This is a genomic window from Salinarimonas chemoclinalis, from assembly GCF_041514305.1.
GTDB classification, from domain to species: Bacteria; Pseudomonadota; Alphaproteobacteria; order Rhizobiales; family Beijerinckiaceae; genus Salinarimonas; species Salinarimonas chemoclinalis.
The window spans coordinates 1-110,735 of the sequence record NZ_JBGMWH010000003.1 but is presented as its reverse complement, the minus strand read 5'-3'; the positions used below and the strand labels follow the sequence as shown (position 1 = coordinate 110,735).

The window sequence follows — 110,735 nt, the reverse complement described above, 5'->3', positions numbered from 1 at the left end:
AGGGGCAGCAGCGCCTCGGCGTGGCCGCGCTGCATGAGGATATGCTCGCGCGCGAGGGGTGCGCTCGCGCCCGCGTCGAGCACGCAGGCGGAGCAGGCCTCGAGCGCCGTGTCGATGGCGAGGATACGCAAAGGGGGCCTCGTCGGGACGTCCGGTCTCGTTCGTTCGTCCCGAGAGCTTTACGCGATCGCGCAGAATTCCTCGAACGAAAAACGCGGGAGCCGCGGCTTCACCCCCGAGGGATCGCCGTGCCCGAGGTTGACGAGCACGTCGGCCTCTACCGCGGTACCTTCGAAGAAGGCCTTCGTCACGCCGGGCGCGTCGAACCCGGTCATCGGCCCGCAATCGAGCCCGAGCGAGCGCGCCGCGAGGATGAGGTAGGCCACCTGCAGCGCGCCGTTGCGGGTGGCGTTCGCGCGGATCTTCTCCTGCGAGGAGTTGAACCAGGAGGGCGCCTCGGGCTCGTGCGGGAAGAGCCGATCGAGCTTCTCGTAGAATCGCATGTCGTAGCCGACGATCGCGGTCACCGGCGCCGCCATGGTCTTGGCCCGGTTGCCCGCCGAGAGATGCGGCTCGAGCCGCGCCTTGGCCTGGCGCGAGACGACGAAGACGACCCGCGCCGGGCAGCAATTGGCGCTCGTCGGGCCCATCTTCATCAGGTCGGCGAGCGCGCGCAGCGTCGTCTCGGGGACGGGCTCGTCGCGCCAGGCGTTGTGCGTGCGCGCCTCGCGGAAGAGCCGGTCGAGGGCGGCGTCGGAGAGGGGGCGGCTGGAGCTCGGCTCGATCATCGGCTGTCGCGATCCTCGTTCGTGGGGACGAGGCGGACATAGGCCTGGAGGTGGCAAGTTTCGAGGGGCGCCGCCTCTGGTCTCGATCAGGTCATCGCGCGTGATGCGGCGTCGCGCAGGACTTCCTCACTCCACTGGTTGAGGCTCTTCCCGCTCGATTCGGCCGCCGTAGCCGCGGCCGCGTGGACCGACGGGTCGATGCGGAGCATGAGATTGCCCGAGAACGACTTCTCTGGCGACTTGCCGATCTTCGCGCAAGTCGCCACGTAATCGTCTACGGCTTCCTCAAAAGAAGCTTTGAGCTCCGCAACGTTATCGGCGTGGAAGCTGACGAAATCCCGAATGCCGAGGATACGGCCGACAAAGATCTCGTCATCGGCATCGAACGTGATCGTCGCCCTGTAACCCTTGTAGCTGAGCAGGCTCATGGCCGAACTCCCAAGTCTATCAGGAATGCTCGAGCTTCACGGACTTGATACCGCTTCGCTTCCTTCGCGGGGTGCGGTCGGTGAAACGTCGCCACCACGCCGTCGCGCACAAAACGAACGCGGGAGCCGCTTCCCTCGATGACCTCGCACCCCAGAGCCACGAACAGCGCTTCGACCGCCGACCAGGGCAGACTGGTCGGTGCCGGATCGGTGAAGATCGCATCGAGCGTCTTTCGATGCTTGCTGTTCATGCAAGCAGACTAGCAGCTCCACCCCCACGCTCGCAATGCCCCCAATCGATCGTGCGAGCGAACCACCCCGCGCCTCACAGCTGCTGGACTTCCTGCACCTCCGGCACGAAATGGCGCAGGAGGTTCTGGATGCCGTGCTTGAGCGTGGCCGTGGAGGACGGGCAGCCGGCGCAGGCGCCCTTCATGGCGAGGTAGACGATGCCGTCGCGATAGCCGCGGAAGGTGATGTCGCCGCCGTCGCCGGCCACCGCCGGGCGCACCCGCGTCTCGATCAGGTCCTTGATCGTCGCCACCGTGTCGGCGTCGGACGGCTCGAAGAACTCCTCGCCCTCCGCCGCCTCGGCCGGGCCCGCGTCCGCCACGATCGGCTGGCCCGACATGAAGTGCTCCATGATCGCGCCGAGGATCGCGGGCTTGAGGTGCTGCCACTCGCCCTCGCCCTTCGTGATCGTCACGAAGTCGTAGCCGAAGAATACGCCGGCGACGCCGGGGATCGCGAACAGGCGCTGCGCGAGCGGCGAGCCCTCCGCGCCCTCGGCGGCGCGCGCGTCGAACGTGCCGCGCTCCATCACGACCCGGCCGGGCAGGAACTTGAGCGTCGCGGGGTTCGGCGTGGCTTCGGTCTGGATGAACATGGCGGTCTCGGGGGTCACGGGGAACGGGGACGGGGCCCGCGATGCGCGCTCGCCCCGTCCCCACGATGTGGTGGCGCGCCCGTCCCGGTCAAGCGGCGCAGGCGAGGAAGCCCGCGCGGATCTCGTCCGCCTTCAGGCCACGCCCGATGAAGACGACCCGCGAGCGGCGGGGCTCGTCGGGGCGCCAGTCGCCCTGGACGTCGCCGTCGAGGATCATGTGCACGCCCTGGAAGACGAAGCGCTTCGGCTCGTCCGGGAAGGCGACGATGCCCTTGCAGCGCAGGATGCTCGGCCCCTCGACCTGCGTGTAGTCGGAGATCCAGGGCATGAACTTGGCGGGGTCGACCTCGCCCTCGATCGTCACCGAGACGGACTGCATGTCCTCGTCGTGGTGATGGTGGTGACCCTCCTCCAGGAAGTCGGGCTCGATCTCGAGGATGCGCTCGAGGTCGAAGGCGTTGCGCCCCAGCACCGCGTCGAGCGGCACCGCGCAGCGCTCCGTCCGGTGGAGACGGGCGTAGGGGTTGATCGCGCGGATGCGGCCCTCGACCTCGGCCAGCTCGTCCGCGGAGACGAGGTCGACCTTGTTGAGCAGGATCACGTCGGCGAAGGCGACCTGGTTCTTGGCCTCCGGCGCGTCCGCCAGGCGCTCGGCGAGCCACTTGGCGTCCGCGACGGTGACGATGGCGTCGAGGCGGGCGTTGTCGGAGACGTCCTGGTCGACGAAGAAGGTCTGCGCCACCGGCGCGGGGTCGGCGAGCCCGGTCGTCTCGACGATGATCGCGTCGAACCGCCCCTTGCGCTTCATCAGCCCGTCCATGATGCGGATGAGATCTCCGCGGACCGTGCAGCAGATGCAGCCGTTGTTCATCTCGAAGACTTCCTCGTCGGCGCCCACGACGAGGTCGTTGTCGATGCCCACCTCGCCGAACTCGTTGACGACGACGGCGTAGCGCTTGCCGTGCTGCTCCGAGAGGATGCGATTCAGGAGCGTCGTCTTGCCGGCGCCGAGATAGCCGGTGAGGACGGTGACGGGGATCTTGTCGTCTGACATGCGTGTCTCGCTCTCGCGATCCGCCCCGGCGCCGGGCGCCGGGGCTCCTTGGGATGACGGCGTGCGCGGCCGGCACGGCTCAGGAGCCGAGCGCCTCGCTCAGGGTCCTCATATTGTGTCGCATCATCTCGATGTAAGTGGGGGCGGGGCCGTCGGGGCCCGAGAGCGCGTCCGAATAGAGCGTGCCGTCGATCGCGGCGCCGGTCTCGTCCGCGATGCGGCGCATCAGCCGCTCGTCGGTGATGCTCTCGACGAAGACCGCGTCGGCGCCGGTCTCGCGGATCTGCGTGATCAGCAGCGCCACGTCGCGGGCCGAGGCCTCCGATTCGGTCGAGACGCCCTGGGGTGCGACGAACGCGAGCCCGTAGGCGCGCTCGAAGTAGCCGAAGGCGTCGTGGCTCGTCACCACGGTGCGCGCGTCCTCGGGGATGGCGGCGACGGCGGCCCTGATCTCCGCGTGCAGCGCCTCGATCTCGGTCGTGTAGGCCTGCGCGTTCGCGCGGTAGGCGTCCGCGCCCTCCGGATCGGCCGCGATCAGCGCATCGCGGATGTTGCCCACGTAGACGATGACGTTCTCGACGTCCTGCCAGGCGTGGGGATCGTAGAAGCCGTGCGCGTGGTCGGCGTGGGCGTGCTCGGCCTCGGCGTGATCATGACCGTGATCATGGTCGTGATCATGGTCGTGGTCATGGTCGTGGTCGTGGTCATGGTCGCGGGCATGGTCGTGGCCGTGATCGTCCTCGGCATGATCGTGGCCGTGCGCGTGGTCGTCGTGCGCGTGGTCGTGTTCGTGACCGTGATCGTCGGTGTCGTGATCGTGCGCTTCCGCCGTCTCGAGCAGCGCGATGCCCTCGCTCGCGACCGCGATCCTGGCCTTGGTGCCGGAGGAGGCGATCAACCGGTCGATCCACCCCTCGAACTCGAGCCCGTTCACGAAGACCACCTCGGCCTGCGCCACCCGGCGCGCGTCCGCGGGCGTGGGGGAGTAGACGTGCCCGTCCCCATCCGGCCCGACGAGCGTGGTGAGCGCGATGCGCTCGCCGCCCACCTGCGCCACGAGATCGCCCAGGATCGAAAAGGTGGCCACCACGGGCAGCCGCTCCTGCGCGAGGGCCGGCGTCGCCAGTGCGAGCGCCGTGGCGGCCCCGGCGAGAAACGTTAGAACATTACGTCTCGTGGTCATGATCGATCCCTCTTCCAGCGTTTCGAACACCATCGATTCCGTCCGCAACCCCGTTCCTCCCCGGATGGAGGAGTCCGCGCGGCACGCGCGGGCGGTGGGGCCGTTCGCCGGATGATCGGGCCGGCTCGCCGCCCTCCCCACCCTCCGGCCTTCGGCCGTCGTCCTCCCCTGCGGGGAGGAACCGGGCCGGCCTCACGCCTCCAGGTGCCGACCCGGGAAGGCGAGACGCAGCAAGCCGCGCTCCGGGCCGACGAGGAGGGAAACGAGGTAGGCGCCCCCGGCCACCAGGATGATCGCCGGCCCCGCCGGCAGCTCCCAATGGTAGGAGAGCAGCAGCCCCGCCGCCCCCGACAGCATCCCCGTCCCCGTCGCGATCGCGATCATGCCGGTGACGTCTCGCGCCCAGAAGCGCGCGCTCGCCGCCGGCAGCATCATCAGGCCGACCGCGAGGAGCGTGCCCAGCGCCTGGAAGCCGCCGACGAGGTTCGCCACGACGAGCACCAGGAAGGCGAGGTGGACCACACCGCCCGCCCGGCTCACCGAGCCGAGGAAGACCGGGTCGACGCATTCGAGCACGAGCGGCCGGTACATCAGCGCGAGCGCGCCCAGCGTCACGGTGGCGATGGCGCCGATCAGGAGCAGCGCCCCGTCGTCGAGGGCGAGCACCGTGCCGAAGAGCACGTGCATCAGGTCGACGTTGGAGCCGCGCATGGAGACGATCGTCACGCCGAGCGCCAGCGACAGCAGGTAGAAGGCCGCGAGCGAGGCGTCCTCGCCGAGCCGGGTCAAGCGCGTGACGAGGCCCGACGCCAGCGCCACCGCGACGCCGGCGACGAAGCCGCCGAGCGTCAGCGCCGGCAGCCACAGGCCCGACACGAGGAAGCCGATCGCCGCGCCCGGCAGGATCGCGTGCGCCATCGCGTCGCCCGTCAGCGACATCCGCCGCAGCATCAGGAACACGCCGATCGGCCCCGCCGCCAGCGCCAGCGCCAGCGCGCCGACGAGGGCGCGGCGCATGAACTCGAACTCGACAAAGGGGGCGAGGAGCGCCTCGTAGATCATCGCGGGCATCGTGCGCTCACGCCTGCGCGCAGACGGGCGCGCGGTCGTTCGCGGCCTCGACCATGCGCCGTGCGAGAAGCAGGTTCTCCGGCCCGAGCACGGCGTCGGTCTCGCCGTGGGCGACGAGCTCGCGGGCGATCAGCATCGTGCGCGGGAAGGTGCCGCGGACCATCTCGATGTCGTGCAGCACCGTGACGACCGTGCGGTCCTCGTCGTGCCAGCGGCGCACGAGGCCGAGCAGGTCCGCCGTCGTCTTGGCGTCGATGGCGGTGAAGGGCTCGTCGAGGAGGATGAGCGGCGCGTCCTGGAGCAGGAGCCGCGCGAACAGAGCGCGCTGCATCTGCCCGCCCGACAGGGTGCCGATGGCGCGGCTCTCGAAGCCGGACAGGCCGACCGCGGCGATCGCCGCCTCGATCCGCGGCCGCTCGGCGCGACCGATGCCGCCGAACAGCCCGCGCGATCCCCACAGCCCCATGGCGACGAGGTCGTAGACGCCGATCGGGAAGGTCCGGTCGAGCTCGGAGGCCTGCGGCAGGTAGGCGATGCGCGTGCGCGCGCCGGTCGACAGCGTGATGCGCCCCTGCAGCGGCTTCAGCGCCCCGACGACGCCCTTGAGCAGCGTCGACTTGCCGGCGCCGTTGGGGCCGACGATCGCCGTGAGGCTGCCCGGCGCGATCTCCCCCTCGAGGTGATGCACGGCGGGGTGCCGGCCGTAGCCGAGGGTCACGTTCTCGAAGCGGATCGCGGTCGCGCCCATGCCGCCCTCACGCCCAGCCGACGACGGAGAGGATCGCCGCCCACAGGACGACGAGCACGACCCCCACGCCGGCGAGCCGCTGCCCGGCGGACAGCCGCAGCAGCGACAGGGTCGGCGCGGCCGCGCGGGCGCGCGGGGCGTGGTCGTGCGGGTGGTGATGGTGCCGAGGGCCGCTCATGGGGTGTTCTACTATAACGTTTCGCGCGGGATGGGAAGGGGCACGACGACGGACGCGCGAGAGCCCCTCTCCCGGACGGGCCAGTCGATGCACACGTCTGCGGCATGTCGCGGCGAAGCACCGGTCCGGCGACGCGTGGTCGTGGCGTTCTCCTTCCCTGTAGGGGAAGGTGGCGCAGCGCGAAGCGCGGTGACGGATGGGGCGCGGCGCGCGAGCGACGCGTTCCGCGAAGCGGAAGTCGAGGTGTCCGGCCCCAGCGTAGCATTTCGGCTTCGCCGAACGCGCGTCCCGCGCGCCCCATCCGTCTCGTCGCCTTCGGCGCCGATCCACCTTCCCCTACAGGGAAGGACAGGGGTCGTCGGCGGCCAGGACAGGCGCAGGAGATGCGTGAATCGACCAGCCCGGACGGGAGAGGGGCCGGGCCGAGGGCGTGCGCGCCGCGGTGCGTGCGGCGCGTCATCCCGCCAGCGCGTCGATCTCCTCGTCGCTCAGGCTGCCGGGCACGATCACGACCGGCAGCGGGAAGGTGCTGGCCGCCACGCCGGCGAAGCTGGTGACGAGCGGGCCCGGTCCTTCGTTCGATGTGCCGGCGGCGAGCACCAGGAAGGCGATGTCCTCGTCCTCCTCGACGAGCTTCAGGATCTCGTCCTGCTTCTTGCCGACGCGGACCACCCGCTCGGGCTCGACGCCCGCAGCCTCGCGGGCGCGCTCGGCTGCCCTGTCGAGCTGCTCGTTGGCGGCGTCCTCGGCTTCCGCGCGCATGACGTCGCCGACGCCGAGCCACTCGAAGCTCTCCGGCGGGGCGGAGACGGCGAGCATCACGAGCTTGGCGCCCAGCCGCGCCACGCGGCGGGCGGCGAAGCGCACCGCACGGGCGCATTCGGGCGTGTCGTCGACGAAGACGAGGAATTTCGGGCGATGGCCCTGCTCGTAGGAGCGACGTCTCGAGATGGCCATGGCTCGCCTCCGCAACCGGTCCCCACGCGGGCCCCCTCCGCCGAGAGGCCGGCCGGGCGATGCTGCCTCCCCGCGCGCCCCGACGCAAGCGGGCGGAGCGCGCGCCTTCAGCGCGGCGGCAGGAGCCGCAGGATCGCCTCGGCCATCGCGTCGAAATGCTCGACCACCACATCGGGATCGAGCTCGGCGACCGGCACGTCCGTGTAGCCGAACGGGACCGCGATCACCGGCACGCCCGCGGCCTTGGCGGTGGCGATGTCGGTGAGCGAATCGCCGATCATGATCGCGCGATCGCGCACGCCCCCGGCGCGGGCGATCGTGTGCTCGAGGTGGCGCGGGTCCGGCTTGCAGAAGGCGAACGTGTCGCGGCCGCAGATCGCCGCGAAGCGCGGCGCGATGCCGAGCGCGTCCATCAGCAGGAGCGAGTGCCGCTCGGGCTTGTTGGTGCACACCGCGAAGGCGTAGCCCTCCGCCTCCAGCCGGTCGAGCGTCGCCTCGACGCCGGGATAGAGCCGGGTCTCGACGCAGACCGCGTCCGCGTAGCGGGCGAGGAAGCGCTCGAACAGCGCCTCCAGCCGCTCGGGCGCGAGCTCGCGGCCGGCGCCGGCGAAGCCCCGCGAGATCAGCGCCCGCGCGCCGGCGCCGATCAGCGAGCCCGCCTGCTCGACCGGCATGCCGGGAAGGCCGTCCTCGGCCAGCAGCCCGTTGAGGATGGCGATCAGATCGGGCGCCGTGTCGGCGAGGGTGCCGTCGAGGTCGAAGACGACGAGGGGACGCGCGGGCATGATTCGCTCCGGTCTGCCGTGGGTCTGCCGTGGGTCTGCCATGGGTGAGCCATGCGAGGCTCGGTCATAGAGCCTAAGCGCCGGCGCGTTAACCGACCGCTAACCATGCCGGCGCGATTCTCCCCGCCGGGGCGCGACGCGGCACGGGATGCGCGCGCCCGGCGGGCACCGGGAGACGCGAACCATGACGACGACCACCACCGCGACGCACGAGGCTCGTTTCGCAGCGTGGCGCGCCGCGTCCACGGTCGCGCTCGCCGCGGCGGTTCTCGCCGTCGGGCTGCTCGCGAGCCCGCGGGCCCTGGCCGGCGGCGCGTTCGAGTTCATGCCGGCGCCGCAGACGGACCTCAACCGCCTCTACCGCATCGACCGGGTCACCGGCGCGGTCTCCTCGTGCCAGTACGCGCTCAAGGAGGGCACCGTGGGCGTGACGCTGTGCTTCGGTCCCGGCGAGGGGGCCGAGGCGCAGGAGCCCGGCGAGTACGGCCTCGTCGCCTCCAACCACGAGCGCGAGGGCGGCGTCTTCCGGGTCGACTACCGCACCGGCGAAATGAGCGTGTGCTACGTCTTCGAGGAGAAGGTCGTGTGCACGCCGCCGGAGACGGTCTCCCCCGTCGCCGCCGCCGAGGGCGCCGGCACGCCGGACACGACCGGCACCACGCGCTGATCGTTTCGCCGGACCTCGACGTCGGCCCCCGCCGTGCACGGGGCGAAGGGCGGATGCGCGCGGGTGCGCCTTCCGGCGCCGCCGCCGTGCGCCTAGAGGAGAGGCTCACGGGAGCGGTCCGAAAGTGAGCCTCGAGTTCTTCCTCGTCGTCTTCCTCGCGCTCGGCCTCGGCGGCGTCGTCAAGGGCGCCATCGGGCTCGGCCTGCCGATCGTCTCGATCCCGGTGCTCGCCGCCTTCCTCGGGGTGCCGCACGCGCTCGCCGTGATCATGGTGCCGCTGATCGTCACCAACGCCTGGCAGATCAGGCAGTACCGCGCCGAGCGGCCCGATGCGCCGTTCCTCGCGCCGCTCGTCGTCTCGGGCCTCGTGGGAATCGTGCTCGGCACCTGGGCGCTCACCACGCTGCCCGTCGACGTTCTCTCGCTGACGCTCGCGAGCATCGTGACGCTGTACATCGCGACCATCCTGCTCAAGCCGAGCGTGACGCTCTCTGCGCGGGCGGGGCTGCGGATCGCCCCCGTCGCGGGGCTCGTCGGCGGGGCGCTGCAGGGCGCGACGGGGATCTCCGCGCCGGTGACGGTGACCTTCATCCACGCGATGCGCCTCACCCGCGGGCCCTTCATCTTCGCCGTGTCGGTGATGTTCCTCGCCTTCGCGCTGGTGCAGGCGGTCGCGCTCGCGGTGGCCGGCGTGCTCACGCCCGCGCGGCTCGTCGAGGGCGTGCTCGCCCTCGTGCCGATCGCGCTGGGCATGCCGCTCGGCAACGCGCTCGCCAGGCGCCTCTCGCGGCGGGCCTTCGAGCGGCTGATCGTCGCGATCCTGGCGGTGATGGCGCTGCGCCTGTTCCAGACCGGGCTCGGGCTGTAGCGGCTCCCGCGCCGCTCAGGCGGCGATCGCCGGGAGCGCCGCGACCGCGGGCCGCGCGAAACGGTAGCCCTGCTGCAGCGTCACGCCGAGCGTGGCCAACGCCTCGCTCTCGGCGCGGGTCTCGATCCCTTCGGCGACGACGCGCACGCCGAGCTCGCGCATCATCGAGACGACGCCGCGCACGATGGCGCGCCGGGCCGGATCGCCGTCGATGTCGCGCACGAGCTGCATGTCGAGCTTGACCAGGTCCGGCCGGAAGCGCGCGAGCAGCGCCAACCCGGAATGGCCGGCGCCGAAATCGTCGATCGCCGTGGTGAAGCCCATCGAGCGGTACTCGCGCACGATCCGGGCGAGGTGGTCGTCGTCGGCGAGCCGCTCGGCCTCGCTCAGCTCGAACATCAGCCGATCGAGGGGGAAGTCGTGGCGACGCGCGGCGACGAGCGTGCGCCGGATGCAGGCGCGCGGCTCGTAGACGGCATTGGGCAGGAAGTTGATCGACAGGAGCGCGCCGGTGTCGGCGAGGCCGAGCTCGGCGGCGAGCGTGATCGCCTTCACCCGGCAGGCCTGGTCGAAGGCGTAGATCGCGTCGCGCCCGACGCCGGCGATGACCGCGCCGGCGCCGGAGCCGTCGAGGCCGCGCACCAGCGCCTCGTAGGCGAAGGGGCGGCCGGTGGCGACGTCGACGATGGGCTGGAAGGCCATGGTGATGGCGAAGTCGCGGGCCGGCGACGCCGCGCAGGCGGCGCAGCCGTCCCGCGCGAGCGTCTCCGGCTCGGGCAGCGGCATCTGGGACACGGGGGCTCCTCGGCCGAACGGACGTCGGCTCTCGCGGCACGTTGTCGAAAGAACCTCGGCCGAGAAGGTTGCCGACTCCTTAAGTCGGGGACCGCGCGCGCCTGCAAAGCTGCAAGCGTGCTTTCGTCCCCACGCCCCGAACCCGGGTGCGATCCGCCGCGCGCCCCCTCAGCGGAAGCGCGTCGCCACTTCGGCCACGATCGGCTCCACGCCGAAGCGCACCGGGTCGGTGGCCGGCAGCGCATGGGTGCGCGCGAGGCGGTCGAGCTCCGCGCGCGCCGCGTCCTCGGTGAGCTTCTCTGTGTTGACCGCGATGCCGACGCAGCGGATCGCCGGGTTGGTCAGGCGGCCGAGCGAGAGCGTCATGTGGATGACGTCGCCGATCGTCGGCAAGGGCGTGTTCACCCCGCGCATCGTGGTGCGCGTCGGCTCGTGGCAGACGACGAACGCGTCGGGCTGCGCGCCGTGCAGGAGGCCGAGCGAGACGCCGGCGAAGGAGGGATGGAACAGCGAGCCCTGACCTTCGATCAGGTCCCAGTGGTCGGGCGCCGCGGCCGGGGAGATCCACTCCACCGCGCCGGAGATGAAGTCCGCCACCACCGCGTCGATGGCGACGCCGCGGCCGGAGATGAAGACACCGGTCTGGCCGGTGGCCTTGAAGTCCGCGTCGAAGCCGGCCGCGCGCATGCCGCTCTCGAGCGCGAGCGCGGTGTACTTCTTGCCGACGGAACAGTCGGTGCCGACCGTGAGCAGGCGCATCCCTGCGCGCTTGTCGCCCTTGCCCGTGGCGAAGCGCTCGCTCGAGTGGCGCACGTCGAAGAGCTTGCGGCCGTTGCGCGCGGCCGCCTCGGCGATGGCGGGGACGGAGCCGAGCCTCGTGTGCAGGCCCGCGGCGACGTCCATGCCGGCGTCGAGCGCCGCGACGATCTCGTCGACCCAATGGTCGGGCAGGACGCCGCCGGCGTTGACGACGCCGACGACGAGCGTCCTCGCGCCCGCCGCGGCGCCCTCCGCGATGGTCATGTCCGGCAGCTTCGCATCGGCGTTGCAGCCGGGGAGCCGCAATTGGCCCACGACCCAGTCGCGGCGCCAGTCGACGATGCCGAGGCCGGTCTTGGCCGCGAGCGCGTCGCGCGCGTCGCCGAGGAACAGGAGGTAGGGGCGGGCGATCTCCATCGGGGGTCCTTCTCGCGGGTGGTTCTCGAGGTCTCGGCCGAAGCGGCGGTTCGCTCCGGTCAATGCGCCATGAAGACGGGAATGGTCGCGTTGGCGAGGATATGACTCGTCGCGCCGCCGAAGATCATCTGACGAATTCGGCTCTGCGTGTAGGCACCCTTGAACAGGAGATCGCAGCCCACGCTCTCGGCGTAGTCGAGGATCGCCTCGCCGGCATTGCGCTTCTCGGGCCCGATGTGCACCTGCTCCACGGGCAGGCCGTGGCGCTGGAGCGCGCGGGCCAGCGCCTCGCCGGAGGGGCCGGGCACCATGCCGCTCTCCACGGTGAGCACGTGGACGCGCTTGGCCCGGGCGAGCAGCCCCATGCCCATGCCGACGACGTGGGCGGTCTCGGTCGAGCCGTTCCAGGCGACGACGATGGTCTCGCCGATCGTGTCGCGCGCGCGCGGCGGCGCGATCAGCGCCGGCCGGCCGCCCTCGAACAGCACGGCCTCGAGCGTCGCCATGCGCGGGCCGGTCGCGCTCTGGGTCGGGCGACCGACGACGGTGACGTCGAAGATGCGCGCCCAGGCGCCGACGAACTCGTCGCCCGCCGGCGCGTCCGCGTGCCAGCGCCAGCGCGGACCCTCGCCCTGCCCCGCGTCGCGGGCGAGGCCGGCGGCGTCCATGAAGCTCTGGAACGTCTCGCGCGCCTGGACCTCCGCCTCCTCGTCGGCCCGCTCGTCGGCGGCCCAGGTGAGGCCCATGACCATGTCGACGGAGACGATCTCGGCGAGCGGCGGGCGCAGCGAGAAGCCCTCGACGTAGCTGCCGAAGCGCCGGGCCAGCGCGATCGCGGTCTGCAGCGTCGGGTCCATCAGCTCGTGCGGTGCGGTGGGTACGAGCACGGTCTTCATGGCGGGGCCCCCGGTCGCGGGCCGCCGCGGCCCGCATTCCGGGTCATTCTTCGCCTCAACCGGCCTTCGCCGCAACCGCCCTTTCGCGCGTGCCCGGCCTGCGCGGGCGTGCGCCGGCCTGCGTGGCGGCCGCGCGCTCGTAGACCGCCTCGAGCGCGGCGACGTGCGCGGCTCGGCTCGGTGGATCGGCGCGGAAGGCCGCCTGTGCCGCGCGTCCCATGCGCTCGGCGAGGTCCGGATCGGTCGCGAGCCGCACGAGACGCGCGGCGAGCGCCTGGACGTCGCCGGAGGGCACGTGCAGGCCCGTCTCGCCGTCGTGCACGAACTCGCGTGCGGCGCAGGCGTCGGAGACGACGACCGGCGTTCCCGCGGCCTGCGCCTCGAGCGCGACGAGGCCTTGCGTCTCGTACCACAGCGAGGGGAAGACGAGCGCGCGGGCCTCGCGCATCAGCGCGGCGACCCGTGCGGGCGGCTGCCAGCCCAGGAGCCGCGCGGCCGGGTACTCCGCGCGGATGGCGTCCGCCTCCGGGCCGTCGCCGACGAAGGTGGCCGGCACGCCCGCCGTCGCTGCGGCGCGGGCGAAGAGCGCGGCGCCCTTTTCCGGCGTGAGCCGGCCCACGAACAGGAACGGCGCGTCGGCCGCGCGGGGAGCGCGATCGCCGTCGCAGCCGTCGACGTCCACGGGGTTCGCCACCCGGTGCAGCCGCACGCCGGCGGGCAGGTGCGGGGCGATCACCTCGCGATGGAGCGCGCTGAGCACGATCGCGTCCGGGCAGGCCTCGAACGGGCGCCCGAGCCGCGCGGTCGCCGCGTGGCGGGCGACGCGCATCAGCTTGAACGGCCAGGGCTTGGCGTCGCAGGCGCGGGCGAGGCAGGCGCCCGACAGCGGCGCACGGGTGCAGATCGCCGCCTCGCCGAAGTCGAAGAACGTGCCGTTGGGGCACACCGACAGGAAGTCGTGCAGCGTCACGACGCCCGGCGCCCCGGCGGCGCGGATGGCGGCGAAGGCGGCGCCCGACATCTCCTGGCCCCAGGAATGCACGTGGGCGATCGCGCCGGGTCCCGCCTGCGCCAGCGTCTCGGCGACGGCGCGGCCGGCCTCCCCGTTCCAGATCACCCGCGCGAGCGCCGCGGCGCGACCGCCGGGAGGCGGGTTCGGCGCGACGATGCGCACGGGGATGCCGGCCTCGGCGAGCCGCGGATCGGGCGCTCCCGCCCCGCCGACGCACAGCACGCGACGCCCCGTCGCCGCGAGGCCGAGCGCGCTCTCCACCGCGACGCGCGCGGAGCCGCCGTTGACGGCGAGATGGTCGGCGACGACGACGATCGGGCGGGGCATGGGACCGGCCTTGCGGGCGTGGGACGCGGGCAGGGGTGGGACGCTCGCACGGAGCGTTGAAGATTGCGTTTCGAGCGCGCCATCCGGCGCGCCGTCACGGCGCCTCGCCGTCGACGACCGCCCGGGCGACTCCGTACGAGAAGCCCGCCCGCGCCAGCCGGGCGAGGTCGCGCTCGCGGTTCTCCGCGCGGCCCGTCGTGCGGAACGGCCCGAGGCGGCGCCGCCGCGCCAGCGCGGTCGCGGCATCGAGCTCCGGATCGGCGTCGGGATCGTCCTCGGTGCGGGCGTCGGCGTGGCGGGCGAGCGCCTCGTCGATCGCCTCCCCCGCGACGCCCTTGGCGGAGAGCCGCGCGGCGATCGCCCGCCGCGAGCCGCCGCGGCGCCGGAGGCTCGCGACCCGCGCCTCGGCATAGGCCCCGTCGTCGACGAGCCCCGCCCGCACGGCCCGCGCCACCGCCTCCTCCACGAGGCCGAGCGCCGCCTCCGGCGCCTCCCCCCGCAGCCGGCAGCGCCGCTCGACCTTGCGCGCGAGCACCCGCCGCAGGTTCTCCGCCGACGACGCCCAGCGCTCGAGATAGGCGAGCGCCATGCGGTCGAGCACGGCGGGGGTGACGGGACGCGGGGGCTTGCGGGTGGGGGGATCGGTCGGCAGGGCGGCCTCTCGGTCGGAGATCTCGGACCCCGTCACGAGTGCCATTGGCGGCGGGCCACGTGCAAGAGCCGCGAGCGAGGCTCCTGAGCGGGCGTGCGAGTCGACCCGAGACGGTGGCGATGCTATCCTGTGTGGAGGCGTGACGGGAGTCGTCATCGGCAACATGGGGAACATGGGGCATGAGAACCGCGACCGCCCAGTGCAGCCCGCCCGGGAACCGGTGCGCCGCCGCCGTCCTCGGCGCGGCTCTCGCCATTCTCGTATCCGTGCCGCCCGCTGCGGCCACGCAGCACACGGACCTCGACCGGATCGTCGCGGACCAGCGGGCCTACTGCGAGGTCCGCACGGCGGCGAAGATGGGATTCGATGGCCTGCCCAGCCAGTTTCGGCAGATCATCATCGGATACGCGACCGCCTCGTTCGAGCTGTGGTCCATTCGTCAGCTCGACGACGCCTACGTCGCCTACGTCGAGCGGACGGAGGGATCGCTCGAGGCGATCCGCGTTCGCGCACTGCTCGCGGCGTCCGCGGAGGGCGACACGTCGGTCAGCCTCCTGGGCTCGACGCTCGGAGGCATGATCGGCGGCCTGCGCATGGCGGATCGTTCGAGCATGACGGACCTCCTGCAGCGCATCCTCGGCGACGCCGTTTCCGCCGGGGCGGAGTCGCAGATGCGCCGCCTCGCCGCAGAGCGGCTCTCGGGACCCTACGATCCCTCGATCGCGCCCGACTTCTGCTTCGAGCTCTACGAGTAGATTAGCCGGCTCCCGTGCTCCTGCAGAAGCGGTGTGGGAACGCTTTCCCGCAAAAAGCTTTGCATCGCTTCCCGGCCTGCGCTTGCTTGGCCGGATGCAGGACCATCCTTCCCCCGAGGCAGACATGACCTCCCCCGTCGCGGACCCGGAGGCACCGCCTTCCGCTTCGCTCGATCCCCCGCCGCGCGAAGTCGAGCTCAAGCTCGAGCTCGCCCCGGCGGACTGGAAGCGGCTTTCGCGCCAGACCACGCTCGCGCCCGCCCTCGCCGCCGCGCCCAAGGCGAAGCGGATGGAGGCGACCTATTTCGACACGCCGGACGGCCGGCTGCGGGCCAACGGCGTGAGCCTGCGCATCCGGCGCACGGGCGCGGCGCGCGTGCAGACCGCCAAGGCCGCGAGCGGCCCCTCCGGCGGGCTGTTCGATCGCGTCGAGATCGAGGCGCCCGTCGCGGGCGACGTGCCGGATCTCGCGCTCTTCGACGGCACGCCGCTCGCGCCGCTCTTCGCCAAGCGCAAGGTGCGCGCGGGGCTCGCGCCGGCCTTCGCGGTGTCGGTGCGCCGGCGCACGCTGGTGATCGGCGACGGCGGCTTCGTCGCCGAGATGGTGGTGGACGAGGGGACGGTGCGCGCGGGCGAGCGCACCGAGCCCGTCTGCGAGCTCGAGCTCGAGCTGCGCGCCGGCGCCGCCGCCGACCTGTTCGCCTTCGCGCGCCGGATCGCCGAGACGGTGCCCGCGCGGCTCGGCTTCCGCACCAAGGCCGATCGCGGCTTCGCGCTCGCCGCGGGCGAGGGGCCGCGGGTCGTCAAGAAGATCGAGATCGCGCTCGACCCCGCGACGACCGCGGGCGCGGCCTTCCAACGCATCGCCCGCGCCTGCCTCGCCCAGCTCGTCGCCAACGAGCGGGCGCTGCGCGACCTCGGCGCGCCGGGCGCGATCCACCAGTCGCGCGTGGCGCTGCGGCGCCTGCGCGCGGCGATCTCGCTGTTCAAGACGGTGGTCGACGACGAACGCCGCCGCGCCGTCTCCGCCGAGCTGAAATGGATGGCGAACGCGCTCGGCGACGCGCGCGATCTCGACGTGCAGATCGCCACCGTCGTCGAGCCGATGCGCGCGGCACACCCGGACGACGCCGACCTCGCCCACCTCGCCGCCGCCTTCGCCGCGCGGCGCGACGCGGCGAGCGCACAGGCGCGGGAGGCCTCCACGAGCGCGCGCTACCGGCTGATGCTGATCGACGCCGCCGCCTGGATCGAGGCCGGCTCCTGGCTCGCCGGCGAGAACAGGGTGCGCGACGAATCGGTGTCCGCGTTCGCGGCCCGGCTCCTGAAGAAGCGCCGCAAGCGCATCGTGCGCGAGGGCGCGGACCTCGCCGCGCTCGACCCCGAATCACGCCACGCGCTGCGCATCGAGGTGAAGAAGCTGCGCTACGCGGTGGAGTTCTTCGAGACCGCGTTCGGCGGCGGGGACGAGGGAAAGAAGGCGTCCCGCAAGCGCGCGCGCCGGCACGCCGAGATGCTGAGCCGGCTGGAGGCTCTCCAGGAGGACCTCGGCGCGCTCAACGACCTCGCCGTCGCCCATCGCATGGAGGCGCTGTTCGACACGTCCGACGAATCGCTCGCCCGCGGCTTCGCCAAGCTCGAACGACCGGACGCCGCGGAGGCCGGCCCGGAGCATGTCGCGTCTGCCCGGAAGGCGGTCGCCAGGCTGGCGAAGGCGAGGCCGTTCTGGGCCCCGCCCGAGAAAGGGTGAGGACGGCGGGCGTGCGGCGTCGCGATCAGACGCCGCACTCCGCCTTGGCGCGGTTCAGCGCCGCGGTGAAGCCGGAGAGGGAATACACGTCCGTCGTGTCGTTGCCGCGCCCGGAGCGGACGTTGAGCTCGAACGAGCGCCCGCGGACGAAGCCCTGGACGACGTCGTTCTCCTGGGCCGGGTTCTGGACCCAGACGTTCTCGCCGCGGGTGACGAAGTTGAACGTGGTGCCGTCGATCACGCCGGTGGCGGTCTGCCCGTCCTGCGTGGGGAAGCCCATGACGGCGGCGACCTCGTTGGTCACGTTCTCCGAGGGGCGGAAGGAGACGAAGAGGTAGCCGGGGGAGCGGTTCAGGCCCTCGGGACGACGCGTCTTGGGCTGCGACAACGCGTAGCACATCTTGGTGCCGCTCGCCTCGGTGGCGAAGGCGGACCAGTCGTTGAACTGGCCGAGCAGCGTGGCCTGCGCCTGCTGGGCCGCGGCGGGACCGGTCGTCAGCGCGAGCGCGGCCGCGCAGGCGCCGAGGAGCGCGAGCGTGGGCGCGAAGCGGCGGATCGATCGGGAAGTTCTCATGACGCTCACCTTGGATCGCGGGGGTTTCACCGCCTTCCGGCGGGCTCGGCTTTCGCTGAGCACTAGATTGGCCTGAAATGGGCAAAAATACGTTAACCTTGCCTGAATGCCCGTGACGCGCACGGATCGCCGGAGCGGCGGATTGCCGGACCCGTCCCGAGGGCTTAACACTGCAAGGTGTCCGGTGCGCCGATCGTCGCCGCGTCGGGGCGGAGAATCGAGGACGTCTTGCCCTCTCCCAGCGAGCACGAGGCGCTGATCGCCGCGGTCGCGCGGAATCGCGACCGCGCGGCCTTCGCGCGTCTGTTCGACTGGTACGCCCCGCGGCTCACGGCCTACCTGCTGCGCCAGGGCGCCGAGCAGGCGCTCGCCGAGGAGATCGTGCAGGACGCGATGGTGACGCTCTGGCGCAAGGCGGAGATGTTCGATCCGGCGAAGTCCTCGCTCACGACCTGGCTCTACCGAATCGCGCGCAATCGCCGAATCGACCTGATGCGGCGGGATCGCTCGACGCCGGTGGAGCCCGACAGCCCGCTCTTCGAGGTGGTCGACGACACGGACCTCGAGGGCGAGCTCGACGCGAGCCAGCGCGAGGCGGCGGTGCGCGAGGCGATGCGCAGCCTGCCCGAGGAGCAGCTCGTGCTCGTGCGCCTCGCCTTCTTCGACGCGCTGTCGCATTCCGAGATCGCCGAGCGTACGGGCCTGCCGCTCGGCACGGTCAAGTCGCGCATCCGGCTCGCCTTCACCCGGCTGCGCCGCACGCTCGAGAGCGGCGGCGTGGTGGAGGCGCGGTAGGGGACCCGAGGGGAAGGGGCGCGCCATGACGGGGACGATGCGGGCGACGACCATGCGGGCGGTGCTCTGCGAGCGGCTCGGGCCGCCGGAGACGCTGACGCTCGTCGAGATCCCCGTGCCGGAGCCCGGCCCCGGCGAGGTCCTGCTGCGGGTGCGCGCGGTGGGGCTCAACTTCTTCGACACGCTGCTCGTCCAGGGCCGCTATCAGGTCCGCCCGGATCTCCCCTTCTCGCCGGGCGGCGAGCTGTGCGGCGAGATCGCGGCGCTCGGCGCCGGGGTGAGCGGCTGGTCGCTCGGGCAGCGGGTCGTCGCCTATGTCGGGCACGGCGCGGCGCGCGAATGGGTCGCGGCTCCCGCGGACCGGCTGACGGCCGTGCCGGACGGGCTCGACGACCCGCGCGCGGCGGGGCTCTCCATCACCTACGGCACGGCCCTGCACGCCCTCGCCGATCGCGCCGCGATCCGCCCCGGCGAGACGCTGTGCGTGCTCGGCGCCGCCGGCGGGACCGGGCTCGCGGCGGTCGAGGTCGGCCGGGCGCTCGGCGCGCGGGTGATCGCCTGCGCCTCCTCCGCCGGCAAGCTCGCGCTCGCCCGCGAGGCGGGGGCGGACGAGACGATCGACTACGCGCGCGAGGACCTGAAGGCGCGCCTCAAGGCGCTGACGGGCGGGCGCGGCGTCGACGTCGTCTACGATCCCGTCGGCGGCGATCTCGCCGAGGCGGCGCTGCGCGCCACGGCCTGGGAGGGGCGCTACCTCGTCATCGGCTTCGCCGCGGGGGAGATCCCGAGGATCCCGCTCAACCTCGTGCTGCTGAAGGGCTGCGACATCCGGGGCGTCTACTGGGGCGCCTTCCTGGAGCGCGAGCCCGCCCGCCATGGGGCGAACATGGAGCGCCTCCTGGCGTGGGCCGCGGACGGCACGATCGCCGCGCGGGTGGAGGAGACCTACCCGCTGGCGCAGGCCGCCGCCGCGATCGGGCGGATCGCCCGGCGCGAGGCGCGGGGGAAGCTCGTGCTGGTGCCCTGAAGAGACGCCGTCCGCGCCGCCGCGCCGCGCGCCTGCGGCGCCGGTGCCGGCGGGCGCGGCAGCGGCAGGTCGGCGAGCTCGTCCGGGCTCATCGCGGCGATCGCCGGGTGGGAGAACGGGTCGTGCGGGTCCGGCTCCGGCTCTGCGGTCGCGAGCGCTTGCCGGAGGATCTGGATGAGGTTTAGCATGGCTGCACCATGACGGATCGACGCCTTGGGTGAAATCCCGATATTCTCGACGAGACTATAGGGGAGCTATATGCGCAACCTCGCCCGCGTTCATCTCGGGGGCCTGCGGGCGGTGGAGGCGGCGGGCCGTCTCGGGACGCTGCGCGCCGCCGCCGAGGAGCTCGGCGTCACGGTCGGCGCGGTGAGCCAGCAGATCCTCAAGTGCGAGGCCGAGCTCGGCCGCACCCTGTTCGAGCGGCGCCCGCGGGGGCTCGAGCCCACGGATTTCGGCGTGGCGGTGCTGGAGCGGCTCTCCGCCGGCTTCGCCGAGCTCTCCGCCGCGGTGGCGCTGGCGGACCGGCGGCGCGAGGACGTGCTCACCGTCTCGGTCGCGCCGGTGCTCGCCTCGAAATGGCTGGTCTGGCGGCTCGACCGCTTCACCCGCGCCCATCCCGGCATCCGGGTGCGCATCGACGCCGCGCTCGATCTCGTCGATCCCAACGTCTCGGACGTCGACCTGTGCATCCGCGTGGGCCGCGGCGGCTGGCCCGGGGTGCGCGCCGAGCGGCTGGTCGCGCAGCTCGTCTTCCCCGTGTGTGCGCCCGCGCTGGCGCAGCGGCTCGCCGGGCCCGCCGATCTCGCGCGGGTGCCGATCGTCACCGAGCCGCACGCCATGTTCTCCTGGGACGTCTGGCTCGCTCCCAACGGCCTCGACGCGGGCATCCTCGGCGAGGGGCCGGTCTATTCCGACGCGGCACTGTGCTTCGACGCGGCGATCGCGGGCCAGGGCGTGTTCCTCGCCTGGGAGACGCTCGCCGCCGACGCGCTCGCCATGGGTCGCCTCGTCGCGCCCTTCCCCGACCGCTATCCGACCGGCATCTCCTACTGGTTCGTCACCGCCCGCGACCGCGCCCCGACGCGGGCGATCACCGCGTTCCGGGAGTGGATCGCGGGGGAGCTGCGGGAGAGCTGCCCGGGGGGTGCGGCGGCCGTCGGGGAGGGGCCGCAGGCCGAAACGGCACGCTGACGCGCCCGGCCGCCAAGGGTTCGTTAACCATACGCATTTACGGTTCGGAAAGCACGATCAGCCCCACGAGCCGAACCGATGACGCGTCTTCTTCCGATCGCTCTGGCCGCCACGCTCCTCGGCGGCGCCGCGGCGGCCGGCGAGCCGGACGGATGCCGGCTCGGGACGGCCGACGACGGCCGGGCCTACCTGCTCTGCGAGACACGAGACGAGGTCACCCTCCGGCGCGCGACGGGCCTGGCCGCCCCCTACGATCCCGAGATCGCGGCTCTCGTGGCGCACGAGACGCGGCCGGCGCCGCGCACGCCGGACGTCCTGCGCGCCCTCCATCTCGCCTTCGGCGCGGTCGGCCGCACGGCCGAAGGGGCCGACGACGGCACCGCGGCCGTCACGTTCGGCCTCGGGATGCGGATCTCGGACGCCCTGCGTGCGGACGTCACCGCCGATCTCTGGAGACAGCGCCTCGAGATGCCCTCCGGGCACGCCTTCGCGGCCGCACGGCCGCGCTCCGTCGGGGTCCGGTCCGTGATGGCGACGGCGACCTGGGAACTCCCCGGCATGGGTCGCCTGACGCCGCATCTGTCGGGCAGCCTCGGTATGGCGCACGTCGAGACCACCGCCTGGGGTGCGCAGGCGGCGTCCCCGCTCGTCCGCGATGCGCATACGGGGCTGGCCCTGGGTATCGGCGGCGGCGTGTCGGTCGCGCTGCAGGAGGGCGTCCACCTCGATCTCGGCTACCGCTACACGCACGTGCCGGACGCCGGCGCGGCGGGATCGCTCTCTCTCCACGACGTCCGCCTGGGCATTCGGCTGAGCCTGATGTGACCGCGGCGAGGTGTTCGCCGGACGCGAGGAGCAACTCAAGATCAATCTTTGCTCGTATCTCGCCTATGTTGGATCAACAAAGATTAAGGTTTATGCAGCCTGAACGCGAATCGGGGTTTATTACTTTTGTGTCTCGCTTACAATTCACTCGGATGCGGCTGCTACGACGCAAGCTTGAGAGGTAGCGTTATGTTCGCCAAAGCGTTCGCTGCGACGGCCGCCATGGCCGTTCTCGGCGTCTCGGCCGCCTCGGCCGAGACCTATACCGTCCGTGAGGCCCAGAGCCGCTACGTGGCGTGCTACGAGCGGGTCTACGTCCCGGCCACGGTCGAGATCAACACCCGCGGCGAGCTCGTCCGGGCCGAGTCCGAGGAATGGGAGACCCGCGGCGCCCACTGGAACCGCGTGCGCAATCCCTCGGTGTTCATCCAGACCCGGCGCATCGTCGAGGAGGACCACTACACGCTGGTCCGCAAGAGCTGCCCGCGCTGAGCGGACCGCTCCAGGCCTGTCGCGCGTCCCGCGCGGCAGGCACCCCGCATCCCGGAGGTCATGCCGTGAGAACCCTCGTCCTCGCCGCCGCCCTGGCGCTCGCCACGAGCGCCCTCGCCGATCCCCGCCCGGCCCAGCCGGACCCGATCGCCTCCTTCGAGCATCGCTTCGGATACAAGAGCATCTTCTGGTGCGCCGAGACCGTGGAGGAGCACATGGGCGCCCTCGCCGAGGCGGGCGCGTCCGGCCGCGCGCTGCCCGCGATCGTCTTCGACGCCGCCGCCTATTGTCTCGCTCGCCACTTCCCCGCCGCGACGCATCGCGAATGCGAGGAGACGCTCTACGCGCTGTCGCAGCTCGACGTCCTCTACCCCGGCTTCCTCCAGCAGGAGATGGCGCTCGCGGTCATGGGCGAGTGTCGCGCCTTCCTGCGCTGAGAACGCCCGCCGTGCCGCGGCGCCCGTCGCCTGTGCGACTGGCGGCCGCGTCTCGTCCTCGCCTAACGGCGCGTTGACACGCCTCGCGCGCGCGGTCATTGGAGTGGCGCCCCGCGGCGGCGGCGGGGCGCCATCCCTGCGCGCACGGACAGCGAGGCGAGATTCCCCATGCCCCGGTTGGTGATGAAGTTCGGCGGCACCTCGGTCGCGGATCTCGATCGAATCCGCAACGTGGCGCGGCACGTCGAGCGCGAGGTGAAGGCGGGCTACGACGTCGCCGTCGTCGTCTCGGCCATGGCCGGCAAGACCAACGAGCTCGTCGGCTGGTGCCGCGAGGCCTCGACGATCCACGACGCGCGGGAGTACGACGCCGTCGTCGCCTCCGGCGAGCAGGTGACGTCCGGGCTCCTCGCCATCGCGCTCCAGGCGATCGGCATCCCCGCGCGCTCCTGGCAGGGCTGGCAGATCCCCATCGAGACCTCCGGCACGCACGGCTCGGCGCGGATCACGCGGGTCGACGGCTCGAAGATCCTCTCCCATTTCGCCGAGCGCGGCGAGGTCGCGGTGGTCGCCGGCTTCCAGGGCGTGCACGCGCCCACGGGGCGCATCGCGACGCTCGGCCGCGGCGGCTCGGACACGAGCGCGGTGGCGCTCGCCGCCGCGCTCGAGGCGGAGCGCTGCGACATCTACACCGACGTCGACGGCGTCTACACGACCGACCCGCGCATCGTGACCAAGGCCCGGCGCCTCGACAGGGTCTCCTACGAGGAGATGCTCGAGATGGCGAGCCTCGGCGCCAAGGTGCTGCAGGTGCGCTCGGTCGAGCTCGCCATGCTCTACGGCGTGCGCACGATCGTGCGCTCGAGCTTCGATCCGCCCGAGGACCCGCGGCCGGGCACGCTGATCTGTGACGAGGAGGACATCGTGGAACAGCAGACCGTCACCGGCATCGCCTATTCCAAGGACGAGGCCCAGATCACGCTGCGGCGGGTGGCGGACACGCCGGGCGTCGCCGCCTCGATCTTCGTGCCGCTGGCCGACGCCGCGATCAACGTCGACATGATCATCCAGGTGGTCTCGCGCGATTCGGCGACGACGGACATCACCTTCACGGTGCCGGCGAGCGACTATGCCCGCGCGCGGACGCTTCTGGAGGAGCTGCAACCGAAAATCGGGTACGAGAAGCTCGAGGGCGCCACCGACGTGGTCAAGGTCTCGGCCATCGGGGTGGGCATGCGCAGCCATGCCGGCGTCGCCGCGAAGGCCTTCAAGGCCTTGGCGGAAAAGGGCGTCAACATCCGCGCCATCACCACCTCCGAGATCAAGTTCTCGATGCTGATCGACGCGGCCTATACCGAGCTTGCCGTGCGCACGCTCCACTCGCTATACGGGTTGGACGCGGCCTGAGCCGGCCGCGGACGACGAGCGGCGTGCGTCGACCCGCGCGCCTCACCCTGGAGCCGGGCGCGCGCGCCCGGGCGTGAAGGAGACCCGGCCCTGCCGATTAGACCTGCCGCCGGAGGTCCGCGCGTCCTGCTGAGGAAGCTCCGCGAGATCATGGCGGAGCCGATCTCGACGCAGGACCGGCTCGACAGGATCGTGGTGCTGATCGCGGCCAACATGGTGGCCGAGGTCTGCTCGGTCTACGTCCTGCGCGCCGACCAGACGCTCGAGCTCTACGCCACCGAGGGCCTCAAGCGCGAGGCCGTCCACCTCACGACCATGCGCGCCGACGAGGGCCTGGTGGGCCTCATCGCCCGCGAGGCGCAGCCGCTCGCGCTCTCGGACGCGCAGACGCACCCGTCCTTCTCCTACAAGCCGGAGACCGGCGAGGAGATCTATCACGGCTTCCTCGGCGTGCCGGTGCTGCGCGCGGGCAACACGCTCGGCGTCCTCGTCGTGCAGAACCGCACGATGCGCACCTACACCGAGGAGGAGGTCGAGGCGCTCCAGACGACCGCGATGGTGCTCGCCGAGATGGTCGCCTCCGGCGAACTCCAGGCGCTCGTCCAGCCGGGCGCCGACATCGCCGTGCGTCGGCCGCTCTACCTCCAGGGCGTCTCGCTGGCGGACGGCGTCGGGCTCGGCCACGTGGTTCTGCACGAGCCGCGCGTGGTGGTGAAGAACCTCATCGCCGAAAATCCCGAGGCCGAGGTCGCGCGGCTCGAGACCGCGATCAAGGCGGTGCGCGCCTCGATCGACGCGCTGATCGAGCGCGGCGACGTCGGCGACGGCGGCGAGCACCGCGAGGTGCTGGAGACCGTGCGCATGTTCGCCCACGACCAGGGCTGGCTCCGGCGCATGCGCGAGGTCGTGCTCACCGGCCTGACCGCCGAGGCGGCGGTCGAGCGCGTCCAGTCCGACACCCGCGCGCGGCTCCTGCGCCAGACCGACCCCTACCTGCGCGAGCGCCTGCACGACCTCGACGACCTCGCCAACCGGCTGCTGCACCAGCTCGTCGGGCGCGACTTCGTCGCCGCCGCCGAGGCGCTGCCGGACAACGCCATCCTCGTCGCCCGTTCGATGGGGCCGGCGGCGCTGCTCGACTACCAGCGCGCCAACCTGCGCGGCGTCGTGCTCGAGGAGGGCGGGCCGACGAGCCACGTCGCCATCGTCGCCCGCGCGCTGGGGCTGCCCGCCGTGGGCGAGGTCGAGAACGTCACCTCGCTCGTCGAGCCCGGCGACGCGATCATCGTCGACGGCGTCGCCGGCGAGATCCAGGTACGCCCGCGCCCGGACATCGAGGCCGCCTACGCCGAGAAGGCGCGGCTGCGCGCCAAGCGCCAGGAGCAGTACCGCGCCCTGCGCGACGTGCCGAGCGTCACGAGGGACGGCGTGGCGATCGAGCTCCAGCTCAACGCGGGCCTCCTCGTCGACCTGCCGCATCTCGAGGAGACGGGTGCGGCCGGCATCGGGCTCTTCCGCACCGAGATCCAGTTCATGGTCGCCGAGCGCATGCCGTCGACGGCCGAGCAGCAGAAGCTCTACCAGGCGGTGCTGGAGCAGGTCGGGCCCGCGATGCCCGTGGTCTTCCGCACGCTCGACATCGGCGGCGACAAGATCCTGCCCTACATGTCGCAGATCGAGGAGGAGAACCCCGCGCTCGGCTGGCGGGCGATCCGCATCGGGCTCGACCGGCCGGGGCTCCTGCGCAGCCAGGTGCGCGCGCTGCTCAAGGCGAGCGCGGGCCGGCCCTGCGCGATCATGTTCCCGATGGTCGCCACCGTCGACGAGTTCGTGCGCGGGCGCGCCATCGTCGACCGCGAGATCGCCCACCTGACCCGCCACGGCCACCCGCTGCCGACGCGCATCGAGGTCGGCGTGATGATCGAGGTACCCTCGCTGCTCTTCCAGATGGAGGAGATCTGCGCGCGGGCGGACTTCGTCTCCGTGGGCTCGAACGACCTGCTGCAATTCCTGTTCGCGGCGGACCGCGAGAACCGCCAGGTGGCGAGCCGCTACGACGCGCTCTCGGTCAACGCGCTGCGCGCCTTCCGCACCATCGTCGAGGCGGCGAAGGGCACGGCCTGCCGCGTCTCCGTCTGCGGCGAGGTGGCGAGCCGGCCGCTCGAGGCGCTCGCCCTCGTGGGGCTCGGCTACCGCACCCTGTCGATGTCCCCCGCGGCGGTCGGGCCGGTGAAGGCGGCGCTGATCGCCGCCGAGGCCGGGGCGCTCGCCGAGGTGCTCGCCCGCGAGCTCGCCCGCGCCGACGGCGACGCCTCGCTGCGCGCGACCCTGGCGTCCTTCGCGGAGGCGCGCCATATCCCGGTCTGACATGACGCTCTCGCCCCCGACCGAGCGCCTCGACGCCATCGTCCAGCGCCACGCCGTGATCACCGACATGCTCGCCGCCGGTCCCGATTCGGAGACGGTGGTCGCGCTCTCGCGCGAGCTCTCCGAGCTCGACGACGTCGTGGCCGCGATCCGCGACTGGCGCGCGGCGCGGGAGAACCTCGCCGGCATCGAGGCGCTCATCGCCGACCCCACGACGGACGCCGAGATGCGCACCCTCGCACGCGCGGAGCGCGAGGAGGCGCAGGGAGCGGCCGAGGAGGCCGCGCGCGCGCTCCAGCTGATGCTGCTGCCCAGGGATGCCGCCGACGAGGGCAGCGCCATCCTCGAGGTGCGCGCCGGCACCGGCGGGGACGAGGCGGCCCTGTTCGCGGGCGATCTCTTCCGGATGTATTCCCGCTACGCCGAGATCCACGGCTGGCGCGTCTCGCCGATCTCCGCGAGCGAGGGCGCGATGGGCGGCTTCAAGGAGGTCGTCGCCGAGATCGTCGGGCGCGGCGTGTTCGCGCGGCTCAAGTTCGAGAGCGGCGTGCACCGCGTCCAGCGCGTGCCGGAGACCGAGGGCGGCGGGCGCATCCACACCTCGGCGGCGACGGTCGCCGTGCTGCCGGAGGCCGCCGACGTCGACCTCGCGCTGGACGAGGGCGACCTGCGCATCGACACGATGCGCTCGGGGGGCGCCGGCGGGCAGCACGTCAACAAGACCGAATCGGCGGTGCGGATCACCCACCTGCCGAGCGGCATCGCCGTGGTGGTCCAGGAGGAGCGCTCGCAACACAAGAACAAGGCCCGCGCGCTCCAGCTCCTGCGCGCCAGGCTCTACGATCTCGAGCGCACCCGCGCCGACGCCGCCCGGGCGGCCGATCGCAAGGCGCAGGTCGGCTCGGGGGACCGCTCGGAGCGCATCCGCACCTACAACTTCCCCCAGGGGCGCGTCACCGACCATCGCATCGGCCTCACGCTCTACAAACTCGACGCCGTGCTCGCGGGCGAGGCGCTCGACGAGGTCGTCGACGCGCTCGTGGCCGAGCACCGGGCGGCGCTGCTGGCGGAGCAGGAGGGGTGAGGGCGTCGCCGGGTCCCGAGTCCCTCGTTCTCGATCCGGCCGGGACGCGCGGCGCCGCGCTGGCCGCGGTGCGCGGCGCCTTCGCGCGCGCGGGGCTCGACGAGCCGGCGCTCGACGCGCGCATCCTCGTCGCCGAGGCGGCCGGCGTGCGCCCCGGCGTGCTGCTCGCCGATCTCGAGCGCCCGCTCGGCGCGGACGCCACCGCCCGCCTCTCCGGCTTCGCCGCGCGCCGGCTCGCGCACGAGCCGGTCTGGCGCATCCTGGGCGAGGCCGAGTTCTGGGGCCTGCGCTTCCGCCTCGCGCCGCAGACGCTGGTGCCGCGGCCCGACACGGAGACGCTCGTCGAGACCGCGCTCGCGCTCGCGCCGGGGCCGCGGATCCTCGACCTCGGCACGGGCTCGGGCTGCATCCTCGTCGCGCTCCTCGCCGAGCGTCGCGACGCCTTCGGCATCGGCCTCGACCGCTCGGAGGAGGCCTGCCGGACGGCGCGGGAGAACGCGCGCGCCAACGGCGTCGGCGACCGCGCGGCCTTCGTCGTGGGGGATTGGACGCGGGCGCTCGCGCCGACGCCGGGGTTCGACCTCGTCGTGTCGAACCCACCCTACATCCCCGCCGCCGACATTCCCGGTCTCGCGAGGGAGGTGCGCGCCCACGATCCGGTGCGCGCCCTCGACGGCGGGGCGGACGGGCTCGACGCCTACCGCGCCATCCTCGCGCGCGGGCGCGAGCTGCTGGCGCCCGGGGGCGTGCTGGCGGTGGAGGTCGGCATCGGGCAGGCGGAGCCCGTGGCGCGGCTCGGGGAGGCGCGGGGGCTCGTGTTCCTGCGGCTCGCCCGCGACCTCGCCGGCATCGCCCGGGTCGTCGCCTTCGGCCGGTGAGCGACGCGGCGTGCCGCCGCCGCGCCTCCGCCGCGTGCTTTTCGCTTGCATTCGCGCGGCGAGGGGCCAAATAACGCTTGGCGGCGCGCATCGAAGCGTCTAGGGTGCGACCGCAATCGAGCAGACTCCAGAGCGCCAGATTCGCCGGTTCATCGAGCAGGCGAGGTCGACCAGGACGCGAAGGGGCGACACGATCACCGCCAGGACGGGGCGCCAGACGGTCCGGCGGTCACCGAACCCGACATCGAGGACGACGCGCGGCATCCGCTGCCGGGTCGACCTGGAAGATGACGGAGGCGCGCGCCGACGACGGCTGATCCTCGTCCGCGCGCATTGCGCTCGCGTCGACGACGAGAGGCCAGGCAAGGGTCGAAGCACATCCATGAGACCGAACCAGAACAGGCGCATGCGGGGCCGTAGCCGCAACAAGGGCCCCAACCCGCTCACGCGCAGCTACGAGTCCAACGGCCCCGACGTGAAGGTCCGCGGCACCGCCCAGACCGTGGCCGACAAGTACAGCCAGCTCGCACGCGATGCGCTGGCGAGCGGCGACCCGGTGATGGCTGAGAACTATTTCCAGCACGCCGAGCACTACTACCGCATCATCGCCGCCGCCCAGGAGCAGCTGCGCCAGCAGTACGGCTTCCCGCAGCGCGGTTACGACGAGGACGGCGACGAGGGCGACGACGACGGGGACTATCGCGGCGGCGAACGCCTCGACGACCTCGATCCCGCCCAGCAGCCGCAGCCGAGCTTCGGCCGGGGCGCGCCGCGCGACGAACGGGGTCCGCGCGAGGATCGGGGTCCGCGCGACGACCGGGGCCCGCGCGAGGACCGGGGTCCGCGCGACGACCGGGGTCCGCGTCAGGAGCGCCGGGACGATCGCCGCGAGCGCTTCCAGCCACGCGATCGGCGCGACGGGCGCGGTCCCGACGGCCGGGGTCCCGACGTCCGCAACCAGGGCTTCCGCGGCCAGGACGGGCGCCAGCCGGAGGGGCGCGGGCAGCAGGACTTCCGTGCCCAGGAGCCGCGTGCCCAGGATCCGCGTTCGCAGGAGCCGCGTTCGCAGGAGCCGCGTCACGAGACCTACGGCCACGACGGCGGCGAGGCGCCGCGCTATGGCGAGGCGCGCGAGGAGGCCCGCGACGAGGGTCGCCGCGATCGTCCCCGCCGCGAGCGTCGCCGTCCGGAGGCGGAGGACGAGAGCCCCGCGCAGAGCCTGCCGGCCTTCGTGACGCGTCCCTCGACCGCTCCCGCGGCGCCGGTCGCCGACGAGGCGCCCGCCCCCAAGCGTACCCGCAAGGCCGCCGCGCCGGTCGCCGCCGAGGGCGAGGAAGAGGCCAAGGTCGGCGACAAGCCGCGCCGCCGCACGACGCGCCGCAAGGTCGCCGAGCCCGGCTCCGGGGACGCGGAGGCCGCGGAGTAATCCGCGCGATCACGGTCGGGACCGACGAGAGGGCCGCGCGAGCGGCCCTTTTTCGTCGCACGGCCGGGCGCGGCGAATCGGCCCGGACGGCGCGATTGCATCGCTCTCCCGTTCGCGCGACCCTGTGGGCGCCGTGGCGGCACCTTTCATCGTCCACGGCGTTCGCGCAGCGGTGCCTGGGGAGCGACGAGAGGAGGAGGACGAGAATGCGACAAGCGACGTTCGTGCTCGCGACGAGCATCATGGTGGGCGCCTCGGCGGTCCTGCCCTTCGCCGGCCCCGCCGAGGCCGGTCCGGCGTTCAACCAGAGGTTCGAGGGCATCTGGGTGGGCGCGGGCACCGTCAAGCGCGACTCCGACCCCGATCCCCGCCGGGTCACCTGTCGCGTGGACGGCGCCGCGGATGCGACGCGCATCGCGCTCGACGGCACCTGCCGGGCGATGCTGATCTTCACCCGCGCCATCGGCGCGAACCTCGCGGTGGACGGGAGCGGCACCTACAGCGGCGTCTACACCGGCTCGCAGGTCGGCCCCGCGCGGCTCTCGGGCACGCTCGACGGCGACCGGATCGTGCTCGCGGTGCGCTTTCCCGAGGGCGTCGGCGGCGGCCGCCAGGAGATGACGATCGAGAACCCCGAGGGCTCCGACCGCTTCACCCTGCGCGTCACCGACGTGATCGACGGCGTCCCCACCGAGATCACCAACCTGGTGTTCGAGCGGCGCTGACGTCGCCCGTGGGGGCGCCGGCGGGCGCCGCCCACGATCGATGACGACGGGGACGTCACCCGAGCGCCTCCTCCATCAGCATCGCCTCCGCCTCCGCCAGGATCTCGTCCGAGCCCTCGCCGTAGACCGTCTCGCGGCCGATCTCGAGCATGACCGAGACGGCGAGCGGGGAGACGCGGGGCAGCGGCTGGTGGACGAGGCGGCCGTTCATGCGGGCGAGGAGGGCGGCCAGACGCTCGAGGTCGAGCAGCCCCGTGGCGGCGTCGGCGCGCGCGGCGCGCAGGAGGACGTGGCCGGGCTCGTGGCGGCGCAGGACGTCGTAGACGAGGTCGGTCGAGACGGTCACCTGGGTTCTCGTCTTCTTCTGCCCCGGGAAGTTGCGCTCGATCAGCCCGGCGATCACCGCGCAGTAGCGGAAGGTGCGCTTCATCAGCGCGGATTCCTCGAGCCATTCCTCGAGGTCGTCGCCGAGCATGTCCTGCGCGAAGAGCTCGGCCAGGAAGCCGGGGTTGCGCGCCTCCTCCAGCGAGAGGTCGCGCAGGCCCCAGACGGCGAGGCCGTAGTCGTTGCAGACGAAGCCGAGCGGCTTGAGGCGCGCGCGCTCCAGCCGGCGGGTGAGCAGCATGCCGAGCGTCTGGTGAGCGAGGCGCCCCTCGAACGGATAGGCGACGAGGTAGTGGCGCCCCGCGCGCGGGAAGGTCTCGACGAGGAGCCCCTCGCGGGAGGGCAGGAGCGAGCGCTCGGCTTGCGCCTCGAGCAGCTCGACGAGCTGGGCGGGCAGCCGTTCCCAGCTGTCGCGGTCGGCGAGGAAGCCGCGCACGCGCTCCGCGAGGAAGGTCGAGAGCGGGAACTTGCCGCCGGCATAGGAGGGGATCTTCGGGTCGGTCCCCGCGCTCGCGCGCGAGACGAGGGCGGCGTCCTCGGTCAGGCCGTGGAAGGTCAGCACCTCTCCGGCGAAGAGGAAGGTGTCGCCGGGCGTCAGCGTCTCGGCGAAGTACTCCTCCACCTCGCCGAGCACGCGCCCGCCCCGCGCCATCGGGCGCCCGCCCGCCGCGGGGCGGCCGAGCCGGACCTTGACCATCGTCGCCTCGACGATGGTGCCGACGTTCATGCGGTACTGCTGGGCGACGAAGCGATCGCGCACGCGCCAGCGTCCGTCCGGCCCCTCGACGATGCGCGCGAAGCGCTCGTAGGCGCGCAGCGCGTAGCCGCCGGTGGCGACGAAGCGCATCGCCTCGTCGAAGGTCTCGCGGTCGAGGGCGCGATAGGGCGCCGCGCCGCGCACCTCGGCGTAGAGGTCGTCCGCCAGGAAAGGCTCGGCGCAGGCCATGCCGAGGATGTGCTGGGCGAGCACGTCGAGCGCGCCGGGATGCGGGTCGGGCGTGTCCTGCGAGGCCTCCTCGACCGCGTCCAGCGCGGCGCGGCATTCCAGGATCTCGAAGCGGTTCGCCGGCACGAGATAGGCCTTCGACGGGTCGTCGAGCCGGTGGTTGGCGCGCCCGATGCGCTGGATGATGCGGCTCGCCCCCTTGGGTGCGCCGACGTTGATCACGAGATCGACGTCGCCCCAGTCGATGCCGAGATCGAGCGTCGAGGTGCACACCACCGCCTTCAGCTTGCCCGCGGCCATCGCCGCCTCCACCCGGCGGCGCTGCTCGACGTCGAGCGACCCGTGGTGGAGCGCGATGGGCAGCGCATCCTCGTTGAGGCGCCACAGCGCCTGGAAGACCCATTCCGCCTGCATGCGGGTGTTGACGAAGACGAGCGAGGTGCCGTGCGCGCGGATCAGCCGGTAGATCTCCGGCATCGCCGCCGCCGCGGTGTGGCCGGCCGCCGGGAGGCGTGGGCCCTCCAGCATGCGGATGTCGGGGGCCGCGCCCGGGGGCGCGATCACGATCTCGGCCGGACGGGCGGCGTCCGCCGTCAGGTAGCGGGCGAGGACGGCGGGGTCGCGGACGGTCGCGGAGAGGCCCACCGCCGAGGCCTGCGGCGCGAGCGCGAAGAGCCGCGCCAGGCCGAGCGCGAGCAGGTCGCCGCGCTTGGAGGGCGCGAGCGCGTGCAGCTCGTCGAGCACGATGCGGCGCAGGTTCGCGAACAGGTCGCGCGCGTCGGGATGGGCGAGGAGCAGCGCCAGCTGCTCGGGGGTGGTGAGCAGGATGTCGGGGGGCCGCGCGATCTGGCGCGCGCGCTTGTGGGACGGCGTGTCGCCGGTGCGGGTCTCGATGTCGAGCGACAGGCCCATCTCGGCGGCGGGCGCCTCGACGTTGCGCGCGACGTCGACGGCGAGCGCCTTCAACGGTGAGACGTAGAGCGTGTGCAGGCTGCGCCGGTTCGCGCGCGCGTGCCGTGCGCTGGACAGTTCGACGAGGGAGGGCAGGAAGCCCGCGAGCGTCTTGCCGGCGCCGGTGGGCGCGACCAGCAGCGCGGAGCGGCCCGCCTCCGCTAGCGCCAGGAGAGAGAGCTGGTGCGCGCGCGGCGCCCAGCCGCGGCCGGCGAACCAGGCCTGGAAGGTATCCGGCAGGGTCGTCGGCGCGGGGGACGGCGGGGGAGCGGGAGCGGTCGGCACGGGCGCGATATGGGGTCGGCGCGGGCCGCGGACCAGACGCGGCCGCGTCGGTGTCAGGGCTGCGCGGCCTGCACGGCCTCGAGCGCCACGATCCGTGGCCAGGCGGCCGCGAGCGCCGGGGAGGTGACGCCGCGCAGGCGCGTCGCGATCAGCCGCATGGCGACCGAGGGCAGCGTGCGCCCGAGGTCGACGAGGGTGCCCGCCGCGATGTCGTCGGCGGCCAGCGAGCGGGGAACCCAGGCGACGCCCAGCCCGGCGCGGGCGCATTGCAGCGCCGCGGTGGTGAGCGCGGTCTCGAGCCGGATGCGCAGGCGCAGGCTCCCGCGCAGGGCCGCGAAGACGCGCGCGCGCTGCACCGCGCCGAGGAAGACGTCCTCCGGATAGGCGACGATCGGCAGCTCGCCGCGCACCCAGCCCTCGTCCAGGGTGCCGAGCGCCGCGCGGGCGGCGACGGGGACGAGCGTCTCCGTGCCGATCGTCTCGACGACGATGTAGTCCGCGCCGTCCAGCGGCGCGCTGCCGTCGACGTCGTAGACGAGCGCGAGGTCGGCCCGCCGGGTCAGCAGCAGCGCCAGGCACTCGTCGCGGTTCGCCGAGCGCAGCCGCACGTCGAGGTCGAGCCCCGAGACCCGCTCGACCAGCGTCGGCGCCGTCGCCGTGGTGATGGCGTGCTGGCAGGCGATGACGATCCGCGAGCGCGCGGCGTCGGCGTCCTCGCGGAAATGGGCGGAGAGCTCGCGCAGGCCGGCCGCGATCTCGCGCATGGCGTCGAGCCGGGCGAGGACGTGCGGCAGCGGGCGGGCCGGCTTGGCGCTGCGGTCGAACAGCCGCACGCCGAGGCTCTCCTCGATCGTGCGCAGGCGCCGCGAGAAGGCGGGCTGCGTCACCCGGCGGCGCTCGGCGGCGGCCTGGAAGGAGCCCGTCTCCGCCACCGCCAGGACGTCCTCGATCCAGTCGTGCCGCATCCCGATCTTCGCTCCCGCTCCCGCTCCCGCACAACATGCCGTTCGTGCATGTTCCCGCGCGTATTTGGCATTTGATCGTCCGCCCTGTCGAGACGCAGGATCGGCCTCGACGTTCTTCGGAGGGCCGTTCATGCATCTCGCCCGCATCCCGCGCATCCGGGTCGCGCACCTGCCGACCCCGCTCGAGCCGCTCGAGCGCCTGAGCGCCGCGCTCGGCGGGCCGGAGATCTGGATCAAGCGCGACGACTGCACGGGGCTCTCGACGGGCGGCAACAAGACCCGCAAGCTCGAGTTCCTGATGGCGGAGGCGGTGGCCGAGCGCGCGGACGTCGTGCTCACCCAGGGCGCGACGCAGTCGAACCACGCCCGCCAGACGGCGGCCTTCGCCGCGCGGCTGGGGCTCGCCTGCCACATCCTGCTCGAGGACCGCACCGGCTTTCGCGACGCGGGCTACACGGACAACGGCAACGTCCTGCTCGACCGCCTGCACGGCGCCACGATCGAGCATCGCCCCGGCGGCACCGACATGAACGCGGCGCTGGACGAGGTCCGCGCGCGCATGGCCGCGGACGGGCGCCGGCCCTACGCCATCCCCGGCGGCGGCTCGAACCCGACCGGCGCGCTCGGCTACGTCGACGCCGCCCAGGAGCTGATGGCCCAGGCCGACGCGATGGGGCTCGCCATCGATCACCTCGTCCACGCGACGGGCAGCGCCGGCACGCAGGCGGGGCTCGTGGTGGGGCTGAAGGGGGTGAACGCGCGGGTGCCGCTGCTCGGGATCGGCGTGCGCGCGCCCCGCGAGAAGCAGGAGCAATCGGTCTTCGCGCTCGCCTGCGCCACCGCAGAGCGGCTCGGCGTGCCGGGCATCGTGGTGCGCGAGGACGTGGTCGCGAACACCGACTACGTCGGCGCCGGCTACGGCATCCCGACGCCCGGGATGGTCGAGGCGCTCGAGATGTTCGCCCGGCTCGAGGGCATCCTGCTCGACCCGGTCTATTCGGGAAAGGGGGCGGCGGGGCTGATCGACCTCGTCCGCGAGGGGCGCTTCCGCAAGGGAGAGCGGATCGTCTTCCTGCACACCGGCGGATCCGCCGGCCTGTTCGGCTACGGATTCGCGCTCGACGCGCCGAAAGAGCGCGCGGCGTGAGGCTCGGCCGGGATCATCACAATCACAGAGGGGATCGACAGATGAGACGCATGCTTCGACACTTCGCTCTGGGCGCCTGCGCGCTCGGAGCGACGCTCGCCGCCGCGGCCGGGGCGCAGGCGCAGGACCTCTACGGCACGCTCGCCAAGATCGACGCGGCGAACGAGATCGTCATCGGCCACCGCGAGACCTCGATCCCGTTCTCCTGGATCGGGTCCGACGGCGGCGCCCCGCAGGGCTACTCGGTCGACCTGTGCCTGCGGATCGCCGACGCGGTGAAGGAGGAACTCGGCAAGCCCGACCTCGCCGTGCGCTTCGTGCCGGTGACGCCGCAGACGCGCATCCCGCTTCTCGCCAACGGCACGATCGACATCGAGTGCGGCTCGACCACGAACAACCTCACCCGCCAGCAGCAGGTCGCCTACCTGCCGGTGACCTTCATCACCGGCACGAAGCTGCTGGTGAAGACCGACGCCGGCATCGAGACGCTGGACGACCTGGCCGGCAAGCGCATCGCGCTCGCGCAGGGCACCACCAACGAGCGCGTGATCAAGGCGGCGATCGAGGCCGGCGGGCTCGACGTCGACGTGCTCAACGTCAAGGACCACGCCGAGGGCTTCCTCGCGCTGGAGACCGACCGCGTCGACGCCTACTCGACCGACCACATCCTGCTCTACGGCCTGATCACCCGCGCCCGCGACCCGCAGAGCTACGCGGTCGTCGGCGACTTCCTCTCCTACGACCCCTACGCGATCATGGTGCGGCGCGACGACAGCGCCTTCCAGCTGCTCGGCACGAAGGTGCTGGCGGACCTGTTCCGCACCGGCGAGATCGAGGAGATCTATGCCGAGTGGTTCCAGCCCTTCCCCACGAACGATGCCGTCTCCGAGCCGCCGACGGACCTGCTCCGTGCCGCCTGGCGCCTCAACGCCCTGCCCGAGTGACCATCGCCGACGAGCCCGGCGCCCCGCGCGCCGGGCTCGGGCCTGTCCCGACGTCGGACGACCCGTGCGGGGAGTTGGTCGGGGGACGCCGCGGCCAACCCTGTCCTTCCCTGTAGGGGAAGGTGGCTCGGCGAAGCCGAGACGGATGGGGCGCGCGGGACGCGCGTTCGGCGCAGCCGAAGAGCGACGGTGGCCGCGGACCCGTCGGTTTCCGCTTCGCGGAACGCGCCTTCGGCGCGCCCCATCCGTCACCGCGCTTCGCGCGGCGCCACCTTCCCCTACAGGGAAGGGAGAAGGGGTACGGGCGCGGGCGTTGACCGACAGGAGGGGAGCGGGGGCGCATGAGCTACAATTGGAACTGGGGCGTCCTCCTGCAGGATCCCTATCTCGGCTGGCTGATCTCCGGCGTCGGCTGGACGCTCGCGGTCTCCGCGGCGGCCTGGGTGATCGCCTTCGCGCTCGGCTCGATCGTGGGCGTGGCGCGCACCCTGCCCAACAAGGCGGTACGCGGGGCGGCCACCGCCTACGTGGAACTGTTCCGCAACATCCCGCTGCTCGTGCAACTGTTCCTCTGGTACTTCGTCGTGCCCGAGCTCTTGCCCGCGGACTGGGGGCGCTGGGTCAAGCGCGACCTGCCGATGCCCGAATACACGACCGCGGTCGTGGGGCTCGGCTTCTACACCGCCTCGCGGGTGGCCGAGCAGGTGCGCTCGGGCATCGAGTCGATCCCCCGCGGTCAGACTCTCGCGGGCTACGCCAGCGGGCTGACGACCGGCCAGCTCTATCGATACGTCCTCCTGCCGGTGGGCTACCGGCTGATCATCCCGCCGCTGACGTCCGAGTTCCTGACGATCTTCAAGAACTCCTCGCTGGCGCTGACGATCGGCGTGCTCGAGCTCACCGCGCAGAGCCGACAGATCACGGAATACACCTTTCAGGGCTTCGAGGCCTTCACCGCCGCGACCGTGATCTACGTCGTCATCACGCTGTCCGTCACCGCGGCCATGGGCCTCGTCGAGCGCCGTGCGCGGATGCCCGGCTTCATCGCGGGAGGGCGCTAGAGCCATGTCGTTCGACCTCGCCGTGATCTTCGACGCGCTGCCCTTCCTCGCGCAGGGGCTCGGCCTCTCGCTGCTGCTCACCGTGCTCGCGGCCGTGGGCGGGATCGTGCTCGCCGTCGTGCTCGCCTTGATGCGCCTGTCGGGCTTTCGCGTGCTGCGGATCGTCTCCGCGGCCTACGTGAACTTCTTCCGCTCGATGCCGCTGATCCTGGTGATCTTCTGGTTCTTCTTCCTGGTGCCGCTGATCATCGGCCGGCCGGTGGGCGGCTTCTACTCGGCGCTGATCGCGTTCACCCTGTTCGAGGCGGCGTACTATTCCGAGATCGTGCGGGCGGGCATCCAGTCCGTCTCCCGCGGCCAGGTGGCCGCCGCCTACGCGACCGGCATGCGCTACGGGGCGACGATGCGATTCGTCGTGCTGCCGCAGGCCTTCCGCAACATGACGCCGGTGTTGCTGACCCAGGCGATCATCCTGTTCCAGGACACGAGCCTCGTCTTCGTCGTGTCCCTGCGCGACTTCATGACGGCGTCGACCATCGTCGCTCGCAACGAGGGCCGGCTCGTGGAGATGTACGTCTTCGCCGCCGCGGTGTACTTCGTGATCTGCTTCAGCGGCTCCATGTATGTCAGGCGCCTCCAGAGGAAACACGCGACATGATCGAGATCCGCGACCTCGACAAGCGGTACGCCGACTTCCACGTGCTCAAGCGCTGCTCGACGCGCGTCGCCAAGGGCGAGGTGGTCGTCGTCTGCGGGCCCTCCGGGTCGGGCAAGTCGACGCTGATCAAGTGCGTCAACGGCCTCGAGCCGTTCCAGGGCGGCTCGATCACGGTGGACGGGATCGCGGTCGGCGACACGCGCACCGACCTGCCCGCCCTGCGCGCCAGGATCGGCATGGTGTTCCAGAACTTCGAGCTGTATCCGCACATGACGGTGATGCGCAACATCTGCCTCGCGCAGGAGAAGGTGCTGGGGCGCCCGCGCGCGGAGGCCGAGGCCAAGGCGGCATCGCTGCTGGCCCGCGTCGGGCTCTCGGACCAGGCGCACAAGCACCCCGGCCAGCTCTCGGGCGGCCAGCAGCAGCGCGTCGCCATCGCGAGGGCGCTGGCGATGGACCCGATCGCCATGCTCTTCGACGAGCCGACCTCGGCGCTCGACCCGGAGATGATCTCCGAGGTGCTCGACGTCATGGTCGAGCTCGCGCAGGAGGGGATGACGATGATGGTCGTCACCCACGAGATGGGCTTCGCCCGCAAGGTGGCCGACCGCGTCGTGTTCATGGATTCGGGCGAGATCGTCGAGGACGCGGACACCGCGAGCTTCTTCGGCTCGCCGCGCAGCCCCCGCGCGCAGACCTTCCTGTCGAAGATCCTCGGCCACGTGTGAGGCCGGGCTCGAGAGCGCGCGGCGGCGCGGGCGCGGCGCATGCCCCCGATGCGCAGGTCCATGCGCGGGCCGCCGTCGACCCTCCTGTGCCGATCTGCTAGGCGAGGGGCCGCGAACGCGTTCGACCGGGAGCCCCCATGCGCCTCACCGCAGCACTCGCGACCCTGCTCCTCGGCCTCGGCGTAGCGGGGGCGAACCCGCTCGCGGCGCAGCCGCTCGATACGCGGGCCGCGGCACTGCGCGCGGCCGAGACGGTGCTGGCCCCCGCCTACGCCGCGCTCGCCGAGGCCGCCGCCGCGCAGGCCTCCGCCTGGGAGGCCGCGTGCGCCGCGCCGGGCCCCTCCCTCGACCTCGCGCCCCTGGACGCCGCCTTCCACGCCGCCGCCGACGCCCATGCCCGTATCGAGCCGGTGCGCTGGGGGCCGGTTTCGGAGGAGTTCCGGTTCGAGCGCCTCGCCTTCTGGCCGGAGCGGCGCAACGCGTCGGGCCGTGCGCTGGCGCAGCTCGAGGCGCTGGACGACGAGACGCCGCTCGCGCCCGAGCGCTTCGCAGAGACCTCGGTCGCCGGCCAGGGGTTCACGGCGCTGGAGCGGCTCCTGTTCGATCCGGACACCCGCGGCGCCCTCGCCGCGGGCGGTGTGCGGGCGCCGCGCCTGTGCCGCATCGGCGAGGCCATCGCGCGCGCGCTCGCGGCGACCGCCGGGGAGGTTTCACGGGCCTGGGCGGAGGAGACCCTGCCGACGCTCGCGGGCGACGCGGGCGGGGCGCAGCGGGCCGTGACGCGGCTCGTCACCGACGCGCTCACGGGCCTCCAGGCGATCGAGTCGCTGAAGCTCGGGCTGCCGCTCGGCGCCGATCTCGCGGATGCGCGCGCGACCCGCGCCGAGATGTGGCGCTCCGGGCGCTCGGCGCGGCAGATCGCGCTCAACCTCGACGGCATCGAGGCTCTCGTGGACGCCCTCGTCGGCGGCGACGAGACGCGCGCGCCCGGCACCCTGCGCGCCCTCGCGCAGGCCGAGCGCCTCGCCGAACGGGCACCCACGGATCTCGGCGAGGCCGCCGCAGACCCGGCCCGGCGCGGGCGCGTGCTGCTGCTGGCGGCCGCGGTCGCGACCGCACGCGGCAATGCGGCGACCGAGGTTCCGCCGGCGCTCGGCGTGGTCACGGGGTTCAACGCGCTCGATGGGGATTGATCGCAGGACCTTCCTCGCCGGCCTCGGCGCCGCGCTCGGCACGGCGCTCGCCGGCGGGCTGGCGCGGGCGGCGGAGCCAGTCTACGTCGCCTGCGCCCAGGCCGGCGACGGGTCGCAGCGCGTGTGCGCCTTCACGCTGGAGGGCCGGCTGCTGTTCTCGACCGCGCTGCCCGAGCGCGGGCACGACGTCGCCGCGCGGCCGGGCACGCGCGATCTCGTCGTCTTCGCCCGGAGGCCGGGCGGCTGGATGGCGGTCGTCGATCGCGACACCGGCACGGTGAGCCGCGTCGTCCTCGCCGCCGACGGCCGGCATTTCTACGGCCACGGCGCCTTCTCCGCCGACGGGCTGCTGCTCTGGGCGAGCGAGAACCGCATCGAGACCGGCGCCGGCGTGCTCGGCGTCTACGATTGCGCGGCGGGCTACGCCCGCATCGGCGAGGTGCCGACCGGCGGTATCGGCCCGCACGACCTCGCGCTGCTCCCAGGGGAAGGGCCGCCACGGCTCGTCGTGGCGAATGGCGGCATCCGCACGCATCCGGTATCCGGTCGCGAGATCCTCAACGCGGGTGCGCTCGAGCCGAGCCTCGCGGTGCTGCGGCCGGAGGACGGCGCGGTCGAGGCGGTGCACGACCTCGGCGCGGACCTCGCCGACCTCTCGATCCGCCACCTCGCCGTCGCGCCGGACGGGGAGAGCGTGTTCGGCTGCCAGTTCGCCGGCGACCCGCTCGCCGTCGTGCCGCTGGTGGGCGCGCGCGACGCGTCCGGCCGCGTGCGGCTGTTCGAGATGCCGGAGGACGACCTGATCTCGCTGGACAACTACGTCGGCTCGGTCGCGCTCGACCCCTCGGGGGAGCTGGTCTGCGCCACGAGCCCGCACGGCTCCGTCGCCGCCTTCTTCGAGCGTGCCAGCGGGCGCTATCTCGGCCGCCGGCGCATGTCGGACGTCTGCGGGGCGGCGCCGGGGACGGTGGCGGGCACCTTCCTCGTCACGTCCGGCAACGACGGCGTGGCGATCGCCCGCGTCCCGGACGGCGATCTCGCCGATCTCGGCGCGGCGCTGGCGTCGACCGTGTGGGACAACCACGCGCGCCGGATCTGAGCGGAGCCGTTGCGCGTTGCCCCGCCGTGCCTATCTCATGCGAAGGACAGAGACGCGGTCACATGCAGGAGGACGAGATGCGCCTCGACGAGCCCTTCACCGCCGAGGAGATGGAGGCCATGCGCCGCGCCGGGCGCGACGACGAGGCGCGCACGCTCCGCGACGCCTTCGACAAGGCGCGCGCCATCGGCAAGCGCCTGCCCTTCGCACAGGACGTGCTCGCCGCCTACTTCTGCGTCCAGGACCCCACGACACCGCGCCGCGTGAAGTGGATCCTCCTCGGTGCGCTCGCCTATTTCGTGCTGCCGACCGACCTGGTTCCGGACTTCCTCCCCCTCGTCGGCTTCACCGACGACCTCGCCGTCCTCACCGCCGCCTTCGGCGCGGTCGCGACGTCGATCCGTCCGGAGCACCGGGAGGAGGCGCGACGGGCGATCGAGGAGGGGTGACGGCCGACGCCTCGTAGCCTTCGGAACCGTCCCGCCGCCCCCGACTTCCTCTCCCGTCTCACGCAGCCGGGAGCCCCCATGTCCGCCGACGCCTTCCTCGCCCCGTGGAGCGACCTCCTGCGCATCGTCGTCGTGGGGGCGCTCGCCTATGCCGGGCTCGTCGCGTTCCTGCGCGTCACCGGCAAGCGCACGCTGACCAAGCTGAACGCCTTCGACCTCGTGGTGACGGTGGCGCTCGGCTCGACGTTGGCGACGATCCTGCTCAGCCGCGACGTGGCGCTGGCGGAGGGGCTCGTCGCCTTCGCGCTGCTGATCGCGCTGCAATGGGTCGTGACCTTCGCGTCCGCGCGCTCGCGGCGCTTCCAGACGCTCGTGAAGGCCACCCCGACGCTGCTGGTGCACCGCGGCGCGATCCTCGACGACGCCCTGCGCCGGGAGCGCGTGAGCCGCGCCGAGGTGCTCGCCGCCGCGCGCAGCTCCGGCGCGCCGGACCTGTCTTCGGTCGGGGCCGTCGTGCTCGAGACCGACGGGTCGCTGTCGGTCCTGTCGGAGGTGCGCGACGTCGGCGCGGCGGGCTCGACGCTCGCCACCGTCGCGGGCACGGGCGCGCGTGATCAGGCGAGCCAGCGCTTGCGGCGCTTGTAGCTCTTCACCTCGCGGAAGCTCTTGCGGTCGGCGCCGGCGACGCCGAGGTAGAACTCCTTCACGTCCTCGTTCTCGCGCAGCATCTTCGCGTCGCCGTCCATGACGACGCGGCCGGTTTCGAGGATGTAGCCGTAGGTGGCGTAGCGCAGCGCCATGTTGGTGTTCTGCTCGGCCAGCAGGAAAGACACGCCCTCCCTGGCGTTGAGGTCCTTCACGATCTCGAAGATCTCCTCGACGATCTGCGGGGCGAGGCCCATCGACGGCTCGTCGAGCAGGATCATCTTCGGACGGCTCATCAGCGCGCGGCCGATGGCGCACATCTGCTGCTCGCCGCCGGACGTGTAGCCGGCCATGGATCCCTTGCGCTCGCGCAGGCGCGGGAAGTAGGCGTAGACCTTCTCCATGTCCGCCTTGATGGCGGCGTTGCCGTCGCGCCGGGTGAAAGCGCCGGTGAGGAGGTTCTCCTCGATGGTGAGGTGGCCGAAGCAGTGGCGGCCCTCCAGCACCTGGATGCAGCCGCGGCGCACGAGCTCGTTGGGCGAGAGCTTCTCGATGCGGTTGCCGTCGAACTCGATCGAGCCCTTGGTGACCTCGCCGCGCTCGGCGCGCAGCAGGTTCGAGATCGCCTTGAGCGTGGTGGTCTTGCCGGCGCCGTTGGCGCCCAGGATCGCGACGATGCCCTGCCTGGGCACGGTGAGCGAGACGCCCTTCAGCACCAGGATGACGTGGTCGTAGATCACCTCGATGTTGTTCACCGACAGGATCGGCGCCGCCGCGGCGGGCGCGGGCGCGGGCGTCGTCGTCGAGGGCGTGGCGAGTGCGGTCATCGGCGGGGCTCTCGGCTCGGGCCCGATCCCGGGCCGGAAGGTGGCGGCGCCGGGGATCGCTCCCCGGCGCCGGGCAGTCACGACCTCACTGGTCGCAGCCCTCGGTGCGGGCCGGCCAGCCGGCGTTGGCGGCGGCGTATTCCTGCGCGGCGGCGAGGATGAGCGGACGGACCCGGTCGGTCATGGGCTCCGTCCAGTCCTGGCCCACGGTCCACTGCGTGCCGTCCCACTCGGCCACGAAGACCTGGTGGTTGCCCGAGTGGTTCTCGCAGGTGACGTTGAGCGGCGCGGCGAAGCCGGTCATGCCCATCTCGGCCAGACGCTCCTCCGTGACGGTCAGGTTCTCCAGGCCGCGGCGCACGTCCTCGCCGGTGACCACGCTCTTGCCGGTGATCTCCTGCGCGGTGCGGATCGCCTCGGCGATCAGCATCGAGTTGTAGATGCCGCGATTGTAGAGCATGTCGCCGACCCGCTCGCGCGGGAACTGCGACAGGCCCTTGTCGTGCACGTGGGTGATGATGTCCTGCATCACGGGGAAGTCGGCGCCCGCGCCGTTGAACGAGAGGGCCTTGTAGCCCGCCGCATCGGCACCGCCGGCGCGCGCGTCCTCGTCGCCGCCGGCCCACCAGACGCCGATCATGTTCTCGATCGGGAAGCCGGTGCGGATGGCCTCGCGCACGGCGGTGGGGTTCATCGCGCCCCAGCCCTGCAGGTAGATGTAGTCCGGCCGGTTGCGGCGGATGTTGAGCCACACCGAGCCCTGGTTCTGCATGTCCTGCGCGGCGACCGGGTAGAGCTTCAGCTCGAAGCCGTGCTCCTCCGCCAGCGCCTCGAGCACCGGGATGGGCTCGCGGCCGTAGGGCGCGTCGAGGTGGAGGAGGCCCACCGTCTTGCCCGAGAGGTTCTCGAAGCCGCCCTCGCGCTCGGCGATGTGCTTCACGAAGACGGAGGCGCCGTCCCAATAGGTCACCGGCGGGTTGAACACCCACGGGAACGTGTTGCCGTCGGCGGAGGCGGAGAGGCCGTAGGCCATCGAGAGCACGGGGATCTTGTCGACCGCCGCGCGCGGGATCAGCTGGAGGGTGATGCCCGTCGAGTAGGGGTTCACCACGACCGGGTTCTTGGAGCGCACCGACTCGTAGCACTCCACGCCCTTCGGCGTCGCGTACCCGGTCTCGCACTCCTCGACGATCAGCCGGACGCCGCCGATGCCGCCGTCGCGCTCGTTGAGCATGGTGAGGTAGTCGTGCATCCCGTCGGCGATCGGGATGCCGGAGCCGGCGAAGGCGCCGGTGCGGTAGGTCAGGAGCGGGATGTAGATCCCGTCCTCCTGCGCGCTCGCGGGGACGACGAGCGCCCCGGAGCCCACGATCGCCGCGGCGAGCCCGGCGATTGTCAGGTTGCGAAACGACATGGCTTCCTGTCCTCCCTTTTCCTCTTCTCGATGCCGGATGTCCGGCCCGTTTCCCTCTCGTCCCCGGGTCTCCCGGCGATTGTTCTCACCGCTCCTCAATAGGGGAACGGCCAGACCCGGAGCTTCTGCTTGCCGATCTGCCAGAGCCGCGCGAGGCCGTGCGGCTCCACGATCAGGAAGAAGATGATCAGCGCGCCCACGATCATGAACCGCAGGTGCTCGATCGTCGCGGCGTCCACCGTCAGCCCGAAGGGCGCGGTGATCGCCGGCAGGACGATGCCGAGCCCGATCGGCAGCATGAAGATCAGGGCCGCGCCCATGAACGAGCCGATCAGCGAGCCCAGACCACCGATGATGATCATGAACAGGATGAAGAACGACTGATCGATGTTGAACACGTTGTATTCCGCGCCGCCGTACCAGAGGAACACCAGCATCGCCCCGGCCACCCCCACGAAGTAGGACGAGCAGGCGAAGGCCATCAGCTTGGCGTGGAGCGGGCGGATGCCGATCAGCTCGGCGGCGATGTCCATGTCGCGGATCGCCATCCATTGCCGGCCGATGCGGCTGTGGACGAGGTTCGACGCGAGCCAAGTGAGCCCGATGACGAGGGTGAGAACGACGAGGTAGCGGGCCTCGGGGGTGGCCGTCGCGCCGGTGATCGGCACGCCGAACAGCGTCGTCAGGGGCGCCTCGATCGCCCCCGAGATGTTGTAGTTGTACAGCCACGGAATGCGGTTGAAGCACCATTGCAGGAAGAACTGCGCCGCGAGCGTCGCCACCGCGAGGTAGAAGCCCTTGATGCGCAAGCTCGGCAGGCCGAAGAACACGCCCACCGCCGCCGAGAAGAAGCCCGACATCAGGATCCAGACGACGACGTTCACCTCGGGGAAGGCGGTCATCAGCTTGTAGCAGGCGTAGGCGCCGACCCCCATGAAGGCGCCGGTGCCCAGCGACAGCAGCCCGGCGTAGCCGACGAGGATGTTCAGCCCGATCGCCGCGAGCGAGAAGATCAGGAACGGGATCAGCACCGCCTGGAGCAGGAAGTCCGAGCCGAACACGCCCGCCGCGTAGGCGGCGGCGATGATCACGGCGATGCCGATGCGGTCCTGCTTCAACGGGAAGATCGCGCGATCCGCCTCGTAGCTGGTCTTGTACTGGCCCGACTCGCGATAGATCACGACCGTTTCCTCACTCTGGCTCTCCTTCCCCGAGCGGGAAGGCCGCGGATCCCGGGGGATCCCACCCTGGGCTCGCCGCGCGAGCCGTTCCCTCCCCGACGGGGAAGGCTACACGCGCTCGATGATCTTCTCGCCGAACAGGCCCTGCGGCCGGAACAGCAGGAAGATCAGCGCGATGACGTAGGCGAACCAGCTCTCGATGCCGCCGCCGATGATCGAGCCCCAGTAGAACTCGCCGAGCTTCTCGCCGATGCCGATGATCAGCCCGCCGACGATGGCGCCGGGGATCGAGGTGAAGCCGCCGAGGATCAGCACCGGCAGCGCCTTGAGCGCGATGATCTGCAGGGCGAAGGACACGTCCGAGCGTGCGCCCCACATGATGCCCGTCACCAGGGCGACGATGCCCGCCGCGAACCAGACGATGACCCAGATCTGGTTCAAGGAGATGCCCACCGAGAGCGCCGCCTTGTGGCTGTCGGCCACCGCGCGCAGCGCCCGGCCGATGCGCGTCTTCGAGAAGAACACGCCGAGCGTCGCGATCATGATCGAGGCGATCACGGCCGCCGCGATGTCGAGGTGCTGGATGCGGACGTAGCCGCCGGCGAACTCGAAGTCGCTGGCGCCGGTGGGCAGCATCAGCTCGCGCGTGATCATCTGCTTGGGCTCGCCGCCGAAGACGAGCTCGCCGAAGCCGATGAGGAAGTAGGTCAGTCCGAAGGTCGCCATGAACAGGATGATGTCGGGCTGGTTCACGAGCGGACGCAGCACCACGCGCTCCACCGTCCAGGCCAGCGCGAACATCACCGCGACCGCGAGCACGAGCGCCAGGATCGCCGGCACGCCCATGGCGTAGAAGCCGACCAGCGTCAGCGCGGCGAACACGACCATGATGCCCTGGGCGAAGTTGAACACGCCCGAGGCCTTGAAGATGAGCACGAAGCCGAGCGCGATCAGCGCATACAGGACGCCCGAGACGAAGCCCTCCCAGAGCGTCTGCACCAGGAGGTCCGGCATCTCGACCATGAGCGCGAAGGGCTCGACGAAGATCTGCGCGAGGAGGTCCATGGATACGCGTCGCTCCTCAGTGCGGGACGCCGAGATAGGCGTCGATGACGGCCTGGTTCGCCTTCACCTCGTCGGGCGTGCCGTCGGCGATCTTGCAGCCGTACTCGAGCACGACGACCCGGTCCGACAGGTCCATGACGACGCCCATGTCGTGCTCGATCAGCGCGATCGTGGTGCCGAACTCCTGGTTCACGTCCAGGATGAAGCGCGACATGTCCTCCTTCTCCTCGAGGTTCATGCCGGCCATCGGCTCGTCGAGCAGCAGCAGCTCCGGCTCCATGGCGAGCGCGCGGCCGAGCTCGACGCGCTTCTGCAGGCCGTAGGGCAGCTTGCCCACCGGGACTTTTCGGATGTGCGGGATCTGCAGGAAGTCGATGATGTCCTCGACCTTGCGGCGATGCTCGACCTCCTCGCGCATCGCCGGACCGAAGCGCACGAGCTGCCAGAAGACGTTGGCGCGCATCTTCAGCGAGCGCCCGGTCATGATGTTGTCGAGCGTCGACATGCCCTTGAACAGCGCCACGTTCTGGAAGGTGCGTGCGATGCCGCCGGCGGCCGCCTCGTGCGGGCGCATCTTCTGGCGCGTCTGCCCCTTGAAGGTGATGCGCCCCTCGGTGGGGTGGTAGAAGCCGTTGATGCAGTTGAGCATCGAGGTCTTGCCGGCGCCGTTGGGGCCGATGATGGCGCGGATCTCGCCCTTGCGGATGTCGAAGGAGACGTCGGTGAGCGCCTTCACGCCGCCGAAGCCGAGGGAGACGTTCTCGACGGCCAGCAGCACCTCGCCGGCTGTCGCGGCGCGGGGGGTGGGGGCGGACGGCGCGGTCTCCTCCAGCGCGTCGGCCGCGGCGAAGCTGTGGGCCTGGTCGGCGCTCATCGAGCGGTCTCCTCACGGGTGACGGCCTGTGGCGCGATCGCCCGACGCGAGGCGACGCCCTCGATGGACCGGCCGCTCTCCTTTCCTGTAGGGGAAGGTGGCTCGGCGAAGCCGAGACGGATGGGGCGCGCGGAACGCGCGTTCCGCGAAGCGGAAACGGGGACGGGCGGTTCGCCTCCGGCTCGTCCGACGCGGCCCGCTTCGGCTTCGCCGAACACGCCTGTCGGCGTGCCCCATCCGTCTCGCCGCTCCGCGGCGATCCACCTTCCCCTACAGGGAAGGAGATGGCGCGTCGCGACCGTCCGAGGCAGCACCGCAGCCACAGGACGGGCGTGCATCGACAAGCCACCAGGGAGAGGGGAGCAGGTCGAGCGACTCGTCGCATCGTTCATCATTCCGCAGCCTCCTGCATCGCAGCCGCGGTCGTCGCGGGGTAGGTCTGCATGTCGCGGATCTTCACGCGCGCGGCGATGACGCCCTTGCGGCCGTCCTCGAAGGTGACCTCGGTCTTGATGTCGGCCTCCGCCGAGCCGTCGTAGAGCGCGTCGACGAGGGGCGCGTAGCGCTCGGCGATGAAGCCGCGGCGGACCTTCTGGGTGCGGGTGAGCTCGCCGTCGTCGGCGTCGAGCTCCTTGTGCAGGATCAGGAAGCGCTTGATCTGGGCCCCGCCCATCATCGGCTCGGCGGCGAGGGAGCGGTTCACCTCGTCGACGTGCTCGGCGATCATCTCGTACACGCGCGGGTTCTGCGCCAGCTCCTGGTAGGAGGCGTAGATCACGTTGTTGCGCTCGGCCCAGTTCCCGACCGCGGTCAGGTCGATGTTGACGAAGACCGAAACGAAGTCGCGCTCGTGCCCGTAGGCGACCGCCTCCTTGATGTTGGGGTAGAACTTGAGCTTGTTCTCGACGTACTTCGGCGGGAACAGCGCGCCGTCGTTCAGCCGGCCGACGTCCTTGGCGCGGTCGATGATCTTCAGGTGGCCGTTCTCGGCGAAGAAGCCGGCGTCTCCCGATCGCACGAAGCCGTCGGGCGTCTTGGTCTCGGCGGTCTTGACCTCGTCCTTGTAGTAGGCCTGGAAGACGCCGGGCGAGCGGAACAGCACCTCGCCGTTGTCGTCGATCTTGATCTCGACGCCGGGCACCGGCCGCCCGACGGTGTCGGCGTAGATCTCGCCGTCGGGCTGCATGGTGACGTAGACCGACGCCTCCGTCTGCCCGTAGAGTTGCTTCAGGTTCACGCCGATCGAACGGTAGAAGCGGAAGATCTCCGGCCCGATCGCCTCGCCGGCGGTGTAGCCGACCTTGATGTCGGTCAGCCCGAAGCGGTTGCGCAGCGGCGCATAGACGAGAAAATCCCCGATGGTGTAGAGCGCCCGGTCCCAGGCGCCCACCGGCTCGCCGTTGAGGATCCGCTCGCCGACCTTGCCGGCGTGGTCGATGAAGAAGCGGAACATCGCCCGCTTGAGCCGCCCCGCGTCCTCCATGCGCACCATGGTCAGCGTCAGCATGTTCTCGAACACCCGCGGGGGCGCGAAGGCGTAGGTGGTGCCGATCTCGCGGCGATCCTCGACGATGGTCTCGGGGCTCTCGGGGCAGTTGACGCACAGGCCCGCCAGGATCGCCTGCGCGTAGGAGAAGATGTGGTCGCCCACCCAGGCCAGCGGCAGGTAGGCGATGATCTCGTCGGTCTCGTCGAGCCGGTCGAAGTCGCAGCCCATGCGCGCGGCGGCGAGCACGTTGTCGTGGGTGAGCATCACGCCCTTGGGCCGGCCCGTCGTGCCCGAGGTGTAGAGGATGATGCCGAGGTCCGCGCCCGCGCCGGCGGCGAGCGCGCCGTCGATCACGCCGGCGAGATCGGCGTCGCGGGCGAGGCGGGCCTCCCCCTCGGCGATGAACTCGGTGAGCGGGTGCAGGCGGGTGTGGTCGTAGTCGCGCAGGCCGCGGGGCTCGTCGTAGAGGACGTGGCCGAGGGTGGGCACCTCCGCGGCGATCGAGAGCAGCTTGTCGACCTGCTCCTGGTCCTGCACCACCGCCGTGACGACCTCGGCGTGGGCCAGCACCCACGCCATCTCCTCCGCGACCGAGTCCGCGTAGACCGGCACCGGCACGGCGCCGATCCACTGCGCCGCGGCGATCGCCCAGTACAGGCGCGGGCGGTTCGCGCCCACGATCGCCACCTTGTCGCCCTTGCGCACGCCGAGCCCGTGCAGGCCCGCGGCGAAGCCGCGCACGGCGTCGTGCACGCGGCCCCAGTCCCACGATTGCCAGATGCCGAGGTCCTTGTGACGGAACGCGGTGCGTCGCGGCCGGACGCGGGCGTTGCGCACGATCAGCTTCGGAAACGTGTCCTCGCGCGCGGCGTCTGCCGTCGTCACGGGCTTCTCCCTCTCTCCGCGTGCGCGGGCCGTTTTCGGCCTCTGAGCACGCTCGTGTTCCCTCTCCGGATGCGCGGTCGGCCGCGTTCTCACCGTTTCGCGGCCTATTAGTACCCGCGGTGTGCCCGGGGGCAAGTCCAGACTTTCTGATGAGGCGGCGCGCCGCGGGGCCGACCGCGCGCCCGGCGCGTTGTTGCAAAACCGGGCGCCCGCCCGCATGGTGCCGCGGGGTCCGTCGAGCGAGCGACACGGGGGAGAGGTTGAGCGCGAGAGGGAGCGCGACTGCGAGCGCGACACGGCGCGGCCGCCCGCTCGTCTGGCACCTCGCCGTCTTCGGCGCGGCGCTGACGGCGCCCGTCTTCGTCTTCGTCGCCATCCTGATGTGGTGGGTGGCGCAGGGCGAAGAGGCGCGCTACGAGCGCTCGACCGAGAGCCGCGCGGTCGAGATCGCCGCCGCCGTGGACCGCGAGCTCGCCGGCCTCGCCGCGGCCGCGCGGGCGCTCGCCACCGATCCCGCCCTCGCCGAGGGACGCCTCGAGGTCTTCGCGGGCCGGGCCATGGGCGCCATCGGGGCCGCCGAGGCCGCCGTGCTGGTGACCACGCGCGACGGCGAGCGCCTGCTCGACACGCGCCTGCCCCGCAGCGCGCTGCCCGCCCCGCCGGACCAGGCCTACGCCTGGGAGCGGTTGTCGCCGGGCGGCGCCGTGGTCTCCGACCTCGTCGTCGCCGATGCCGGTGCGGGCGCGCCCGGCGAGCCGATCGTGACGGTCAGCGCGCGCACCCTCGTCGACGACACGGTGCCCGCCCTCGTCAGCATCGCGCTGCCTGCCGCCACCCTGCTCCACGGCCTCGGGATCCGCGAGCCGCTCGTCGCGGTGCTGTTCGACCGCCGCGCCGTCGTGCTCACACGTTCGCGCGATCACCCGGACTACGTCGGCGACCGGGCGCCCGAGACCCTGCTCGAGCGCACGGCGGGACCGCCGGGCGTGTTCCGGGCGGCGACGCGGGACGGCGTGCCGAGCCTGTTCGGCCACGCCCGCACGCGGCTGGGGCAATGGACGGTCCTCGTCCTCGTGCCCGAGAGCGTCGCCTACGCCTCCGCGCGCACGATGCTCGGCACGATCGCGATGCTCGGGCTGATCCTCGTCGCCCTGGCCGGCGGGCTCGCGGCCGTGTTCGGGCGACGCGCCGCCGCCGCGATCCGCCGCGTTCGGCGCATGGCGCGGCTCGTCGGCCAGGGGGCGACGCCCGACCCCGTGGTCACCTCCGTGCGCGAGGCGAACGAGGTCGGCGAGACGCTGGCGCAGGCGGCGCGGGACCTGCACGATCGCTCCGCCGCCCTCGCGGCCTCGGAGCGGCGGCTGACCGAGACGCTCGACAACCTCATCGCCCTCGTCGCCGTGCTGGAGCCCGACGGAACGCTCGTCGACATCAACCGCGGCCCCCTGCGCGTCATCGGCCGCGCCCGTCGGGAGGCGCTGGGGCGCCGGCTCTGGGAGATCCTACCCGGGGGCGGCGATGCGCCCGCGCGCGAGGCCCTGCGCCGGCTGGTGCGCGACGCCGCGGCGGGCGACGCGCCCCGCACCGACCTCGAGGTTCCCCTCGCCGACGGCACGCGAATCGTCCTCGACCTGCAGGTCGCACCCCTGCGCGACGCCGACGGGCGGGTCTCGCGCCTCGTGGTCTCGGCGCTCGACGTCACCGAGCGCGAGCGCGCGAGCGCCTCGCTGCGCGAGAGCGAGGAGCGCCTGCGGCTCGCCATCGAGGCCGGGCGGCTCGGCGCCTGGGAGGTCGCCCTCGACACCGGCCGCTGCATCGTCTCCGAGCGCACCGCGGAGATCTTCGGCGTCGAGCCGCGGGCGCTCGCGCTCCAGGCGGACTGGCTGCAGTTCGTGCTCCCCGAGGATCGGGGCACGATCCGGGAGGCGCTCGACGCCGCCATCGCCGGGGAGCGGCCCTACCGCACGGTGTTCCGTGTCGTGCGCCCGTCCGGCGAGATCCGCTTCGTCGCCTCGAGCGCCGTGATCGAGCGCGACGCCCGCGGGCGCGCCGCGCACGTCGTCGGCGTGCATCTCGACGTCACCGACGAGCGCCGGGCCGAGGAGGAGCTGCGCCGGGCGGTCGACTTGCTGCGCGTCATCGGCGAGACGGCGCCCGACCCGATCTGGGTGCGCGACGCCAAGGGCCGCTTCGCCTTCGTCAACCCGGCGCTGGCCGAGATCGTCGGCACGCCGGCGGAGCGGCTCGTCGGCCGGACCGGTAACGAGGAGGCGGCGGACGGCGAGGCGGAGGGGGGGATCGCCGGCTTTTCCGCCGACATGGCGGTGATCCGCTCCGGCGAGGGCGCCACCGTCGAGGAGGAGGGCGCGCCGCCCGGCAGGACGCGGCGGATCTATCAGGTCTCGAAGACGCCCATGCACGACGGGCGCGGCCGGGTCTCCGGCCTCGTGTGCGTGGCGAGCGACATCACCGAGCACAAACGCGCGGAGGAGCGGCAGGCGCTGATGGTGCGCGAGCTCCACCACCGCGTGAAGAACTCGCTCGCGACCGTCCAGGCCATCGCCAACGCCACCGCGCGGACCGCGACCGACATCGCCGCCTTCCGCGAGGCGTTCAACGCGCGCATCGTCTCGCTCGCGCGCACGCACACGCTGCTCACCGAGAACGCCTGGGGCGTCATCCCCCTGCGCGACCTGCTCGTCGCGGAGCTCGCGCCCTACGAGAGCGCGGGGCCGCTCGCCCCGGGCGGGGCGCGGGGGGCGCCGCGGGTGTCGATGAGCGGCCCGGACGTGGCGCTGCCCTCCGACGTCGCGCTCTCCATCGGCATGGCGGCGCACGAGCTCGTCACCAACGCCGTCAAGTACGGATCTCTCTCGGACTCCGCAGGCACGCTGCGGGTCTCCTGGGACGTGGAGACGCGCGGGGGGCGCCGCTCGCTGCGGCTGACCTGGGTCGAGCGCGGCGGCCCCCCGGTGCGGCCGCCGACGCGCCAGGGCTTCGGCACGCGGCTCCTGCGCCACATGCTCGGCGGCCAGTTCAGCTCCGACGTCGACATGCGCTTCGACCCCGAGGGTCTGACCTTCACCCTCGACGTGCCGCTGGTGGAGCGCGCGGCGGCGGCGGCCGAGTGATGCCGATGTCGAGCCGCGGATGGCGCCACCACGCTCAGCGGCAGGCGACCTCGACGACGACGTCGCGGCGGTCGACCCGGACGGTGAGCCGGTCCTCGCGGAATTCCTGCGTGTAGGCGAAGCCCGGCTCCTCGACCCGCAGCCGCCGTGCGCCGGAGGCGTCGAGCGCCGCCTCGAGCCGTCGCTCGCTCGCCCGCTCGCCGAGCAGCCAGCGCGCCCGCTGCGCGTCGCAGGCCGCGGGCGACGGACGCGGGCGCTCGGCGCGCGGCGGCGGAGGCAGGGGGTCGGGCCGGATCGGACCAGGCCGGATCGGGCCGGGCGCTGCGCCCAGGCGCAGATGGCGGCGGCTCACCCAGCCGACGCGCCCGCGATGGCCGACCTCGCACCAGGCGCGCTCGCAGGTCCGCACGTCGACGAGGCTGCCCCGCGGCATGAAGGCGACGACGGCGTAGCCCGTGCCGGGCCCCGCGCGCAGGTTCAGGTCCGCGGTCGTGCGCGCGGGCTCCGCCAGCGCCGGCGCGGCGAGGAGGAGGGCGCCCGCGAGCGCGCCGAGGAAGCCGCCGAGGAAGCCGCCGGCGATGCGTCGCCCGCCGGGCGCACGGGTCCGCGTGATCTCGTCCGCCATCGTGTCCTCCTCTCGCTGAACGCCGAAGAACCGCGGAACGCCCGGCCGGGCGCCGGGTTGCGGCCGCGCGTGTCCCCGCCCGTCCATCCTCCGTTCCCTCGCCGCCCGCCATGGGCTAGGAGGGACCGGAAGGCCCGGGATACCGGGCGCCGAGCCGTCGAGATGAGGAGCACGCACATGCAGGGCGTCACGGTCGTCGATCACCCGCTGGTCCAGCACAAGCTGACCCTGATGCGCGCCAAGGAGCGCTCCACCAAGGGCTTCCGCCAGCTCCTCAACGAGATCGGCATGCTGCTCTGCTACGAGGTCACCCGCGACCTGCCGCTCGAGCACGTCGGCGTGGAGACGCCGCTCGCCTCGATGCAGGCGCCGCAGATCGCCGGCAAGAAGCTCGTCTTCGCGCCGATCCTGCGCGCCGGCGTCGGCTTCCTCGACGGAATGCTCGACCTCGTGCCCTCCGCCCGCGTCGCCCATATCGGCTTGTACCGCGACCCGGAGACCCTGCAGGCGGTGGAGTACTACTTCAAGGCCCCGTCCGACCTCGCCGACCGGCTCGTCATGGTGCTCGACCCGATGCTGGCGACCGCGAACTCCGCGGTGGCGGCCATCGATCGCCTGAAGCGGCGCGGCGCGCGGGACCTGCGCTTCGTGTGCCTGCTCGCCGCGCCCGAGGGCGTCGCGCGCATGCAGGAGGCGCATCCCGACGTGCGCATCTGGACGGCGGCGATCGACGAGCGTCTCGACGATCACGGCTACATCGTGCCGGGTCTGGGTGACGCCGGAGACCGGATGTTCGGCACCCGCTGAGGGCCCGGCGGCCCCGTCCCTCAACAGGGTGCGACGCCGGAGAGCTCGACCTGGTCGGTGTTGCGCACCGGCCAGACCGTGTCGTCCGACAGGTTGATGGTGGTGAACAGGTTGTCCATGCTGAAGAGCGGTCGGTAGGGCATCCGCACCTCCGCCAGGATGAAGGACGATCCGTCCTGGTCGAAGCCCGCGGGGATCGGCACCTCGCTGTCGGCCGCGCGCGCCGTGCCGTTGGCGTTGGCGCGGCTCCAGCAGACCCGCGCCGCCATCGGGGCCGGTCCGGACGGATCGCGCACGACCACGCTCGAGAGCACGATCGAGACCTCCGAATCGTCGTAGGGCTCGAGCACGACGGCGGCGGCGCGCATGATGCCCTGGACGTCGGCGTTGGTGACGGTGCCGACGCGCCCGATCAGGTCTGCGGCGGTACGCCCGAGCAGCGTGACCTTGCGGTCCATGCTGAGCGCGACCGTGACCTGCGACATGCCGATGAAGAGCACCAGCATCACCGGGAGCACGAAGGCGAACTCGATCGCGGCGACGCCGGCGCGCGCCCGGGCGAAGCGGCGGGCGAGGGTGCGAAGGGTGTGGGCGCGAACGGTGTGGGCGGCGCGGGCGGGACGGGTCATCGTCGTCGTCTCCCTCAATTGCCGAACGGCTCGTTGCGGAAGGCGGCGGACGCCATGATCAGCCGGCGCCCGTTGGAGAGGTTGGCGCCCGAGCCGTCGAGGATCGTCGTGAAGACCGGGTAGTCGATCGCCGCGCGCACGACGACGACCTGGCCCGCGCCGGAATTCTGGAAACCGAAGGCGGCGTCGTCGATGGCCCCCTCGTCGTCGAGCACCGTGCCGAAGGTGACGCCGTCGAAGTCGCCGAAGCTGCGCACGTCGACCCGCAGCGTTCCCTCGCAGTCGAAGAGCGCGACGACGCGCGCGCAGATCTCGGCCCTGAAGGCCGTCTGCAGGTCGCCTGCATCGGTGACCGCCCGGTTCTCCGCCTGGAACTGGCCGGTGTAGATGCGCCGCGAGGCATCCGAGACCGCGGTCTCCAGCACCTGCTGCGTCCAGAACACCAGCGCCGCCTCGATGATGGCGAACAGCAGCGCGAAGAAGGGGATCGCGACGAAGGCGAACTCGATCGCGGTCACGCCCTCCTCGTCGTCGCGGAAGCGCTTGACGAAGCCGAGCCGGAACCGGCGTCCGATGGAAGGAGCGTCTGTCTGCGCCATGGCTCTACCCCGAGAGTTCGGGCGGCGCGCACGCCGGCGCGCCGCGCCGGTCTCACGGGTAGCTCCGAAAGCTTTCCGTTCGGTTGCACGCAGACCACGAATCTCGGCGTTTCTCGCCGATTTTCGGCGTATTCGACGAACCGCGTCAGCGCGGGATCAGGACCCACCAGTCGAGATCGAGGATGACGCCCTCGGCATGGCCCTCGCCCTCGCGGCCGGCGAAGTCGCCGCTCGGGCGGTTCTTCACGGCGACCGTGCGCAGGCGCAGCGCGCCGACGTCGTCGCGGCCCGCGAGCGGGCAGGTGGCGAGCACCTCGCTCCAGGCGCTCACGGTGTCGCCGGCGAAGAGCGGCGCGACGTGGCGCCCGGCGTTGATCGCGGCGACCGTGAAGGCGTTGGCGAGCCCGTTGAAGGAGAGCGCGCGGGCGAGCGAGATCACGTGCCCGCCGTAGATCAGCCGCTTGCCGAACCGGCCCTGCTCGGCGGCCATCTGGTCGAAATGGACGCGTGCCGTGTTCTGGTAGAGGCGGGTGGCGAGCTGGTGCTCGGCCTCCTCCACCGTCATCGCGTCGACGTGGTCGATCCGCTCGCCCTCGGCGTAGTCGCCGAAGCGGTCGGCGGAGCCGGCGAGGTCGAAGTCCCAGCTGTCGATGGTCAGTGCCGGCGCGTGCCGGGCGATCTCGTCGGCGGCGACCACCGCCGCGAGGCCGGGCACCCGCGGCTCCGGCGCCGGGGAGGCGGGGTCGCGCTTGCGCACCAGCACCCAGCGGCAATAGGAGAGCACCCGCGCGCCGTCCTGGTTGAAGCCGGTGGTGCGCACCCACACGATCCCGGTCTCGCCGTTCGAGCTCTGCTTGAGCCCGATCACCTCCGACACCGCCCACAGCGTGTCGCCGGGATAGACCGGCGCGAGGAAGCGCCCCTCGGCGTAGCCGAGATTGGCGACCGCGTTGAGGGAGACGTCGGGAACCGTCTTGCCGAAGACCGTGTGGAAGACGAGGAGGTCGTCCAGCGGCGCGCGGTCGTAGCCGATCGAGCGGGCGAAGTGATCGGAGGAGGAGACCGCGAAGCGCGAGCCGTAGAGGGCGGTGTAGAGCGCCTGGTCGCCCACCGTGAGCGTGCGCGGCGTCGCGTGGCGGATCGTCTCGCCGAGCGTGAAGTCCTCGAAGAAGCGACCGGCATTCGTCTTCATGGGAGCCCTCCGCTGGGGATGCGCGTGCGTGGCGTCTCGCGCACGATGTCGCGCGCAGCGGGGGCGGCGGTCAAGCGGGGCGGGGGGTGGCAAATGGGCGAAGGCGTCCCCTCGCGCTCAGCCGTCGCCGACGAGGGCGAGGTCGTCGCGGTGGATCATCGCGTCGCGGCCGCGGAACCCGAGGATCGTCTCGATCTCGCCGGTGCGGCGTCCGGCGATGCGCCCGGCGTCGTCGCGGTCGTAGGCGACGAGGCCGCGCGCGATCTCGCGGCCGGCCTCGTCGCGCACGCACACGGCGTCGCCGCGTGCGAAGCCGCCCTCGACGCGCGTCACGCCCGCCGGCAGGAGGCTCGCCCCCGCGCGCAGGGCCTTGGCCGCGCCGGCGTCGACGACGAGCGTGCCGCGCGGCTCGAGCGCGCCGGCGATCCAGGTCTTGCGCGCGCGCTCCGGGGAGGATTGCGGCGCGAACCAGGTGCAGCGCGCGCCGGCGGCGACCGCTCGCAGGGGATTCTTCGGCCCGCCGTGGGCGATCAGCATGGCGGCGCCGGACGCGGTGGCGATCTTCGCCGCCTCGATCTTGGTCCGCATGCCTCCCCGCGAGAGCTCGGACGCCGCCCCGCCCGCCATCGCCTCGATCTCGGGCGAGATCCGCTCGACTAGGGGAATGTGCGTGGCGCTCGGGTCGGTTGCCGGGGGGGCGGTGTAGAGGCCGTCGACGTCCGAGAACAGCACCAGCAGGTCGGCGCCGATCATGGCGGCGACGCGGGCGGCGAGGCGGTCGTTGTCGCCGTATCGGATCTCGGTCGTCGCGACCGTGTCGTTCTCGTTGACCACGGGCACGGCGCGCATCTCGAGCAGCTTCTTCAAGGTGGCGCGGGCGTTGAGGTAGCGCCGCCGCTCCTCCGTGTCGCCGAGCGTGACCAGGATCTGCCCCGCGGTGATGCCGTGATGGCCGAGCACCTCGGCCCAGACGCGGGCGAGCGCGATCTGCCCGACGGCGGCGGCGGCCTGACTCTCCTCGAGCCGCAGCGGCCCGGCGGGCAGCGCCAGCACGGAGCGGCCCATGGCGATCGCGCCCGAGGAGACGACGAGCACGTCCGCGCCGCGCGCATGCAGCTCCGCGACGTCCTCCGCCAGCGCCGCGAGCCAGGCGGCGTTGAGCCGCCCGCGCGCGCGATCGACGAGGAGCGCCGAGCCGACCTTGACGACGACGCGACGGAAGGAGGCGAGGGCGGGGGGCTGCGTGGCGGTGTGGCTTGCGGCGGCGGTCACGGGTCGGATCCTGGCGCGAAGGCCAGGTCGGTGTGCCCGAAATCAGCGCCCTTGTACAGGAGCGGCGCGGCGGCGCGGCGGGCCACCGCGTAGGCGAGGCAATCGCCGAAGTTCAGCCGCGCGGGGTGATCGCGCCCCTTGCCGTAGCGACGGAAGGCGTCGGCGGCGAGGAGGTAGTGTTCCATGTCGAACGGGACGACCTCGATGTCGAGGGTCGTGGTCAGCATCTCCATCGCTGCCAGGCCGCTCGCCTCGCCGAGCTTGCCGACGAGAACGTTGTGCACCTCGACGAGGGTGGGCGCTCCGATCCGGCAGCCGTTCGCGACGATCACCGCTGCGAATGCGGCGCTCTCCTCCTCGGAGAAAGCCAAGGCGACGAGAGCGGACGTGTCGACGTAGACGCGCTGCGAGTCGTCGATCACTTCGGCAGCCCGTTCTCGTCGTACATGTCGGAATGATCCGAGGTCACGCCGGGCGGCTTCATGCGTCCGATCTCGCGCTGCATCGCACGAAGTGCCGCATGTCGGGCCGCGATCTCCTCCGGCGGACGGGTCCGCACGGGCCGGCGGGACTTCGCTGAAGCCTCATGCTGCGCGTCGGAGAGACGCCGCAGACCTTCGGCGACCACCTCGTCCACGGAGCGGTCGGCGCTGCGGGCGAGCTCCTGCGCGAGCGCGTAGGTCCCGTCGCTGACATGAAGGTGCCGCGCCATAGTCGTCCCGCCGTCAACCGTTCTGATGATACGCATCTGCAACCAAAACGTCAAGTCACGTCCATGATGCCCGTCTCTCGACTCACGGCCGCCATTCCGCAGCCGGCGCCGCCTCCTCTCGCTCTTCCTGCGCGAGCTCCGCCACCTCGGCGAGGATCAGCCGCAGGGCCGTCTCGACGCCCGTGCCGGAGACCGCCGAGAGCACCAGCGGCGTGCGTCCGCAGGCGCGGCGCAGGCGCTCCTTCTGCGTCTTCAGCGTGTCCGCGTCGAGGGCGTCGGCCTTGGAGAGCGCCACGATCTCCGGCTTCTCCGCGAGCCCGTGGCCGTAGGCCTCGAGCTCGCCGCGCACGGTCTCGTAGGCCCGGCCGGCGTGCTCGCTCGTGCCCTCGACGAGATGCAGCAGCACCCGGCAGCGCTCGACGTGGCCGAGGAAGCGGTCGCCGATGCCGGCGCCCTCGTGGGCGCCCTCGATCAGGCCGGGAATGTCGGCGAGCACGAACTCGCGCTCGTCGACGCGCACGACGCCGAGCCCCGGATGCAGCGTGGTGAAGGGGTAGTCCGCGATCTTCGGCTTCGCCGCGGTCGTGGCGGCGAGGAAGGTGGACTTGCCGGCGTTGGGCAGCCCGACGAGGCCCGCGTCCGCGATGAGCTTCAGCCGCAGCCAGATCCAGCGCTCCTCGCCCTCGAGCCCGGGATTGGCCCGGCGCGGGGCGCGATTCGTCGAGGTGGTGAAGTGCGCGTTGCCGAAGCCGCCGTTGCCGCCCTTGCACAGCCGCACGCGCTGGCCGGTCTCGACGAGGTCGGCGAGCACGGTCTCGCCGTCCTCGTCGAGGATCTGCGTGCCCACCGGGACCTTCAGGATCACGTCCTCGCCCGATGCGCCGGTGCGGTTGCGGCCCATGCCGTGCACGCCCTTCTGCGCCTTGAAGTGCTGCTGGTAGCGGTAGTCGATGAGCGTGTTGAGCCCCTCGACGCAGTGCGCCCAGACGTCCCCGCCGCGCCCGCCGTCGCCGCCGTCCGGCCCGCCGAACTCGATGAACTTCTCGCGGCGGAAGGAGACGGCGCCGGCGCCGCCGTCTCCCGCCTTCACGTAGATCTTGGCCTGGTCGAGGAACTTCATCGGGCGTCCGTCCTGGTGATTGGAGGCCCGCGGCGGATCACTCCGCCGCGAGGAAGAGGGGGCGGCCCGCGGCCGTGGCGGCGGCGGAGCCGGCGGCGTGGCGCCGCGGCCCGTCTGCGGCATCCGGCTCCTCCTCGCCGTCGACGAGGAGGAGATCGGGCGCGCGCGGACGGGGCGGGGCCCAGCCGTCCCGGCTCCAGGCCTTCAGGCTCGCCCAGTCGCGCCGCGTGAGGCGGAACGTGTCGACGGGGAAGCTCCCGCGCAAGGGCGAGGTCCGGAATCCCGGCCCCTCGGAGACGAAGCCGGACTTCTCCAGAACCCGGCGCGAGGCGGGGTTGCCGACCCGCACCGAGGCGGCGACCGCCTCGCCCTCGGTGAAGGCGAAGAACGCGTCGATCATCGTCCGCGCCGCTTCGGTGGCGAGGCCCTGGCCCCAGAACGGGCGCCCGAGCCAGTAGCCGATCTCCGCCTCGCCGGCGGCGTTCGGCTCGATGCCGATCATGCCGACGAGCCGCGTCGGCTGCGCCTTGGGCGCCATGGCGAGGCGCAGGCTCGCCCCCTCCATCGCTGCGCGGCGCGCCTCGAGGACGTAGGGCGCGGCCGCGTCGGGCGGGTAGGGGTGCGGGATGCGCGCCGTCATCTCCGCCACCTCGCGCGCGCCGGCGAGGCTCACGATGGAGGCGGCGTCGGAATGGCGCGGCCAGCGCAGCCACAGCCGCCTGGTCTCCAGCCGGAAGACGTCGTCGCGGGTCAGCTCGGGAAACATGTCTCGGCTCCGGATCCTGGCGCCGGCCCCCGCTCGGGAGGGCGTCCGCGCCGTGAGAGAAACGACGAAGGGGAGGTGGCGCCCCACCTCCCCTCGTCGGTCTCCCCGAGAGCCGTTCCCGCGCATGGCGGGTGCGGCGTGTCTCTCGAAGCTCTCGCCGGGGTCTGGTGGGACCGGCGGGAGCTTCGGGGTCAACGCTCGCTCTCGCCGCTTACTCGGCCGCCTCTTGGGCGGGAATCACGGATACGAAGGACTTGCCGGCTCGCTTGCCGAACTGCACGCGCCCATCCGTGAGGGCGAAGAGCGTATGGTCCTTGCCGCAGCCGACGTTCACGCCGGGATTCACCCGCGTGCCGCGCTGGCGCACGATGATGTTGCCGGCGACGACCGCCTCGTTGCCGAATTTCTTGACGCCGAGGCGCCGACCTTCGGAGTCGCGACCGTTGCGCGACGAACCGCCAGCCTTCTTGTGAGCCATGGGTCTACTCCCGTCTCGTCTCTCGCCCTGCGATCCGGGGCGAGGCGCCGCGCGGACCGCGAAGAAAATCCAGGTTTCAGGCCTCGGCGGCGTCGCCCGCCTCGGCCTCCGGCTTCGCCAGGCTCGGCGAGGCCTTCCGCGGCGCCGCCTCGGCCTTGACCGACTTGCCGTTCGCCGCGATCTCGACGATGCGAACGGACATCAGGTCCTGGCGGTGGCCGCGCTTGCGCTTCGAATTCTGGCGGCGGCGCTTCTTGAAGGCGATGACCTTGCGGCCACGCGTGAGCGCGACCACCTCGGCCTTCACCGACGCGCCCGCCACCGTCGGCGTGCCCACCTGGACGTCCTCGCCCTCGCCCACCATCAGAACGTCGAGCTCGACGGTCTGGCCCGGCTCGGCGGAGAGCCTCTCGATCGTAATCACGTCCGACGCGGCAACGCGGAACTGCTTGCCGCCGGTCTTGATCACTGCGAACATCGTTGTCTCCTCGTGTTCGATCCGATTCTCCGCGCGGTCGCGCGAGGCGACCGACGGGACCGGCTTCTTTGCAGCATCCGGCATGCCCGCGCGCGAACGCGCTGCGGGAAGGGAGCGAGGTAGTCGCAAACGGCCCGCCTGTCAACGAGAGAAGCGCGGAAAGGCCCCGCGCGGGCCGCGCCCTGTGCGAGGGCCGGCGCGACCCGTTTCGGGCGCGACCCACGAGGAGGAGCCCCGCATGACCACTCCGCCGACGCTCGTCGTCGCCCACGACCCGCTCTGCGGCTGGTGCTGGGGCTTCGGCCCGACGCTGCGGCGTCTGCGCGCCCGGTTCGAGGGGGAAGCGACGTTCCGCATCGCCATGGGCGGGCTCGTCACCGGCGCGCGCGAGCGCATGATCGGGATCGACGCGCCCTACCTGATGCGCGGCCTCCAGGAGATCCACGCCCGTACCGGCATGAAGGCCGGCCCCGCCTTCTTCGAGCGCGTGCTCGAGCCCGGCCGCTGGGTCTCCCGCTCCGAGCCCGCCTGCCGCGCGGCGCGCGTCGCCCGGGAGCTGGCCGGCGACGCGGCGGCGCTCGACGTCGCCATGGGGTTGTGCGACGCCCTCTACGGCGAGGGCCGCGTGCCCGACGATCCCCGCACGATCGCCCGCGTCGCCGCCGCCGCCGGGCTCGACGCCGACGCGCTCCTCGCGCGCTGGTCGGCGCCGGAGGCGTTCGCCCGCACGATGGCGATGTTCGACGCCGAGCGGAAACGGGGAATCGCGAGCTATCCGGCGCTGTTCCTGGAGGACGACGGGGGCGCGCTCGTCGAGGTGCTCGCCGGGGCGGCGGCGCCCGACGAGGCGGTGGCGGCGCTGGAGGCCGTGCTGGCGTCCTGACTCTCCGGCCACCGGCCCCCTGCCCGCTCGCCGTCGACGGGGCGCCCGTCTAAGCCGCCGGGACGTCCGCGAGGTCGACGACGCCGGCCTGGGCCCAGCGCGCGAGGGTGGCGTAGAGCGCCGGGACGGAGGGCAGGCGGTGGCGGGCGCAGGTGTCGCCGTCGCCGATGCGCACGGCGACGCCACCCAGCCGGTTCACCGTCTCGAAGCCGTTCTCGTCGGTGAGGTCGTCGCCGACGAAGACCGGCCTGCGCCCGGCATAGGGCGCCTCCTCCATGAATCGCGCGATGATCGGCCCCTTGCCGGAGAGCGCGGGGAGGATCTCGCAGACCATCTTGCCGTGCTGGATGCGGTAGTCCGCCCCCAGCCGCGCGGCGAGATCCTCGACGAGGCCCTTGGCCCGGCCCTCCTCGGCCGGCGCCATGCGCCAGTGCACGGCCACGGCGCAGCCCTTGTCCTCGATGACGACGTTCGCGACGGGGTCGAGCGCCGCGTGCAGGGCGGCGATGCCGCGGCGCAGGTCCGGATGTTCCTCGGGGCGGCAGGGATGCAGCACGCCGGCGAGCCGGCGCTCGACCCCGTGCAAGCCGGCGGCGTCGCCCGCGAAGGGCGCGAGCTTCGCGTCGAGGAAGGCGATCGGGCGCCCCGACACGATCGCGAGCGCGCCGCCGAGCGCGCCCGACAGCCGCGCGAGGGTTCCGGGCACCTCCGGCGCCACGGCGACGGCGTCCGGCCGGTCGACGATCTCGACGAGGGTGCCGTCGAAGTCCAGGAAGAGGGCGTGGCGGTCGATCTCGGTCATGCGGCGGGTTTCCTCCTGCGCTCGTTCGGGCGTCCGTTGCGGCGCTCCTTGGCCTCGATGAGGCGCATGATCCGCTCCTTCTTGCGCAGGCGCGCGGCGTCGAGCAGCATCTGTCCCGCCCAGCGGTAGACGTTGCGCGCCTCCACCTGCTCGCGCATCACCTTCATGCGCTCGCGCTGCTCGGCCGAGTCCATCGTCAGCGCGCGCTGGATCACCCGGCCCATCTCGTCGGCGTCGTAGGGGTTGACGATCAGCGCCTCGGAGAGCTCGCGCGAGGCGCCGGCGAAGGCGGAGAGCACGAGCACCCCCTGCTCGTCGTCGCGCGCGGCGACGAACTCCTTGGCGACGAGGTTCATGCCGTCGTGCAGCGAGGAGACGATGCACAGGTCCGACGCGCGGAACAGCTCGAACACCTCGTCGGGCTCGTGGTGGCGCGCCAGCAGCTTGATCGGCTCCCAGCCGTCGCTCCCGTGGCGGGCGTTGATCTGCGCGGCCAGCTCCTCGGCCTCCGCCTGCAGGTTGCGGTAGCTCGCGAGCTTGGCGCGGGTCGGAGCCGCCACCTGGGCGAAGCAGAAGCGCCCTTTCCAATCGGGGAAGGCCTCGAGGAAGGCGTCGACGCCGCGCATGCGATCGAGGATGCCCTTGGTGTAGTCGAAGCGCTCGATGCCCACCCCGAGCCTGATGTCGGGGGCGAGCCCCAGCCGCTCGCGCACGGTCGCGCGGGTCTCCGGCACGGGCGGCTGCCCCTCGAGCGCCGCCGGCGGCCAGTCGATCGAGATCGGGTAGGGCCGCACGAAGGTCTCGTGGCCGCCGAGCGAGATCGAGTCGCTCTCGCGGTCGATGCGGCTCTCCATGAAGCGGTCGACCGTGTCGAGGAAGTTGTTGCAGTGGAACTGGGTGTGGAAGCCCAGGATCGAGGAGCCGAGCAGGCCGTCGATGATCTCCTCCTTCCATGGGCAGATCCCGAACGTCTCGGAGTTGGGCCAGGGGATGTGCCAGAAGGTGATGATGGTCGCGTTGGGCAGACGGTCGCGGATCATCCGCGGGGCGAGCGCGAGGTGGTAGTCCTGGATCAGCACGATCGGGTCGGGGCGCTTCGCCTCCGCCACCACCGCCTCGGCGAAGCGCTCGTTCACCGAGCGGTAGAGCCGCCAGTCGCTCTCGCGGAAGATCGGCCGCACGAAGGCGATGTGGCACAGCGGCCAGAGCCCCTCGTTGGAGAAGCCGTAGTAGTAGCCGTCCTGCTCCTCGTCGGAGAGCCACAGCCGGCGCAGGGTGTAGCTCGGCTTCGCCGGCGGCACGCCGACGCGGTCGTGCTCGTCCACCGCCTCGCGGTCGGCCGAGCCCGAGCCGTGGGCGATCCAGGTGCCGCCGCAGGCGCGGGTGACGGGCTCGAGCGCCGAGACGAGGCCCGAGGCCGGCCGCTGGACCTGGATCGTGCCGTCGTCCTTGCGGTTGTGGATGTAGGGCTCGCGGTTGGAGACGACGATCACCTCCGAGCCCGGGAGCTCGTTGGCGAGCGCCACCTGCAGGGTGTCCGGGTTCCAGATCGTGTGGACGGTGTCGATCTGGCGGCGCGCCAGCTCCAGCTCGCCGAGCGCGCTCCGGATCTCCTCGCCGATCTGCGTGTCGGAGGGCGCGTCGTCCTCCGTGCGGCCCTCGCGCACGTCCTCGATCGCCTGGCGCACGGAGTGACGCCAGCGCGAGAGCACCAGGATGGAGAGCCCCGAGGCGAGCGCCGCGCCGCCGAAGCCGACGCCGACCAGCGCGAGGATCAGCGCCATGCGCGTCTGGCCGGCGCGCTCCTCGATGAAGGCGAGGTCGTGCAGCACGACGAGCCGCGCGTCGCCCTCTCCCGGCGCCGACAGGAGATGGGCGGTGACGAGCGCCGTCTCGCCGTTCAGCGTGACCGGGCGCGGGCCGGCGGCACCGTCCGCCGGCGCGGCGTCGCAGCCGAAGTCCGCCGGCATGCCGCCGGTCGCGAGCGTCAGCGTGCCGTCCTCGCACAGCCCGATCGCCGCGATCCGCGCGTCCGTCGCGATGCGGCCGAACAGCGCCTCGAGCGCGGCGGCGTCGCCGCGCGCCCACGCGTCCTCGATCTGCGAGCGGGCGGCGTTGAAGACGAGCTGCGAGCGCAGGTCCACGTCGCGCCGCGACCAGCTCTCGACGAAGGAGGTCGCGACCGGCAGGAGGACGACGATGACGAGCCCCGCGATCAGGACGGCGAGACCGCCATAGCGGATCATGGTGCGCAAGCGACATCCCCCTCGGCGTGCCGGTCCGCCGCCGCGCTCGCGGCGGTGCGAAAGAGCCATCGTCCGGGTTATCGGAAATCTCGCCCCCGGTGGCAAGGAAACGGCCGGCGCACGCCCGCGTGCCGACCGCTCCTTTCGCCGCGGCATCAACGCGGCGGCGGGGGCGACGGTTTCGCGGGACCCGGCGCGGGGCTCTTTGCGGGGGCGTGCGCCGCTGCTACGTCGGGGCGGGTCCGGGTGCGCGACGCGTGCGCGACGCGTGCGGGGAGGGAGGCGGGATGCGGGAGATCGACGTCGCCATCGTGGGGGCCGGGGCCGCGGGCCTCGCGGCCGCCGATGCCCTGGCGGGCGCGCCGCTGGAGACGCTCGTGCTCGAGGCCGGCCCGCGCGTGGGCGGGCGGGCGCGCACGCTCGTCCGCGGGGGCCATCCGCTGGATCTCGGCTGCGGCTGGCTGCACTCGGCCGATCGCAACCCCTTCACCCGCATCGCCGACGCCCTCGGCTTCGGCGTCGACCGCACGCCTCCGCGCTGGGGCGAGCAGACCGAGGGCGAGGGGTTCGACGCGGCGGACCAGGCCGCGTTCGACGCCGCCTGGGAGGCGTTCGACGCCGCCCTGCGCGAGGGCGCCCGCAGGCGGGTCGACCTGCCGGCGAGCGCCTTCCTGACGGGCGGGCGCTTCGACCCGCTCATCGACGCGATCTCGACCTGGGTCAGCGGCGTCGCGCTCGACGAGGTCTCCACGTTCGACTACGCCGCCTATTCGGAGGCGGACACCGGCGAGAATTGGCGGGTGCGCGAGGGCTACGGCGCGCTGATCGCCGCCTTCGGCGCGAACGCGCCCGTGGTGCTCGACTGCCCGGTGACGCGCATCGACCACGGCGGGCGGCGCATCCGGCTCGACACGACCAAGGGCGCGCTCTCGTCACGGGCCGTGATCGTCACGGTCTCGACGGCGGTGCTGGCGCGCCGCGCCATCCGCTTCGACCCGCCGCTGCCGGAGAAGGAGGTCGCCGCCGCCGGCCTTCCGCTGGGCCTCGCCGACAAGCTCCACCTGGCGCTCGACGAGCCCGAGGCGTTCTCGCCGAACGGCCACGTCTTCGGGCGTCTCGACGACGCGCGCACCGGCTCCTACCTGCTGCGCCCGCTCGGCCTGCCGCTGATCGAGGTCTTCGTGGGCGGGCGCCTCGCCCGCGACCTCTCGCGGGAGGGGGACGGCGCGCTCGCGGCCTTCGCGCTGGACGAGCTCGCCGGCCTCCTCGGCGCGGGCGTGCGCCGGACGATCCGCCCCCTCGCGGCGAGCGACTGGCTGGCGGAGCCCTTCGTGCGGGGCTCCTATTCCTGCGCGCTCCCGGGCCACGCGGGCGATCGCGGCGCGCTGGCGGCGCCCGTGGACGAGCGCATCCACTTCGCCGGGGAGGCGACCTCGGCGCGGGACTTCTCCACCGCCCACGGCGCCTGGGAGACGGGGCGCGCGGCGGGTCTCGCCGTGCGCGGGCGCCTCTCGGGCTAGGACGCGCGTCCGGCACGCCGCTTGCGCGGGCGAGGCTCCACGGCGGCCGGCGCTCGGCCGCGCACGGAGGATCGTGCCGAAATGAGACACGTCCTGATGATCGGTGCCGCCGGCGGCGGCGGCTGGTGGTTCGCCCAGGCGAACCCTCCGCAGGGGGTGACGACGCTCGTCCTCGGCGGCATGTTCGTGGCCTGCGTGATCTGGGCGCTGCTGCGCGACGCCTGAGGGCGGGCGCGGTCCCCGATTTTTTTGATGCGCGGGCGAGCGAGCGTGATATAGAGCCGCCAACCGGTGCGGGGTGGCGGCTCCTGAACGAGCTCGCCCCGCGGCGCGGGCGTGGCGGAATTGGTAGACGCGCCGGATTTAGGTTCCGGTGGCGAAAGTCGTGGGGGTTCGAGTCCCTCCGCCCGCACCAAGCCGCCGGATCGGGGTTTCCGGAGCTATCCGGTCGATGGGGCTGCGCGGCCCGTGCCGTGCGCCGATCGGCGGGATCGTTCGGCGGCCGAATCTCAATTCGAGGATCGAGAACGGATAGACGCGATGCAGGTGACGGAGACGCTGTCGGACGGGTTGAAGCGGGAATTCCAGGTGGTCCTGCCGGCCTCCGAGCTCGAGAAGCGGCTCGGCGACGAGCTCGCCACCCTGAAGGACCGCGTGAAGATCAACGGCTTCCGGCCGGGCAAGGTGCCGGTCGCGCACCTGCGCCGGCTCTACGGCCGGTCGGTCATGGCCGAGGTCGTGCAGAACGCGGTGGCCGAGGCCGAGCGCAAGATCGTCGACGAGAACGCGCTCAAGCTGGCCAACCAGCCGCGCTACGACTTCCCCGAGGACAAGGAGGAGATGGAGAAGGCGCTCGACGCCAAGACCGATCTCGCCTTCAAGGTCGCGCTCGAGGTGCTGCCCACCTTCGAACTCGTGGACCTCTCGGACGTGTCGGTGACGAAGCCCGTCGCCGCGGTCTCGGACGCCGAGGTCCAGGACGCGTTGGGCCGCATGGCCGCCCAGCAGAAGCCCTTCGCGGCGAAGGCCGAGGGCGAGGTCGCCGCGGCCGGGGATCGCGTGGTCGTCGACTTCGTCGGCTCGATCGACGGCGAGGAGTTCGAAGGCGGCAGGGGCGAGGGCGTCACCGTCGAGATCGGATCGAATTCGTTCATCCCCGGCTTCGAGGACCAGCTCGTCGGCGCCGCGGCCGGCGAGGAGCGCACGATCGTCGTGACCTTCCCGGAGGCCTACCCCGCCGCGCATCTCGCCGGCAAGGAGGCGTCCTTCGCCACGAAGGTGACCGAGGTCCAGGCGCCGGGCGAGGTGTCGTTCGACGACGAGTTCGCCAAGGGCTTCGGCATGGAGAGCCTCGCCGCGCTCGAGGACGCGCTGCGCGAGGCGCTCCAGAAGGACTACGACGCGCGCTCGCGCGCCAAGGTCAAGAAGGAGCTGCTCGACCGACTGGACGAGAAGTACGCCTTCGAGCTGCCGCCGACCCTCGTCGAGCAGGAGTTCCAGAGCGTGTGGCAGCAGGTCGTGACCGACATGCAGCGCTCGGGCCGCACCTTCGCCGACGAGAAGACGACCGAGGAAGAAGCCAAGGCCGAGTACCGGACGATCGCCGAGCGGCGCGTGCGCCTCGGGCTCGTGCTCGCCCAGATCGGCGAGACCAACGAGATCAAGGTCACCGACGACGAGGTGACGCAGGGCCTCGTCGCCCGCGCCCGGCAATATCCCGGCCAGGAGCGGCAGGTGTGGGAGTTCTACCAGAAGAACCCCCAGGCGCTGGCCGAGATCCGCGCGCCGCTGTTCGAGGAGAAGGTCGTCGATCACATCCTCGCCCAGGTGAAGGTCGCCGAGGAGACGGTCGGCCGCGAGGAGCTCTTCGCCGACGAGGACGAGGGCGCGCCGGAGGCCGAGGCCGCGAGCAAGACCGAAGAGGCTTGATCCCGGGCGCCGCCCTCCCACCTTCGACAGAACCGACGAGGCCGCGCCCGGCGAAGGGCGCGGTCCGCTTCACCGGGAGCCGTGAGACGATGAGAGATCCGCTCGAGGTCTACAACAGCACGCTCGTGCCCATGGTGGTCGAGCAGTCGAGCCGCGGGGAGCGCGCGTTCGACATCTACTCGCGCCTCCTGCGCGAGAACATCATCTTCATGACCGGCCCCGTCGAGGATTATTCCGCGTCGCTGATCGTCGCGCAGCTCCTCTACCTCGAGGCCGAGAACCCGAAGAAGGAGATCTCCTTCTACATCAACTCGCCGGGCGGCGTGGTGACCTCGGGCCTGTCGATCTACGACACGATGCAGTTCATCCGCAACCCGGTCTCGACGCTGTGCGTCGGCCAGGCGGCGTCGATGGGCTCGCTGCTGCTCTGCGCCGGCGCGACCGGCCACCGCTTCGCGCTGCCCAACGCGCGAATCATGGTCCACCAGCCCTCCGGCGGCTTCCAGGGCCAGGCGACGGACATCCTCATCCACGCCCGCGAGATCGAGGCGCTCAAGCGCCGCCTCAACGAGATCTACGTGAAGCACACGGGCAAGGACCTCACCGCCATCGAGAACGCGCTCGAGCGCGACTACTTCATGACCGCCGACGCGGCCAAGGAGTTCGGCCTCATCGACGAGGTCCTGAGCCAGCGCCCCGAGCAGGCCCCGGCCTGACCCATATGGGACCTCTCTATCGACGGGCGTGTGCGATCGGTGTCGCACACGCCCGTCGGCCTATTGATCGCGGCGCGCGCGCGTGTTTGCATGCTGCCGGTACCGCCGATCGGGAGCGTCGTGAGACCCTGGCGGAGCCGGCCCGCGAGACCGCCCGGGCCGGTCCGGGAACGGGGCTACCGTTTGTTAGCCCACCGCCTATATGTATGAAAACGGCCCGCACTGCGGCGGCGCGGGCTCGGATTGGAGATCGGACATGAGCAAGACCGGCGGCAGCGATTCGAAGAGCACGCTGTACTGCTCCTTCTGCGGCAAGAGCCAGCACGAGGTGCGCAAGCTCATCGCCGGACCCACGGTGTTCATCTGCGACGAGTGCGTCGAGCTGTGCATGGACATCATCCGCGAGGAGTCGAAGACGTCGCTGGTGAAGTCCCGCGACGGCGTGCCGACGCCCAAGGAGATTCGCGCGGTCCTCGACGATTACGTGATCGGGCAGAACCACGCCAAGAAGGTCCTCTCCGTCGCGGTGCACAACCACTACAAGCGCCTCGCGCACGCCTCGAAGCACTCGGACGTCGAGCTGAACAAGTCCAACATCCTGCTCATCGGCCCCACCGGCTCGGGCAAGACGCTGCTGGCTCAGACGCTCGCGCGCATCCTCGACGTGCCCTTCACGATGGCGGACGCCACCACCCTGACGGAGGCGGGCTACGTCGGCGAGGACGTCGAGAACATCATCCTCAAGCTGCTGCAGGCGTCCGACTACAATGTCGAGCGCGCCCAGCGCGGCATCGTCTACATCGACGAGATCGACAAGATTTCGCGGAAGTCCGACAACCCTTCGATCACGCGCGACGTGTCGGGCGAGGGCGTGCAGCAGGCGCTCCTGAAGATCATGGAGGGCACGGTCGCCTCCGTGCCGCCGCAGGGCGGGCGCAAGCATCCCCAGCAGGAGTTCCTGCAGGTCGACACGACCAACATCCTCTTCATCTGCGGCGGCGCCTTCGCCGGGCTGGAGAAGATCATCTCCCAGCGCGGCAAGGGCTCGTCCATCGGCTTCGGCGCCAAGGTCTCGGCGCCCGACGACCGGCGCACGGGCGAGGTGTTCCGGGAGGTGGAGCCGGAGGACCTGCTGAAGTTCGGCCTCATCCCCGAGTTCGTCGGCCGCCTGCCGGTTCTCGCCACGCTCGAGGACCTCGACGAGGAGGCGCTCGTGCAGATCCTGCGCGAGCCGAAGAACGCCCTCGTGAAGCAGTACGCCCGCCTCTTCGACATGGAGAACGTGGCGCTCACCTTCCAGGACGAGGCGCTCAAGCTGGTGGCCCGCAAGGCGATCGAGCGCAAGACCGGCGCCCGCGGCCTGCGGTCCATCCTCGAGGCGATCCTGCTCGACACGATGTACGACCTGCCCGGCATGGATTCGGTCGAGCAGGTGGTGATCAGCCCCGAGACCATCGAGGGCAAGTCCGGCCCGCTGCTGATCCACGCCGAGCGCGACGAGAAGACCAGCGCCAGCGCCTGAGACCGACGGCGACGGTCGTCGCCGATCGACCGATGGAGTGGCTGCCCTCTCCCGCGTGGAGAGGGCGGGGCGTCGGGCTTAAGGATAAAGCTCGGCGTCCATACCCCGGGGGGGCGTCGACGCGCTGCACCCGCCCGTAGTATAGTCCTGCATGCCCCACACCCCCGGCCCCTCTCCACGGGGGCTAGTCGATTCACACATCTGCGGCTCATCGCGCCGAAGCATGGATCCTGCGACGCGTGGTAGAAGCGTCGTCCTTCCCTGTAGGGGAAGGTGGCGCCGCGCGCAGCGCGGTGACGGATGGGGCGCGGCGCGTAGCGACGCGTTCCGCGAAGCGGAAGCCACCGTATCCGCTGCCGCCGTCGCTCTTCGGCTGCGCCGAACGCGCGTTCCGCGCGCCCCATCCGTCTCGCCGCTGCGCGGCGAGCCACCTTCCCCTACAGGGAAGGACAGGGGGTGCCGACGTCCTGCGGCAATCTCCCCGGCGCAGGTCGTCAAGGGCCGGGCCAGGCTCAGGAGATGTGTGCATCGACTAGCCACGGGGGAGAGCGTCGGCGGACGGCATGAATGTCGTCACAACCGCCTGAGCTGCACCTCCTCGATGCGGTGGCTCGCGCCCTTCTTGAGGATCAGGCTCGCACGCTGGCGGGTGGGGACGATGTTCTCGCGCAGGTTGGGCAGGTTGATGCGGTTCCACAGGCCGTCGGCGATCTCGATCGCCTTCGCCTCGTCGAGCTCGGCGTAGCGGCGGAAGAAGGAGCGCGGGTCCCGGAAGGCCGTGTGGCGCAGCCGCAGGAAGCGGTTGACGTACCAGCGGTGCAGGTCCGCCTCGTCGGCGTCGAGATAGATCGAGAAGTCGAAGAAGTCCGAGACGAACGGGATCGCCGTGCCGTCCTTCGGCAGCCGCGCCGGCTGGAGCACGTTGAGCCCCTCGACGATGAGGATGTCGGGCCGCTCGATCACCACCTCCTCGCCGGGCACGACGTCGTAGACGAGGTGCGAGTAGAGCGGCGCGCGCACCGTGCTCTCGCCGGACTTGATGGCGTTGAGGAAGCGCAGGAGCGCCGCCGTGTCGTAGCTCTCCGGGAAGCCCTTGCGCTCCATCAGCCCGAGCCGGTTCAATTCGGCGTTGGGCAGGAGGAAGCCGTCGGTCGTGACGAGCGTCACCTTCGGGGTGTTGGGCCAGCGCGCCAGCAGCGCCTCGAGCACGCGCGCCGTCGTCGACTTGCCCACCGCCACCGAGCCCGCCACGCCGATGATGTAGGGCGACTTCACCTCGTTCTCGGCGAGGAGGAAGCGCTGCGTCGCCTTGAACAGGCCTTGAGTCGCCGCGACGTAGAGCGACAGGAGCCGCGAGAGCGGCAGGTAGATGGCGATGACCTCGTCGAGCGAGATCGGGTCGTTGAGGGACTGGAGCCGGTCGACCTCCTCCGCCAAGAGCGTGAGCGGCGTGTCGGCGCGCAGATGCGCCCATTCGTCCCGGGAGAACCGGCGGTAGGGCGAGATCGTCCCCTCGCGGGCGGCCTCGGCGAGGGTCTGGCGCTGGGCGGGATCGGTCGGCGTCACGGGCGGCCTCCCTCGTCCTGCGACGAGCGGACGCCCTCCGTCGTCCGCGCCGCCTTCTCCGCGAGGCCGGAGCGGCCGGTGCGGGCCTCGAGCTCGGCCATGACCTCCTCCAGCGCGACGCCGCGGGCCGCGAGCAGCGCGAGCAGGTGATACAGCACGTCGGCGCCCTCCGACACGAGCGCCGCGCGATCGCCGGTCGCGCCCGCGATCGCGGCCTCCACCGCCTCCTCGCCGAGCTTCTTGGCGGCCCGCTGCGGGTCGGCGACGAGGCGGGCGGTGTACGACTCCTCCGGCGCGGCCTGGGCCCGCGCGGCGAGGTTGCGCTCGAGGTCGTCGAGGGTGAAGCCGGTCATCGCGTGCGTCTCCGCATCGGCCCGCTCACGCGTCGAGCCGCACGGCGAGCCCCGCGTCCGCCATGGCGCGCTTGGCCTCTCCGATCGTGTGCTCGCCGAAATGGAAGATCGAGGCGGCGAGCACCGCGCTCGCGTGGCCGTCGCGCACGCCGGCGACCAGGTGGTCGAGGCTGCCGACGCCGCCCGACGCGATCACGGGCACGCTCACGGCGTCCGCGATGGCGCGCATCAGCGCGACGTCGTAGCCGGACTTGGTGCCGTCCCTGTCCATCGAGGTGACGAGGAGCTCGCCGGCGCCGAGCGCGACGACCTCCCGCGCGTAGGCGACGGCGTCCAGCCCGGTCGCCTTGCGCCCGCCGTGGGTGAAGATCTCCCAGGCCGCGGGCTCGCCCTCGCGGGAAACGCGCTTGGCGTCGATGGCCACCACGATGCATTGCGCGCCGAACTTCTCGGCGGCGCGGCGCACGAAGTCGCGGTCGGCGACGGCGGCGGTGTTGATGGAGACCTTGTCGGCGCCCGCCAGCAGCAGGGCGCGGATGTCGTCGACCGTCCGCACGCCCCCGCCGACGGTGAGCGGCATGAAGCAGGCCTCTGCCGTGCGTGTGACGACGTCGAGCAGGATGCCGCGGTCCTCGTGGCTCGCGGTGATGTCGAGGAAGCACAGCTCGTCGGCACCGGCCCGGTCGTAGGCCACGGCGCATTCGACCGGGTCGCCCGCGTCGCGCAGATCGACGAACTGGACGCCCTTGACGACGCGGCCGTCCTTCACGTCGAGGCAGGGGATCAGGCGGGTCTTGAGCATCGCGCGGCCGGTGTCTCTCGAACGCGGCCCGCCCGGACGGGCGGGCCGCGCTCAGTCATGCGCGAGGGCCGCGCGAGCCGTCAAGCGCGGGCGCGATCAGACGTTCGACTGGATCCAGCGCTGCAGGTCGCCCTTGGGCGCGGCGCCGACCTTCTGGGAGGCGAGCTCGCCGTCCTTGAAGATCATCAGCGTGGGGATCGAGCGGATGCCGAGCTGGCCGGCGATGCCGGGGTTCTCGTCCACGTTGATCTTGGCGATCTTGACCTTGCCCGCCATCTCGCCGGCGATCTCCTCGAGCGCCGGGCCGATCATGCGGCAGGGGCCGCACCACTCGGCCCAGAAATCCACGACCACCGGCTCGCCGGACTTCAGCACGTCCGTCTCGAAGCTCTGGTCGGTCACCTTCACGGTCGCCATCTCGTGTACCTTTCTCTCGGAGGGCGCCGTGCGCCCTCGACCTCGTCGTCTGGCGCGAAGGTAGGCGTCGCCCGCACGCCGATCAAGCGGGCGGAAACACGGCTCCCGGGACCGTGATCGCGCGCCGGCCGCAGGCGGCCTGCCGGGCGCGGCATCGGCGACGCGGCGGCCCGCCCGGCTTCTCCCGGGCGTGCGCGGCCCCTATATTGCGGCGACGACGCCCGCCTCACGCACCCCTCGAGAGGATGCCCATGCCCCGCACGCCCGCCGCGCCGAGCCTCATCCACGCCCCCGGCGGCGCCCGGCCCGATTTCCCCGCGGACGGCCCGCAGGTCCATTCCTACACGCTCGACAACGGCATGGACGTCGTCGTGGTGCCCGATGGCCGCGTGCCGGTCGCGACGCACATGGTCTGGTACCGCAACGGCTCGGCGGACGACCCGATCGGCGTCTCCGGCATCGCCCACTTCCTCGAGCACCTGATGTTCAAGGGCACGGAGAAACACCCGGCGGGCGCGTTCTCGAAGGTGGTCTCCGAGCTCGGCGGGCAGGAGAACGCCTTCACCTCCTACGACTACACGGCCTATTTCCAGCGCGTCGCCAAGGAGCATCTGGGCACGATGATGGGCTTCGAGGCCGACCGCATGGCGAACCTGCGCCTGTCGGACGAAGTCGTCGCCCCCGAGCGCGACGTGGTGCTGGAGGAGCGGCGCATGCGCGTCGAGACCGATCCCGCCGCGCAGCTCTCCGAGGCGATGGCGGCCTCGCTCTTCGTGCACCATCCCTACGGCATCCCGATCATCGGCTGGATGCACGAGATCGAGGCGCTCGATCGCGGCCACGCGCTCGACTATTACGGCCGCTTCTACACGCCGGAGAACGCGATCCTGGTGGTGGCGGGCGACGTCGTGCCCGAGGAGGTGCTGAGCCTCGCGGACGGCACCTACGGGCAGGTCGCGCCCCGCGGCGCGCGCCCGGTGCGGGTGCGCCCGCGCGAGCCGGAGCCGCGCGCCATGCGCCGCGTCGCGGTGGCCGATCCGCGGGTCGAGCAGCCCACGCTCCAGCGGCTCTATCTCGCGCCCTCCGCGCGCACCGGCTCGGCGCGCGAGAGCGCGGCGCTGGAGGTGCTGGCGGAGCTCCTCGGCGGCGGGCCGACCTCCTACCTCTACCGCACGCTCGTGCTGGACGAGGCCGTCGCGGTGAACGCGGGCGCCTGGTACATGGCGTCCGCGATCGACGACACCCGCTTCGCCCTCTACCTCGTGCCCGCCCACGGCACGAGCCTCGAGGCGGCGGAGGAGGCGCTCGACGCCGCGATCCGCGCCATCCCCGATGCGGCGCTCGCGGAGGCGGCGATCGTGCGCGCCAAGACGCGGCTCGTCGCCGAGACGGTCTACGCCGCCGACAGCCAGACCTCGCTCGCGCGCATCTACGGCGCGGCGCTCGCCATCGGCGAGACGATCGAGGACGTGATGCGCTGGCCCTCCGACGTCGAGGCCGTGACCCGCGAGGATCTCGTCGCCGCGGCGGCGCGCGTGCTCGCCCCGCACCGCTCCGTCACCGGCCAGCTCCGCAAGGCGGGCTGAGGCGCCACGCATTCGGGGAAGGCCCCCGGGAAGGAACAACCATGTCCGTCGCCGTCACGCCCGTGACCGCCCCTCCCGCGAAGGTCGGGCGCGTGATCACGCCCGCCGGCATCGAGGTCTGGCACGTCGAATCGCACGTCGTCCCGCTGGTGGCGCTGTCGTTCCTCTTCGAGGGCGGCGCCGCGCAGGATCCCGCGGGCAAGGCCGGCCTCGCGCAGACGACCGCGCGGCTCCTCGACGAGGGCGCGGGTCCCCATCCCTCCGCCGCCTTCCACGAGCGCCTGGCCGACCGGGCGATCGAGCTGTCCTTCAACGCCGGCCCCGATTCGCTGGGCGGCTCGATGAAGACGCTGACCCGCCACGCCGACGAGGCGTTCGACCTGCTGCGCCTGGCGCTCGTCGAGCCGCGCTTCGACGAGGAGGACGTCGAGCGGGTGCGCGCGCAGTCGATGGCGGGCCTGCGCTACCAGATGAAGGACCCGGGCACCGTCGCCTCCCGGCGCTTCTTCGCGGAGGCCTTCCCGGGCCATCCCTACGGCACGCCGACCTCCGGCACGCTCGACAGCCTGCCCGCGATCTCGCGCGCGGACGTCGTCGCGCTCCATCGGGCGCAGGCCGCGCGCGGACACTTGAAGGTCGCGGTCGTCGGCGCCATAGGCGCCGACGAGGTGGCGCGGCGGGTGGACCACGCCTTCGGCGCGCTCCCCGCGCAGCCCACCCTCGCCCCCGTGGCGCCCACCGCGCTCGCGGAGGTCGGCGCGCGGCACGTGGTCGAGATCGACGTCCCCCAGTCCGTCATCCGCTTCGCCATGAACGGCCTGCCCTGGTCGGACCCCGACTTCGTGCCGGCCTACGTGCTCAACCACGTGCTCGGCGGCGGCGCCTTCACCTCGCGTCTGTTCCAGGAGGTGCGCGAGAAGCGCGGGCTCGCCTACTCGGTCGGCACCTCGCTCGCGACCTTCCGCGCGGCATCGATGACCTGGGGCTTCACCGCGACGAAGAACGAGCGCGTGGCCGAGGCGCTCGGCGTGATCGCCGGCGAGATCGACCGGCTGCGCGAGGAGGGACCCGCGGCGGAGGAGCTCGAGAAGGCCAAGGCCTATCTCACCGGCTCCTATCCGCTGGGCTTCGACACGTCGACCAAGATCGCGAGCCAGCTCGTGCAGATCGCCTTCAACGATCTCGGCATCGACTACGTGGCCCGCCGCAACGCGCTGGTCTCGGCGGTGACGCTCGAGGACGTCCGCCGCGCCGGCGCGCGCATGCTGGGCGACGGGCGCATGCTCACCGTGATCGCCGGCAAGCCGGAGCTCTGAACCCCGGCGCCTTCCGGGCGCCGGGCGCGCGCCTGCACCCCGATGCGGGCCTCGCGCGTTGACCCGCGCGATCGAGGCGCGCGATCGGCCCGCGGGGCTGGTGCGCGGCCCGCGTCCGGCGTATCTGTCGGCGCACAGGCAACAGGGAGACGGCAATGGCTTTCAAGCACGCGATCGACCTCGCGCTCGGCCGGCGCATCGGCGGGGCCGGCGTGCCGGAGACGGCGATCGAGGCGGGCACCACGCTGGCGGCGACCGGGATGAAGCGCCTGCGCGCGGAGGCCGCCTCCGGCGCGCTGCCGCTCCTCGGCATCCCGGCCGAGACCGGCGATCTCGAGGAGATCCGCGCCGCCGCCGCCCGCATCCGCGAGGGCGCGAGCGACGTCGTCTTCCTCGGCACCGGCGGCTCCTCGCTCGGCGCCCAGACGCTGGCGCAGCTGAAGGACTACGCGGTGCCGGGTGTCGGGCGCCTCGCCGCGGGGCCGCGCGTCCACTTCATGGACAACCTCGACCCCGTCACCTTCGGCCGCCTGCTCCAGGCCCTGCCGCTCGAGACGACGCGCTTCGTCGCGATCTCGAAGTCCGGCGGCACCGGCGAGACGCTGATGCAGACGATGGCCGTGCTCGCGGCGCTCGACGCCGCCGGCCTCGACGCGGGTGAGCGCTTCACCGGCATCTCCGAGCCGCGGCCGGCGGGCGGCAGGAATGCGCTGCGCGACCTGCTCGAGCCCACCGGCGCGCCGATCCTCGCCCACCACACCGGCATCGGCGGGCGCTACTCGGTCCTCACCAACGTCGGCCTGCTCCCCGCCGCGGTGACGGGCCTCGACATCGCCGCGATTCGCGCCGGCGCCGCCGACGCGCTCGCGCCGGTCATGGACGCGGATGGCGGCGCCGACAGCCCGATCGGCCAGGGCGCGGCCTTCGCCATCGCCTTCGCGCTCGAAGCCAAGCCGATCTCGGTGGTGATGGCCTACGCCGACCGCCTCGAGCGCTTCACCCGCTGGTGGGTGCAGCTCTGGGCCGAGAGCCTCGGCAAGGACGGCAAGGGCTCGCAGCCGGTCGCCGCGATCGGTCCGGTCGACCAGCACAGCCAGTTGCAGCTCTATCTCGGCGGACCCAACGACAAGGTCTTCACCGTGATCACGACGGGCACCGCGGGCGCGGGGCCGCGCATCGACGCCGGCCTCGCCGAGCGCGGCGGCCAGCCCGGCTTCGCCGGCAAGACGATCGGCGACCTCGTCGCCGCCCAGGGCCGCGCGACCGCGGACACGCTGGCGGCGAACCACCGCCCGGTGCGCACGATCCACGTCGACACGCTCGACGAGCGCGCGATGGGCCATCTCCTCATGCACTTCATGCTGGAGACGATCCTCACCGGGTATGCGCTCGGCGTCGATCCGTTCGATCAGCCGGCGGTCGAGGAGGGCAAGGTGCTCGCCAAGCGCTACCTCGCGGAGGGCTGATCCACGCGTCGTCCCCCGGTTTCATGCCGCCGGGCGTCGACAAGCGTGGCGAACGCGGGTGAAATGCTCCGGCCCGTCGCCCGTGCGACGGGTCGTCGCACGGCGTCACGTGCCGCCTTCGCAGAAGACCCGCATGAAGAGCCCCCCGCGCCGCCCCGTCCTGATCTCATCGGCGGCGCTCGTCATCGCCAACCTGGTGCCGCTCGCGGGCGTGCTCCTCGGCGGATGGCGGGTTTTCGACGTGCTGATGCTGTTCTGGGCGGAGAACGTCGTCATCGGCGTCCTCAACCTCGCGCGCATGGGGATGGTGTCGCTGCGCGGCGAGCGCGGGGGGCTCGCGATGGCGGGCTTCTTCGCGATCCACTACGGCATCTTCACCCTCGTCCACGGGATCTTCCTCGTGACGCTGTTCGGCCCGCCCGGCGCCTCGCCCCTCGCGGGCTTCGCCCTCCTGCTCGCGCCGGGGCTCGCCCTGCCGCTCGCGGCGCTGGCGGCGAGCCACGGGCTCTCCTTCGTCGTCAACTTCGTCGTGGGCGGCGAGATGGACCGCACGACGCTCGGCGCGCTGATGGCGGCGCCCTACGGGCGCGTCGTGGTCCTGCACGTGACGATCATCTTCGGCGGCTTCGCGGTGGAGGCCTCCGGCGCGCCGGTCCTGGCGCTGGCGCTGCTCGTCGCCCTGAAGATCGGGGTCGACCTCGCCGCGCACGTCGCCGAGCACCGCGGGCCGAGATCCGCGCCGGTGCGGCCCTGACGCCGCTGTGCGCGGTGCATTGCACGTCCGCGACATGGGAAACTCGTTGCAGAAAGGGCACGTCGGTCCGCGTTCGGCCCGCGCGCCCGCCCGGCCCATCGGTCGCCACAATCGCGCCGCAGGCTGGGATGGTTCGCACGCCAGACGTCGACCCGCGGCCGACAGCACGCCGCGCAAGCAACGGACCGATCATGCCCGACCAAGCAGACCCCCGACCTCGTCCCGCCGCGTCCGCCCGGGGCACCGCCTTCAAGCCGATCGCGCTCCCTGCGCTCAGGGGAGTCCTGCTGACCAAGCAGGCCTGCGAGACGAAGGCGGCGGCGAAGCCGACGCTTCCGGAGGATCTCGAGCGGTTCGGTCGAACCTGCACGGCCTGAGGAGGCCGCCCGCGGCGGGTCGGGGTCGACGCCGATCGGTTTCCCCCGCCGTGCATGCGGAATAACCCGCGGGGGATGGACAGCCCCGGGGGCGGCTGCGACGATGCCGGAGAGGAGAGCCGAACAGGCCGCTCGCCCGAGGACATCGCCGCTCATGCCGACCCTCTACCTCTGCCATCCCGCCTCCCTCGACCACGAGACGCCGCTCGGGCATCCCGAGCGGCCGGACCGCATCCGCGTGGTCGAGCGCGCGCTCGAGGACGAGCGCTTCATGACCCTCGTGCGCGAGCAGGCGCCCTGCGCCGAGCACGAGACGATCGCCCTCGTCCACCCGCGCCGCTACATCGATGCGATCGTCGAGGCGGCCCCGCGCGAGGGGCTCGTCGCCATCGATTCCGACACCGTGCTCTCGCCGGGCACGCTCGAGGCCGCCCTGCGCAGCGCCGGCGCCGCGATCCAGGCGGTGGACGAGGTGATGGCAGGCACGGTCACGAACGCCTTCGCCGCCATGCGCCCGCCGGGCCACCACGCCGAGCACGCCCGGGCGATGGGCTTCTGCTTCTTCAACAACGCCGCCATCGCCGCGCGCCGGGCGCAGACGATGCACGGCGCCGAGCGCGTCGCGATCGTCGATTGGGACGTGCACCACGGCAACGGCACGCAGGAGATCTTCTGGGAGGACGCCTCCGTCCTCTACGCCTCGACCCACGAGATGCCGCTCTATCCCGGCACCGGGGCGCTCTCCGAGCGGGGCGAGCACGACACGATCGTCAACGCGCCGCTCTCCGCCGGCGACGGCTCCGACGTCTTCCGCGAGGCGCTCCTGACCCGAGTCCTGCCCCGGATCGACGCGTTCCGGCCGGACCTGATCGTGATCTCGGCGGGCTTCGACGCGCATTGGCGCGACCCGCTCGGCAACGTCATGCTCACCGAGGCGGACTTCCAGTGGGCGACGCTCAAGCTCATGGACATCGCCGAGCGCCGGGCGAAGGGGCGGGTCGTCTCGCTGCTGGAGGGCGGCTACGACCTCGAGGGCCTCGCTCGCTCGGTGGCCGCGCACGTTCGGGCGCTGATGGGACAGGCCTGACCGCGGAACCCCGCCGGCGACCCGCCGTTCCCTCCGCCCGATGGGCTCCAGGCCCGAGGCGAGAGGAGACCGACATGGCAGGTACGAACGTCACAGGCCCCCGCGGCGACGTCCCCAAGAACGAGACCGAGCGCCTGATCGCCTCGGACAAGGTCGAGGGTACGGCGGTCTACAACGAGGCCGGCGAGCACCTCGGCTCGGTCTTCAACTTCATGGTCGACAAGTATACCGGCAAGGTCGCCTACGCGGTGATGTCCTTCGGCGGCTTCCTCGGCATCGGCGAGCGCTACCACCCGCTGCCCTGGGAGAAGCTCGACTACGATGCGCGGCTGGGTGGCTACGTCGTCGATCTCGATGCCAGGGCCCTCGAGGCCGCCCCGAGCTACGGCCGCGACGAGACGCCGTGGACGGATCCGGAATACGGCCGGAACGTCTACGGGTACTACGGCGTCCCGTACTGGTTCTGAGGCCGAAGATCCATGGCGCGGGCGGAATCGGCGCCGCTCACGGCTTCGCCCGCGCCGCGCCCCGGGCGCGGTGCACGAGCGAGGCCGTGTAGATCACGAGCGCCGCCCAGATCATCGAGAAGGCGAGGAGCTGGGTTCCCCCGAACGGCTCGTCGAACAGGAACACCGCGGTGAGAAAGATCATCGTGGGCGCGATGTATTGCAGGATGCCGATCGTCGACAGCCTCAGGCCCTTGGCGCCGTAGGCGTAGAGGATCAGCGGCACGGCCGTGACGATGCCCGACCCGATCAGCAGCCAGCCGTCCGACGGCGCTGCCGTGAAGAAGCGGCTCTCTCCCCGCGCCGCGATGGTCGCGAGCACGACGATGGCCACCGGCGCGAGGACGAGCACCTCCAGCAGGAAGCCCTGGTTCGGCCCGATCGGCAGCCACTTCTTGAAGAAGGCGTAGCCGCCCCAGCTGAGCGTGAGCACGAGCGCCGCGACGGGCACGCGCCCGCTCTGCACGGTGAGCAGGATCACCGCCGCGGCGGCGAGGCCGATCGCGGCGATCTGCGCGGGGGAGAGCCGCTCCTTCAGCAGCACGGCGCCGAGGAACACCGAGAAGATGGGGTTGATGTAGTAGCCGAGCGCCGCGTCGAGCGCGTAGCCGGCGCCGACCGCCCAGACGTAGGTCCCCCAGTTGACGGTGATGAAGGCGGCGGTGATCGCGGCCATGCCGAGCGTGCGCGGCGAGCCGAGCGCGCGGCGCAGGTCGCCGGTGCGCCCGGTCGCCCAGAGGATCGCGGCGGCGACGGGAATCGACCAGAGGATGCGGTGTGCGACCACCTCCACGGGCGGCACGTGGGCGAGCGCCTTCATGTAGAGCGGCAGGAAGCCCCACAGGACGTAGGCCGAGACCGCGAAGCCGAACCCCGCCGCCGTATCCTCGTTCGTCGCCGGTGCGGCCATGACGATCTCCAGGGGCCGCCCCGCGGGCGGCCCGCGGGGAGGAAGACCACCGAACGGAGTGCGAGGCAAGGGGCCTCCCGGGGCGGCCACGCGCAGCCGGTCCGTGCCCGAACGCGCGGGCTCAGCCGAGGAACGGGATCGCGTCCCGCCACGCGAAGGCGAGCGCCAGCGACATGGAGACGATGCCCGTGAGCACCGCGAACCAGAACGCACGCTCCATCCTCATCGGCATCTCCCCTACGGCGTCTCGGAGCCGCGCTCAGACGAACTCGAAAACCTCGGTGCGGATGTGCGACGCGGGGACGCCGAGCGTCTGGAGCGCAGCGCGGGCGGCCTCCGTCATGGGCGTGGGGCCGCACAGGAAGCACACGAGGCCCTCCCTCGAGGCGGGCAGGTGGCGCTCGAGGATCTCCCGCGTCACGTACCCGCGCTCCCCGTCCCAGCCGTCCGGCGGGTCGGCGAGGACATGGACCACCGTCAGGTCGAGGCGCGTCGCCAGCGCGTCGATCTCCTCGCGATAGGTGATCTCCGAGGCCGTCGGGTTGCCGTAGAGCAGCCGGAGGGGGCGGGTCTCGCCGCGCTCGGCCAGGCTGCGCAACACGCTCAGGATCGGCGTCACGCCGATGCCGCCGGCGATGAAGACGTACCCGCTCGCATCGGGATGCGCGTCGACCGAGAAAACGCCGTAGGGTCCGTCGAGGTAGGCGATCTCGCCGGGTGCCACGTCGCGAATCGTTCCGGAGAAGTCGCCCAGGGCCTTGATGCCGAAGCGCAGCCGCGGCAGCTCCTCCGGTGGCGACTCGATCGAGAACGGGTGCTCGCGCAGCAGGAACGGCGACGACCGCAGGGTCAGCCAGGCGAATTGTCCCGGCGCGAACCGCCGCAAGCCGGGATGCCCCTGCGGCTCCAGCGCGAGGGTCGCGACGTCGCCGGGCCGGGCCTGCACGTCCATGACCCGGTAGGGCGCGCCGACCTGTCGCCACGGCTTGACGAGGCGCACCCACAGGATCGCACCGAGCCACGATGCCGTGAGCGCGACCCATATCGCGGTCGTGCCGGAGAGCGTGGTGTAGGTCCCGACGCCGAGGACGTGCGCGATCGCGGCGGCGAAGCCGAGCGTCGCCAGCCCGGCGTGGAGATAGCGCCATGCGCCGTACTCGAGCCGCAGCGGCTTGCGCCACTGCGACGTGACCACCGCCGCCCCGAGCAGCAGCAGGGCGGCGCGCCCCGACGTCAGCTCCCACCGCGCCTCGCGCGGGTCCAGCACGCCGAGAGCATCCTCGTAGAACAGCCACAGGATGGCGAAGTGCGTGGCGACGAGGCCGATCGCGATCCAGGCGAGGTAGCGGTGCAGGAGGTAGACGACGTCGATGCCGAACGGGCTCGTCAGGCGTCGGAACCGGGCGGTGAGCACGAACTGCAGGCCGAAGAGGCCGAGGCCGGCGAAGCCGAGCCCCATGGAGAATTCCCACGCCCGCTCGCCCGGGGGTGGGAGTCCTCCGGCGAGGAGGACGATCACGGGTGCGCACACGAGTGCGAAATACCCGGCGATCCATGCCGCGCGGCGCCAGCGACCCCCCACCGTCAGATCCCGGTGCGGATCGACGGCGCGCCCTTGTGGTCGTCCAGCCGGCCGAGCGTGCCGTCCAGGACGCGACGCAGCTTCTGGAGCGCGCCGGACACCGCGGCGTCGATCGTCCCGGCGTCGTCGGTGACGGTCTCGGGCCTGCGGCCCGCCGGCCGGACCTCGATCACGCACCGCTTGTCGTTCGGGCCGGGCTTGGCGCCGTTCACGTCGGTCAGATGGATCTCGAGCCGCGTGATCCGCTCCTCGAAGCGTCCGAGAGCGTCGCGTGCGGCGGTCTCGACGCGGCCCGCGAGGGCGTCGTCGCCGACGATGCTGGAATCCGTGTTGACCTGAACCTGCATGTCTCGCTCACTCCGTCGTGCGGGGTCGTATCCGAGCCGCGCGATCCGACCGGCACCGGTCGGATCGGCGATCTCAGAAGATCAGCAGCAGGATGATGATGATCGGGATCGGAATGCCGATCATCCACAGCAATGCACCTTTCAGCATGACGCCTCTCCTTCTTCTGCGGCGGCAACAACCGTGGCCGTCGAGAAGTTCCGCGCCCGGGTCGGGGATGTCGCCGCGGCGCTCACCGCGGTTTCGCCCGCCCGGGAAATGCTCTAGAAGCGCGCGTTGAAGACGGCACGCAGAGCCGAGGAAAGCGCCTTCCACCGATGAGCGACACGATCGTCACCCGCTTCGCGCCGTCCCCGACGGGGTTCCTCCACATCGGCGGGGCGCGCACCGCGCTGTTCAACTGGCTGCTCGCCCGTCGGCACGGCGGCAGGATGCTCCTGCGCATCGAGGACACGGACCGCGAGCGCTCGACGGACGCGGCCATCGCCGCGATCCTCGACGGGCTCTCCTGGCTCGGGCTCGACTGGGACGGGGAGGCCGTGCACCAGTTCGCCCGCGCCGAGCGCCATCGCGAGGTCGCGCTCCAGCTGCTCGCCGAGGGTAAGGCGTACTACTGTTACGCGAGCCAGGACGAGCTCACCGAGATGCGCGAGCGCGCCAAGGCCGAGAAGCGCCCGCTGCGCTACGACGGCCGCTGGCGCGACCGCGACCCGTCGGAGGCACCGGCGGGCGTGAAGCCCGTCGTGCGCTTCAAGGCGCCGCTCGAGGGCGAGACCGTCGTCGAGGACCGGGTGCAGGGCAGGGTCACCTGGTCGAACAAGGAGCTCGACGACCTCGTGCTGCTGCGCTCGGACGGCACGCCCACCTACATGCTCGCGGTCGTCGTCGACGACCACGACATGGGCGTCACCCACATCGTGCGCGGCGACGACCACCTCACCAACGCGGCGCGCCAGAGCCAGATCTACCACGCGCTCGGCTGGGACGTGCCGGTGATGGCGCACATCCCGCTCATCCACGGCGCGGACGGGGCGAAGCTGTCGAAGCGCCACGGGGCGCTCGGCGTCGAGGCCTATCGTGCCATGGGCTATCTGCCGGAGGCGCTGCGCAACTATCTCGTGCGCCTCGGCTGGGCCCACGGCGACCAGGAGATCTTCACGACGCAGGAGATGATCGACGCCTTCGATCTGGGCGGCATCGGCCGCTCGGCGGCGCGGTTCGACTTCGTCAAGCTCGAGGCGCTCAACGGGCACTGGATGCGGCAGACGGACGACGTGCGGCTCGTCGACGCCCTCGAGACGATCCTCCCCGAGATCGGGCCCGAGCGCGGCCTCGGGCCCACGTTCCCGCCGGACCTGCGCGGGCGGCTCGTCGCTGCCATGCCGGGCTTGAAGGAGCGCGCGCGCACCCTCGTCGAGCTGCTCGACGGCGCCGCCTATCTCTGGCGCGCCCGCCCGCTCGCCATGGACGAGAAGGCGTCGAGGCTCCTCGACGGCGCGGCCCGCGCGCGGATCGCGGCGCTGGTGCCGCGGCTCGAGGCGCTCGAGCCCTTCGACGCCGAGACGACGGAGGCCGCCGTGCGCGCCTTCGCGGAGGAGACCGGCGTCAAGCTCGGCCAGGTCGCGCAGCCGCTGCGCGCCGCGCTGACCGGCACCACGACCTCCCCGCCGCTCTTCGACGTGATGGCGGTGCTCGGGCGCTCGGAGACGCTCGCGCGCCTGAGAGATCAGGAAAAACCCTGATATTTCGACACCAACGCGTGGTCCACGTTCGCGCGGCTGCCCAAAACCCCGCCTTTCGGCGCGCTTGAACGATGCGAGGGGATCGGTTAACCCGTCTGCACCTTCGCGTCAGCGACAGCCGCCGGAGGGGGTCCGCGATCGTCCCGGGGCTCTTCTCCGGCGCGAGCACGGCCCGCCTCTCGGAAGGCGTTCAGCATGAAAGGGCCAACGCGCATGAGCAGCACCACGAGCACCCTGCAGATGGACGGCAAGTCGGTCGAGCTGCCGGTGAAACCGGGCACGATCGGGCCGAGCGTCGTCGACATCTCGAAGCTCTACGCGCAGACCGGGGCGTTCACCTACGATCCCGGCTTCACCTCGACGGCCTCGTGCGAGTCGAGCATCACCTACATCGACGGCGACGAGGGCACGCTGCTCTACCGCGGCTACCCGATCGAGCAGCTCGCCGAGCACGGCGACTTCCTCGAGACCTGCTACCTGCTGCTCTACGGCGAGCTGCCGACCGCCGCGCAGAAGGCGGACTTCGACTATCGCGTGACGCGCCACACGATGGTCCACGAGCAGATGCAGCGCTTCTTCATGGGCTTCCGCCGCGACGCCCATCCGATGGCGATCATGGTCGGCTCGGTCGGCGCGCTCTCGGCGTTCTACCACGACTCGACCGACATCTCGGATGCGCAGCAGCGCATGATCGCCTCGATGCGCATGATCGCCAAGATCCCCACGCTGGCGGCGATGGCGTTCAAGTACTCGATCGGCCAGCCCTTCGTGTACCCGAAGAACGAGCTCGACTACGCCTCGAACTTCCTGCGCATGTGCTTCGCGGTGCCCTGCGAGGAGTACAAGGTCAATCCGATCCTGTCGCGCGCGCTCGACCGGATCTTCATCCTCCACGCCGACCACGAGCAGAACGCCTCGACCTCGACCGTGCGCCTCGCCGGCTCGTCGGGCGCCAACCCCTTCGCCTGCATCGCCGCGGGCGTCGCCTGCCTGTGGGGCCCCGCGCACGGGGGCGCCAACGAGGCGGCGCTGCGGATGCTCGAGGAGATCGGCACGCCCGACCGCATCCCCGAGTTCGTGGCCCGCGCCAAGGACAAGAACGACCCCTTCCGCCTGATGGGGTTCGGCCACCGGGTCTACAAGAACTACGACCCGCGCGCCAAGATCATGCAGAAGACCACCCACGAGGTGCTGAGTGAGCTCGGCATCAAGGACGACCCGCTGCTCGAGGTCGCGGTGGAACTCGAGCAGATCGCCCTGCGCGACGAGTACTTCGTCGAGAAGAAGCTCTATCCGAACATCGACTTCTACTCGGGCATCACGCTCAAGGCCATGGGCTTCCCCACGACCATGTTCACCGTGCTCTTCGCGGTGGCGCGTACGGTCGGCTGGATCGCGCAGTGGAAGGAGATGATCGAGGACCCCTCCCAGCGCATCGGCCGCCCGCGCCAGCTGTACGTCGGCGAGCCGCTGCGGGACTACACGCCGATCGCGCAGCGGGGGTGAGGCGACGAACGCCGCGGAGCGCCGCGACACGCGTCGAGGCCGGCGGGCTCGCGCCCGCCGGCCTCGTGCGCCGGAACGACCCCGCCCGCGGCGCGCGACGCCTCACGCGGGCATCGGCCGCGCCCGTTCGTCGAGGAGCGCCAGGGCGGTAATGTTGCAATCGCCGAGTGACGCCGCGATGGCGTCGTCGATCCGCGAGGCGGCGGCCGACGTCATCGGAACCGGGATTCCGGCCGCCCCGGCGAGGGCGAGCGCGTAGCCGAGATCCTTGGCGGCCAGTTCCAGGGGGAACAGTGGCGCGTGCGACCTCGCGAGCATCGCGGCGACGGCCCCCCGCAGCGCCGGGCTCGCCACGGGCGTGGCGAGGATCGCCGCCATCGCCCGCGGGGGATCGGACGCGACGGTCCGGAGCAGGGCGACGAGTTCCGCCGCCGCCGCCGTCTGGACCGCGAGGAGAGCGTTCACGGCGAGCTTCGCCGTGGCACCCGCGCCCGATGGGCCGGCGTGGACGGCCGCCGCGCCCATGGAGAGCAGGAGCGGCTCGGCGCGCGCCAGGTCCGCCGCCTCGCCGCCGACGAGGAAGACGAGCCCTCGCGCGTCGGCCTGAGGCCGTGATCCGGCGACCGGCGCGTCGAGCGCCGCGACGCCCGCGTCGCGGACGGCCGTCGCGAGCTCTCTCGCGAAACCGGGCGAGACGGTGGAGCAGTCGACGACGAGCGCACCGGTCGCGAGGCCCGCCAGCGCTCCGGTCTCGGGGGCGAGCCAGGCGGCGCGGCAGGCCTCGTCGTCGCGCAGCATCGAGATCGCGACGTCGGCGCCGGCGGCGGCGGCACGCGGCGTCGGCGCCACTACGGCACCCGCGCCGGCGAGCGGCGCGCAGCGTGCCGCGGTCCTGTTCCAGACGCGCAGGGGATGGCCCGCGGCCAGCAGCCGCGCCGCCATGCGCGAACCCATCTCGCCGAGCCCCAGGAACGCGATGGTCGCGACACCGCTCATGCCGTCGCCCTCCCCGGTGCGGTCCAGGCGACGGCGGGATCGGCCATGAAGCTCTCCTTGGGGGTGCGCGCGAGGTGGTTCGCGTAGTTGGAGATCGTCTTCGTGGCAACGATCAGGAGCACGTCGAGCGCTTCGGCGCGCGAATAGCCCGAGGCGAGGAGGCGCTCGAGCGCCGTACCCGCATGCCCGCGCTCGCGCACCACCGCCTCGGCGAAGGCCCGCAGCGCCTGGAGCTTCGGATCCGGGATCGGCGCGCCGGCGCGCAGCGCGGCGATCGCGGTGGCGTCGAGCCCCGCGGCCCCGGCCAGGTGGGTATGGCCGGCGACGCAGTACTCGCAGCCGTGGAACACGCTCACGGCGAGGTAGACGAGCTGCCGCTCCGGCGGCGGGAGCGCGGTCTTCTCCGCGAGCGCGAAGAGGACGTCGTAGGCTTCGAGCGTCGCGGGGCTCTCCGCGAGAACGCCGTGAAGGGACGGAACGAAGCCCCAGGCGCGTTTCGTGCTCTCGAGCAGCGGTCGCGCGCCGGGGGGCGCGGTCTCGATGGTGTGAACGGTGAAGTCGGTCATGACGGGATCTCCTGGGCCCCGGATGGTGCCCGTGCGAGGCTCACGCTAACCGGCTGATCTCGGGGATAAACCGGATGACGGGCGGCAGCTTCGTGCGTATCCTGCATGAATGGACCTGAGCACCCTCGACCACTTCGCTCGTGTCGCGCGGCACGGCAGCTTCGCTGCGGCCGCCCGTGAGCGCGAGGTCGATCCGTCGACCATTTCGCGCGCCGTCGCGGACCTCGAGGCGGAACTGGGTCTGCGCCTCTTCCAGCGCACCACCCGTCGCCTGTCGCTGACCGAGGCGGGTGTGTTGTACCTGTCTCGGGTCGAGCCGCTGCTGGACGAGCTCGCGCGCGCCCGAGACGAGGCGCTCGCCGCGACTCGCTCGGTGCGCGGCACGCTGCGGCTCACGGCGTCGACCGCCTTCGGCGAGCGCCGTATCGCCCCGCTCCTGGGCGCGTTCCGGGAGCGCCACCCGGAGCTGCGCGTCGAGTGCGTGTTCACGGACGCCAATCTCGATCTCGTCGCCGAGCGGATCGATCTCGCCGTCCGCTTGGCGCCGGCGGTGGAAGGCGACCTCGTCGCAGCCAGGCTGATGAGGACTCGGCACCGGGTCGTGGCGAGCCCCGCCTACATCGCCGCGAACGGAGGGCTCGCGTCGCCCGGGGATCTGGCGCGCCGACGGTGCGTCCTGCTCGACCTGCCCCCCTACCGCAGCCGCTGGCGCGTGCGGCATCGCTCAGGGACGGCCGAGGAGGAAGTGGACGTCGCCGGCGACGTCGTTCTCTCGCCGGCCGGTGCCGTTCGCGCCGCCGCGCTGCGCGCGCTGGGTCCCGCGCTGCTTCCGGACTGGCTCATCGGCGAGGACCTCGAAGCCGGCCGCCTCGTGGACCTGCTCCCGGAGCACGACGTGACCGCGACGACCTTCGACACCGCCGCATGGATCGTGTATCCGAGCCGCGCCTATCTGCCGCTCAAGGTCCGCGCCGCGATCGACTTCCTGCGCGAGCACGTCGCCGCGGATCGTCGCGCCGCCGGCCGCCGCCGAGCCCAGGTCGGCCGATGAGATGCGCTGCGTCCTTCCCGTGACCGACGCCGGGGCGGCGCCCGCCGTCGCTCGTCTCCGACGCCCGTCACCGTCCCAGAACCGCCTCCGGCAGCCCCGTCACGATCTCCGGCACGAGCCAGCAGATCGCGAGCCCCAGCGCCTGGAGCGCCACGAAGGCGGGGGCGGCGCGGTAGAGGTCGGCGAGCGTCACCGAGGGCGGGGCGACGGATTTGAGGTAGAACAGGTTGTAGCCGAAGGGCGGCGTCAGGTAGGCCATCTCCAGGTTGAGGATGACGAGGCCGCCGAAGAGGATCGGGTCGAAGCCGATCGCGGTGACGATGGGGATGAAGATCGGCATCGTCAGGAACAGGATGCCGATCGGATCCATGACGAAGCCCAGCGCGAACACGATTGCCATTATCACGAGCACGACCGCCGTCGGCGGCAGGTCGAGCCCCTCGACGAGGCCGCGGATGAAGGTCTCCCCGCCGGTGCCGGAATAGACCGCCACGAACAGGAGCGCGTTGATCGCGATCCACATCACCATGGCGGTCTGCCGGCCGGTCTCGAGCGCCATGGTCGCGAGGTCGCCGATCCGCAGGCGCCGCTGGAGCGCGGCGACGAGGAGGCTCGTCGCCGCGCCCATGGCGGCGGCCTCGGTGGGGCTCGCGAGGCCGGCGAACATCGAGCCGAGCACGGCGAGGACGACGACGATGGCCGGGACGACGCGCAGCGTCGCGACGAGCCGCTCGCGCCGCCCGACCTTCGCCCGCTCGGCCTTCGGCAGCGCCGGGGCGAGGCGCGGGTCGAGCCCGGCGCGCACCAGCACGTAGACGCAGAACAGCGCCGTCAGCAGCAGCCCGGGCCCGACGCCGGCGAGGAACATCTTGCCGATCGAGACGCCGGCGAGGCCGCTGTAGACGATGGCGATCAGGCTCGGCGGGATCAGCTGGCCGAGCGCCCCGCCCGCGAGGATGACGCCGAGCGCGATGCCCCGGTCGTAGCCCCGCTCCAGCATGGCCGGCAGCGCGAGCCGGCCCATCGCCATGACGCCGACCGCGCTCACGCCGGACATGGCCGCGATCCCCGCGCAGGCGAGCACGGTGCCGACCGCGAGCCCGCCGCGCAGCGCGCCCATCCACAGGTGCATGGCGGCGTAGAGGTCGTCGGCGATGCCGGCGCGGGCGAGCACGCTCGCCATGAACATGAAGAAGGGCAGCGCGATCAGCGTCTGGTTGGAGAGCGCGCCGGCGACTTGGCTCGACAGCAGGAAGGCCGAGAACGGTCCCCACTCCACGAAACCCACGACGATGGCGGCGATCCCGAGCGCGAAGGCGATCGGGACGCCGATCAGCACCGTCGCGAACAGGAGCCCGAACAGGACGAGGGTGAGCGCCGCGCCCTCCATCACGGCCCCCGCACGGCACGGCGCAGCTCCGCGACGACGATGGCGAGCGCCTGCAGCGCCATCAGCGCGATCGAGATCGCGACGATCACCCAGGAGGGCCAGATCGGCGGGTCCCAGGGCGTGCGCGTGCGCTCGAGCCGCGCGACGGCGTCGATGACGCGGGCGTGGACGATGACGCCGAGCACCACGAGATAGGCGAGCACGAGGAGGTGGGCGACGCCGTTCAGCGCCGCGCGCACCCGCGGCGGCACGATCTGGTGGAGGAGATCGACCTGCACGTGGGCGCGGGCCTTGAGCGCCTCCGCGCCGCACAGGAAGAACAGCGCGCCGAACAGGATCTGGGTCAGCTCACCCGCCCAGATCGTCGGCGCGCCGAAGGCGTAGCGCGCGCCCACCTCCCAGACGACGATCGCGATCATGGGCAGCACGAGCAGGCTCGCGAGGCGTCCGACGCGCGCGACGATCGCCTCGACGATGGTCTCGACGGCGGCCATGGCACGCCCCTCCCGTCGCGGGGGCTCAGTCGACGACCGCGTGGCCGAGCGAACGCAGGTAGTCGTTGCGCGAGGCGAAGGCGGCGGCGAAGGCCTCCGAGCGGGGCAGGTAGACCTCCTTCATCACCGCCACGCGCGTCTCCTCGACCCGGCGCATGTCGTCGGCGGACCAATCGAGGAAGGTCGCGCCGCCGTCCTCCATCTCGCGCATCAGCCGTGCCTCCTCGGCCCTCGCGGTGCGCCACCAGTCGAAGGCGGCCGCGCGCAGGGCGGCGTCGACGACCGCCTTCAGGTCGTCCGGCAGCGCCTCCCAGGCGTCGGCGTTGACGATCCAGTCCGAGGAGCCGCCGGCGGTGAAGGAGGGCAGCACCACGTAGGGGGCGACCTCCTGCCAGCCGAGGCCGTGGTGGATCGGCAGCGAGGTGAACTCCGCCCCCTCGATCACGCCGCGCTGGAGGCCGGTGTAGATCTCCTCGGCGGGCATCGAGACCACCGCTGCCCCGAGCCGGCTGAAGGCGTCGGCGGTCAACCCCGTGGAGCGGATCTTCACGCCCGCGAGATCGTCGAGGCCGGCGACGGGGTCGGTGAGCCAGAGCTGCTCGCCGAGCAGCGGCGAGACGCCGAGATAGTGCAGGCCGTGCTCCGCGAGCACCGGCCGCAACAGGTCCGCGCCGCCGCCGTCGTAGAACCAGCCGACGCCCTGGAGCGGGTCGTAGCCCGCCGCCCACTCGTTGATCCCGTAGAGCGCGGGCTCGCGGCCGACGTAGTAGACGAGATAGGTGTGGCCGAGCTCGAGCGCGCCGGCGCGCACCGCCTCCACCACCTCGGGCGACGGCACGAGCTGGCCCGCCGGGAACACGTCGATGCGCATGCGCCCGTCGGAGGCCTGTGCGACGCGGTCGGCGAAGTTGCGCACCAGGGCGTCGAGCTCGGTCGTGGCGGCCCCCGCGACGGTCTGCATGCGCCAGGCGACCTCGGCCGCGTCGGCGGGCGCGACGGAAGCGAGGGCGAGCGCGGCGGCGGCGGTGGCGGCGTAGAGACGGGCGCGCATGGCGAGATCCTCCGGGATGGCCGGTGGTGCCGTCCCGGGCGGGTCGGCGACGGGCCGGGCAGGGCGGCAGTTCGGGGACGCCGTCGGGAACCGCTGTCGCGGAACCCCGGGCGGCTCCGGTTCGAAAGCCGATCACGAAATCCCCGTGTGAGCAACTCTTGATAGATTCAGGGGCCGCCCCAGCAGTGTTTCGTAGGTGCTCGCAGCGATGCTGGATGGCGTTCATCCGCGAAACGCCGCAGCGCGCGTGTGAGGCACCGATGCCGCACCGCAGCGAAAAGGAGCCCGAACGTGGGTTTCCGTGCTTGACAACCTGTCGCAGGTGGCGCAAATGAACCCTCGTTCAGTCGCGATGAATGAGCGTTCATTCAATCTTGACCATAGCGGCTGCGGGCGCGGCGGGCGGTGGCCCGCGGGAACGGACTCTCGGATCGGAATCACGCCATCATGGACGACCAGCCCCCCGGCACGAGCGCACCGACCGTTCCACCCGTCGCCCCGCCCCTCGCCCCGCCCCTCGCCCCGCCCTTCGCCAACGACCGGCGTGCCGCCATCCTGGACGCCGCGGAGCTGTGCTTCGCCCGCACCGGCTTCCATCGCACGACGATGCAGGACATCGCCGCCGCCGCCGGGATGTCGGTGGGCAACCTCTACCGCTACTTCGCCAGCAAGGACGCGGTCATCGTCGCGCTCGGCGAGCGCGACCGCACCGAGGTGGCGCGCGACTTCGCGACGCTCGACGACGCGCAGGACTTCCTCGCCGCGTTCCGCGCCATCGGCGACAAGCACCTGCGGGCCATGCCCGCGACGCGTTCGGCGATCTGCCTCGAGATCTGGGCGGAGGCGACCCGCAACGCCGTCTTCGCGGAGATCACCCGCGCCTTCGAGACCGAGGTGACCGGCCGCCTGGAGCGCGCCTTCGCGCTGGCGCAGGCGCGCGGGGCGATCCGCTCCAAGGCCCATCCGCGGGCGCTGGCGATCACCATCGGCACGCTCGCCGACGGGCTCTTCGTGCGCCGCGCGGTCTCGCAATCCTTCGACGCGGGTGCCGAGATCGACCGCGTCATGGCGCTCGTCGGCGCCATCCTCCACGGTGCCATCGACGACGCCGCGACCGCATCCGAGCCCGGGCCGGAGCGCCCGGCGACGTCCCCCGAGGTCACCCGATGAACGCCTCCCGCATCGCATCGATCGCCATCGTCATCGGCGCCGTCGCCTGGGTGGCGTCCGGCCAGGCCGTGGTCACCGCGCTCCTCGGCGAGCCGCAGGCGGCCGTCGCCGCCGCGCCGCAGGCCGAGGACGGCGCCGCCGAGCGCCAGGACCTCTTCGCCGTCGCGGTCCACCGCGTGCCCGTGGTGGAGCACGCCCGCACCATCACGCTCTCGGGCTTCACCCGCGCCGACCGGCGCGCCACCGCCGTCACCCGCGCCCAGGGCACCGTGGTCGAGCTCGCCGTGCGCCGCGGCACCGAGGTCGCGGAGGGCGACGTCGTCGCCGTCCTCTCCGACGAGGCCCGGGAGGCGCAGGTCGTCCAGGCCCGCGCGCGGCTCGAGCAGCGTATCGCCGAGGCCGAGGCGCGCATGCGCCTCATCGAGAACGGCACGCTCCCCGCGCTCCAGCGCCCGGAGATCGAGGCGGACCTGAAGAGTGCCGAGGCGGCGCTCGCGCAGGCCGAGGCCGAGGCCGCCCGCGGCTTCGTGCGCGCGCCGATCGCCGGCGTCGTCGACGCCGTTCCCGCCGAGCTCGGCCAGGCGCTCCAGGTCGGCGATCCGGTCGCGGAGATCATCGCCCTCGACCCGATGCTCGTCGTCGTCGAGATCGCAGAGCGCCAGCTCGGCGGCGTGCGCCCGGGCGATCGTGCCGAGGTGCGGCTCGTCACCGGCCAGACGGCGCGGGGCGAGGTGCGCTTCGTCTCGAACCGTGCCTCGGAAGGCACGCGCACCTACCGCGTCGAGATCGGCATCGACAACGCCGACGGCGCGATCGCCGACGGAATCACCGCCGAGGCGGCGCTCGCGCTCGCCGCCGTCCCCGCGGCCGAGATCCCGCGCTCGGCGCTCACCTTCTCGAGCGAGGGCACGCTCGGCGTGCGGATCGTCGATGCGAACGAGCGCGTCGCCTTCGTCCCGGTCGCCCTCGTCGAGGACGGCCGCGAGACGCTGTGGGTTTCCGGCATCCCCGACGGCGCGGCGGTGATCGTGCAGGGCCAGGACTTCGTCGTCGAGGGCCAGCACGTCGCGCCGGTCCCCTTCGCGCTCGCCGCCGCCGCGCGCCGCTGATCGGCCGCGCGGGCACTCTCGAGACTGGAGCCCGGCGTCGAGCCGGGGAATCCCATGGGCAGAATCGTCGACTACGCCATTTCGCACGCGCGCCTGACGCTGGCGATCCTGGCCTTCGTCCTGATCGCGGGCTTCGTCGCCTACCAGGAGATCCCCAAGGAGGCCGAGCCGGATGTCCAGGTCCCGCTCGTCTACGTGGGCCTGAACCAGCGCGGCATCTCGCCGGAGGATGCCGAGCGGCTGCTACTGCGCCCCATGGAGACGAGGCTCAAGTCGGTCGAGAGCGTCAAGGAGATGCGCTCGGCCGCCTACGAGGGCGGTGGCTTCGTGCTGCTCGAGTTCGAGGCGGGATTCGACGGCGACGCGGCGCTCGCCGACGTGCGCGCCAAGGTCGACACCGCCCGCAGCGAGCTGCCGCGCGACGCCGACGAGCCGACGGTGGAGGAGGTCAACCTCTCGCTCTTCCCCGTGCTCGTCGTGGGGCTCGGCGGCGACATCCCCGAGCGCACGCTGCTGCGGCTCGCGCGCGACGCGGAGACCGCGATCGAGCAGGTGCCGGGCGTGCTCTCGGCGGAGCTGCGCGGCGGGCGCGACGAGGTCGTCGAGATCATCGCCGAGCCGATGCTGCTGCGCTCCTACGGGCTCGACCTCACCGACGTGATCAACGCCTTCAACGCGGGCAACAGCCTCGTCGCCGCCGGCGCGCTCGAGGGCGCCACCGGCCGCTTCGCGGTGAAGGTGCCGGCGCTCATCGAGAACGCCCAGGACATCCTCGACTTCCCCATCGCCGCGAGCGGGGACGCGGTGGTGCGGCTCGGCGACGTCGCCGAGGTGCGCCCGACCTTCAAGGACGCCGAATCGATCACGCGCATCAACGGCAAGCCCGCGATCGTGCTCGAGGTCTCCAAGCGCGCCGGCGCGAACCTGATCGAGACGGTCGACGCCGTGAAGACCGCCGTCGAGGCCCTGCGGCAGACCTGGCCGGCGACGGTCGAGATCACCTTCTCGCAGGACAAGTCCGGCGAGATCCGCACGATGCTCCACGAGCTGCAGAACTCCGTCGTCACCGCGGTGCTGCTCGTCATCGTGATCATGCTCTACACGCTGGGCGCGCGGGCCTCGATCTTCATCGGCATCGCCATCCCGGGCGCCTTCCTGGCGGGCATCCTCGCGCTCCATCTCGCGGGGCTCACCGTCAACATCGTCGTCCTGTTCTCGCTCATCCTCGCCGTTGGCATGCTCGTCGACGACGCGATCATCGTCTCGGAATTCGCCGAGCGGCGCATGAGCGAGGGCATGGCCGCCGCGGATGCCTACGCGCTCGCCGCCAAGCGCATGGCGGGGCCGGTGATCGCGGCGACGGCGACGCGCGTCGCCGCCTTCTCGCCGCTCCTGTTCTGGCCGGGCATCGTCGGCGAGTTCATGATGTACATGCCGCTGACGCTGATCGCCACGCTCTCGGCGTCGCTGATCATCGCGCTGATCTTCACCCCGACGCTGGGCGCGCTCCTCGCCAAGCCGCCGAAGGAGACCCACGAGGAAGGGCACCTGCCGGAGCGCGGCGCCTATCTCGGCCTCATCCGCCTCGTCACGCGCCATCCGCTGGTGACGATCGTGCTCACGATCGCGCTCCTCGTGTCGGTGGTGCAGACCTACGGGCGCTACGGCAACGGCGTCGAGTTCTTCCCCGACGTCGAGCCCGAGTTCGCCCTCGTCCAGGTCCGGGCGCGGGGCAACCTCGCCATCGCCGAGAAGGACGCGCTGGTGCGCGCCGTCGAGCAGCGGCTGCTCGGCATGGACGAGCTCGAAACCGTCTACGCCCGCGTCGGCTCCGGCCAGCGCGGCTCGCAGGAGGTGACCGAGGACACGGTCGGCACGGTCCAGTTCGAGCTCGTCGACTGGCGCGAGCGCCGCTCCGCGTCCGAGATCATGGCCGACATCCGCGGACGCACGGCCGACATCCCCGGTGCGATCATCGAGGTGACGAAGCCCGCCGCCGGTCCCCCGACCGGCAAGCCGATCACGATCGAGGTGGGGTCGATCGACCCCGCGCGCCTGTTCCCGGCGGCGCAGCGCGTGGCCGAGATGCTGCGCGCGATCCCCGACGCGCGGGACGTCGACGACGGCCTGCCGCTGCCCGGCGTCGACTGGACGCTCGAGGTCGACAAGGCCGAGGCCGCCCGCTACGGCGCCAACGCGCTCACCGTCGGCAATGTGGTGCAGCTCGTCACCAACGGGCTCAAGGTCACGGAATACCGACCCAACGACACCGACACGTCGGTCGACGTGCTGGTCCGCTTCCCGGAGGAGCGGCGTTCGCTCGACCAGCTCGACGAGCTGCGGGTCAACACGCCCGCGGGCTCGGTGCCGATCGCCAACTTCGTCACCCGCGAGCCGGTGGAGCGGGTGGGGCTGATCAACCGCGTCGACGGGCGCCGCGTCGTCACCGTCACCGCGAACGTCGCCGAGGGCGTGCAGTCCGCCGCGGTCCAGGCCGCCGTGGACGCCGAGCTCGCCGGCCTCGACCTCGGGCCGGGCATCACCTGGCGCATGAAGGGCGAGGACGAGGAGCGCGAGAAGGCGAGCGCCTTCCTCGTCACCGCCTTCGGCGCCGCGTTGTTCCTGATCTTCGCGATCCTGCTCGCACAGTTCAACAAGTTCACGAGCGTGCTGATCACGCTGTCGGCGGTGATCATGTCGACGATCGGCGTGCTGATCGGGCTCATGGTCATGGGCCAGGCCTTCGGCGTGGTCATGACCGGCATCGGCGTCATCGCCAACGCGGGCGTGATCGTGAACAACAACATCGTGCTCATCGACACCTACGACCGGCTGCGTCGCGAGGGCGTCGAGGCCAGGCTCGCGATCCTGCGCACCTGCCACGAGCGTGCCCGCCCGGTGCTGCTCACCGCCGTCACCGCCGTGCTCGGCGTGCTCGGCATCGCCTTCGGCGTGAACATCGACTTCGTGCACCGCGCGATCGACGTCGGCGCGCCCTCCACGCAATGGTGGGTCCAGCTCTCCACCGCGATCGTGTTCGGCCTGTCCTTCGCGACGATGCTGACGCTCGTCGTCACGCCCGCCATGCTGATGGCGCTGGCCGACCTCTCCGCCTGGAACGCCCGGCGCCGGGCGCGGCGGGCGGAGCGTCGGGCCCTGCGGGAGGCGGCGCGGGTCGCGGCGGCGACGCCGGCCGAATGACGCGCCTCAGGCGCTCTCGCGCGCGGGGACCCGCTTCACCCGCCCGCGGGCGTTTCGCTGCCAGCGCTCCGTCGCGACCCGCGCGGGAAACAGCGGATCGCCGGGGCGCAGGTTGACCGCGACGTCGGCGATGGCGACGCGGTCCGGATAGAGCGTCTCCAGCACGCTGCCGGGCAGCGTCGCCGAATCGAGCCGGTCGCAGAAGCGCTCCTCGTGGAGCGCCCGAACGATCGCGTCCTCCAGCATGACCCCGGGGCCGAGCGCGCCGTGGCGCTCGTCGTAGGTCGTCTTGACCAGGAACGCGGTGCCGGCGCTCACCAGCGCGAGGCTGGCGGCGATCGGCGCGTCGTCGAGGGCGATGATGTCGGCGCGCGCCGTCACCGGGCCGCGGGCGGAGAGGAACAGCGCGCGGGCGAAGGCACGGGTGACCGGGTCGGTCGCGAGCGCCGTGCCCATGCGCCCCTTCCAGCCGCTGCGCTCCAGCGCCATGAAGTCGTCGACGGCCTGCGCCAGCGCCGCGCCGCCGCGTGCGACCCGGTGGGCGACGCGGCCGTGCTCGGCGAGGCGCCGACGACGGCGCTCCAGCCCCTTGCGCCGGGAGCGGCCGAGCGCCTCGGCGACGTAGGCCTCGTAGTGCGTGCGCACCGACAGGACCGGCCTCTGGAAGGGCGCCAGCGCCGCGACGTCCGCGCCGATGCGTGCGAAGGCCTCGCGCAGGGCGATGCCGATCGGCGAGGCGACGGGGAGCATCGGGAACAGGAAGGCGCCGCCCCGGCAGGCGCGGCGGATCGCGAGCACGAGCGCGTCCGCCCAGCCGTCTGGCGCGCCGCGGGCGACCAGCGGCGTCGAGAGCGTGCAGAAGGGCGAGCCGAGCACGCCCGGCGCATCGCACCAGCCGAGCCGGCCCGCGCGCGCCGTCACCGGCAGGAGCGCCACCAGCCGCGCGCCGGCGCTCACGCAGGCGAAGCGCGGGCGCGGCGCGCAGAAGCGATGGGCGAGATGGGTGTCGACGAGCGGGCGCGCGAAGAAGGGGTTGGCCGCGCGGGCGTCCTGCGCGAGCGTGTCCCAGGCGTCGCGCTCGCGCTCCAGCTCCGCTCGGTCGAGGACGTCGATCGTGAGTGCAGGCATGGGTCGGCAGTCCGTCCGCCGGCGGGTACGCGCCCGCCCGGCTCGCAGGTCGAACTTCCCGCGGCCTCGGATGTTTCCGGGAAGAACGCCGTCCGCGCCTGCGGCCGTCGGACGCTCTCAGCAGATCCGAAGGATGGAACCGGACGCCGGGTCCGGCGGTTGACGACGGCTCCCACTGCGGCGACGGCGGAGCCCGGCCGGCCGATGGCGGGCGAGGTGTGTACCGGAGGCGGATTTCTGTCGATGAACCCCTGACATGCTGGATAGGCTCACGCAGACCCCGCCGCCCGAGACGCAGGACGCGGCCGCTCCCGCGGCGGCGCGGGTGCCGCGATTCCTTCGCCCGGCCGCGCTTCCCTACTTCCTCGTGGTCGCGGTGCTCGCCCCGCTCGTCTTCTTCGGCCTCGCCGCCGGCGCCGACTGGCGCGCGATCGAGAGCGAGGCCCACGACCGGGTCGTCTACATCCGCGACGCGGTCGCCGAGCACGCCAAGCGCGTCTTCCAGACCCACGAACTCGTCGCCCTCTCGATCCGCGAGCGGATCGGCGGCATGAGCTGGAGCGAGATCGAGCGCTCCGACGCGATCTCGGCCCATCTCGACCGGATCGAGCGGCGCTTCGAGGAGGTGCACGCGATCTGGCTCGTCGACGGCGAGGGGCGGCTGCGCGCCTCGAGCGGCGCCGTGGCCGTGCCCCCGCCCGATCTCTCCGACCGGGCTTGGTTCCGCGCCGCGCGCGAGGGCGGGGGGCTCGTGATCGGGCCTCCGGGGACGGGGGTCGGCGGCGGCCCGGCGCCGTTCTTCACGCTGCCGCTGCCCGATTGGGACGGCGCGGCGGCACGCCCGCCGGACGGCGTCGTCCGCATCTGGATCGCGCCGAGCTACTTCGCGGACTTCTACGGCAGCGCCTATCCGGACGAGGGGGAGATCGCCCTCGTGCTGGCGAGCGGCGAGGTGCTCGTGAGCCACCCGCCGGGCGCGCGCGCGCCGACCGCCGTCCCGCGGCGCGACGCGGGTCCCGCGCCGGCCGCGCTGCGCGACGTCGGCTTCGGCGGCGTCCCCGCAGGGCGCGCGGGAGCCCGAATCGAAGCGGCCGCCCGCCTCGGCGACCTGCCGGTCTACGCCACCTTCGCGCTCGACCGGGCGAGCCTCGAGGAGGCCTGGCGCGGCCGTCTCGCCGGCTACTTCGCGTATTTCGTGCCGGCCGCCGCGGCGCTGCTCTTCCTGGGCGCGCTCGCCTGGCGCAGCCACCGGGCGCTGGAGGAGAAGGTGGAGCTGCGCACCCGCGCGCTCTCCGAGGCGGTCGCGGAGAAGAACCAGCTCCTCAAGGAGGTGCACCACCGCGTCAAGAACAACATGCAGATCGTCTCGAGCCTGATCCGCATGCAGGAGCGCGTGCACACCTCGCCGGAGGACACGATCCGGCGCGTCCAGGCGATGGCGCTCGTGCACGACCTGATCTACAGCCACGGGGAGTTCGCGAGCGTCAACCTCGGCGCCTACGCGAGGCGCCTCGCCGAGACGGTCGCAGGGCCGGGCGCAGCCGGGCCGCGGGTGCGTTTCGCCTTCGACCTCGATCACGTCGCGGTGACGCTCGACCGCGCCATGCCCTTCGCGCTGATCCTCTCGGAACTGCTCGACAACGCGATCAACCACGCCTTCCCCGACGGCGAAGGGCACGTGACGATCACCCTCGACCGTCAAGAGGAGCGGGTCGAGCTGCGCGTCGCGGACGACGGCCGCGGCTTCGATCCGGACGCGACGACCGCCGGGTTCGGGCTCAAGCTGATCCGATCGCTCGCCGTGCAGCTCGAGGCCGACGTGCGGTTCGAGGAGGTCGTGCGGGAGGGGAACGCCGGCGCGCCGGCCGAGCCGGCGAGCCGCAGCGGAACGATGTTCGTGCTGGCGTTCCCGGCCTGAGGCGCGCGCCGGAACGCGGCGGCGCTTGCATCGGGTTCCTCCGGGCGTCACCATCGCGTCCCGTGCACGAAAGGACCGGCCATGCGCGATCCCTCGCCCGACGCCCGCCCCGTCGTCGTCTTCGACGCCTTCGGCACGCTCTTCGACGTCCATTCCGCCGTCGCCCGCAACGCAGCGTCCATCGGCCCCGCCTCGGTGCATCTCTCGGAGATCTGGCGGGCGAAGCAGCTCGAGTATACCTGGACGCTGTCGCTGATGGGTCGCTTCGAGCCGTTCTGGCGGCTGACCGAGCGCGCCCTCGACCAGGCGCTCGCCCGCTCGCCGGAGGTGGACCCGATCGTGCGCGACCGGCTGCTCGCGAGCTACCGCGCCCTCGACGCCTACCCCGAGGTGCCCCGCACCCTCGCGCGGCTGCGGGCGCGCGGCGCACGCACGGCGATCCTGTCGAACGGCGACGAGCCCATGCTCGCCGACGCCGTGGCGTCCGCGGGCATCGGCGGCGCGCTCGACGCCGTGCTGTCGGTCGACCGCGTGCGGGTGTTCAAGACCGACCCGCGCACCTACGCGCTGGTCGAGGCCGCGTTCGGCTGCGCCCGAAAGGACGTGCTCTTCGTCTCCTCGAACCGCTGGGACGTCGCCGGCGCCGTCGCCTACGGCTTCGCCGCCGCCTGGGTGAACCGGTCCGGCGCGCCCGACGAGTACGCCGACCTCGCCCCGCAGGCGACGGTCGCGGACCTCGACGCGGTGCCGTGAGGAGCGGTGCCGTCGACGACGCGCGCGACGCGGTTCCACTCTCCCTCGTGGAGAAGAGCCAGGGGGACGGCGAGACCGTCCTGCACGCCCCACACCCCCGGCCCCTCTCCACGAGGGAGAGGGGAGAGCGTCGGCGCCCTGCATCGATCGATCCGCCGCGCGGGGGCGCGCGCAACGGTCGCGCGGCGTCGCGCCGCGCGCTATACCGCCGTCGACCGGAACGGAGGAACCGACCATGGCCGACGAGCTCGTTCTCTACACGAACCCGATGTCGCGCGGGCGCATCGCCCGCTGGATGCTGGAGGAGATCGGCACGCCCTACGCGGTCGAGATCGTGCAGTACGGCGACGAGATGCAGGGGGAGGCCTATCGCGCGATCAACCCGATGGCGAAGGTGCCCGCGCTCAGGCACGGCGAGACGGTCGTCACCGAGGTCGCCGCCATCTGCGCCTATCTCGCCGACGCGTTCCCGGAGGCGGGGCTGGCACCGGCGCCCGGCTCGCGGGAGCGCGGCACGTACTACCGCTGGCTCTTCTTCGGGGCCGGACCGATGGAGGCGGCGGTGACGAATCGCGCCTTGGGCTTCGTACCGCCGCCGGAGCGATCGCGGATGGTGGGCTACGGCAGCTTCGAGCGCATGCTCGACGCGCTGGAGGGCGCCGTCGCGGCGGGACCCTTCATCCTGGGCGAGCGCTTCAGCGCCGTGGACGTCCTGCTCGGCGCGCAGGTGGGCTGGGGCCTCGCCTTCGGCACGATGGAGAAGCGGCCCGCCTTCGAGGCCTATGCAGAGCGGACCATGGGTCGACCCGCCGCCCGTCGTGCGCAGGCGATCGACGAGGCGGACGCCCCGCCCGCGGACTGATCGCGCATCACGCCCGCCAAGTCGCGTCGAGCACCCGCAGCCAGTTGCGCCAGCAGACCTTCTCCAGCGCCTCGCCGTCGTAGCCGCGCTCGGCGAGCGCCGCGACGAGGTTGGGCAGCCCGCGCGCGTCGCCGATGGCGTCGGGCATCGTCGCGCCGTCGAAGTCCGAGCCGAGGCCCACGCCGTCGATGCCGACGAGCGAGACCAGATGGTCGATGTGGTCGACCATCATCGAAAGCGGCGTCGCCGCGTCGCGCCGCCCGTCCGGGCGGATGAAGGAGGTGGCGAAGTTGAGCCCCACCATGCCGCGGCTCTCGCGTATGGCGGCGAGCTGCGCGTCGGTGAGGTTGCGGGCGTGGGGGCAGACCGCGTGCGCGTTCGAGTGCGTCGCGACGAGCGGCGCGCGGCTCAGCCGCGCCACGTCCCAGAATCCGCGCTCGTTGAGGTGCGAGAGATCGATCATCATCCGCAGCCCGTTGCAGGCGCGCACCAGCGCCTCGCCGGCGGGGGTGAGCCCGCGGCCGATGTCGGGGCCCGACGGGAAGCGGAAGGGCACGCCCTCGCCGAAGATCGTCGGCCGGCTCCACACCGGGCCGAGCGAACGCAGGCCCGCCGCGTGGAGGACCTCCAGCGTGCGCAGGTCCGGGTCGATCGCCTCCGCGCCCTCGAGATGCGCCACCATGGCGATCGCGCCGCGCGCCATCGCCGCCTCGATGTCGGGCACGCTGCGGCAGATCGCCAGCGCCCCGTCGGACGCGCGCTCGAGCCGCAGCAGGATCGCGAGCATGGCGAGCGTCGCATCGCGGGCCCAGCCGGGCTCGAGGGCGGGCGGCAGCGGCACGTCGTAGCGCGGGCGGGTCATCAGCGCGTCCGCCTCGACGCCGGCCCCCGTCGGATCGGGGACGTAGATGGCGAACAGCCCGCCGACGAAGCCGCCCGCCCGCGCCCGCGGAAGGTCGAGGTGGCACAGCCGCTCGCCGGCGAGGAAGCCCTCCTCCGGCCGCGGATGGCCGGAGAGGAGCAGGCGCAGCAGGGCGTCGTTGTGGCCGTCGAAGACGGGGACGCGAGGGGCGGGCATGGAGGCGGCGGGCTCTCGGCGGACTAGGCTCCGGAGCGACGCCCCGGCGAAGACGCCGCGACAAGCTCGCACGGCGAAGCGGGGCCGGCAAGAGGAGCCGGCAAGAGGAGCCGGTAAGGGGAGCCGGCCCCGCGCCGCGCCTCACGGGCAGGGGTTGGTGTGCAGCAGGTGGATGGCGTCGATGCGCGCCTCCAGCTCGGGCGTGATCGCGACGTCGAGCGCGTCGATGTTCGCCTTCAGTTGCGCCATCGTCGTCGCGCCGATGATGACGGAGGTCGTGAACGACCGCGAGGCGGCGAAGGCGAGCGCCATCTGCGCCGGATCGAGCCCCCATTCGCGGGCGAGCGCGACGTAGGCGGTGATCGCGGCGGGCGCGCCGGGCGTCTCGTAGCGCTGGAGCCGGTCGAACAGGGTGCGCCGCGCGCCGGCGGGACGCGCGCCGCCCTCGTACTTGCCGGTGAGGTAGCCCTGCGCGAGCGGCGAGTAGGCGAGGAGCCCGACGTCCTCGCGCCGGGCGATCTCGGCGAGCCCGCCCTCGAAGGTGCGGTTGACGAGGGAGTAGGCGTTCTGGAGGGAGGCGACGCGCGGCAGGCCCTTCGCCTCGGCGTGCTTCAGGAACGTCATCGTGCCCCAGGCGCTCTCGTTCGAGAGGCCGACGTGGCGCACCTTGCCCGCCTCTACGAGCTCGTCCATCACCGCGAGCGTCTCCTCGATCGGGTGCTCGGGGCCGCTCGTCGGCGCGTAGATCACCGGATTGGCGCCGAACTGGGAGACGGCGCGGTCCGGCCAGTGGATCTGGTAGAGGTCGATATAGTCCGTCTGCAGCCGCTTCAGGCTCTTGTCGACCGCCTCCAGGATCTGCGCGCGCGACAGCTCGGCGGGCGCGCCGTCGTCGCGGAACCAGGTGTTCCGCGAGCGGCCGACGACCTTGGTGGCGAGGACGACGTCCGCGCGATTGCGCCGCGCCTTCATCCAGGTGCCGACGATCCGCTCGGTCTCGCCCTGGGTCTCCGCCTTGGGCGGGATCGGGTAGAGCTCGGCGGTGTCGATGAAGTCGATCCCGCGCTCGCGCGCGTAGTCGAGCTGGGCGTGGCCCTCGCTCTCGCTGTTCTGCTCGCCGAAGGTCATCGTGCCGAGGCACAGCGCGCTGACCTCGAGGCCCGTGCGCCCGAGCGGCCGGTAATGCATGTCTCTCGTGCCTTCCCTGTCGTCGTCTCGCCGTCGCGGCGGGCGCCGCGTCAGCCCTGGCCGGGGAGGACCCGCTCGTCGAGGAAGCGGATCACGGTGGGGAGCATGCGCTCCACCATCACCTCGACGCCCTCGGCGCTGGGGTGGATTCCGTCCTCGAGCATCAGCTCGGGGTTCCCGAGTGCGCCGTCCAGGAAGAAGGGGTAGAGCACGAGGTCGTGCTTCTCGGCAAGGCGCGGGAAGATCGCGTCGAAGGCCTCGACGTAGTCGGGGCCCATGTTGCGTGCGGCGTACATGCCGGCGAGGAGGACGGGGATGCCGCGCTCCCGGAGTCGCGCGACGATCGCATCGAGCGTCTCGTAGGTGCGGGCGGGGTCGAGCCCGCGCAGCATGTCGTTGGCGCCGAGCTCGAGGATGACGCCGTCGGTGCCGTCCGGCACCGACCAGTCGAGCCGGGCGAGGCCCGCCGCCGCGGTGTCTCCGGAGACGCCGGCGTTCACGATCTCGACGGCGGAGTAGCCCGCCTCGTCGAGCGCGCGGTCGAGCACCGCGGGGAAGGCGGCGCTGCCGGGGAGCTGGTAGCCCGCCATCAGGCTGTCGCCGAAGGCGACGATGCGCACGGCGTCGGCGCTCGCGGCGTCCTGCGCCGCCGCGGGAGCGGCGGGGCCCGAGACGACGCCGAAGGCGAGGATGCAGGCGGCGGCGAGCCGTGTGGCGAGCGGGCGCATGTGGCGCATGGCGATCTCTACCCCATATCTGATGTCGCGGACGGGCCGGGCGGCCCGCCGCGCGCCGGCGGGCGAGCCGGCCGAAGGCACGTCAACGCATGAAGATCGGATCGTTCGCATGAGCGGCAAGAGCATCGTCCTCGAAAACGTCGAGCTGAGCCTCGGGCGCGGCCCGGCGCGGGTGCACATCCTCAAGGGGGTGTCGCTCGGCGTCGAGCGCGGCGAGGCGATCGGCCTCGTCGGGCCCTCGGGGTCGGGCAAGTCGACGCTTCTGATGACGATGGCGGGGCTCGAGCGGCCCGATGCGGGGCGTGTGACGATCGAGGGCGAGGAGCTCACCGCCATGGACGAGGACGCGCTCGCGCGCTTCCGCGGCCGGCGCATCGGCATCGTCTTCCAGTCGTTCCACCTCGTGCCGACGATGACGGCGCTCGAGAACGTCGCCCTGCCGCTGGAGCTCGCCGGCGCGGGCGACGCCTTCGACCGCGCCTCCGCGGAGCTGCGGGCGGTCGGCCTCGGCGAGCGGCTCTCGCACTATCCCGCCCAGCTCTCCGGCGGCGAGCAGCAGCGCGTCGCCATCGCCCGCGCGCTCGCCCCCGACCCGGCGATCCTCGTCGCCGACGAGCCCACCGGCAACCTCGACGAGACGACCGGCGGCTCGATCGTCGACCTGCTCTTCGCCCTGAAGCGCGAGCGCGGCGCGACGCTCGTCCTCGTCACCCACGACACCGGCCTCGCGCGGGCCTGCGACCGCATGATCCGCCTGCGCTCCGGCCGGATCGAGGCGGATGCGGACGCGGCGGCGGCGTGAGGAACGAGGCGACCATGCACGGCACAGTATCGGGCGCGAACCCGGGCTCAGGCTCGGGCACCTTCTCCTCGCTCCCCCTCGTCCTTCGGCTCGCGCTGCGCGAGCTGCGCTCGGGCCTGCGCGGCTTCGGCATCTTCCTCGCGTGCATCGCGCTCGGCGTCGCGGCGATCGCCGGCGTCTCCTCGGTGTCGCGCGCGCTCACCGAGGGCCTCGCCCGCGAGGGCCGCACCCTGCTCGGGGGCGACCTGAGCTTCCGCCTGATCCACCGCGAGGCGACGCCGGCCGAGATCGCCACCCTGGAGGACTGGGGCACGGTCTCCCTCGTCGCCACGCTGCGCGGCATGGCGAACGCGGATACCGGCGCCGCGCTCGTCGAGATCAAGGCGGTGGACGCCGCCTACCCCGTGGCCGGCGACCTCGTCACCGAGCCGCCGATGGCGCCCGCCGAGATCTTCGCCGAGGCGGACGGCGTCTTCGGTGCCGCCGTCGATCCCGTGCTGCTCGGTCGGCTCGACCTCGAGATCGGCGACACGATCCGCATCGGCACACAGGACATCGCGCTGCGCACGGTGCTGCGCTCGGAGCCGGACAAGATCCAGGCGGGTTTCGACTTCGGCCCGCGCCTCCTCGTCTCGCGCGCGGCGCTCGACTCGACCGGGCTCGTCCAGCCGGGGAGCCTGGTGCGCTTCACCTACCGGCTCGACCTCGCGGGACCGGCGAACGACGACGCGCTCCTCGCCCGCGCGCAGGCGGCGATCGAGGCGGAGCAGCCGCAGGCGGGCTGGCGGGTGCGCTCGCGGCTCAACGCCGATCCGGGGCTCGAGCGCAACATCGAGCGCTTCGCGCAGTTCCTGACCCTGGTGGGGCTCACCGCCCTCATCGTCGGGGGCGTGGGCGTCGCCAACGCCGTGCGCGGCTTCGTCGATCGCAAGCGCGAATCGATCGCCACGATCAAGAGCCTCGGCGCGCCGGGCGGGCGCGTGGTGGCGATCTACCTCACGCAGGTGATGCTGATCGCCGGCATCGGCATCGCCATCGGGCTCGCCTTCGGGGCGGCGCTGCCCTTCGCACTGGCGGCCGCGCTCGGCGCGATCCTGCCGATCCCGATCGCGCCGACGCTGGCGCCCGTCGAACTCCTGCTCGCGGCGCTCTACGGGCTCCTCACCGCGCTGGCCTTCTCCCTCGCGCCGCTCGGGCGGGCGCACGACATCCAGGTGTCCGGCCTGTTCCGCGACCAGATCGACCCGGATCGCCGCTGGCCGCGCCGGCGCTACATGGCGGGCGTCGCGCTCGCCATCGTGGCGCTGCTGGCGCTCTCGGTGTTCGCCGCCTTCGACCGGCGGGTGGCGCTGATCTTCATCGGCGCGGCGGCGGCGGCCTTCGTGCTGCTGCGGGTCGTCGCCACGGGCCTGATGGCGCTCGCCCGGCGCCTGCCGCGCCCCCGTGCCGCCGCGCCCCGGCTCGCCCTCGCCAACGTGCATCGCCCCGGCGCGCTCACGCCCTCCCTCGTGCTCTCCCTCGGGCTCGGCATCACGCTCCTCGTCACGCTCGCGGTGATCGACGGCAACATGCGCCGCCAGCTCACCGAGCGGCTTCCCGACGCCGCGCCGAGCTTCTTCTTCGTCGACATCCCCTCCTCGGAGATCGACGGCTTCACCGACTTCCTGCGAGCGCAGGCGCCCGAGAGCGAGATCCAGCGCGTGCCGATGCTGCGCGGGCGGCTCGTCTCGCTCGGCGGCGTACCGGTGGAGGAGATCGCCGCCGATCCCGACGCCGCCTGGGTGCTCGACGGCGATCGCGGCATCACCTACGAGGCCGAGATGCCCGAGGGCTCGGAGATCGTCGCCGGCGCATGGTGGGGCGAGAGCCCGACGGAGAACCTCGTCTCCTTCGACGACGAGCTGGCGGCGGGGCTCGGCCTGTCCATCGGCGACGCGGTCGTGGTCAACGTGCTCGGGCGCGACATCGCGGCGACGATCGCGAACTTCCGACGGGTCGAGTGGGAATCGCTCGGCATCAACTTCGTCATGGTGTTCTCGCCCAACACCTTCGCCGGCGCCCCGCACGCGCACATCGCGACCCTCACGCTCCCCGACGACGCGGCGACGGAGGAGGCGGAGGTCGCGCTCCTGCGGGAGGCGGCGCGCACCTACCCGATGGTGACGTCGGTGCGGGTGAAGGACGCGCTCGAGGCGGTCAACGCCGTGGTCGAGCAGCTCGTGCTCGCGATCCGCGGCGCCTCCTCGATCGCGGTCGCGGCGAGCGTGCTCGTGCTCGCCGGCGCGCTGGCGGCGGGGCACCGCGCGCGGCTCTACGACGCCGTCGTGCTCAAGACGCTGGGTGCGACGCGGGGCAAGCTCGTGGGCGCCTACGCGCTGGAATACGGCCTGCTCGGCCTCGCCACGGCGGTGGTCGGGTTCGTCGCCGGCGCGCTGGCCGGCTGGGTGATCGTCACGCGGATCATGAACCTCGAGTTCGCCATGGTCTGGGCCGGCCCGATCGCCGCGGCGGCGATCGCGATCGTGGTGACCGTCGGCTTCGGGCTCCTCGGCACCTGGCGCATCCTCTCCCAGAAGCCGGCGCCGTACCTGCGCACGCTGTGAGACACCCCGCCAGCGGGGGCGCACGGCCCGTCCAGATCCCCCGCTTGCATCCCCCCGCCGCGCGGTCCATATACGGCCTCGGGAGGTTGGCGAGGGACGTCTCACTCGCCAACCGGGTCAGGTCCGGAAGGAAGCAGCCCTAACGAGACCGAACGGGTTCTCGTCCAGCCTCCCACCCCATTCTCCCGCGCGGCCTCCTTCGTCTCGCGCTCAGTCCCCGCCGGCGCCGCGATGCCTGACGAGACGATCACCGACGAGACGCGGTCGCTCCCGCCCTCCGCCGACGAGCCGGCCTTCCCCGGCCTCGCCCCCGTGCCGGCGGCGACCGTCGCCGCGCCCGCGCCCTACCGGGTGCTCGCCCGCAAGTATCGCCCGCGTTCCTTCGCCGACCTGATCGGCCAGGACGCGATGGTGCGCACGCTGTCCAACGCCTTCGCCACCGGGCGCATACCGCAGGCCTGGATGCTCACCGGCGTGCGCGGGGTGGGCAAGACCACGACGGCGCGCATCCTCGCGCGGGGCCTCAACTACGAGCGCGAGGACGGCTCGGGCGGCCCCACCATCGACCTCGCCGAGCCCGGGCGCCATTGCGAGGCGATCGTCGAGGGGCGCCACATCGACGTGCTGGAGATCGACGCCGCCTCCAACAACGGCGTCGAGAACATCCGTCAGATCTCGGACGCGGTGCGCTATTCGCCGGTGTCGGCCCGCTACAAGGTCTACATCGTCGACGAGGTGCACATGCTCTCGAACGCGGCCTTCAACGCGTTCCTGAAGACGCTCGAGGAGCCGCCGCCGCACGCGAAGTTCGTCTTCGCCACGACCGAGATCCACAAGGTCCCCGTCACCATCCTCTCGCGCTGCCAGCGCTTCGACCTCAAGCGCGTGCCCGGCGACCTGCTGGTCGCGCATCTCGCGAGGATCTGCGGGGAGGAGGGCGTCGAGGCGGCGCCGGAGGCGCTCACCGCCATCGCCCGCGCCGCCGAGGGCTCGGTGCGCGATTCGCTCTCGCTGCTCGACCAGGCGATCGCCCACGGGGCGGGGATGGTGTCGGCCGAGACGGTGCGCGACATGCTCGGCCTCGCCGATCGCGCGCGCATCATCGACCTGTTCGAGGCGGTGATGAAGGGCGACGTGGAGAGCGCCTTCGCCGCCCTGAAGGAGCAGTACGACAGCGGGGCCGACCCCGCGATGGTGCTCCAGGAGCTCGCGGGCTTCACCCACCTGACGACGCGCATGAAGCTCGTGCCCCAGGCGGATCAGGACCCGACGCTCTCGCAGGAGGAGCGCACCCGCGCGGCGCAGTACGCGGCGACGCTCTCGGTGCGGGTGCTGTCGCGGGCCTGGCAGATCCTGCTGAAGGCCATTCCGGAGGTCGCGCAGGCGCCCCGGCCGATGCCCGCCGCCGAGATGGCGCTCGTGCGCCTCGCCTACGCCGCCGACCTGCCGACGCCCGACGAGGCGCTGCGGATGCTCGAGCGCGGGTCCGGCGCAGTCGC

General features: G+C 72.4%; 108 protein-coding genes, 1 tRNA gene and 1 other RNA gene (1 of these 110 running past the window's edge). 54 read left to right on the top strand and 56 right to left on the bottom strand.

What is annotated here, in order from left to right:
* The 12 genes from tsaB to gph form a co-directional block, all read right to left on the bottom strand.
* Positions 1-131 carry the start of a tRNA (adenosine(37)-N6)-threonylcarbamoyltransferase complex dimerization subunit type 1 TsaB gene (gene tsaB / locus AB9M23_RS07715; protein ID WP_372423938.1) on the bottom strand. Its footprint begins 550 nt before the window's first position, so only the first 131 of its 681 coding nucleotides appear in the window; it begins with the start codon at positions 129-131; its stop codon lies off the left edge, out of view.
* Between the two features lie 48 nt (positions 132-179).
* Positions 180-788, bottom strand: a complete 609-nt coding sequence (locus tag AB9M23_RS07710; protein ID WP_372423937.1) for a malonic semialdehyde reductase — start codon at positions 786-788, stop codon at positions 180-182.
* Between the two features lie 86 nt (positions 789-874).
* On the bottom strand, positions 875-1,216 hold the full coding sequence (locus AB9M23_RS07705) for a type II toxin-antitoxin system HicB family antitoxin (RefSeq protein WP_372423936.1): 342 nt from the start codon (positions 1,214-1,216) through the stop codon (positions 875-877).
* A complete protein-coding gene (locus tag AB9M23_RS07700) occupies positions 1,213-1,467 on the bottom strand; it encodes a type II toxin-antitoxin system HicA family toxin (protein WP_372423935.1) in 255 nt (84 codons plus the stop codon). The genes AB9M23_RS07705 and AB9M23_RS07700 overlap by 4 nt, the downstream gene beginning before the upstream one ends.
* A 74-nt stretch (positions 1,468-1,541) precedes the next feature.
* Positions 1,542-2,102, bottom strand: a complete 561-nt coding sequence (locus AB9M23_RS07695) for a NifU family protein (protein WP_372423934.1) — start codon at positions 2,100-2,102, stop codon at positions 1,542-1,544.
* 88 nt (positions 2,103-2,190) lie between these two features.
* Positions 2,191-3,156, bottom strand: a complete 966-nt coding sequence (locus AB9M23_RS07690; protein ID WP_372423933.1) for a CobW family GTP-binding protein — start codon at positions 3,154-3,156, stop codon at positions 2,191-2,193.
* A 79-nt stretch (positions 3,157-3,235) separates the two neighbouring features.
* Complete coding sequence (locus AB9M23_RS07685; protein WP_372423932.1) at positions 3,236-4,339, bottom strand: metal ABC transporter substrate-binding protein; 1,104 nt, start codon at positions 4,337-4,339, stop codon at positions 3,236-3,238.
* A 192-nt stretch (positions 4,340-4,531) separates the two neighbouring features.
* The gene (locus AB9M23_RS07680) at positions 4,532-5,401 is read right to left on the bottom strand and encodes a metal ABC transporter permease (RefSeq protein ID WP_372424217.1); all 870 of its coding nucleotides are present in this window, start codon (positions 5,399-5,401) and stop codon (positions 4,532-4,534) included.
* 16 nt (positions 5,402-5,417) lie between these two features.
* Positions 5,418-6,158: a zinc ABC transporter ATP-binding protein AztA gene (gene aztA, locus AB9M23_RS07675; protein WP_372423931.1), complete on the bottom strand. Its 741-nt coding sequence runs from the start codon at positions 6,156-6,158 to the stop codon at positions 5,418-5,420.
* Between the two features lie 7 nt (positions 6,159-6,165).
* Positions 6,166-6,336 (bottom strand): hypothetical protein, encoded by a 171-nt coding sequence (locus AB9M23_RS07670; RefSeq protein ID WP_372423930.1) that lies wholly within the window; start codon positions 6,334-6,336, stop codon positions 6,166-6,168.
* Positions 6,337-6,792: 456 nt separating this feature from the next.
* On the bottom strand, positions 6,793-7,293 hold the full coding sequence (locus AB9M23_RS07665) for a universal stress protein (protein WP_372423929.1): 501 nt from the start codon (positions 7,291-7,293) through the stop codon (positions 6,793-6,795).
* A 107-nt stretch (positions 7,294-7,400) separates the two neighbouring features.
* The gene (gene gph, locus AB9M23_RS07660) at positions 7,401-8,078 is read right to left on the bottom strand and encodes a phosphoglycolate phosphatase (RefSeq protein ID WP_372423928.1); all 678 of its coding nucleotides are present in this window, start codon (positions 8,076-8,078) and stop codon (positions 7,401-7,403) included.
* A gap of 184 nt (positions 8,079-8,262) precedes the next feature.
* On the opposite strand from gph, the gene AB9M23_RS07655 reads away from it, so the two are divergent.
* The gene (locus AB9M23_RS07655; protein WP_372423927.1) at positions 8,263-8,745 is read left to right on the top strand and encodes a hypothetical protein; all 483 of its coding nucleotides are present in this window, start codon (positions 8,263-8,265) and stop codon (positions 8,743-8,745) included.
* A 124-nt stretch (positions 8,746-8,869) separates the two neighbouring features.
* Positions 8,870-9,613: a sulfite exporter TauE/SafE family protein gene (locus tag AB9M23_RS07650; RefSeq protein WP_372423926.1), complete on the top strand. Its 744-nt coding sequence runs from the start codon at positions 8,870-8,872 to the stop codon at positions 9,611-9,613.
* Between the two features lie 15 nt (positions 9,614-9,628).
* Here the strand turns inward: AB9M23_RS07650 and AB9M23_RS07645 are convergent, their stop codons facing one another.
* The 5 genes from AB9M23_RS07645 to AB9M23_RS07625 all read right to left on the bottom strand — a co-directional run bounded on the left by AB9M23_RS07645 (position 9,629) and on the right by AB9M23_RS07625 (position 14,516).
* Positions 9,629-10,399 carry an EAL domain-containing protein gene (locus tag AB9M23_RS07645; RefSeq protein WP_372424216.1) on the bottom strand — a complete coding sequence of 257 codons (771 nt, stop codon included), beginning with the start codon at positions 10,397-10,399 and terminating at the stop codon, positions 9,629-9,631.
* 177 nt (positions 10,400-10,576) lie between these two features.
* Positions 10,577-11,584 (bottom strand): N-acetyltransferase DgcN, encoded by a 1,008-nt coding sequence (gene dgcN / locus AB9M23_RS07640; RefSeq protein ID WP_372423925.1) that lies wholly within the window; start codon positions 11,582-11,584, stop codon positions 10,577-10,579.
* A 59-nt stretch (positions 11,585-11,643) separates the two neighbouring features.
* Positions 11,644-12,480: a universal stress protein gene (locus AB9M23_RS07635; RefSeq protein WP_372423924.1), complete on the bottom strand. Its 837-nt coding sequence runs from the start codon at positions 12,478-12,480 to the stop codon at positions 11,644-11,646.
* 55 nt (positions 12,481-12,535) lie between these two features.
* A complete protein-coding gene (locus AB9M23_RS07630) occupies positions 12,536-13,819 on the bottom strand; it encodes a glycosyltransferase family 4 protein (RefSeq protein ID WP_372423923.1) in 1,284 nt (427 codons plus the stop codon).
* 94 nt (positions 13,820-13,913) lie between these two features.
* Positions 13,914-14,516 carry a RecX family transcriptional regulator gene (locus AB9M23_RS07625; RefSeq protein ID WP_372423922.1) on the bottom strand — a complete coding sequence of 201 codons (603 nt, stop codon included), beginning with the start codon at positions 14,514-14,516 and terminating at the stop codon, positions 13,914-13,916.
* Between the two features lie 134 nt (positions 14,517-14,650).
* Here AB9M23_RS07625 and AB9M23_RS07620 point away from each other — a divergent pair, with 134 nt between their 5' ends.
* Both AB9M23_RS07620 and AB9M23_RS07615 read left to right on the top strand, forming a co-directional pair.
* Positions 14,651-15,226 (top strand): hypothetical protein, encoded by a 576-nt coding sequence (locus AB9M23_RS07620; protein WP_372423921.1) that lies wholly within the window; start codon positions 14,651-14,653, stop codon positions 15,224-15,226.
* A gap of 124 nt (positions 15,227-15,350) precedes the next feature.
* Positions 15,351-16,976 (top strand): CYTH and CHAD domain-containing protein, encoded by a 1,626-nt coding sequence (locus AB9M23_RS07615; protein WP_372423920.1) that lies wholly within the window; start codon positions 15,351-15,353, stop codon positions 16,974-16,976.
* Between the two features lie 25 nt (positions 16,977-17,001).
* Here AB9M23_RS07615 and AB9M23_RS07610 read toward each other — a convergent pair whose 3' ends face one another.
* Positions 17,002-17,550 (bottom strand): invasion associated locus B family protein, encoded by a 549-nt coding sequence (locus tag AB9M23_RS07610; RefSeq protein ID WP_372423919.1) that lies wholly within the window; start codon positions 17,548-17,550, stop codon positions 17,002-17,004.
* 228 nt (positions 17,551-17,778) lie between these two features.
* On the opposite strand from AB9M23_RS07610, the gene AB9M23_RS07605 reads away from it, so the two are divergent.
* The 12 genes from AB9M23_RS07605 (at position 17,779) to AB9M23_RS07550 (ending at position 30,207) form a co-directional block, all read left to right on the top strand.
* Positions 17,779-18,345 (top strand): sigma-70 family RNA polymerase sigma factor, encoded by a 567-nt coding sequence (locus AB9M23_RS07605; RefSeq protein WP_372423918.1) that lies wholly within the window; start codon positions 17,779-17,781, stop codon positions 18,343-18,345.
* Positions 18,346-18,397: 52 nt separating this feature from the next.
* On the top strand, positions 18,398-19,372 hold the full coding sequence (locus AB9M23_RS07600; protein ID WP_372424215.1) for an NADPH:quinone oxidoreductase family protein: 975 nt from the start codon (positions 18,398-18,400) through the stop codon (positions 19,370-19,372).
* A 258-nt stretch (positions 19,373-19,630) separates the two neighbouring features.
* Positions 19,631-20,566, top strand: coding sequence for a LysR substrate-binding domain-containing protein (locus AB9M23_RS07595; protein ID WP_372423917.1), 936 nt, complete (start codon positions 19,631-19,633; stop codon positions 20,564-20,566).
* 78 nt (positions 20,567-20,644) lie between these two features.
* Positions 20,645-21,391: an outer membrane protein gene (locus tag AB9M23_RS07590; protein WP_372423916.1), complete on the top strand. Its 747-nt coding sequence runs from the start codon at positions 20,645-20,647 to the stop codon at positions 21,389-21,391.
* A gap of 222 nt (positions 21,392-21,613) precedes the next feature.
* On the top strand, positions 21,614-21,883 hold the full coding sequence (locus AB9M23_RS07585; protein ID WP_372423915.1) for a hypothetical protein: 270 nt from the start codon (positions 21,614-21,616) through the stop codon (positions 21,881-21,883).
* Positions 21,884-21,948: 65 nt separating this feature from the next.
* On the top strand, positions 21,949-22,320 hold the full coding sequence (locus AB9M23_RS07580) for a hypothetical protein (protein ID WP_372423914.1): 372 nt from the start codon (positions 21,949-21,951) through the stop codon (positions 22,318-22,320).
* A 168-nt stretch (positions 22,321-22,488) separates the two neighbouring features.
* A complete protein-coding gene (locus AB9M23_RS07575; protein ID WP_372423913.1) occupies positions 22,489-23,727 on the top strand; it encodes an aspartate kinase in 1,239 nt (412 codons plus the stop codon).
* A gap of 150 nt (positions 23,728-23,877) precedes the next feature.
* Positions 23,878-26,094: a phosphoenolpyruvate--protein phosphotransferase gene (gene ptsP, locus AB9M23_RS07570; RefSeq protein WP_372423912.1), complete on the top strand. Its 2,217-nt coding sequence runs from the start codon at positions 23,878-23,880 to the stop codon at positions 26,092-26,094.
* Between the two features lies 1 nt (position 26,095).
* On the top strand, positions 26,096-27,178 hold the full coding sequence (gene prfA, locus AB9M23_RS07565) for a peptide chain release factor 1 (protein ID WP_372423911.1): 1,083 nt from the start codon (positions 26,096-26,098) through the stop codon (positions 27,176-27,178).
* Positions 27,175-28,056 (top strand): peptide chain release factor N(5)-glutamine methyltransferase, encoded by an 882-nt coding sequence (gene prmC / locus AB9M23_RS07560; RefSeq protein WP_372423910.1) that lies wholly within the window; start codon positions 27,175-27,177, stop codon positions 28,054-28,056. The genes prfA and prmC overlap by 4 nt, the downstream gene beginning before the upstream one ends.
* A 406-nt stretch (positions 28,057-28,462) precedes the next feature.
* Positions 28,463-29,482, top strand: coding sequence for a DUF4167 domain-containing protein (locus AB9M23_RS07555; RefSeq protein WP_372423909.1), 1,020 nt, complete (start codon positions 28,463-28,465; stop codon positions 29,480-29,482).
* A 206-nt stretch (positions 29,483-29,688) separates the two neighbouring features.
* A complete protein-coding gene (locus AB9M23_RS07550; protein WP_372423908.1) occupies positions 29,689-30,207 on the top strand; it encodes a hypothetical protein in 519 nt (172 codons plus the stop codon).
* 55 nt (positions 30,208-30,262) lie between these two features.
* Here AB9M23_RS07550 and AB9M23_RS07545 read toward each other — a convergent pair whose 3' ends face one another.
* Positions 30,263-32,773: a ligase-associated DNA damage response DEXH box helicase gene (locus AB9M23_RS07545; RefSeq protein WP_372423907.1), complete on the bottom strand. Its 2,511-nt coding sequence runs from the start codon at positions 32,771-32,773 to the stop codon at positions 30,263-30,265.
* A gap of 53 nt (positions 32,774-32,826) precedes the next feature.
* Positions 32,827-33,738, bottom strand: a complete 912-nt coding sequence (locus AB9M23_RS07540; RefSeq protein ID WP_372423906.1) for a LysR family transcriptional regulator — start codon at positions 33,736-33,738, stop codon at positions 32,827-32,829.
* A 130-nt stretch (positions 33,739-33,868) separates the two neighbouring features.
* On the opposite strand from AB9M23_RS07540, the gene cuyA reads away from it, so the two are divergent.
* The 9 genes from cuyA (at position 33,869) to AB9M23_RS07495 (ending at position 41,662) form a co-directional block, all read left to right on the top strand.
* Positions 33,869-34,885 (top strand): D-cysteate sulfo-lyase, encoded by a 1,017-nt coding sequence (gene cuyA / locus AB9M23_RS07535; RefSeq protein ID WP_372423905.1) that lies wholly within the window; start codon positions 33,869-33,871, stop codon positions 34,883-34,885.
* 41 nt (positions 34,886-34,926) lie between these two features.
* Positions 34,927-35,829: an amino acid ABC transporter substrate-binding protein gene (locus AB9M23_RS07530; RefSeq protein WP_372423904.1), complete on the top strand. Its 903-nt coding sequence runs from the start codon at positions 34,927-34,929 to the stop codon at positions 35,827-35,829.
* 341 nt (positions 35,830-36,170) lie between these two features.
* A complete protein-coding gene (locus AB9M23_RS07525) occupies positions 36,171-36,890 on the top strand; it encodes an amino acid ABC transporter permease (RefSeq protein ID WP_372423903.1) in 720 nt (239 codons plus the stop codon).
* A 4-nt stretch (positions 36,891-36,894) separates the two neighbouring features.
* Positions 36,895-37,548 (top strand): amino acid ABC transporter permease, encoded by a 654-nt coding sequence (locus AB9M23_RS07520; protein ID WP_372423902.1) that lies wholly within the window; start codon positions 36,895-36,897, stop codon positions 37,546-37,548.
* Positions 37,545-38,276, top strand: a complete 732-nt coding sequence (locus tag AB9M23_RS07515) for an amino acid ABC transporter ATP-binding protein (protein WP_372423901.1) — start codon at positions 37,545-37,547, stop codon at positions 38,274-38,276. Before AB9M23_RS07520 ends, AB9M23_RS07515 begins: the two co-directional genes overlap by 4 nt.
* Before the next feature lie 137 nt (positions 38,277-38,413).
* Positions 38,414-39,469, top strand: a complete 1,056-nt coding sequence (locus AB9M23_RS07510) for an imelysin family protein (RefSeq protein ID WP_372423900.1) — start codon at positions 38,414-38,416, stop codon at positions 39,467-39,469.
* Complete coding sequence (locus AB9M23_RS07505) at positions 39,459-40,568, top strand: DUF1513 domain-containing protein (protein ID WP_372423898.1); 1,110 nt, start codon at positions 39,459-39,461, stop codon at positions 40,566-40,568. The genes AB9M23_RS07510 and AB9M23_RS07505 overlap by 11 nt, the downstream gene beginning before the upstream one ends.
* A gap of 62 nt (positions 40,569-40,630) precedes the next feature.
* Complete coding sequence (locus AB9M23_RS07500) at positions 40,631-41,017, top strand: YkvA family protein (RefSeq protein WP_372423896.1); 387 nt, start codon at positions 40,631-40,633, stop codon at positions 41,015-41,017.
* A 78-nt stretch (positions 41,018-41,095) separates the two neighbouring features.
* Entirely contained in the window at positions 41,096-41,662 is a 567-nt protein-coding gene (locus AB9M23_RS07495) for a DUF421 domain-containing protein (RefSeq protein ID WP_372423894.1), read from the top strand.
* On the opposite strand, the gene AB9M23_RS07490 is transcribed toward AB9M23_RS07495, so the two are convergent.
* From AB9M23_RS07490 to AB9M23_RS07465, 6 genes are all read right to left on the bottom strand, one after another.
* Positions 41,632-42,489 carry an ABC transporter ATP-binding protein gene (locus AB9M23_RS07490; RefSeq protein ID WP_372423892.1) on the bottom strand — a complete coding sequence of 286 codons (858 nt, stop codon included), beginning with the start codon at positions 42,487-42,489 and terminating at the stop codon, positions 41,632-41,634. The two genes, AB9M23_RS07495 and AB9M23_RS07490, sit on opposite strands and share 31 nt — an antisense overlap.
* 85 nt (positions 42,490-42,574) lie before the next feature.
* A complete protein-coding gene (locus tag AB9M23_RS07485; RefSeq protein ID WP_372423890.1) occupies positions 42,575-43,903 on the bottom strand; it encodes an ABC transporter substrate-binding protein in 1,329 nt (442 codons plus the stop codon).
* A 95-nt stretch (positions 43,904-43,998) separates the two neighbouring features.
* Complete coding sequence (locus AB9M23_RS07480; RefSeq protein ID WP_372423888.1) at positions 43,999-45,084, bottom strand: branched-chain amino acid ABC transporter permease; 1,086 nt, start codon at positions 45,082-45,084, stop codon at positions 43,999-44,001.
* Positions 45,085-45,192: 108 nt separating this feature from the next.
* The gene (locus AB9M23_RS07475; RefSeq protein ID WP_372423886.1) at positions 45,193-46,149 is read right to left on the bottom strand and encodes a branched-chain amino acid ABC transporter permease; all 957 of its coding nucleotides are present in this window, start codon (positions 46,147-46,149) and stop codon (positions 45,193-45,195) included.
* A 16-nt stretch (positions 46,150-46,165) separates the two neighbouring features.
* Complete coding sequence (locus tag AB9M23_RS07470; protein ID WP_372423884.1) at positions 46,166-47,023, bottom strand: ABC transporter ATP-binding protein; 858 nt, start codon at positions 47,021-47,023, stop codon at positions 46,166-46,168.
* A gap of 391 nt (positions 47,024-47,414) precedes the next feature.
* Complete coding sequence (locus tag AB9M23_RS07465) at positions 47,415-49,397, bottom strand: AMP-dependent synthetase/ligase (RefSeq protein ID WP_372423883.1); 1,983 nt, start codon at positions 49,395-49,397, stop codon at positions 47,415-47,417.
* A gap of 260 nt (positions 49,398-49,657) precedes the next feature.
* Between AB9M23_RS07465 and AB9M23_RS07460 the strand changes: the two genes are divergently transcribed.
* On the top strand, positions 49,658-52,528 hold the full coding sequence (locus AB9M23_RS07460) for a PAS domain-containing protein (protein ID WP_372423881.1): 2,871 nt from the start codon (positions 49,658-49,660) through the stop codon (positions 52,526-52,528).
* A 34-nt stretch (positions 52,529-52,562) separates the two neighbouring features.
* On the opposite strand, the gene AB9M23_RS07455 is transcribed toward AB9M23_RS07460, so the two are convergent.
* The gene (locus AB9M23_RS07455; RefSeq protein WP_372423879.1) at positions 52,563-53,153 is read right to left on the bottom strand and encodes an I78 family peptidase inhibitor; all 591 of its coding nucleotides are present in this window, start codon (positions 53,151-53,153) and stop codon (positions 52,563-52,565) included.
* A gap of 162 nt (positions 53,154-53,315) precedes the next feature.
* Between AB9M23_RS07455 and upp the strand changes: the two genes are divergently transcribed.
* The gene (gene upp / locus AB9M23_RS07450; protein ID WP_372423877.1) at positions 53,316-53,960 is read left to right on the top strand and encodes a uracil phosphoribosyltransferase; all 645 of its coding nucleotides are present in this window, start codon (positions 53,316-53,318) and stop codon (positions 53,958-53,960) included.
* Positions 53,961-53,980: 20 nt separating this feature from the next.
* Here the strand turns inward: upp and AB9M23_RS07445 are convergent, their stop codons facing one another.
* The 10 genes from AB9M23_RS07445 to rplU all read right to left on the bottom strand — a co-directional run bounded on the left by AB9M23_RS07445 (position 53,981) and on the right by rplU (position 61,206).
* Positions 53,981-54,589: a TadE/TadG family type IV pilus assembly protein gene (locus tag AB9M23_RS07445; RefSeq protein WP_372423875.1), complete on the bottom strand. Its 609-nt coding sequence runs from the start codon at positions 54,587-54,589 to the stop codon at positions 53,981-53,983.
* A gap of 14 nt (positions 54,590-54,603) precedes the next feature.
* Positions 54,604-55,188 (bottom strand): TadE/TadG family type IV pilus assembly protein, encoded by a 585-nt coding sequence (locus AB9M23_RS07440; protein ID WP_372423873.1) that lies wholly within the window; start codon positions 55,186-55,188, stop codon positions 54,604-54,606.
* A gap of 145 nt (positions 55,189-55,333) precedes the next feature.
* Complete coding sequence (locus AB9M23_RS07435; RefSeq protein ID WP_372423871.1) at positions 55,334-56,380, bottom strand: MaoC family dehydratase; 1,047 nt, start codon at positions 56,378-56,380, stop codon at positions 55,334-55,336.
* A 117-nt stretch (positions 56,381-56,497) separates the two neighbouring features.
* Positions 56,498-57,652 (bottom strand): glutamate 5-kinase, encoded by a 1,155-nt coding sequence (proB, locus tag AB9M23_RS07430; RefSeq protein ID WP_372423869.1) that lies wholly within the window; start codon positions 57,650-57,652, stop codon positions 56,498-56,500.
* A complete protein-coding gene (locus AB9M23_RS07425; protein WP_372423867.1) occupies positions 57,649-58,074 on the bottom strand; it encodes a type II toxin-antitoxin system VapC family toxin in 426 nt (141 codons plus the stop codon). The genes proB and AB9M23_RS07425 overlap by 4 nt, the downstream gene beginning before the upstream one ends.
* Positions 58,071-58,400: a hypothetical protein gene (locus AB9M23_RS07420; RefSeq protein WP_372423865.1), complete on the bottom strand. Its 330-nt coding sequence runs from the start codon at positions 58,398-58,400 to the stop codon at positions 58,071-58,073. Before AB9M23_RS07420 ends, AB9M23_RS07425 begins: the two co-directional genes overlap by 4 nt.
* A gap of 46 nt (positions 58,401-58,446) precedes the next feature.
* Positions 58,447-59,484, bottom strand: coding sequence for a GTPase ObgE (obgE, locus tag AB9M23_RS07415; protein ID WP_372423863.1), 1,038 nt, complete (start codon positions 59,482-59,484; stop codon positions 58,447-58,449).
* Between the two features lie 37 nt (positions 59,485-59,521).
* Entirely contained in the window at positions 59,522-60,250 is a 729-nt protein-coding gene (locus AB9M23_RS07410) for a GNAT family N-acetyltransferase (protein ID WP_372423861.1), read from the bottom strand.
* A 211-nt stretch (positions 60,251-60,461) separates the two neighbouring features.
* On the bottom strand, positions 60,462-60,728 hold the full coding sequence (rpmA, locus tag AB9M23_RS07405; protein WP_372423860.1) for a 50S ribosomal protein L27: 267 nt from the start codon (positions 60,726-60,728) through the stop codon (positions 60,462-60,464).
* Between the two features lie 76 nt (positions 60,729-60,804).
* The gene (gene rplU, locus AB9M23_RS07400; RefSeq protein ID WP_372423859.1) at positions 60,805-61,206 is read right to left on the bottom strand and encodes a 50S ribosomal protein L21; all 402 of its coding nucleotides are present in this window, start codon (positions 61,204-61,206) and stop codon (positions 60,805-60,807) included.
* Between the two features lie 238 nt (positions 61,207-61,444).
* On the opposite strand from rplU, the gene AB9M23_RS07395 reads away from it, so the two are divergent.
* Positions 61,445-62,089 (top strand): DsbA family protein, encoded by a 645-nt coding sequence (locus AB9M23_RS07395; RefSeq protein WP_372423858.1) that lies wholly within the window; start codon positions 61,445-61,447, stop codon positions 62,087-62,089.
* A 49-nt stretch (positions 62,090-62,138) separates the two neighbouring features.
* On the opposite strand, the gene otsB is transcribed toward AB9M23_RS07395, so the two are convergent.
* Together otsB and AB9M23_RS07385 are read right to left on the bottom strand one after the other, a co-directional pair.
* Complete coding sequence (gene otsB, locus AB9M23_RS07390; RefSeq protein WP_372423856.1) at positions 62,139-62,891, bottom strand: trehalose-phosphatase; 753 nt, start codon at positions 62,889-62,891, stop codon at positions 62,139-62,141.
* Positions 62,888-65,137 carry an alpha,alpha-trehalose-phosphate synthase (UDP-forming) gene (locus tag AB9M23_RS07385; protein ID WP_372423854.1) on the bottom strand — a complete coding sequence of 750 codons (2,250 nt, stop codon included), beginning with the start codon at positions 65,135-65,137 and terminating at the stop codon, positions 62,888-62,890. Before AB9M23_RS07385 ends, otsB begins: the two co-directional genes overlap by 4 nt.
* A gap of 287 nt (positions 65,138-65,424) precedes the next feature.
* Between AB9M23_RS07385 and AB9M23_RS07380 the strand changes: the two genes are divergently transcribed.
* From AB9M23_RS07380 to clpX, 6 genes are all read left to right on the top strand, one after another.
* The gene (locus AB9M23_RS07380; protein ID WP_372423853.1) at positions 65,425-66,657 is read left to right on the top strand and encodes a flavin monoamine oxidase family protein; all 1,233 of its coding nucleotides are present in this window, start codon (positions 65,425-65,427) and stop codon (positions 66,655-66,657) included.
* Positions 66,658-66,738: 81 nt separating this feature from the next.
* On the top strand, positions 66,739-66,882 hold the full coding sequence (locus AB9M23_RS07375; protein ID WP_372423851.1) for a hypothetical protein: 144 nt from the start codon (positions 66,739-66,741) through the stop codon (positions 66,880-66,882).
* A gap of 105 nt (positions 66,883-66,987) precedes the next feature.
* Positions 66,988-67,072, top strand: a tRNA-Leu gene (locus tag AB9M23_RS07370).
* Positions 67,073-67,197: 125 nt separating this feature from the next.
* Positions 67,198-68,586, top strand: coding sequence for a trigger factor (gene tig / locus AB9M23_RS07365; RefSeq protein ID WP_372423849.1), 1,389 nt, complete (start codon positions 67,198-67,200; stop codon positions 68,584-68,586).
* Between the two features lie 89 nt (positions 68,587-68,675).
* Positions 68,676-69,302: an ATP-dependent Clp protease proteolytic subunit gene (locus AB9M23_RS07360; RefSeq protein WP_372423848.1), complete on the top strand. Its 627-nt coding sequence runs from the start codon at positions 68,676-68,678 to the stop codon at positions 69,300-69,302.
* A gap of 256 nt (positions 69,303-69,558) precedes the next feature.
* Positions 69,559-70,824, top strand: a complete 1,266-nt coding sequence (gene clpX, locus AB9M23_RS07355) for an ATP-dependent Clp protease ATP-binding subunit ClpX (RefSeq protein ID WP_372423847.1) — start codon at positions 69,559-69,561, stop codon at positions 70,822-70,824.
* A 573-nt stretch (positions 70,825-71,397) separates the two neighbouring features.
* Here clpX and coaA read toward each other — a convergent pair.
* The 4 genes from coaA to trxA form a co-directional block, all read right to left on the bottom strand.
* The gene (coaA, locus tag AB9M23_RS07350; RefSeq protein ID WP_372423846.1) at positions 71,398-72,390 is read right to left on the bottom strand and encodes a type I pantothenate kinase; all 993 of its coding nucleotides are present in this window, start codon (positions 72,388-72,390) and stop codon (positions 71,398-71,400) included.
* Positions 72,387-72,743, bottom strand: coding sequence for a phosphoribosyl-ATP diphosphatase (locus AB9M23_RS07345; RefSeq protein WP_372423845.1), 357 nt, complete (start codon positions 72,741-72,743; stop codon positions 72,387-72,389). Before AB9M23_RS07345 ends, coaA begins: the two co-directional genes overlap by 4 nt.
* Positions 72,744-72,768: 25 nt before the next feature.
* Positions 72,769-73,545, bottom strand: a complete 777-nt coding sequence (gene hisF / locus AB9M23_RS07340) for an imidazole glycerol phosphate synthase subunit HisF (RefSeq protein ID WP_372423844.1) — start codon at positions 73,543-73,545, stop codon at positions 72,769-72,771.
* A gap of 96 nt (positions 73,546-73,641) precedes the next feature.
* On the bottom strand, positions 73,642-73,962 hold the full coding sequence (gene trxA, locus AB9M23_RS07335) for a thioredoxin TrxA (protein WP_372423842.1): 321 nt from the start codon (positions 73,960-73,962) through the stop codon (positions 73,642-73,644).
* Positions 73,963-74,213: 251 nt separating this feature from the next.
* On the opposite strand from trxA, the gene AB9M23_RS07330 reads away from it, so the two are divergent.
* The 7 genes from AB9M23_RS07330 (at position 74,214) to AB9M23_RS07300 (ending at position 81,015) form a co-directional block, all read left to right on the top strand.
* Entirely contained in the window at positions 74,214-75,548 is a 1,335-nt protein-coding gene (locus AB9M23_RS07330; RefSeq protein WP_372423840.1) for a M16 family metallopeptidase, read from the top strand.
* Between the two features lie 41 nt (positions 75,549-75,589).
* Positions 75,590-76,864 (top strand): M16 family metallopeptidase, encoded by a 1,275-nt coding sequence (locus AB9M23_RS07325; protein WP_372423838.1) that lies wholly within the window; start codon positions 75,590-75,592, stop codon positions 76,862-76,864.
* Positions 76,865-77,019: 155 nt separating this feature from the next.
* Entirely contained in the window at positions 77,020-78,330 is a 1,311-nt protein-coding gene (locus AB9M23_RS07320; RefSeq protein WP_372423836.1) for a phosphoglucose isomerase-related protein, read from the top strand.
* Positions 78,331-78,463: 133 nt separating this feature from the next.
* Complete coding sequence (locus AB9M23_RS07315) at positions 78,464-79,084, top strand: DUF6498-containing protein (protein WP_372423835.1); 621 nt, start codon at positions 78,464-78,466, stop codon at positions 79,082-79,084.
* Between the two features lie 191 nt (positions 79,085-79,275).
* On the top strand, positions 79,276-79,461 hold the full coding sequence (locus tag AB9M23_RS07310; RefSeq protein ID WP_372423833.1) for a hypothetical protein: 186 nt from the start codon (positions 79,276-79,278) through the stop codon (positions 79,459-79,461).
* Between the two features lie 154 nt (positions 79,462-79,615).
* On the top strand, positions 79,616-80,548 hold the full coding sequence (locus tag AB9M23_RS07305) for a histone deacetylase family protein (protein WP_372423832.1): 933 nt from the start codon (positions 79,616-79,618) through the stop codon (positions 80,546-80,548).
* A gap of 74 nt (positions 80,549-80,622) precedes the next feature.
* Positions 80,623-81,015, top strand: coding sequence for a PRC-barrel domain-containing protein (locus AB9M23_RS07300; RefSeq protein ID WP_372423831.1), 393 nt, complete (start codon positions 80,623-80,625; stop codon positions 81,013-81,015).
* A 37-nt stretch (positions 81,016-81,052) separates the two neighbouring features.
* On the opposite strand, the gene rarD is transcribed toward AB9M23_RS07300, so the two are convergent.
* The 4 genes from rarD to AB9M23_RS07280 form a co-directional block, all read right to left on the bottom strand.
* Entirely contained in the window at positions 81,053-81,964 is a 912-nt protein-coding gene (gene rarD, locus AB9M23_RS07295) for an EamA family transporter RarD (protein ID WP_372423830.1), read from the bottom strand.
* 259 nt (positions 81,965-82,223) lie between these two features.
* Positions 82,224-83,423 carry a ferredoxin reductase family protein gene (locus AB9M23_RS07290; RefSeq protein ID WP_372423829.1) on the bottom strand — a complete coding sequence of 400 codons (1,200 nt, stop codon included), beginning with the start codon at positions 83,421-83,423 and terminating at the stop codon, positions 82,224-82,226.
* A 125-nt stretch (positions 83,424-83,548) separates the two neighbouring features.
* Complete coding sequence (locus AB9M23_RS07285; protein ID WP_372423827.1) at positions 83,549-83,893, bottom strand: HPF/RaiA family ribosome-associated protein; 345 nt, start codon at positions 83,891-83,893, stop codon at positions 83,549-83,551.
* 73 nt (positions 83,894-83,966) lie between these two features.
* Entirely contained in the window at positions 83,967-84,206 is a 240-nt protein-coding gene (locus AB9M23_RS07280) for a hypothetical protein (protein ID WP_372423825.1), read from the bottom strand.
* Positions 84,207-84,208: 2 nt separating this feature from the next.
* Between AB9M23_RS07280 and gltX the strand changes: the two genes are divergently transcribed.
* Both gltX and gltA read left to right on the top strand, forming a co-directional pair.
* A complete protein-coding gene (gene gltX / locus AB9M23_RS07275; RefSeq protein WP_372423824.1) occupies positions 84,209-85,633 on the top strand; it encodes a glutamate--tRNA ligase in 1,425 nt (474 codons plus the stop codon).
* 213 nt (positions 85,634-85,846) lie between these two features.
* Positions 85,847-87,139, top strand: coding sequence for a citrate synthase (gene gltA / locus AB9M23_RS07270; protein ID WP_372423822.1), 1,293 nt, complete (start codon positions 85,847-85,849; stop codon positions 87,137-87,139).
* A gap of 102 nt (positions 87,140-87,241) precedes the next feature.
* Here the strand turns inward: gltA and AB9M23_RS07265 are convergent, their stop codons facing one another.
* The gene (locus AB9M23_RS07265; RefSeq protein ID WP_372423821.1) at positions 87,242-88,135 is read right to left on the bottom strand and encodes an NAD(P)-dependent oxidoreductase; all 894 of its coding nucleotides are present in this window, start codon (positions 88,133-88,135) and stop codon (positions 87,242-87,244) included.
* A complete protein-coding gene (locus tag AB9M23_RS07260; protein WP_372423819.1) occupies positions 88,132-88,701 on the bottom strand; it encodes a carboxymuconolactone decarboxylase family protein in 570 nt (189 codons plus the stop codon). Before AB9M23_RS07260 ends, AB9M23_RS07265 begins: the two co-directional genes overlap by 4 nt.
* A gap of 109 nt (positions 88,702-88,810) precedes the next feature.
* Here AB9M23_RS07260 and AB9M23_RS07255 point away from each other — a divergent pair, with 109 nt between their 5' ends.
* The gene (locus AB9M23_RS07255; RefSeq protein ID WP_372423818.1) at positions 88,811-89,752 is read left to right on the top strand and encodes a LysR family transcriptional regulator; all 942 of its coding nucleotides are present in this window, start codon (positions 88,811-88,813) and stop codon (positions 89,750-89,752) included.
* A gap of 67 nt (positions 89,753-89,819) precedes the next feature.
* Here the strand turns inward: AB9M23_RS07255 and AB9M23_RS07250 are convergent, their stop codons facing one another.
* The 3 genes from AB9M23_RS07250 to dctP are packed head-to-tail and all read right to left on the bottom strand — an operon-like array spanning position 89,820 to position 92,687.
* Complete coding sequence (locus AB9M23_RS07250; protein WP_372424214.1) at positions 89,820-91,142, bottom strand: TRAP transporter large permease; 1,323 nt, start codon at positions 91,140-91,142, stop codon at positions 89,820-89,822.
* Positions 91,142-91,636 carry a TRAP transporter small permease subunit gene (locus tag AB9M23_RS07245; RefSeq protein WP_372423816.1) on the bottom strand — a complete coding sequence of 165 codons (495 nt, stop codon included), beginning with the start codon at positions 91,634-91,636 and terminating at the stop codon, positions 91,142-91,144. The genes AB9M23_RS07250 and AB9M23_RS07245 overlap by 1 nt, the downstream gene beginning before the upstream one ends.
* Before the next feature lie 25 nt (positions 91,637-91,661).
* Positions 91,662-92,687, bottom strand: coding sequence for a TRAP transporter substrate-binding protein DctP (gene dctP, locus AB9M23_RS07240; RefSeq protein ID WP_372423814.1), 1,026 nt, complete (start codon positions 92,685-92,687; stop codon positions 91,662-91,664).
* A gap of 447 nt (positions 92,688-93,134) precedes the next feature.
* Between dctP and AB9M23_RS07235 the strand changes: the two genes are divergently transcribed.
* The 3 genes from AB9M23_RS07235 to AB9M23_RS07225 are packed head-to-tail and all read left to right on the top strand — an operon-like array spanning position 93,135 to position 98,167.
* A complete protein-coding gene (locus AB9M23_RS07235; protein WP_372423812.1) occupies positions 93,135-93,857 on the top strand; it encodes a TetR/AcrR family transcriptional regulator in 723 nt (240 codons plus the stop codon).
* Positions 93,854-94,966, top strand: a complete 1,113-nt coding sequence (locus AB9M23_RS07230) for an efflux RND transporter periplasmic adaptor subunit (RefSeq protein WP_372423810.1) — start codon at positions 93,854-93,856, stop codon at positions 94,964-94,966. Before AB9M23_RS07235 ends, AB9M23_RS07230 begins: the two co-directional genes overlap by 4 nt.
* 54 nt (positions 94,967-95,020) lie before the next feature.
* Positions 95,021-98,167 carry an efflux RND transporter permease subunit gene (locus AB9M23_RS07225; RefSeq protein WP_372423808.1) on the top strand — a complete coding sequence of 1,049 codons (3,147 nt, stop codon included), beginning with the start codon at positions 95,021-95,023 and terminating at the stop codon, positions 98,165-98,167.
* Between the two features lie 6 nt (positions 98,168-98,173).
* Here the strand turns inward: AB9M23_RS07225 and AB9M23_RS07220 are convergent, their stop codons facing one another.
* Positions 98,174-99,295: a GNAT family N-acetyltransferase gene (locus AB9M23_RS07220; protein WP_372423806.1), complete on the bottom strand. Its 1,122-nt coding sequence runs from the start codon at positions 99,293-99,295 to the stop codon at positions 98,174-98,176.
* Between the two features lie 256 nt (positions 99,296-99,551).
* On the opposite strand from AB9M23_RS07220, the gene AB9M23_RS07215 reads away from it, so the two are divergent.
* The 3 genes from AB9M23_RS07215 (at position 99,552) to AB9M23_RS07205 (ending at position 102,828) form a co-directional block, all read left to right on the top strand.
* On the top strand, positions 99,552-101,213 hold the full coding sequence (locus AB9M23_RS07215; RefSeq protein WP_372423804.1) for a sensor histidine kinase: 1,662 nt from the start codon (positions 99,552-99,554) through the stop codon (positions 101,211-101,213).
* Between the two features lie 81 nt (positions 101,214-101,294).
* Entirely contained in the window at positions 101,295-101,966 is a 672-nt protein-coding gene (locus AB9M23_RS07210) for a haloacid dehalogenase type II (protein WP_372423803.1), read from the top strand.
* A 235-nt stretch (positions 101,967-102,201) separates the two neighbouring features.
* The gene (locus tag AB9M23_RS07205) at positions 102,202-102,828 is read left to right on the top strand and encodes a glutathione S-transferase family protein (RefSeq protein WP_372423801.1); all 627 of its coding nucleotides are present in this window, start codon (positions 102,202-102,204) and stop codon (positions 102,826-102,828) included.
* A gap of 7 nt (positions 102,829-102,835) precedes the next feature.
* Here the strand turns inward: AB9M23_RS07205 and AB9M23_RS07200 are convergent, their stop codons facing one another.
* From AB9M23_RS07200 to AB9M23_RS07190, 3 genes are all read right to left on the bottom strand, one after another.
* Entirely contained in the window at positions 102,836-103,906 is a 1,071-nt protein-coding gene (locus AB9M23_RS07200; protein WP_372423799.1) for a dipeptidase, read from the bottom strand.
* A 141-nt stretch (positions 103,907-104,047) separates the two neighbouring features.
* Positions 104,048-105,094, bottom strand: coding sequence for an aldo/keto reductase (locus tag AB9M23_RS07195; protein WP_372423797.1), 1,047 nt, complete (start codon positions 105,092-105,094; stop codon positions 104,048-104,050).
* Between the two features lie 50 nt (positions 105,095-105,144).
* A complete protein-coding gene (locus AB9M23_RS07190) occupies positions 105,145-105,831 on the bottom strand; it encodes an arylesterase (RefSeq protein WP_372423796.1) in 687 nt (228 codons plus the stop codon).
* Between the two features lie 109 nt (positions 105,832-105,940).
* Between AB9M23_RS07190 and AB9M23_RS07185 the strand changes: the two genes are divergently transcribed.
* The 4 genes from AB9M23_RS07185 to AB9M23_RS07170 form a co-directional block, all read left to right on the top strand.
* On the top strand, positions 105,941-106,633 hold the full coding sequence (locus tag AB9M23_RS07185; RefSeq protein ID WP_372423794.1) for an ABC transporter ATP-binding protein: 693 nt from the start codon (positions 105,941-105,943) through the stop codon (positions 106,631-106,633).
* A gap of 14 nt (positions 106,634-106,647) precedes the next feature.
* Entirely contained in the window at positions 106,648-109,236 is a 2,589-nt protein-coding gene (locus AB9M23_RS07180) for an ABC transporter permease (protein ID WP_372423793.1), read from the top strand.
* An 80-nt stretch (positions 109,237-109,316) separates the two neighbouring features.
* Positions 109,317-109,413: signal recognition particle sRNA small type (gene ffs, locus AB9M23_RS07175), an RNA gene on the top strand.
* Positions 109,414-109,467: 54 nt separating this feature from the next.
* Positions 109,468-110,735 (top strand): DNA polymerase III subunit gamma/tau (locus tag AB9M23_RS07170; RefSeq protein ID WP_372423791.1); only part of this gene is annotated, 1,268 nt, incomplete at its 3' end.

Bases quoted from the DNA above. Each gene is read 5' to 3' on its own strand.
- AB9M23_RS07315 (WP_372423835.1), top strand. From the start codon at position 78,464: ATGAAGAGCCCCCCGCGCCGCCCCGTCCTGATCTCATCGGCGGCGCTC.
- AB9M23_RS07440 (WP_372423873.1), bottom strand. From the start codon at position 55,188: ATGGCGCAGACAGACGCTCCTTCCATCGGACGCCGGTTCCGGCTCGGC.
- AB9M23_RS07575 (WP_372423913.1), top strand. From the start codon at position 22,489: ATGCCCCGGTTGGTGATGAAGTTCGGCGGCACCTCGGTCGCGGATCTC.
- AB9M23_RS07585 (WP_372423915.1), top strand. From the start codon at position 21,614: ATGGCCGTTCTCGGCGTCTCGGCCGCCTCGGCCGAGACCTATACCGTC.
- AB9M23_RS07595 (WP_372423917.1), top strand. From the start codon at position 19,631: ATGCGCAACCTCGCCCGCGTTCATCTCGGGGGCCTGCGGGCGGTGGAG.
- AB9M23_RS07680 (WP_372424217.1), bottom strand. From the start codon at position 5,401: ATGATCTACGAGGCGCTCCTCGCCCCCTTTGTCGAGTTCGAGTTCATG.
- AB9M23_RS07395 (WP_372423858.1), top strand. From the start codon at position 61,445: ATGACCACTCCGCCGACGCTCGTCGTCGCCCACGACCCGCTCTGCGGC.
- AB9M23_RS07700 (WP_372423935.1), bottom strand. From the start codon at position 1,467: ATGAACAGCAAGCATCGAAAGACGCTCGATGCGATCTTCACCGATCCG.
- AB9M23_RS07205 (WP_372423801.1), top strand. From the start codon at position 102,202: ATGGCCGACGAGCTCGTTCTCTACACGAACCCGATGTCGCGCGGGCGC.
- AB9M23_RS07290 (WP_372423829.1), bottom strand. From the start codon at position 83,423: ATGGGGCTCGGCTTCGCCGGCCTCGGCCTCTTCGGCCTGCAGTTCGTG.
- rarD (WP_372423830.1), bottom strand. From the start codon at position 81,964: ATGGCCGCACCGGCGACGAACGAGGATACGGCGGCGGGGTTCGGCTTC.
- gltX (WP_372423824.1), top strand. From the start codon at position 84,209: ATGAGCGACACGATCGTCACCCGCTTCGCGCCGTCCCCGACGGGGTTC.
- AB9M23_RS07490 (WP_372423892.1), bottom strand. From the start codon at position 42,489: ATGACCGCACTCGCCACGCCCTCGACGACGACGCCCGCGCCCGCGCCC.
- cuyA (WP_372423905.1), top strand. From the start codon at position 33,869: ATGCATCTCGCCCGCATCCCGCGCATCCGGGTCGCGCACCTGCCGACC.
- AB9M23_RS07620 (WP_372423921.1), top strand. From the start codon at position 14,651: ATGAGAACCGCGACCGCCCAGTGCAGCCCGCCCGGGAACCGGTGCGCC.
- gph (WP_372423928.1), bottom strand. From the start codon at position 8,078: ATGCCCGCGCGTCCCCTCGTCGTCTTCGACCTCGACGGCACCCTCGCC.
- otsB (WP_372423856.1), bottom strand. From the start codon at position 62,891: ATGACCGAGATCGACCGCCACGCCCTCTTCCTGGACTTCGACGGCACC.
- AB9M23_RS07385 (WP_372423854.1), bottom strand. From the start codon at position 65,137: ATGATCCGCTATGGCGGTCTCGCCGTCCTGATCGCGGGGCTCGTCATC.
- AB9M23_RS07470 (WP_372423884.1), bottom strand. From the start codon at position 47,023: ATGAGCGCCGACCAGGCCCACAGCTTCGCCGCGGCCGACGCGCTGGAG.
- AB9M23_RS07625 (WP_372423922.1), bottom strand. From the start codon at position 14,516: ATGGCACTCGTGACGGGGTCCGAGATCTCCGACCGAGAGGCCGCCCTG.
- AB9M23_RS07475 (WP_372423886.1), bottom strand. From the start codon at position 46,149: ATGGACCTCCTCGCGCAGATCTTCGTCGAGCCCTTCGCGCTCATGGTC.
- AB9M23_RS07330 (WP_372423840.1), top strand. From the start codon at position 74,214: ATGCCCCGCACGCCCGCCGCGCCGAGCCTCATCCACGCCCCCGGCGGC.
- AB9M23_RS07500 (WP_372423896.1), top strand. From the start codon at position 40,631: ATGCAGGAGGACGAGATGCGCCTCGACGAGCCCTTCACCGCCGAGGAG.
- AB9M23_RS07375 (WP_372423851.1), top strand. From the start codon at position 66,739: ATGAGACACGTCCTGATGATCGGTGCCGCCGGCGGCGGCGGCTGGTGG.
- AB9M23_RS07485 (WP_372423890.1), bottom strand. From the start codon at position 43,903: ATGTCGTTTCGCAACCTGACAATCGCCGGGCTCGCCGCGGCGATCGTG.
- obgE (WP_372423863.1), bottom strand. From the start codon at position 59,484: ATGAAGTTCCTCGACCAGGCCAAGATCTACGTGAAGGCGGGAGACGGC.
- AB9M23_RS07610 (WP_372423919.1), bottom strand. From the start codon at position 17,550: ATGAGAACTTCCCGATCGATCCGCCGCTTCGCGCCCACGCTCGCGCTC.
- AB9M23_RS07445 (WP_372423875.1), bottom strand. From the start codon at position 54,589: ATGACCCGTCCCGCCCGCGCCGCCCACACCGTTCGCGCCCACACCCTT.
- AB9M23_RS07420 (WP_372423865.1), bottom strand. From the start codon at position 58,400: ATGCGTATCATCAGAACGGTTGACGGCGGGACGACTATGGCGCGGCAC.
- AB9M23_RS07265 (WP_372423821.1), bottom strand. From the start codon at position 88,135: ATGAGCGGTGTCGCGACCATCGCGTTCCTGGGGCTCGGCGAGATGGGT.
- AB9M23_RS07515 (WP_372423901.1), top strand. From the start codon at position 37,545: ATGATCGAGATCCGCGACCTCGACAAGCGGTACGCCGACTTCCACGTG.
- AB9M23_RS07630 (WP_372423923.1), bottom strand. From the start codon at position 13,819: ATGCCCCGCCCGATCGTCGTCGTCGCCGACCATCTCGCCGTCAACGGC.
- upp (WP_372423877.1), top strand. From the start codon at position 53,316: ATGAGGAGCACGCACATGCAGGGCGTCACGGTCGTCGATCACCCGCTG.
- AB9M23_RS07305 (WP_372423832.1), top strand. From the start codon at position 79,616: ATGCCGACCCTCTACCTCTGCCATCCCGCCTCCCTCGACCACGAGACG.
- AB9M23_RS07555 (WP_372423909.1), top strand. From the start codon at position 28,463: ATGCGGGGCCGTAGCCGCAACAAGGGCCCCAACCCGCTCACGCGCAGC.
- AB9M23_RS07345 (WP_372423845.1), bottom strand. From the start codon at position 72,743: ATGACCGGCTTCACCCTCGACGACCTCGAGCGCAACCTCGCCGCGCGG.
- AB9M23_RS07245 (WP_372423816.1), bottom strand. From the start codon at position 91,636: ATGGCCGCCGTCGAGACCATCGTCGAGGCGATCGTCGCGCGCGTCGGA.
- AB9M23_RS07260 (WP_372423819.1), bottom strand. From the start codon at position 88,701: ATGACCGACTTCACCGTTCACACCATCGAGACCGCGCCCCCCGGCGCG.
- AB9M23_RS07325 (WP_372423838.1), top strand. From the start codon at position 75,590: ATGTCCGTCGCCGTCACGCCCGTGACCGCCCCTCCCGCGAAGGTCGGG.
- AB9M23_RS07285 (WP_372423827.1), bottom strand. From the start codon at position 83,893: ATGCAGGTTCAGGTCAACACGGATTCCAGCATCGTCGGCGACGACGCC.
- AB9M23_RS07655 (WP_372423927.1), top strand. From the start codon at position 8,263: ATGACGACGACCACCACCGCGACGCACGAGGCTCGTTTCGCAGCGTGG.
- AB9M23_RS07615 (WP_372423920.1), top strand. From the start codon at position 15,351: ATGACCTCCCCCGTCGCGGACCCGGAGGCACCGCCTTCCGCTTCGCTC.
- AB9M23_RS07635 (WP_372423924.1), bottom strand. From the start codon at position 12,480: ATGAAGACCGTGCTCGTACCCACCGCACCGCACGAGCTGATGGACCCG.
- AB9M23_RS07310 (WP_372423833.1), top strand. From the start codon at position 79,276: ATGCCCGACCAAGCAGACCCCCGACCTCGTCCCGCCGCGTCCGCCCGG.
- AB9M23_RS07505 (WP_372423898.1), top strand. From the start codon at position 39,459: ATGGGGATTGATCGCAGGACCTTCCTCGCCGGCCTCGGCGCCGCGCTC.
- prfA (WP_372423911.1), top strand. From the start codon at position 26,096: ATGACGCTCTCGCCCCCGACCGAGCGCCTCGACGCCATCGTCCAGCGC.
- AB9M23_RS07220 (WP_372423806.1), bottom strand. From the start codon at position 99,295: ATGCCTGCACTCACGATCGACGTCCTCGACCGAGCGGAGCTGGAGCGC.
- AB9M23_RS07530 (WP_372423904.1), top strand. From the start codon at position 34,927: ATGAGACGCATGCTTCGACACTTCGCTCTGGGCGCCTGCGCGCTCGGA.
- AB9M23_RS07695 (WP_372423934.1), bottom strand. From the start codon at position 2,102: ATGTTCATCCAGACCGAAGCCACGCCGAACCCCGCGACGCTCAAGTTC.
- AB9M23_RS07665 (WP_372423929.1), bottom strand. From the start codon at position 7,293: ATGGCCATCTCGAGACGTCGCTCCTACGAGCAGGGCCATCGCCCGAAA.
- AB9M23_RS07510 (WP_372423900.1), top strand. From the start codon at position 38,414: ATGCGCCTCACCGCAGCACTCGCGACCCTGCTCCTCGGCCTCGGCGTA.
- AB9M23_RS07550 (WP_372423908.1), top strand. From the start codon at position 29,689: ATGCGACAAGCGACGTTCGTGCTCGCGACGAGCATCATGGTGGGCGCC.
- AB9M23_RS07185 (WP_372423794.1), top strand. From the start codon at position 105,941: ATGAGCGGCAAGAGCATCGTCCTCGAAAACGTCGAGCTGAGCCTCGGG.
- AB9M23_RS07670 (WP_372423930.1), bottom strand. From the start codon at position 6,336: ATGAGCGGCCCTCGGCACCATCACCACCCGCACGACCACGCCCCGCGC.
- AB9M23_RS07225 (WP_372423808.1), top strand. From the start codon at position 95,021: ATGGGCAGAATCGTCGACTACGCCATTTCGCACGCGCGCCTGACGCTG.
- AB9M23_RS07590 (WP_372423916.1), top strand. From the start codon at position 20,645: ATGACGCGTCTTCTTCCGATCGCTCTGGCCGCCACGCTCCTCGGCGGC.
- AB9M23_RS07180 (WP_372423793.1), top strand. From the start codon at position 106,648: ATGCACGGCACAGTATCGGGCGCGAACCCGGGCTCAGGCTCGGGCACC.
- AB9M23_RS07600 (WP_372424215.1), top strand. From the start codon at position 18,398: ATGCGGGCGGTGCTCTGCGAGCGGCTCGGGCCGCCGGAGACGCTGACG.
- AB9M23_RS07710 (WP_372423937.1), bottom strand. From the start codon at position 788: ATGATCGAGCCGAGCTCCAGCCGCCCCCTCTCCGACGCCGCCCTCGAC.
- AB9M23_RS07215 (WP_372423804.1), top strand. From the start codon at position 99,552: ATGCTGGATAGGCTCACGCAGACCCCGCCGCCCGAGACGCAGGACGCG.
- AB9M23_RS07300 (WP_372423831.1), top strand. From the start codon at position 80,623: ATGGCAGGTACGAACGTCACAGGCCCCCGCGGCGACGTCCCCAAGAAC.
- AB9M23_RS07320 (WP_372423836.1), top strand. From the start codon at position 77,020: ATGGCTTTCAAGCACGCGATCGACCTCGCGCTCGGCCGGCGCATCGGC.
- AB9M23_RS07380 (WP_372423853.1), top strand. From the start codon at position 65,425: ATGCGGGAGATCGACGTCGCCATCGTGGGGGCCGGGGCCGCGGGCCTC.
- gltA (WP_372423822.1), top strand. From the start codon at position 85,847: ATGAGCAGCACCACGAGCACCCTGCAGATGGACGGCAAGTCGGTCGAG.
- ptsP (WP_372423912.1), top strand. From the start codon at position 23,878: ATGGCGGAGCCGATCTCGACGCAGGACCGGCTCGACAGGATCGTGGTG.
- aztA (WP_372423931.1), bottom strand. From the start codon at position 6,158: ATGGGCGCGACCGCGATCCGCTTCGAGAACGTGACCCTCGGCTACGGC.
- AB9M23_RS07645 (WP_372424216.1), bottom strand. From the start codon at position 10,399: ATGCCGCTGCCCGAGCCGGAGACGCTCGCGCGGGACGGCTGCGCCGCC.
- hisF (WP_372423844.1), bottom strand. From the start codon at position 73,545: ATGCTCAAGACCCGCCTGATCCCCTGCCTCGACGTGAAGGACGGCCGC.
- AB9M23_RS07230 (WP_372423810.1), top strand. From the start codon at position 93,854: ATGAACGCCTCCCGCATCGCATCGATCGCCATCGTCATCGGCGCCGTC.
- AB9M23_RS07540 (WP_372423906.1), bottom strand. From the start codon at position 33,738: ATGCGGCACGACTGGATCGAGGACGTCCTGGCGGTGGCGGAGACGGGC.
- AB9M23_RS07520 (WP_372423902.1), top strand. From the start codon at position 36,895: ATGTCGTTCGACCTCGCCGTGATCTTCGACGCGCTGCCCTTCCTCGCG.
- AB9M23_RS07255 (WP_372423818.1), top strand. From the start codon at position 88,811: ATGGACCTGAGCACCCTCGACCACTTCGCTCGTGTCGCGCGGCACGGC.
- rplU (WP_372423859.1), bottom strand. From the start codon at position 61,206: ATGTTCGCAGTGATCAAGACCGGCGGCAAGCAGTTCCGCGTTGCCGCG.
- AB9M23_RS07200 (WP_372423799.1), bottom strand. From the start codon at position 103,906: ATGCCCGCCCCTCGCGTCCCCGTCTTCGACGGCCACAACGACGCCCTG.
- AB9M23_RS07525 (WP_372423903.1), top strand. From the start codon at position 36,171: ATGAGCTACAATTGGAACTGGGGCGTCCTCCTGCAGGATCCCTATCTC.
- dctP (WP_372423814.1), bottom strand. From the start codon at position 92,687: ATGCGCGCCCGTCTCTACGCCGCCACCGCCGCCGCCGCGCTCGCCCTC.
- AB9M23_RS07705 (WP_372423936.1), bottom strand. From the start codon at position 1,216: ATGAGCCTGCTCAGCTACAAGGGTTACAGGGCGACGATCACGTTCGAT.
- AB9M23_RS07210 (WP_372423803.1), top strand. From the start codon at position 101,295: ATGCGCGATCCCTCGCCCGACGCCCGCCCCGTCGTCGTCTTCGACGCC.
- AB9M23_RS07690 (WP_372423933.1), bottom strand. From the start codon at position 3,156: ATGTCAGACGACAAGATCCCCGTCACCGTCCTCACCGGCTATCTCGGC.
- AB9M23_RS07685 (WP_372423932.1), bottom strand. From the start codon at position 4,339: ATGACCACGAGACGTAATGTTCTAACGTTTCTCGCCGGGGCCGCCACG.
- AB9M23_RS07235 (WP_372423812.1), top strand. From the start codon at position 93,135: ATGGACGACCAGCCCCCCGGCACGAGCGCACCGACCGTTCCACCCGTC.
- AB9M23_RS07435 (WP_372423871.1), bottom strand. From the start codon at position 56,380: ATGAAGACGAATGCCGGTCGCTTCTTCGAGGACTTCACGCTCGGCGAG.
- rpmA (WP_372423860.1), bottom strand. From the start codon at position 60,728: ATGGCTCACAAGAAGGCTGGCGGTTCGTCGCGCAACGGTCGCGACTCC.
- AB9M23_RS07250 (WP_372424214.1), bottom strand. From the start codon at position 91,142: ATGGAGGGCGCGGCGCTCACCCTCGTCCTGTTCGGGCTCCTGTTCGCG.
- trxA (WP_372423842.1), bottom strand. From the start codon at position 73,962: ATGGCGACCGTGAAGGTGACCGACCAGAGCTTCGAGACGGACGTGCTG.
- AB9M23_RS07195 (WP_372423797.1), bottom strand. From the start codon at position 105,094: ATGCATTACCGGCCGCTCGGGCGCACGGGCCTCGAGGTCAGCGCGCTG.
- dgcN (WP_372423925.1), bottom strand. From the start codon at position 11,584: ATGGAGATCGCCCGCCCCTACCTCCTGTTCCTCGGCGACGCGCGCGAC.
- AB9M23_RS07190 (WP_372423796.1), bottom strand. From the start codon at position 105,831: ATGCGCCACATGCGCCCGCTCGCCACACGGCTCGCCGCCGCCTGCATC.
- clpX (WP_372423847.1), top strand. From the start codon at position 69,559: ATGAGCAAGACCGGCGGCAGCGATTCGAAGAGCACGCTGTACTGCTCC.
- AB9M23_RS07495 (WP_372423894.1), top strand. From the start codon at position 41,096: ATGTCCGCCGACGCCTTCCTCGCCCCGTGGAGCGACCTCCTGCGCATC.
- AB9M23_RS07360 (WP_372423848.1), top strand. From the start codon at position 68,676: ATGAGAGATCCGCTCGAGGTCTACAACAGCACGCTCGTGCCCATGGTG.
- AB9M23_RS07410 (WP_372423861.1), bottom strand. From the start codon at position 60,250: ATGTTTCCCGAGCTGACCCGCGACGACGTCTTCCGGCTGGAGACCAGG.
- AB9M23_RS07455 (WP_372423879.1), bottom strand. From the start codon at position 53,153: ATGGCGGACGAGATCACGCGGACCCGTGCGCCCGGCGGGCGACGCATC.
- tig (WP_372423849.1), top strand. From the start codon at position 67,198: ATGCAGGTGACGGAGACGCTGTCGGACGGGTTGAAGCGGGAATTCCAG.